This is a genomic window from Bacillus cereus group sp. N11, from assembly GCF_016483605.1.
GTDB classification, from domain to species: Bacteria; Bacillota; Bacilli; order Bacillales; family Bacillaceae_G; genus Bacillus_A; species Bacillus_A toyonensis.
The window spans coordinates 115,344-230,686 of sequence record NZ_JAEHBN010000003.1; the positions used below are offsets into that span (position 1 = coordinate 115,344).

Genomic DNA, 115,343 nt, shown 5'->3' on the forward strand with positions numbered 1-115,343 from the left:
CTAATAGTTCAAGTTCTGAAAGTTCATATAGTAACTCCAATTATAACAGCACTTCTAGTTACAAAAATGAAGATTCCTCTAGGTATGATAGTCCTTCTTATAATTCTAGTTATAATAGTAACTCAGATGAAAATGATTACCAATAAAATACTAACTTGCATGATAGTGCATAATCTATTTGTCATAGAAATGCACACATCCATGTATTCAAAATATATTAAATTGCAACAATCATTTTGGTTAGGAATCTTATCCTTAACATTAAACTTAAGATGGTTCCATACGGAGAAAGGCGCCTTTGGTGTCTTTTCTTTGTATGGATCAGTACCAAGCTTCTAATATATTACGTAAGAACTTGACGCTATTTTAAATGGCTCAAAAAATAGACAATGATTTTCACCTCCAACTTCACAAAACAATTTTCCCTTTTTGATTTGCTCTATTTGACGATGTTCATGCAAATTGAATCATTCTATCCACTAAACAAGAAATAATTCTCCAAGAGCTGAATATATCAATCAATAAAGCAATTTTTCATATAATTGATTTCTTGTTTCATCTAAACCTATATCCTTAGACTTCTACGCTTGAAGTATCCTTTACGGATAAAACATTCCTTCACTACTACGTCAATTAAATCTTTTCTTGCTGCAGTAGTTTTTCTAATTCATGAAGAAATGTATGAGTTTTCTCAACATCCTTTAAGATATCCTCTAGGTTCTCATTTGCTACAAAATCTCTAATAGAATGGTTAAAAACCATTAACCTACCATGTCTATGCTCTATTTCTTTAAACCACACTTCTTTTTCCAAAAGCTTAAAATTTTTACGAATGACTTTTTCCCTTTTTGAAGGGATGGACATAAAGAGTCCTCCTAATACATCACCGATTACATCTCCCATGTGAAAACCTCCTTTTTCTCTATTGTAACATTTAGAAAAAACGATATACAGTAGCATTTCCAATACACTTCAAATAACGATTCGTTACCAATTAGAGTGAACGGTAGAACTTGCGTTATTGTTTTTTTTATCTCGACAAAATACGACATCACCATTTACCTTAATTTGGTATAATCATCTGTGGAATTTTACAATTTTCAAAATGGAGGAATTAAACATGTTCAAAAAGTTGAGTACCATTGCATTAGGAAGTGCTTTAGCGATGAGTCTAGTTGCTTGTGATGATTCGTCAAACAAAGCTTCTACAGAAAAGAAAGATGAACCAAAACAAGAGGCTAAGAAAGAAGCAAAACAAGACCAAAAACAAGAAACGAAAAAGGACGATAAAAAGAAGATAACGGTTGCCGATGTGGATACTATTAAAACTGGTGATCCTGTAACTGGTGAAGGCGGAGATAAATACGAGGATCTAGTTGCTAAATATGGCGAACCTGACATCAAATCTGATTCTACAAGTAAAAATATAAAAACGTATACTGCTAGTTGGAGTAAAAATGCAAAAGGTGGCACAGGAGCTAATTTCACCGTTAGTTTCATTGAAAAAGATGGTCAAAAGTTAGCAGTAAGTAAAACTCAAATAGGGATGGAATAAATAAAATATTTTTAAAATCATCCCTAACACAAGGAATATAGATACTTATTTTACTCTCAAAGGCTGAAACATAAACATAACTGCATAACTAATGAAAATAAACATAAAATAGACGTTCTACTCCAATTGGATAGAACGTCTTTTCACTTTACTTCATACATATATCAATTTTTCACTTATTCATTTTGCATTACAATTAAAAAATCGATAAATTCATCTTCATTTACAGGTTTACTGTAGTAATAGCCCTGAATTAGATAACATGCATTACGTTGTAACACTGTTAATTGTTCCTTCGTTTCTACCCCTTCTGCTATCACTTTCATGTTTAAAGTATGAGCAAGTGAAATAATGGTTTGTATAATTTCATCTCCATCAGTAGAAGTTCCAATCCTATTAACAAATTCTCTTGGAATTTTCAAAGTATCAATTGGATAAAGAGGCAGATACGCTAGTGAAGAATAACCTGTACCAAAATCGTCAATTGATAAATGTACACCAAATGATTTTAATGCTTTTAACTTTGATAAAGTTTCTCTTTCATCTACCATTGCAATTCGCTCTGTTAATTCCAAATCAATCGAATTAGCAGGTACTCCTATCTCTTCTATAGTAGATATCATTGTTTGAACAAAATCTTTCTGTTCAAACTCTATAGCTGATAAATTTATCCCCATCTTTAGATTTGAAAAACCCGCAGAATGCCATTCTTTCAGTTGTCGACACGCTTTCTGTAACGTCCACTTCCCAATTGAAATAATCTGCGCCGTTTCTTCTGCGATAGGTATAAACTCAAAAGGAGAAATCAGCCCAAGCTCTGGATGTTGCCAACGTATTAAAGCCTCTGCACCAATAACCTTACCTGCCTTACTATCAATTTGTGGTTGATACAATAAAAACAACTCATTATTTTCAATTGCATTTGGTAAATCCTGTTCTAATCGTAATCGACGGGTTACTTTTTGAGATAATGTCTCGTCATACATACAAACAGCATTGTTACCTTTTTCCTTTGCGCTATACATGGCAATATCAGCATGTTGTAAAAGTGTAGTAGTATTTATTCCTCCAAATGGATACACTGCTATTCCTATACTAAGAGATAAGTAAAAACTATGCTGATTTACAATAAATGGTTCTTCAGTTATACAAAATAGAGTTTTACACAAATCCAATAGCTGTTGCTCTGTTTGGTTATGGGCAATGATCGCAAACTCATCACCACCTATTCTTGCTAGAGGAATAGTCGGTGAAAGACATCTCCTAAAACGTTTGGCAACTTCCTTTAAAACCCTGTCACCAATCGAATGACCCAGTGTATCATTAATAGTCTTAAAGCGGTTTAAATCAATATACAGGAGCCCAAATTTATCCTGTGTTTTTTTCGCACGTTTAATGAATCTATCTAATTCTTGTTGGAAGAATATACGATTTCCAATCTCCGTCACCGTATCATGGAATGCAAGGTAATTTATCTCTTCCTGTTGTTGTTTCATCCTCGTTATGTCTTTTACCATTACATAACTCCCAAAAATTTGACCTTCTATCATAATAGGAACTATAGTGACATACCAAAAGAGCATGTCCTTCTCATTGTTATTTTTCACACGTAACTGTAACGAAGATGAACTACATCGTCTTCCTTTCTTTATAGCTGCTTCCAATTCAGATTTATCTTCATCTAAAAAAATAGAGAAGAACTCTTTCCCTATTAATGCAGCACTGTCTTTTCCTAATAACATACTTCCAGCCTGGTTTATATTTAATACGGTACCAGTTGAATCAATCGTTAAAATAGGATCCGGGTGATACTCAAATAATGACTTAAATCTCTCTTGATTTTTTACCAAATCATTAGATTTATTTATTAAATCCCTTGTTCTTTGAGATACTGTTTGTTCTAATTGATTATTAAACACTTTTAATGTTTTAGTTAACTCTTTGTTTTGCATCCGTACGATTGTATGACGAATCAGTACAAATACAAAAGCAATACAATTGCCTGTAATCAATGTAGCTGAAGAAGTTTGCTCTTTCAAAGTAAAGCCAATTAAGACTGCAACTGCAAGATAAGGGAATATACCAAGAAGTTTTTCTCCAAATGTCGGATTAATAATAAAATAATTTCTTTTAGAAGAAGTATTCTTTGGGATTGTAGCAGCAATAGCGATAAATAATAAGAAAACTCTATACAAACACCTTAAAAATATAACTGAACGCTCTGACAAATCATCCTGTAAGTAGAAATACAAGTAGTCCGTAATAGCCAATCCAGTTAATACTAGGATAAAAATAAACAATTTACTTTTTGCATTGAAAATAGCAGGTCGAAAGATTAGTGTAACTCCAAGTAATAGAAGCAATAAATCTATAATCGGAAAAATAAATGAGAGAAAAACATCTCCAATTGATAAGAATAAGATATTTGCAGATGGTTTATTAAATAGGTACCACTCTAATGTAAAAATAGCAGTAACAACAATGCATAAATCACAAAGTAAATACGCTTTCTCCCACTTGTTACATTCCATCATAATTTTATAAAAGAACGCAAAGAGAAAGAAGAATAAGAAAAACACCAAAAATACATCAGAGATATTAAAATTTTGTATTGGTAATTCTACATTAAGTACTTGAAAAGCAGATATGAAATTCCCTATCAAGAAACACCCTATCGCAATAATAATGCAAACCCAAAATACTCCTAACTTAATTTTTCTGGATAATATAGAATACAGTAATGAGATAAATACAGTAGTTTCAACAACTAAAGATGATAGTCGGATATTAAAATCTGATACGAAATAAAGACTCGGAAAAATAAATAAAAATATAAAGCAAAAACTTATATAAGCTATTAAAGCCAATAGCAATACATAAAATTGCACATATGCATGTTTACGCAATGGACTCCACCTTCTTGAAATTTTTCTATACTTTTATTAAGAAATGTCTTGATAGTGGCACAACTCCTACTAATTAAAATGTGTGCCACCTATTATCCATATTATGACCTTTTTAAAAGATTTCTTTCTACATACAACAGTCTTATTAACTTTTTGTAGATGTTTACAATTTTCAATACTGAGAATTCAAAATAGGATACGTTGAAAAATGTAATTTTTTAAGCATTTTCGCATCGTAAATTTGGATGGCACAACTTATCTACTCTTTAAATATGAGATAGAATCTCATCCTCTATTGAATTATAGTCAGTTTCTAACTGTCACACTTAAAAAGGAATGAAAAGATACTATCATTAACAAAGAAGTTCGAATTAGTTCACGACACAAACTGTAACTATTATAGTTACAACTTAGACTGATGTCAATTTCAAATTACAGATTTTCCAAACGGGAAAGCCCACTACGGTGCGATAGCACCCACTTTAGGGGTGGGATGAGAGTGAGGTCAAATGCGATGTACAAATAAAACACCGAAGGTATGTTCTGTAAATCAAGAATTTGAAATGGTATAATTTTCATAATAGACAAGTAAAAGTCTCTAAAACAATCTTGTTCTCTGAAAACAGAATACATATGAGGTTGGAGTAACAAATTCTTATACTCCGTAAAATGTATTGAGTCGTCAAGCACAAGACGCTAAAACACATTTGAGAACTCACAATCTGACTCGTTTGGTAATAGAATGAGTGCCGTATTTGCTATATGCACTGGATACAGAGTGGTGATGGCACACCGCAATCTTGCACGTCAGCGATACTAGAAATAGACTTCCCCTTTGGTAGCAAGAATCCCACTGACGTTAGTCAACTTGTGGCTTTAGCCGAGGGAGTGTCAAAAAGAGATAGAATGGTGTGGCTTTAATTCAAAACCATACCTGTTGTTTTAGAAAATGTATGGAACAATATTGTTATTTAATAAAATAAAAAAGCCTTGCTACATTTAATTTTACAGTAGTAAGGCTCTTTAAAGTGTTTTAAATAATTAAAAGGCATAAGCTCAGTTTTACTTTTTACCAGTAATATGCTCTTAAATTTATCTTTCTTGTCCATCTGTTTGATTGGCTTGGAACTCCATTTTTAATGCAATACTATCCCCTTGGAACACGTTTTGATCTGTGCCGTTGTCTTCAAATATAAACTTTATCCAAAACCAATCCATTTTCCCAGGTTTTAATCCCCCTGTTTCAGTCCACTTAGAATGAAATACTTTTTTGGAGGCAATCTCTGGGCCTTGTGATTTTAGTTCTGCAAGAGTTGTCTCGTATACAGGGCTTTTTTCAGGATCCCAATCCCAAAGAAATTGTACTTTAATATGTTTACCGAAATCTTCCGTAGTGTTATTTTGTTTTAAATCGTTTACAGTATAGTCTATTTTCATCATGAGATCTTTAATATCTAATGTACCACTATTTATTAAATTGAATTTCTTTAATATTTTGTCCCCAGGTTTTAAATTTTCTAAGTTAAGTGAAGTAGTTGGTTGCATAGCTAAATCCAATGTACCTGCAGCAAATGAATTATTTGTCACCACTTGATCGCTAAAATATGCATATGTTCCCCCACCAATTAAAGATAAACCAAGAGCGGCTGAAACCACTCCAACACCTAATTTTTTTTTCAATGACATTTTTTGTTCCTCCCATATCATTTTTATAATCTTTCTCCCTGGTCAACCCAAAAGGTTCCCGTAATACAGATATACCATGAATTGTGAAAAATTTATATTAAAAGAAGAAAATTCCTTATTGAGAAAATTATGTTATTATCTATCTCCTGTAAAGGAAAAGAATTTCATTATCCTATTATCTCCAAATGGATTAGCAAGTAAAAAATCAATAAAGAAGATTCCAGTGAATTATGGATTCTTCTTTATTTTGTATTTAGTATCTATTTATGAACTATAAACTCATATTTTGTTTTTTAATTCTAGTTGTGTTTATAATTAAGCTATTTTGATGGATTTGAAAGAAAGTGATTAATTATATAAAATTAAAAAGGAAAAAGCCATGATTAGATTTTAAATCTAGTCATGGCTTTTTCCTTTACATCTTTGCTTACACTTATATAAAACAACTCTAATCACATAAATTTCTTCATAAACAAGGCTATATTTTTTGTCTGCATATACATATGATATACAAATCTTTTACATAATATATGTGTTCCTATTTCATCTAATTCAAACTCTGTCGCAGTGTTACTAAGTAACTTATATGCTGCACTTCTTTCTATTCTTTCCCTGCCTACTCTTAATTAGATACTCATGATCTTCCATATCTCCAATGTACCTATTTAAATCTCTTCTTAATGCCGCAGTAATCTAGATACATTACTGCTTACCGCTCTTCATTTCAAGCGTTAAGATATAACTCCCTTTCAAACCTGCAACCTTTAGTTTTAAGAGGTCACTAATACGTAAACCTGTATTGTATAACTATTTTACTACATTGTTTGGGACAAATTTTAATTTAAACCATATATTATCTATATGTATTAAACCTTTTCTGTTTTTGGAAAAGAGATACCAAAAACTGTTTTATTCCATGGACTACTTTCAACCCATATCCTGCCCTGGTTTTTTTCTACTAAGGATTTAGCAATAGCAAGCCCTAATCCGCTACCTCCATTAATAGAATTTCTTGATTGGTCACCACGATACATTCGTTCAAATACATGATCCAACTCATGTTCCGCGATTCCCTGTCCTTTATCCCAAACAAGCAATTGGAATTCTTGATTTGATTCCATGAGTTCTATCCCAAGTACTTTTCCTTCTCTCCCATATATAATAGCATTTTTTATTAGGTTATCTATAATTCTTATAATACTTAGATAATCAGCTGTGATAAAACATTTTGTTTTTGGTAAACTAAGCTTTAACTCCAAATTATTCTTCTTGATTTCAGGCAAATACTCAATTAATACTTCTCTTATAATCTCAGTTAACTCTAGAAATTCAGGATTTATTAAAACTTCATCTGCATCTAGCTTTGCCATATTAAATATTTCATTGATTAATTGCTTTAAGTTGCTGGATTTTTTTGAAATAATTTCAAGATACTCTTTTTTTTCTTCTCGAGAAACAGCTATATCATCTTTTAAAGCATCAATATATCCTATAATAGATGTAAGAGGAGTTCTGATATCATGAGAAATACTTGATAAGAGTCTTTTTCTCGCATTTTGAGATTTAATGGATTCGATTTGAACTCTCTCTAACTGTTCAATTAATTCATTCACAGAAAATATCATTTTATTAAATACATTACCTTCATTTACAATTATCCTTGTTGTTAAATTCCCTTTAATTACACGTTGTAATTCCTTAATCATTATTTTCAAACGATTAACGAAGTGAAACCTTATAAGTAAGAGAAAAGTCGTAAAGAAAAATAGTACTATGTACAAAACAAGTTTATTTATTCCTAATAGCTGGTTATTTAAATCTGTAAAAAAAAGTCCTATAATACATAATAGTTGAAGAATATTAAGTAAGATAATTTTATCGCTATACATTTTGGTCACCTACAAACTTATATCCTATTCCCCAAACTGTTTGTATTAATTGAGGGTTAGAGGGATCCACTTCTATTTTTTTTCTAAGTTTTCGAATATGGACCATGACAGTATTATCATCCTCTAAATAGTTGTCCCCCCAAACATTACGGAACAACTGAGATTTAGTAAACACTTGCTCCGGATTTGAAGCGAAAAACCTTAGTAGTTCCATCTCTTTTGCAGTTAAAGGAATCTCTTCCCCCTCTTTGAAAACAGTATATTTTTTCATATCAATTGAGATTTCTTTAAACTCTATACGTGTTTGTTCTCTACCCCCTGCTTCACTTCCTAAAACTAAAAACCTCCTCATAAGAGCTTTAACTCTAGCTACTACCTCATTTATACTAAAAGGTTTTGTAATATAATCATCTGCGCCCATACTTAAACCTAATATCTTATCAGTTTCATGATTTTTAGCAGTGAGCATTAGAATAGGAACATTCGTTTTTTCTCTTAATTTTCTGCAGACCTCAATCCCATCAATTTTTGGCATCATAAGATCTAATATAAACAGATCATATTTGTTTTTATTAAATAACGAAAGAGCGTGCTCGCCATCTATAGCAACATCAACTTTATATAATTCTCGTTCCATATATTTTTTTAATAAATCTCTAATTTCTTTTTCATCATCCGCTATAAGAATTCTAATTTCTCGCAAAATAACACCTGCTTTCATAATTTCTATTATACATTTCCAAAATTATTGTGCTTATTCTCTTTAATTTACAGGTCATCAAAATAAGAAAATTGGCATTTCTTTAAAGAAATGCCAATTCTCAAAAATTAAACTGTTTCAAACGCCAATATGTCATTTATTATATTAGCATTCTTTTTAAGAATATCTAGGTTTGAATTTGATAACATTTCCATATGGGTTCCGTACCCTTGAATTATCCTGAAATTCTTAGTTGTAGCATTTTCCCACATTAAATTATTTTCATCTTCTTTTTCTTTTACTGATTTTATATAACTTATATTTCCATTAATACTACCATTTGTTGTTGTACTCTGTACATACATATAAGACTTCATAATTAATTCTATCAAATAATCACTAGCTAATTTTTCTAAATCTTTATATTTTTTCAAATTGAATTTTTCATGAAGTTCTCTCTTACACTCTTCCTCTGTATAAAGATTCTGTTCTACAATCGTACGGTATTTTGAATCAATAAGAATAAGATTTTCTACTTCAAACCCTTGTCTATTCAATTCTTTTGCCACATCGAATGCAAGTATTCCACCAGCTGAATATCCCACTAATGTGTACGGTCCTTCTGATTGAATATCTTTTATTATTTTAACATATTGTGCAATTCTATTTTCAGATTTAATAAAATTAAAACTGTAAACCGAATATGACTCAATATGCTTTGCTAGCCCCATATATGCTATTCCTATTGAAGCAGCAGGTGGGAAACAAAATAGTTTTTTATTGGTGCTTGTTGAGCTACTAAGTTGAATACAATCCTCTGTATAATCCTTTAACATTTCTTTTGCACCTTCTAAGAACGCTGAAAAACTTCGGACTGTAGGCTTATCAAATACATCTTTAAACGGTACTCTAAAGTTTAACTCTGCAACTATCCTTGAAACAAACGTCATAACGTTTAAAGAGTTCGCTCCGATATCAAATATATTAGTATTCATACCTATTTTTTTGATATTTAAAATTTCTTCCCATATACTAACAATTTTTTCTTCTAAATCATTTCTTGGCGGTTCGTATTCTAATCCATATTTGACATTTCCATCTGGTGCTGGTAATGAATGTATATCTATTTTACCATTTGTTGTCAACGGTAATTCCTTAAGCTGTGTAAAATACGCCGGTATCATATAATTTGGCAGTTCTTTTGATAAATATCTTCTCATCTCTGTAACAGTAATTGCTTTTTCTTTATTCTCTAAAACAACATATGCACAAAGATACTGACTATTCTCACCGTCTATTCTTGCAACAACTTTTGTTTCTTTTATATTATCTAATTTTAGAATTTGATTCTCTATTTCTCCTAATTCAATTCTATAACCACGAATTTTTACTTGATGGTCAGTTCTCCCTATAAATTCGATATTTCCACTAGGCAACCATCTTGCAAGATCCCCTGTTCGATACATCTTTGCTTCAGGTACATATGGATTTGATATAAATTTTTCTGCTGTCAATTCAGGTCTATTTAAATAACCTGTAGCAACACCATCTCCACTTATATAAAGTTCTCCTTCTACTCCTACTGGTAATATCTTTTGATTATCATCCAATATATAAATTTGAACATTATCAATTGGCTTTCCAATAGGTACCGATATGTGTTTATCGTCATTAAGGCTATATTTATAAATCATACAGCCAATTGTTGTTTCTGTTGGACCATACTCATTATAGATTTCAACATTATGATTGAAACTTTTTGAAATCTCTCTTGCTAACTCAGTCTTTAAATCTTCTCCACCCACTATTAATCGTTTTATACTTGAATTGCTGTTATCAATATCTCTTATCAACCTTAAATGAGATGGTGTCAATTTTACTATACCTACTCTATTATCCTTAAAGATTTGTCTTATAACTGGTTCATCCCCATCATTATTGTAAATAACTATTTTATTTCCAGAAATTAATGGTGTGAATATTGATGTAATTGTAAGGTCAAATGAGAAAGATGAATACAAGGCAAAATCTAAGGCCTCTCCTTTGACATATTCCTTATTTGCCCATGTTATATAATTGACTAGGCCTCGTTGCTTAAGCATAGTTCCCTTTGGCATACCTGTAGAACCCGAAGTATAAATCATATAAGCTAGGTTGTTAGTATTACTTGTTACTTTTATATTTTCAGTAGAATAATGATTATACTCTTCATCTAAAAATATTATTTCTTTGTTTAATCTTACTGCATCTTTACCTTTTGTAAGTATTATATTTGTTCCACTATCCTCTACTATATACTTAATTCGCTCTTCAGGATATTCAGGATCTATTGGTAAATATGCTGCTCCAGATTTTAAAATCCCCATAATTCCTATAATCATCTCTAGAGAACGTTCAAGCATGATACCTACAACTGTGTCTGGTTGAACTCCTTTATTCTGGAGTATCCTAGCTATTTGGTTAGATTTTTCATTAAGTTCTTTATAAGTAAGTTGCTGCTTATCAAATACCACAGCTACCTTATTTGGAGTCCGTTCTACCTGTTCTTCAAATAAACGATGAATTGTTTTTTCTTTTGGATACTCTGCCTTTGTTTCATTAAACTCATTCAAGAAATAATGCTTTTCTTCTTTTGAAAGGATTTCTAATTGATTCACATTTTTATGTTCATCCTGCAAAACTTGGTCCATAACATTTTTCAGATGATTTGCTATGTTCTGGATGAGTTTTTCTGAATAGAGATTTCCATCATATGATATTTTGAGAACAAGCTGTTCACCTGGAACGACAACTATTGTAAATCCATAGTTGGTTTGTTCAATCCCTTTAATATCCTTAAACACGAAACTACTCTTACTTTCTTCTTCCTGAAGTAAACGTTCATCAAGTGCATAATTCTCAAAAATCATTACATGATCAATTAAATCCCTTTTCAAATCACTAAGAGACTGTATATCTGAAAGATTCATATAGTTGTATGCTTGGCTTTCTATCGCTTGTTGCTGTACCTCTTTTAAAATATTTTTAAAGGTCTTCTGTTCTTTTATATTAATTCTCGTTGGAATTGCATTAATGAATAATCCAACCATTTTTTCAATTCCAGCTACTTTGGCATCTCTACCAGAAACGACAGAACCAAATACAACATCGTCTGTATGATTATACTTGGCTAAAATAATCCCCCATAAAGTTTGTAGCACAGTGTTTAGCGTAACATTATTTTGATTAGCCAATTCAGTCATTTCTTTCGTAAGTTCCCTGGAAAATTCAATGAGCGTCTCTTGTCCATGGTACTCTCTTGTACTATCAATTTTGAACGATGGAACTTTCGCAGGTTTTTGATATCCTGCTAAATATTGTTTCCAATATTGAATTCCCTCTTCTTTTTCCTGTTCTCCTAACCATCTAATATAATCACTATATGGTCTTGGCTCTTCTAAATTAGGATACTGTCCTACTTGTTTGTTTCCATAGATATGGAACAATTCTCCCAAAATAATACCTCTGCCCCATCCATCGAACAAGATGTGATGATTACTCCATATAATTGTATAAGCCTTATCATCAGTTTGAATAAGTTCCAGTCTAATTAAGACATCTTTACTAAAATCAAAACCTTTTTCTCGATCTTGTTCAATGTAGGTTGTTATACTTTCTTTTTGCTGACTTATTCCTTGCTGTCTAATATCTCGGTATCTAAAGCCAATCTTTCGACCTTTTATGATTACATTTTTTGGTTTTTCTGTAATTTCATATTCAATTGCTGTCCGAAGGAGTTCATGTCTTTTCATAATATCGTTCAAGCTTTCCTCGAATAAGTTGACATCAATAAACCCTTTGACATCAATGACAAGTTGTTCAAAGTATGCACCTGATTTTGGATCTTCTAATGCATGGAATAGCATACCCTGCTGCATATTAGCTAATGGATAAATCTTTTCTATTTCTCCCCACCTATTTTTCGCCTTGATTTCCTCTAGTTGTTCGAAGCTTAATTCTTTGTCTCCGTAGTCAAATGGTGTTTTTTCAGCCTGTTCCTTAGAAATGCAATGATGGATTACATTACGAAGAGCATCCTTGAAAGCTTCTGTAAACTCCACTACGACATCCTCTGCATATACTTTTGTATTATAAGTCGTATCAATAGTGAGCTTTCCATCTAAGACAATAGCATTCATTTCTATAGGTGTTTCTCTTGTATGTTTACCTCCAATCGACTCTCCTGCCGATATCCAAGAAGAAGAAAAGATTGTATTATTGAGATCTGCATCCATTTGACCTAAGTAATTAAACAAAATAGGTGGCTGTTCAATATTCCATAGATCTGGATCTCCACTCAAATGTTTTAAAACCCCATAGCCTATTCCCTTATTCGGAATTCTTCTAAGAGACTCTTTCACTGTTTTAATAGTCATTGAAAGGTCCTTTTCATCTTCTAAATTGATGTATACAGGATATTTGGTTGTAAACCATCCAACTGTTCGGCTAATATCTACATTTTTTATAATCTGTTCTCTACCATGGCCCTCTAGACTAATCCTAATTTTATTTTCACCAGTTACTCTCCTTGTAGCCATTAAAAGAGCACTAATCAGTAAATCGTTGATTTCAGTATGATATGCTTGATTTGTTTCTCTTAACAATCGGCTTGTTTCCTCTATTCCGAGAGTGGTACTGAAAGTATCACTATCCTCATATCGGAATAGTCCAACTTCCTCTTTTTTCTCTAAAAAGTTAACATTATCCTTTAATGTGTTCACCCAATATTGCTTTTCTCTAAGGACTTTTGCACTCTTAGCATACTCGTTGAGCTGAGTGGCATACTCTTTATAAGAAGTCGTTTTGGGATAAAACGCTATTTGTTCTCCTTTCATTAGCTGGCTGTATCCAAGTGCAAAATCTTCAAATAGGATTCTCCAAGAGATTCCATCCACCACAAGGTGATGAATAATAAGTAACAGATGGTCTCCAACATTCGTCTTAAACTGTGCTACATTTACAAGAGGTCCTTCTTGTATATCAATTTTCTTCTGTAATATTGTCGCAAGTTCCTGAATCTTCTCATCTGGATTATCTTCTCTCGAAACGTCATAAACATAAAAACCAAATTGATTCTTTTCCACTTCTCGATTGAATTGAAGTACTTCATTATTCTCTTCTTTATAAATCATTCGTAAAGCGTCATGATGTACAAAAATTGCTTCCATAACTTCTTGTATGATTTCCTCACGGAATCCATCTTTCCTATACAACATAACTGCATGATTATAATGATTTACATCTTCTTTTCCATTCATAAAATACGCTTTTTGAATTGGAGTGAGTAACACATCTCCTGTTTCAATTTCATAAGATCCTTCTTGTATTGTCTCAATATTGACGTAGTTGCTTAAAAGCTTGATTTCCGGATAGGTAAATAAATCTTTCATCTCTAACGTGAGACCTTCTCGTGATAAACGTGAGATAATTTGTAAAGCTTTAATAGAATCTCCACCCGAAGCAAAAAAGTTATGGCTAATCCCAATTGGCTTGACTCCTAATATATCTTCCCATACCTTTACAAGTTTTTCTTCTACCTGATTTCTTGGTTTTTCATAATCTACTCCCTTACTCACATCTGGCTCTGGCAAGGCTTTTTCGTCTACTTTTCCATTTGCCGTAAGTGGAATACGCTCCATCTGAACAAAATAAGATGGAATCATGTATTCAGGTATTTCTACTTTTAAGTACGCTCTTAATTCTTCAAATGATAGGTCCCTCTGGGACATAATATATGCACAGAGATATCTTCTGCCATCCTGACCTTCTCGGTCAATCACGAATGCTTCTTTAATTTGTTCATGTTTAACTAAATGACGCTTAATCTCTTCTGTTTCAATTCGATAACCTCTTATTTTCACCTGGCCGTCGATCCTACCTGCAAGCTCAATTCTACCATCTGATAGTCTTCGAACAAGATCCCCTGTCCGATACATTTTTTTATTTGGTTCAAACGGATTTTGAACAAATTTTTCTTCTGTCAAATCTGCTCTGTTTAAATATCCACTTGCTACGCCATCTCCTGATAAGCATAATTCACCATAAACACCTTTTGGGACAAGTTTCATTTGTTGATCCACTACGTAAGCCTTCATATTCTGAATTGGTCTTCCAATCACAGGACATTCTTTGAAAGCTGCCATTGTATCATATTCAATAACATGATATACCGAACCAATTGTCGCCTCTGTAGGTCCATAGTGATTCATTACCACATGATTTGGGTAACGTGTATAGAATGTTTCAACATCTATTGGATTGATTTTCTCTCCACCTAACACGACTAATCTCAATGTATTACAGCTCTGATTATTTGAGAAACTCGGATCATTCACCAAGACGTTAAAGAGAGACGGTGTCAGTTTCAAATAAGAAATATCTTGTTCTTCTATATACTGTAATGCTTTCTGAGCATTAGTATATACTTCTTTTGTAACGAGATGCAGTTCACATCCATTTAAAAGTGATGAATATAGACTTGTATAACCCAAGTCAAATGCATAGGAAGATACTAACATTGCCTTATCTGTTTCTTTTAGATTCGCTTCCTTTGTAAACCAAGTCATGTAGTTTACAACGTTGTTGTGCTGAACACATACACCTTTAGGTGTACCAGTCGAACCTGATGTATAGATGATATACGCATTATGATTCCATTTATAATTGACTAATAAATTTGATGTATCCCTCTCTTTTATAGAATCATCTTCCATGGAGATTACTTCTCCATTAAATTGGAGAGTTTCTTTCCTTTCTCCTTTTACTATCAATAGGCTAGCATTACTGTCCTTTAAAATAACATTCGTTCTTTTATCCAGTTGTTCAGGATCTATTGGCAAGTAAGTCGCTCCTGCTTTTAATACGGCCATAATTCCAATAATCATTTCAAGGGATTCTTCCACTAACATACCTACTGTTATACCTAGCTTTGCTCCTTTTTCTTGAAGCAACCTTGCCATTTGATTCGCTCTTTCATTCAGTTCCAGATACGTAAGTTTCTGATTTTTAAATACCACGGCTACATGGTGAGGTGTTCGTTTCACCTGTTCCTCAAATAATTGTGAAATTGTTTTATCTTTCGGATAATCAGCTTTTGTATCTTTATCATCCCGCAATAGCATCTGCACTTCTTCTTCTGAAAGCAACATAATATCCTGAATGCTTTGTTCTGGCTTCTCAATAATTTCTTTAAAAACCTGGATTAAATGTTTAGCTAATCTTTCTACAGTTTCCTTCTTAAATAATTTAGTTCTGTAATTTAATACACATTTGATACTACGCTCTTCTTCAACAGCGGTAAGTGTTAAATCAAATTTAGAAACATGCGCCTTCATTTGATATGGTGAGAAAGTTAAACCTTGTATTTCAAAATCATCATAGTCAAAGTTTTGTAAGACGAACATTGTATCAAACAAAGCACTTCTGCTCATATCTCTCTTTAAATCTAATTTTTCAACTAATTCATCAAATGGATAATCCTGATTTTCATAGGCTTTTAAAGCATTCTCTTTAACTTCTTTTAAATAATCTTGGAATGAAACGTCTCGTTTTGGATAATTTCTCATCGCAAGAGTATTAACAAAAATACCCATAATCTGTTTCAAATCATCATGAGGTCTTCCTGCGATTGGAGATCCCACTACGATTTCCTCTTGCCCCGTATATTTTGAAAGCAGTGTTGTGTATCCCGCTAACAGAAGCATGTACAGCGTCACACCATGTTCCTTCGCCATCTTCTTAAGATTAACATATATGTCACTATCGATTTCAAAATGTACAAGGTCACCTTCTGTACTTTGAATTGGCGGTCTTTTATAATCTGTCGGCATATTTAGTACTGGTACTTCTTCTTTAAATACATGCATCCAATACTCTTCTTGTTTTTTCATTTCTTCTTGAGTAAACAATTCTCTTTGCCATACAGAATAATCTTTATATTGAATACTTAATGGAGATAATTCTTTCCCGTTGTATAACTCAGCTAATTCCTGTGTAAAGATCCCCATTGATACACCATCTGATATGATATGGTGCATATCTAATACCATCACGTGCTCATCATTTGTAATATGGATGATTTCAACTCGTAAAAGAGGAGCCTTCTCCAAATCAAATGGTTTAACAAACTCATTGATCATATCATCTAGCTTATTTGTACCCATTTCTCTATACGTCACTTGGAAATCTATCTCTTTTTCAATCTTTTGAGCTGGTTCACCATCTACCATTACAAAAGAAGTTCTTAAAGCCTCATGTCTTTCAATTACTCTATGAAACGCTTTCTCAAATTGACGTATATCCAAATCACCTTTTATTTTCATGGCGAACGGTATATTGTAAGATACTCCGCTACCCTCTATTTTGTTTAAAATATAGAGTCTTCTTTGTGCAGATGAAAGTGGATAATAATCTTGTTCTTCTACTTTTTTGATGGATGCATATACACTTTCTTTTGTAGAGTCAATAAATTCTCCAATCCCTTTTATAGTAGGTGTTTGGAAGATTTGTCGTAAAGGTATCTCCACCATAAGTTCCTTATGGATTTTAGAAACCATCGTAGTTGCTTTAAGAGAATGACCTCCTATTTCAAAAAAGTGCTGGTTGATTCCGATTTTTTCCACTCCTAAAATTTCCTGCCAAATGGATACAAGTCTTTCTTCGACTTCATTCCTTGGTGCCTCATACTCTACTCCCACAACTGCACTTTCATCAGGTTCTGGTAAGGCCTTTCGGTCCACTTTTCCATTTGCTGTAAGTGGTAGTTTATCCAGCTGAACGAAAAACGTAGGAATCATATACTCTGGAAGCTCTTGCGCCAAAACTTTCCGAATTTCTTGTAACATGGATTCTTTTTTACGTGTTTCAGACGTAAAATAAGCACATAAATATGGTTGACCATTATTATCCTCTCTTGCAACGACAACGGCTTCTTTAATCTCTTTCTGTTTCAAGAGTTGATTCTCTATCTCACCAAGTTCAATCCTGAAACCGCGAATTTTCACTTGATGGTCAATTCTACCTAAAAATTCGATATTCCCATTAGGCAATAACCTTGCAAGGTCTCCTGTCCGGTACATCCTTTCCCCTGGAATGAATGGGTTTGGAACAAACTTTTCCGCCGTGAGCTCTGGTCTGTTTAAATAACCACGTGCCAAACCTTCCCCACTTACACAAAGTTCACCTGCAACTCCTAATGGCACTAAATTATTTTCCATATCAAGGATATAAACCCTGTTATTACTTATTGGTTTACCAATAAGTACCTTCTGATCTTCCTGTTTTAATTCACATATTGTAGAACAAACACTATTTTCTGTTGGTCCATATTCATTAAACAATTTTACATGAGGCATTTTCTGAAAATGTTTTTTAATTAGATTTTCATTAAAACCTTCACCTGCAATTGTCACAAATCTCAAATCTACTAAAGGCTTATCAATAGTGTTTAATAGATTATTATAATAGCTTGGAACAGCTAACAAATTAGTTACTTTATTACTTTGAATAATATTTATAAATTTACTGAAATTCATTCTTATATCTTCTATTAAAATTAATTTACCTCCAGAAAGCAAAGTAGTAAAAATATCTTCAACAGAGCTGTCAAAAGAGAAAGAAGGCATCTGTAACGTAATATCACTTTCACTATATTGATATGATTCTATTCTCCAACATAACGTATTGAGAATAGATTTATGATTCACCATTACACCCTTTGGTTTTCCAGTTGAACCTGAAGTGTATATTATATAAGCCATGTCAGAGGATTTATTTAGACTAGGTAAGTTTTCTTTAAATCTATCCTTAATCTTTTGTACATTTATATCAATACAAGTTAAATCATAATCTACTTGTTTATTTTCTTGTTTTAACAATATTTCTATACCACTGTCTTCCAACATATATCTTATTCTATCCTCTGGATACTCAGGATCAATTGGAAGGTATGCTCCCCCGGCTTTTAATATTGCCATCATACCAACTATCATTTCAATCGAACGCTCAACCATAATACCAACCACAGTATCAGGTTTCACACCTTTTTCTCTTAGCAGAGCAGCGACTTGATTAGACTTTTCGTTAAGTTCCCAATAAGTCAATTGTTTATTTTCAAACACAACTGCAATATTTTCAGGTGTCCTTTCTACCTGTTCTTGGAACAATTGATGTATCGTCTTCTCTTTTGGGTAATCTACTTTTGTATCATTAAATTCATACAATAAAGTTGTTCTTTCTTCTTCTGCAATTATGTCTATTTCATTTATTTTCTTATTCTCATCTGCAATCACTTGTTCAGTTACTTTTTTAATGTGCATTTCGATATTATCTATTATTTTGTCATCATAAATATTTCCATCATAAGTTAAAACTAAATTTAACTTCTCACCTGGAGTTGCAGCAATACTAAAACTATAATTGCTCTGCTCTTCTGCATGTAAATCTTCTACCTTAAAACCTATATCCATTTTTTCATTTCCGGCAATACGTTTATCAACAGCATAGTTCTCAAACACAATTATATGATCAATAAGATCATTCTTTAATTTACTCATTGCTTGAACTTCAGCTAAATTCATATAGTTATAATTATTGCTAGCTATAGCTTCACTCTGTACAACCGTTAAAACTTCTTTAAACTTCTTATTCTTTCCAAGGTTTATTCTAGTTGGAATGGCATTAATAAATAAACCAATCATCTTTTCAATTCCGTCTACTGGTGCTTCCCTTCCAGATACAATAGTTCCAAATACTACTTCGTCTGTATTGTTATACTTCGCCAAAATAATACCCCAAATACTCTGGAATACTGTATTAAAGGTTACGCTATTGCTATTAGCAAGCTGTGTAATCTTATTTGTTAGTTCGCTCGAAAATTCAATTACTTTTTCTCTTCTTAAATACTCACTATTATTCTTAGCAATCTGTAATTTTGGTATTTGCGCTTTCTCTTCATAACCATCTAAATATTGCTCCCAATAACTTTTACCTTCTTCTTTATCTTGCTCTTCCAGCCATTTTATATAATCGCTATAAGGTTTCGTTTCTTCTAACTCATATTCTTCACCATTTATTAATTTTCCATATACAGTGAATAACTCACCTAATACGATTCCAAGACACCAACCATCCAATAAAATATGGTGATGACTCCATACCAATTTATATAAGTTTTCATCTGTTCTAATCAAACATACTCTCATTAAAGTATCTTTACTTAAGTTAAATCCCTTTTCTGTATCTTCTTCTCTATATTTTTTTATGAATAACTCTTTTTCTATAGTTCCTCTTTCACTTATATCGCAATATTGAAAACCTATTTCTCTATCCGCTATTATTATTTGTCTAGGCTCCTCAACTATTTCATATTCAAATGATGCTCTTAGTATTTCGTATCTTTGCATGATTTTATTAAAACTTGTTTTTAATACCTCTACATCAACGTATCCTGTTATATCCATGACAGTTTGTTCAAAATATGCTTTTGAATTTTTGTTTTCCAAAGCATGGAACAGCATTCCCTTTTGCATATTTGCTAACGGGTAAATCTTTTCGATTTCGAAATCTTTATACTGTTCTTTAATATCCTTAAGTTCACTTAGAGTTAATTTAGTATCCCCATAGTCATAAGGCGTTTTGTCCACCTCTATTTGACTAACACAATGATCAATTATAGTTTCAAGGCTTTCTTTAAACTTATCATTTAATTTCCTGATTGTTAGTTCATCAAACTCTAGCTCATTAAAGGTAGTATTTATAACCAATTCATTATTAATAATTATTGAATTCATTTCTATCGAATTATTTCGTGAAATCTTTCCTCCAATTGTTTCCCCATAAGAAAATTTTGATTCAGAAAATGCATTTCTGTTAACATCATTATCCATTTCACCTAAATAGTTAAATGAAATTGGTGCTTTTTGTTCATTTAATAGGTACTTCTCTTTTGATAAATATTTTAGTATACCAAATCCAATTCCCTTGTTAGGAATTTTCCTTAAAATTTCTTTTACCATTTTTATATTAGTAGCAAGATCGGTCTCATCGCCTAAATCTATAAGTACTGGATACATAGTTGTAAACCAGCCTACAGTCCTACTAATATCTACATTTTCTAAGATATCTTCTCTTCCATGTCCCTCCATATTTATTTTTATACAATTTTCACCTGTTATCTCTCTAGTACCTAATAATAAAGAAGTTAACAATATATCATTTATTTCTGTATTGTATGCCCTATTGGATTTTCTTAATAAACTGATAGTCTTTTCCTTATCTAAAGAAATACTAACTGTTTTACTATTTTCGAATGTATCACTTTTAAGCTCTTTTTTTCTAGGTATAAATGCAACCTCAGTTTTTGCTATCTCTTGCCAATACTCTCTTTCCTTTAATAATTTATTGCTACTAACATACTCCCTCAACTTAGAGGAAAACTCTTTAAAGGATTCAGTTTTGAATCCAATGTCTAACTTCTCACCTTTTAAATCCTGAGAATATAGAGTTTCAAAATCTTCTAATATTATTCTCCATGATACTCCATCTACTACAAGATGATGAATGGTAATAAGCAGATGATCCCCTTGATCCGTTTTAAATAAACAAAGATTAACGAGTTTACCATTTTTAATGGAAGATTTCTTTTGGATATTTGTCGCTAATTCATATATTTTCTCTTCCTTATTCACTACTCCCTCAACATCATGAACGTATAAATCAAAGAGGTTATCCTTATAGCCTCTATTATACTGAATGATCTCTCCATCATTTTCTCTATAAATCATTCTAAGGGCATCATGCTGTTCTAATATCTTATTAAAGACTCTCTCTATTCTCTTTTGATCAAATCCATCTTCCCTAAACAGCATAAATGATTGATTAAAATGATCTAGTTCTTCTTTATTTTTCTCAAAATACCATTTTTGAATTGGAGATAATATTACTTCTCCTGTAACTATTTCATAAGGTTTTAACCGTTTGTTTTGCTTTTTCACATACTTACTAAGATCTTTAATTTTAGGGTTTGCAAATAGATCTTTCACTTCTAACTTAAGATTTATTCTGGACAACCTGGACACAATTTGCAGAGCCTTAATAGAATCTCCACCTGATACAAAGAAATGATGATTTATCCCTATATCCTCTATGCCTAGGATATCCCTCCAAATCTCAACAAGATGTGTTTCAACTTCATTTCTTGGTGCCTCATATTCTACCCCTGATTGACTACTTCTATCTGGTTCTGGAAGTGCTTTTCGATCCACTTTATCGTTTGATGTAAGTGGTAACTGGTCAAGTTGAACAAAATAAGAGGGAATCATGTAATCAGGGAGTTCCTTTTCTAAAAATTCTCTTATCTTAGCTGAAGATATTGCTTTTTCAGACACAATATAAGCACTTAGATACGTATGATTTTCCTTGTCCTCTTTTGCTACTACTACGACCTCTTTTATATCTTGATGTTTTAACAACTGGCTCTCTATTTCACCAAGTTCTATTCTATACCCACGTATTTTTACTTGATGGTCAATTCTTCCTATGAATTCAACATTTCCATCAGGCATCCATCTTACAAGATCACCCGTACGATACATTTTTTCCCCACTGACGAAAGGATTGTCCACAAATTTCTCGGCAGTTAAGGCCGGATTATTTAAATAACCTCTTGCCAATCCATCTCCAGTTACACATAACTCTCCTGTTACTCCAATTGGACAAAGCTGATTATACTTATTTACTATATAAACTTTAGTATTATACACCGGTTTTCCAATTGGAATATTATCATCATTTTTATTCATTAAGAAACTTGTAGTTACTACTGTATTTTCGGTTGGACCGTAGGCATTTACAAGCTGATAGCGGGTATTCTTATTTAAAATTAACTTTTCGCCACCTGATACTAACATTCTTAAAGAATGATTATCTTGTAATATAAATTGTTCACTTACCTTAGATGGGAATGTTGCAACTGTTATGTCTTTACTATTCATATATTCATTTAATTTATCTAGATTAAGCCTAATATCTTTGCCTAAAACGTGCAAAGTAGCTCCGGTGATTAAACAAGGGAAAATTTCTCCAATAGATGCATCAAATGAGACTTTCAAATAGTTTGTAATTCGATCTCTTTCTGTTATTTTATGAAAATCTACATACCAATTACATAAATTGACTAAGGAATGATGTTCCACTAACACCCCTTTTGGTAAACCCGTGGAACCAGACGTATAAATGACATAGGCTAAATCATTTCTATTATTACGCCTTTCCATATTAATTTGCTCTTGTTTTTTTATTGTTTCATCATTAATTGAGATTTTAGTTATACATTCATTATTGGTAAAATGAAGTTTATCGTATAAATGAGTCTGCGTTAATACGAACTTTGTGTTACTATCTTCTACCATATATTTAATTCGCTCTTCAGGATATTCAGGGTCTATTGGTAAATATGCTGCCCCTGATTTTAATATCCCCATGATACCGACAATCATATCTAAAGAACGTTCCACCATAATTCCTACAATCATTTCTGGGTGAACACCCTTATCATGAAGTAATCTGGCTACTTGATTGGATTTTTCATTGAGCTCCTTATAAGTAACTTGTTGCCCCTCGAATTCTACAGCAACCTTGTTTGGAGTTCTCTCTACCTGCTCCTCAAATAATTGATAAATGGTTTTATTCTTTGGATAATCCATATCAGTTTCATTAAATTCATTCAAAAGGATGTGCTTTTCTTCTCCAGAAAGCATATCTATTTGACCTAAACAAACTTCCTGATTACTAGCAATTTCTCTTAAAATACTAACAAAGTGCTCTGATATTTTAGCTATTGTCTCTTTCTTAAACAATTTTGTACAATATTCTAAATCAAATTTTATGATGTTATTAGTTTCTACTGCTGATAATGTCAAATCAAAATTTGCTATATTAAGTTCACTATCATATGTTTCAAAACTTAACCCTTTAATCTCTTCACTAGAAGTATCTAGGTTTTGTAGCACAAACATCGTATCAAATAATGCACTTCTACTCATATCTCTTTGTAAGTCCAGCTTTTCAACCAATTCATCCAAAGGATAATCTTGATTTTCATAAGCCATTAATGCATTTTCTTTTACTTCTCTTAAATAATTACGAAATGTTTTATCTTCTTTTGGATAATTTCTCATCGCGAGGGTATTCACAAACATTCCGACAATATTTTTCAAATCATGATGGCTTCTTCCTGCAATTGGAGATCCTACCACAATATCATCTTGACCCGTATATCTTGAAAGTAAAGTTGTATATCCAGCTAACAGAAGCATATACATGGTAACCCCATTTTCTTTTGCAATTCTATTAAGCTTCTTTGTCAACTCACTATCTATTTCAAAACTTCTTAGGGACCCTTCAACACTTTGTGTCTGCGGCCTTTTATAATCTGTTGGCATATTTAATATTGGTACTTCTTCTTTAAAAACATTCATCCAATATTTTTCTTGCTTCTTCATTTCCTCTTGAGTAAACAAGTCTTTTTGCCATACTGAATAATCTTTATACTGTATATCCAATGGAGATAACTCTTTCCCTTCATACAGTTTACAGAGCTCACTATTTAAAATATGCATTGAAACTCCATCTGAAATGATATGGTGCATATCTAGGACCATCACGTGCTCATTATCTGTGACATGTATGATTTCAACCCGTAAAAGAGGAGCTTTCTCCAAATCAAATGGTTTAACAAATCCATTGATTATATCATCTAGCTTATCGGTACCCATTTCTCTATACGTCACTTGAAAAGCTATGTCTTTTTCAATCTTTTGAACTGGTTCACCATCTACCATTACAAAAGAAGTTCTTAAAGCTTCATGTCTTTCGATTAATTTATGGAAAGCCTTCTCAAGCTGATGAACATCCAAATCACCTTTTATTTTCATAGCGAAAGGCATATTATAAGATACTCCGCTACCCTCTATTTTGTTTAAAATGTAGAGTCTTCTTTGGGCAGATGAAAGCGGATAATAATCTTGTTCTTCTACTTTTTTGATCGATGTATATACACTTTCTTTTGTAGAGTCAATAAATTCTCCAATCCCTTTTATAGTAGGTGTTTGGAAGATTTGTCTTAAAGGTATCTCGACCATAAGTTCCTTATGGATTCTAGAAGCCATCGTAGTTGCTTTCAGTGAATGGCCTCCAATTTCAAAAAAGTTGTGTTGAATTCCTATGTTTTCTATATCTAAAATATCTTGCCAAATGGATACGAGCTTTTCTTCGACTGTATTCCTTGGCGCCTCATACTCTACTACTCCTGCAACCGAACTTCCATCAGGACTTGGTAAAGCCTTTCGATCTACTTTCCCATTTGTAGTAAGTGGTAACTTGTCTAGCTGAACAAAAAAAGCAGGAATCATATACTCTGGCAGCTCTTTTGCCAAAAACTTTCGAATTTCTTGAACCCTAGTCTCGTCCTTCGGTGTTTCAGAAGTAAAGTACGCACATAAATATTGATGATTATTATTATCTTCTTTTGCGATAACAACAGCTTCTTTTACTTCCTTATGTTTTAAAAGTTGACTCTCTATCTCACCCAGTTCAATCCTGAAACCACGAATTTTCACTTGATGGTCAATTCTTCCTAAAAATTCAATATTTCCATCAGGTAACATTCTCACAAGGTCTCCTGTTCGATACATTCTCTCTCCTAGAATGAACGGATTTGGAACGAATTTCTCAACTGTTAATCTCTCGCTATTTAAATACCCTTTACTTAATCCGTCTCCAGAAATACATAGTTCTCCAGGTACACCAAGTGGAAGCAAGTTAGAATTTTTATCTACTACAAAAACCGAAGTATTTGCTAACGGTTTTCCTATTGGAATAACCTCAGTTACTTCATTAACAAAATAATACGTAGCATATACCGTGCTTTCAGTTGGACCATAAACATGAATAATTTTATCTTTGCCCAATTTCTCAAGGGCTTTTTTCACATGTGGAACTGAAACTCTTTCACCACCGAATAATATTTTTCTTATTTTATCTAAACAATCTATTTCTAAATCTACAAGCGCATTAAATAAAGCTGTGGTAATAAACATAATACTTATCTGTTCTTCCTTTATTAACTTAGCTAGTTTAACAAGACTTAATACAGTGTCCTTCTCAACCATTATTAACTTTGCACCATTTAGAAGTGCACCATAAATATCAAATATAGACCCATCAAAAGCATAATTCGAAAGTTGTAGTATCGTATCATTCTCACTAATTTCAATATAATTTGTATTCTTAACTACTCTAATTGCACTATAATGCGGAATAACTACTCCTTTTGGTGTTCCTGTTGATCCTGAAGTATAAATGATATAAGCTGTATCACTTGAATGATTTATTAAATTCAAATTATCTGTACTTAGCCTTAAAAAATTCTCTTGATCTAAATTAATTAACTCCACATTCAAATTAAGTTGACTTATACATCTGTCTTGAGTCAATAAAACTTTTACATTACTATCTTGTAACATGTAGCCAATTCTCTCTTTAGGAGTATCAGGATCAATTGGTAAATACGCCGCTCCGGATTTTAAAATCCCCATAATTCCTATTATCATTTCTAAAGAACGGTCGACCATGATTCCTACAATTGTGTTTGATTGAACACCTTTTTCTCGCAGTAGTCTAGCTATTTGATTTGATTTTTCATTTAATTCCCTATAAGTTAGGTTATTACTTTTAAAGCTAACTGCCACACGGTCAGGTGTCTTCTCAACCTGTTCCTCAAACAATTGATGTATCAACCTATCTTTAGGATATTCAACGGTTGTTTCATTAAATTTATAAAGAAGGATGTTTTTTTCCTCTTCTGAAATTAAATCTATATCGCTCATTTTCTTATCATCATTTTCAATAACTTGCTTCGTTACATTTTGAATATGACACTCTAGATTATTGATTAGTCTTTCTTCATATACATTTTCATCATATACAATTGTTAGTTTCAATTTCTCTCCTAATCCTACAGTAAGGCTTAGGCTATAATTACTTCTCTCTTCGTCGATTACAGATATAACTTCGAACCCTAATCCACTTTCCTTTTCTTCCAATCCTTTTTCATCAATAGCATAATTTTCAAATACTAATATATGATCAATAAGATTACTTTTTAAGTTACTAAGAGCTTGAACTTCGGCTAAATTAATATAATTATAATCATTACCCTCTATTGCATCATGTTGAGTTGCTTTTAAAACTTCTTTAAATGATTTTTCACTTTGCAGCTTTATTCTAGTTGGTATTGTATTTATAAATAAACCTAACATGTTCTCTATACCTTCTACAGCTGCATCTCTGCCTGAGACAACTGTTCCAAAAACAACATCATCACTATTGTTATACTTCGCTAGAATAAGCCCCCAAATACTCTGCATCACTGTATTTAAGGTGACGTTATTTTTATTTGCCAGTTGTGTAATCTTATCAGTTAACTCTTTTGAAAACTCTATCACTTTTTCTCTTCTCTGATACTTTCCAGCACTAGAGTTATTAAATTTAGGGAGGGTAGCATTTAACTCATACCCCTCCAGATACTTACTCCAATACTTCAATCCTTCTTCATTATCCTGATTATTTAGCCAATTTATATAATCACTATAGGGTCTAGGATCTTCTAATTGATGCTCTTCACCTTTCATTTTATGTGAATAGATAGTAAATAACTCATCTAATATAATCCCAATACACCAACCATCAAGTAATATATGATGAAAGCTCCAAATTACTTTATATGAGTTATCATTTGTTTTCATCAAACAAATTCTCATAAGGGTTTCTTTTGTTAGGTCAAATCCCTTCACCTTATCATCTACTATATATTTTTCCATATATAAATCTTTAGTGTTTAAATCTAAATTACTTACATCATTATAGCTAAACTTAATTTTTCTATCCCTTAATATTACATGTAATGGCTCGTCCAATTTATAATTAAATGATGCTCTTAACACCTCGTGCCGTTTCATAATCTCGTTGAAACTTTCCTCAAAAATAGTTTCATCTACATAACCTTTTATATCTAATATAATTTGTTCAAAATATGCATCTGAATTTTTATCTTCAATAGCATGAAACAGTATCCCCTTTTGCATATTTGACAATGGATAGATTTTCTCAACTTTATTAACTTTCATAAATTTATCCCCCTAAATAGTTTCCGTCGGAAAAGGCACAAAAATTATAAATATAATTTGTACAATTAAGTAGTCGTTATGATTGTGTTTTGCCTCCAGGCTTTAATTATCGATGTATTCATATTCACCTAGTAACTCATCAAGCTCTTCTAGTGACATTTTATTGTAACCATAATCGGAAGCTGTTTTTTCTGATTCCGTTTGATTAATACAATGATCGATTATCATTTCAAGGTTCACTTTATACTTTTTGTTAAAATCAGCGATTAAAAATTCGGAATATTCCCCTTCGTTGAAGGTAGTGTTTATTATTAATGTATCCTCTACAATTATTGAATTAATTTCTATAGAAGCATCTCTTGCATTTTCGCCACCTATACTTTCACCAGGTGATAGCCATGATGCAGAAAATTCTTCATTGGTCGCTTTTTTACTCATTTCTCCCAAATAATTAAATAATATAGGTGCCGTTTCATCATTTAACAAATCTTGATCCTTTTTCAGGTATTTTAAAACCCCATATCCTATTCCGTTATTAGGAATTTTTCTTAAAGTCTCTTTTACCAATTTTATACTCATAGAAATTTCTTTTTCTTTACCTAAATCAAAATATACAGGGTATATTGTAGTAAACCACCCAATAGTTCTACTAACATCTATGTTTTCAATGACTTCTTCTCTTCCATGACCTTCCATGAGAATTTTCAGCCTGTTTTCTCCTGTTAAATCTCTTACTGTTACTAACAAAGCCGCTAAAAGGATATCATTTATTTGAGTATTATATGTTTTGTTTGTTTCTCCCAATAACTTTTGAGTGTTCTCCTTATTTAGTGAAATGGTTAAGGTCTTGCTATTTTTATAATCGGTCACATCTATTTCTTCATTTTTCGCTAAAAAATCTACTTTCATTTTAGATATGTCTGCCCAATATTTTTTTTCTTTTAAAAGTTTATTACCTACCGCATAATCCATTAACTTTTCTGAAAACTCCTTAAATGAATCCGTTTTAAAACCTATATCAAGTTTTTCATTGAGATATGCTTGTTTATATAACATTTCAAAATCTTCGAACAATATTCGCCATGACACTCCATCTATTACAAGATGATGGATAATAATAAGCAAATGATCACCCTCATTTGTTCTAAAAATGCAAAGTTTTAACATTTTACCGTCAGTAATCGAAATTTCTTTTTGTATATTTGTTGCTAGTTGACCCACTATCTCCTGTTGATTATCCTGATTCTTAATATCATGGACATATAAATCAAAGAAATCCCCATTCAAATCACGATTATATTGAATTATTTCACCATTTTCCTCTTTATAAATCATTCGTAAAGCATCGTGTTTTTCACAAATTTTACGAAACACCTTTTCTACAATCTGTTCTTCAAATCCATTTTTTCTATACAGCATAAATGATTGATTATAGTGATTTAGCTCTTTATTATTTAATGCTTTGTTTAATACAAAATGTCTTTTCTGTATTGGCATTAAAGGAACGTTTCCCTGAATTATTTCATAGTTTTTCTTTACTCTCGATTCATTTTTTACATACTTACTAAGATTTTTAATTTTCGGGTTTTCAAATAAATCTTTAATTTTGAATTTAAGATTCACTTTCGATAGTTTAGAAACTATTTGTAACGCTTTTATAGAATCTCCACCAACCTCAAAAAAACTATCGTTAATTCCAATTTCTTTAATACCCAAGACATCCTGCCAAGCTGATACAAGATGTTCTTCCACTTCATTTCGAGGCGCTTCATAATCTGTTCCCTTAGAAAGGTCTCCCCCTTGTACAAGAGGCAATGCTTTTCTATCTATTTTTCCATTCGGTGTAAGAGGCATTTTATCTAATTGAATAAAAAATGCAGGAATCATATAATCTGGTAAATAATTTGACAAGTAGTCTCTTAATTCACTTGTAGTTAGCTCCTCTTTAGCTATTATGTATGCACATAAATAGGTAAAACCAGCATTATCTTTCCGATCAACTACTACCGCCTGATCTATATTTTGATTACTTAATAGTTTAGCTTCAATTTCTCCTATTTCTACCCTAAACCCTCGAACCTTTACTTGATTGTCTATTCTTCCTAAAAACTCAATATTTCCATCTGAAAGCCATCTTGCCAAATCTCCTGTTTTATACATTTTTTCACCAGGTATAAAGCCATTTGAAACAAACCTTTCATGAGTAAGGTCTGGTTTGTTTAGGTATCCTTTTGCAAGACCTTTTCCACCAATGTACAATTCACCATACACCCCTAAAGGTTGTGGTTCTAATAAAGAGTTTAAAACATAATATTTTGTGTTATTTAACGGCTTTCCTATGGGGGTATTTACCATTTGCGGTATATACTCGTACTCTTCTTCATAATAGCTAGAATCAATAGTTGCTTCTGTAACTCCATAGCTATTAATTACTCTCATATTCTCCCCATATCTTTTAACCAAATTTTTGTACTCATGTATAGGACAGCTATCAGAACCTAATATTAATAATCGTAATGTCGTGAGATCAAAATTATTTTCATATACATAATTCATAAAAGGTATAATAAGACTTGGAGTCGATTCAAAAATATTAATTTTATACTTCTTAATTGTCTTATATAATAAATCCAGTTCTAGCTTGATATGACTCGGTACTATATACATTGTCCCACCATTTAATAAACTTCTACATAAGTCCCCTGCAAATACATCAAACGACATACTAGCCATTTGTAGTAAATTGACTTCATACTTTGACAATTCATAGTGATCTCTCCAAGTGTAATGAGCATTAACCAAATTTTTATGCTCTACTAGCACACCTTTAGGGTTTCCAGTTGTTCCTGAAGTATATATGATATACACTAAATCATCCGGTGAATTGATATGATTCAAATTATCTTCATTGATATCATATATATCTATATGATTTATATTTACTACTTCACCGTAGGCACCATTTTTATCCGTTAGATGTTCTTGGGTAATAATAATGTCCGCATTACTATCCTCAAGCATAAATTCTATTCTCTCTGTAGGGTATTCTGGATCTATCGGCAGATATGCTCCTCCAGCTTTTAGAACCCCCAATATTCCTACAATCATTTCTACTGATCTATCTACCATTATTCCAACTATACTATTTTGTGCAACACCTTTTCCTCTCAAAGTTCTAGCTAGTTTATTTGCTTTTTTATTCAATTCTTCATAGGTCAACTGCTTTTCTTCAAACACTACAGCTATATGATTTGGTGTTTTTTTAACCTGCTCTTCAAAAAGTTCGTGTATAGTACCTACTGGATATTCAACAGCAGTATCATTAAACTTGTTTAATATCATTTCTCTTTCTTCTTGTGAAAGCATATTTATTTCACTTAATTTTTGTTCAGGATTATTAACAATTTCTTTTAAGATATTAACTACATGATTTCCAATTCTTTGTATTGTTTCTTCTTTAAATAATTTTGTGCAATACTCTAAAATAAATTCTATATGATCTGTATTTTCAATTGCCGATAGACTTAAATCAAACTTTGCCGCTTTAAAATCAATGTCATAAGGTTCGATTTTTAAGCCTTTTATATTCAACTCTAGATTATCTAAATTTTGAATAGAAAACATCGTATCAAACAATGCGTTTCTACTAATATCCCTTTTTAAGGCTAGCTTTTCAACTAACTCATCAAATTGATAATCTTGATTTTCATAAGCATTTAAGGTATTTTCTTTTACTTTCTTCAAATAATCAATGAATCTACTGTCTGCTTTAGGACGATTTCTCATCACAAGAGTATTAACAAACATACCAATAGTATTTTTTAAATCATCATGTTGTCTTCCTGCAGTTGGCGAACCAACTATAATGTCTTCTTGTCCCGTATATTTCGAAAGTAGCGTTGTATATGCTGCTAAAAGTAGCATATACATAGTAACTCCATTTTCCCTTGCAAACATTTTAAGTTTGTTTGTTAGTTCAGAATCTATTTCAAAACTTAATCTATCTCCCTCGCTACTTTGTATTTGTGGTCTTGGAAAGTCAGTTGGCATATTCAGAACTGGTATCTCATCCTCAAATACTTTAAGCCAATATTCCTCCTGTTTCTTTATATTATCACCTTTATAAAACTCTTCTTGCCATTCCGAATAGTCTTTATATTGAATTTCTAATGGCGCTAATTTTTTTTCTCCAAATATATCTGTTAACTCTTTCATCAAAATGCTCATTGATACTCCGTCTGAAATAATATGATGCATATCAAGCATCATGATATGCTCATCCTGACTAACTTGTACGATTTCTCCCCTTAGAAGAGGAGCTACCTCTAGATTAAAAGGTCTTATGAATCGCGCCACTCGTTCTGATACGTTCTCTTCTCCTAATTCACCATATTCAATTTTAAAATCTATTTCTTTTTCTATCTTTTGAACTGGTTCTCCATCAATCATTACAAAAGATGTTCTTAATGCTTCATGTCTATCAATTAATGCTTTAAAGGCTTTTTCAAAAGTGTCCAATTGAAAGCGCCCCTTCATTTGTATAACAACTGGTAGATTGTAAGTAATTCCACTATCCTCTATTTGATTTAAAATATATAGCCTTTTTTGAGCCGATGAAAGATTATAAAATTGCTTCTCCTCAGCTTTCTTTATTTTTGAGTAAGTACTCATTTCTTTCCCTTTTATATATTCACCAATACCTTTGATAGTAGGAAAATTAAATATTTGTTTTAATGGTATTTCAACATTTAATTCTTTGTGTATCTTTGATACCAATGAAAAAGCTTTTAGTGAATGTCCTCCCGCTTCAAAGAAGTTATGATTTATTCCAATTTTCTCTATACCCAAAACGTCCTTCCACACTAAAGCCAACTTCTCTTCTACTAGATTTCGAGGTGCTTCATAATGATCTTCTATAAATTTACTGAAATCTGGTTCCGGTAATGCTTTCACATCCACTTTTCCATTGAGTGTAATCGGCAATCTTTCCATCTCTATAAAATGCAAAGGAATCATGTAACCAGGAAGCTCTTTGGCAAGCAACTCTCTCACTTTATCTATGTTCAGTTCTTCATTCAAATCATTAACTGTAATAAATGCGCAAAGATATCTGTTTCCATCTATCCCCTCTTTATCAATTACTTTAGCTTCTTTTATGTTCGATTGTCTTAATAAGTGATATTCAATTTCTTCCAGTTCAATTCTAAAACCGTGAATTTTCACCTGATTATCTATTCTACCTAAAAATTCAATATTTCCATCAGGTAGCCATTTTACTAGATCTCCAGTCCGATACACTCGTTCTTCTAAACTAAAAGCATTAGACTTGAATTTTTCTTCAGTTAATTCTTTATTATTTTTGTATCCTCGTGCTACACCTTCTCCACCTATATATAATTCACCAGGTATTCCTATCGGCAGTAATTGAGCGTTATTATCCAAAACATATAATTTATAATTACTTAATGGTTTACCTATAGGTACATTCATTCCTATACAATCATTGGAACTGACCTTATAATATGTTGCGCAAACAGTTGTTTCTGTAGGACCATATGAATTATAAACATCGGCAATCTCAATAATATTTTTTATATATTCATACTTTAAAACATCTCCACCACTAATAAATTTCATATTTTTATTAAGTATTAAATGCTTATTTTTATCAATTTCATTGAGTAACAGTGGTGAACAGCTTACTAAAGTCACATTATATTTTTCAATATTTTTAACTAGCTCATCTATGTTCAGATCACCAATTTTTTTACTAATAATTAATTTCCCTGAATTAGCTAAAATAGGAAATATTTCTTCCGTAAAAGCATCAAATGAAAATGAAACTACTTGTAATATAGAATCTTCTTCATTTAAAGTAATTTGTTTTGAAAATGCATAAATATAGTTAATAACGTTACAATGTGTAGTCATAACCCCTTTAGGCTTTCCACTAGAACCTGACGTATATATTAAATAAGCTAAATCAGATGAATGATTTAAATTTTCTAGGTTGTCCTTATTTAAAGAACTAATTTCTTCATCATTAAATAAAATACTTGAAACTGTTCTTACCTTGAATTGTAAGTGCTCCTGAGTAACGACTAAATTTGCTTCACTATCTTTTAGCATATATTCAATTCTTTCCTCAGGATACTCAGGGTCAATTGGTAAATATGCTGCTCCAGCTTTTAAAATCGCCAATATGCCAATTATCATTTCTGGGGATTTATCCGCCATAATTCCTATTACAGTATCCGGCTTTGCACCATTTTTTCTAAGCAACCTTGCCAGTTGATTTGCTTTTTCATTTAGTTGTGTATATGTTAATTGTTCCTCTTCAAATATAACTGCAATATGATTTGGTGTTTTTAAAACCTGCTCTTCAAATACATGATTTAAGGTTTTATTTTTAGGAAATTCAGCCCTAGTATCATTAAATTTGTGTAATATGTTTTTCGTTTCTTCTTCTGAAAGTAAATTTATTTCTCCTAATTTAAGCCCCGGATTATTGGTAATTTCCTTTATTACATTTACTAAATGACCTGCAAGTCTTTTGATTGTTTCTTTTTTAAATAATTTTGTGCAATATTGCAAATCAAATTTCAAATGATCTGTATATTCTATCGCCGTAAGACTTAAATCAAACTTCGCCACATTAAAATCAATTTCGCAAACCTCAGTGGTTACTCCATTTATATTAAATTCAAAATCATTTTGAGTTTGTATATCAAACATCGTATCAAACAATGCGCTTCTACTTGTTTCTTTTCTTAAATTTAGTTTCTCTACTAAGGTATCAAATTGATATTCTTGATTCTCATAAGCATTTAATGTGTTTTCTTTTACTTGTTTTAAATAATCAATGAATTTAGTATTTGCTTTTGGATGACTTCTCATTGCAAGAGTATTGACAAACATGCCAATCGTATTTTTTAAATCATCATGTGTTCTTCCCGCAATTGGTGAACCAACTATTATGTCCTCTTGCCTTGTATATTTAGAAAGAAGCGTTTTATATACTGCTAAAAGAAGCATATACATAGTAACTCCATTTTCTCTTGCAAGAAATTTAAGTTTATTTGTTAGTTTAGAATCTATTTCAAAACCAAGCCTATCTCCCTCACTACTTTGTATTTGTGGTCTTGGGAAATCAGTTGGCATATTCAGAACTGGAATGTCACCCTCAAATACCTTGAGCCAATATTCCTCCTGCTGCTTTACGTTATCTCCTTTATAGTATTCTTTTTGCCATTCCGAATAGTCTTTATATTGAACTTTTAATGGTGCTAATTCTTTTTCTCTAACTAAATCAGCTAACTCCTTCATCAAAATGCCCATTGATACTCCATCTGAAATAATATGATGCATATCAAGCATCATGATATGCTCATTCTGATTAACACATAAAATCTCTACCCTTAGAAGCGGCGCTATCTCTAAATCAAAAGGTCTTATAAATCGTGCCACTCTTTCTGATACACTATCTGCTCCTAATTCACTATATTCAATTTTAAAATCTATTTCTTTTTCTATCTTTTGAACTGGTTCTCCATCAATCATTACAAAGGATGTTCTTAATGATTCATGTCTATCAATTAGTGCCTTAAAAGCATTCTCAAAAACATGCATTTGAAAATGGCCCACGATTTTGATAACTAAAGGAATATTATATGTCGTACCTTTAGATTCCAAATTATTTAAAATAAGCATCCTTTTTTGTGCCATTGATAAGGTATAACAATCGTTTTCTGATTGTTTCGCTTTTGGAATTTCATTCTTTTTTTCTATATCTTCATTTTTTAAAGCTATAATAATTTTTTCTTTATATAACTTTATTTTTTCCTTTAATTCAGCTGTTATTAGCTCACGAGGTCCAATAATTTTTATCTTCCCTTGATTCTGATATAAGAAAATGTTTGATTTTTTCAAATCATTTATAAACCCTTTAATATCCATAACTAGAATCATTCCCTTCGCGGTGCCCATTCAATTTCTCACACTATTAGTAAATAACTAAAACAACTATCAAATTTCATATACATCTTTGAAATTTAAACCATTGGGCCTAGTTTAACTGCACAATCTATTGCTTTTTCCCTGCTGAGAAGAAGTATAGATTGTACAGTTTTCCTAGGATAAATCCCTTTTTTTTATAATTAAATCTTAAATCTCAAAGCAATCAACATTATAGAAAATCTGCCTTTTTACACCTATTACTAATATCTTTTACTTCCAAAAGAAATGAATTTCATTTTAAACCGTTATACCTCTTCCTCAACATAATCATAAGAACTATTTTGACGATCATGTTCAGTTGATAGGATATAATTTGCTAAACCCATTACACTTGGATTCTCAAAGAAATTGTGAATGCTTATATCTGTATTTAAAACTTTATTAATAGCAGCAACAGCACTCATTAACTTCAGTGAATTTCCTCCTATTTCAAAGAAGTTATGAGAAATCCCAATAGATTTGATGCCTAGGATTTCTTCCCAAATTGAAATAATAGTCTCTTCTACAAAATTACTTGGTGCTACGTACTCTACCTCAGTTGTTACATTCCCATCAGGCTTTGGTAATGACTTTCGGTCTACTTTCCCGTTTGTAGTTAGCGGTAGCTTATCAAGTTGAACAAAAAATGCAGGAATCATATACTCTGGAAGCTTTTTAGTTAGATACTTTCTAATTTCTTGAATTATCAATTCATCTTTCCATGTTTCAGAAGTAAAGTAAGCGCATATATATTTTTCACCATGAATATCATCTCGTACGATAACAATAGCTTCTTTTACTTCTTTATATTTAAGTAGCTGACTCTCTATCTCACCAAGTTCAATCCTGAAACCACGAACTTTCACTTGATGATCTATTCTACCTAAGAACTCAATATTTCCATCAGGCAACATCCTAACAAGATCCCCTGTTCGATACATTTTTTCTTCTGGTATAAATGGATTGGAGACAAACTTTTCTGCTGTCAAATCTGGTCGGTTTAAATATCCATGAGCTAACCCTGCTCCACTTAAACAAAGTTCTCCAGCTACGCCGATTGGAAGTAGTCTCTGATTTCCATCTACTATAAATACTGAAGTATTTGCTAATGGCTTCCCAATTGGTATTGTGTCGAATTCTTCATTGATTTCATTTATATAATAGTACGTAGCAAAAACAGTACTTTCTGTCGGACCGTATACATGAATCAGCTTATCTTTCCCTAGATACTCCAATGCTCGTTTTGTATGTGATACTGAAATTCTTTCACCACCAAAAAGGATTTTTCTTATATTAGATAAACACTCTATTTCTAAATCAACCAACGTATTAAATAAGGCTGTAGTTATAAACATAACACTAATTTTTTCTTCTTTTATTAATTTTGTTAGCTTACTTAAATTCAATACTGTATCTATTGATACCATCACTAATTTCGCACCATTTAACAATGCACCGTAGATATCAAATACGGATCCATCAAAAGAATAATTTGAAAGCTGTAAAATAATATCATCTGCATCAATCTTAATATAGTTTGTGTCACGAACAACTCTTACTGCATTAGAGTGTGATGTAACCACACCTTTTGGTACTCCAGTAGAGCCCGATGTATATATGATATAAGCTATGTTCCCAGAATCATTGATAGGAGCTAAATTCTCTTTACTCAATTGAAAATTCTCACTCTTATCTAAACTAACCTTCTCTACACTCAATGAGGAATCATTAATGAACTTCTCCTGCGTTAATAGAATTTGAATATCACTATCTTGTATCATAAATTTGATTCTATCCTGAGGAGATTTAGGATCTATCGGCAAATAAGCTGAACCTGATTTTAAGATACCCATTATTCCAATTATCATCTCAGGGGATCTCTCAACCATAATTCCCACAATTGTATTTGCAGTAACCCCTTTATCTCGTAACCATCTAGCAACTTGATTAGACCTTTCATTTAATTCTTGATACGTCATTTTAGTGCCTTCAAATTCAACGGCAATATGATTAGGCGTTTTCTCTACCTGTTCCTCAAACAGCTGATGTATAGTCTTATCCTTCGGATAATTCGTCTTTGTATCATTAAATCTATACAATAATGCATTTCGCTCTTTCTCTGGGATTATGTCTATCTCATTTAATTTCTTATCCTCATTTATAACAACTTGTTCCGTTACTTTTTTAAGATGCATTTCTATATTGTCTATTATTTTCTGTGGATAAATCTTTTCGTTATAAGTTAATTTTAATACTAACTGTTCTCCAGGAATTGCTACAATGTTGAATCCATAATTGGTTTGCTCTTCTCCCCTTATATTTTGACACATAAAACCTGTATTATTTTCTACATGATTAAAACTACTATCATCCATTGAATAATTTTGAAATACCATTACATGATCAATTAGATTTCTTTTTAGACCATGTAAAGATTGAATTTCAGCTAAATTTATATAGTTATATTTATTATTTTCTATTGATTCATCCTGGACATTTCTTAAAACCTCTTTAAAACTACTATCTTTTTCCAGTTTAATTCGAGTCGGAATTGTATTAATGAATAATCCTACCATCGCTTCAATTCCTTCTACTTTTGCCTCTCTTCCTGATACGACTGTTCCAAATACAACATCTTCTATATTATTGTACCTCGCTAAAAGAATGCCCCAAATTGTCTGCAGTACGGTATTAAAAGTAACTTGATTTCTATTTGCGAGTTGAATAATGTTACGAGTCATTTCTTTTGAAAATTCTATCATTTTTTCTTTTCTTTTATACTCATTAACTTTATTCAAGATTTTAGGAACCTGTGCTTGTTCTTCATATCCATCCAAATAGCTCTTCCAATGTGCTAATCCTTCTTCTTTATCCTGTTCTTCCAACCATCTTATATAATCACTATATGGTGTTGGCTCCGCTAAATGGCTCTCTTCACCTTTCATCTTTCTTCCATAAACATCAAATAACTCACCTAATATAATCCCAAGACACCATCCATCTAACAATATGTGATGATGACTCCACACCAATTTATATGAATCCTGATTCATTTGAATTAAGCTAATTCTCATTAATGTGTCTTTACTTAAATTAAAGCCTTTTTGTTTATCATTTTGTAAATAATTCTCTATAAACTTTGTTTTCTGCTCAATGCTTTCGTCTTGAATATCATAATAGTTGAAACCTACTTTTCTATCCTGAAGTATGACGTGTCTTGGTTCCTCCACTAATTCATACTCAAATGCTGCTCTTAATATTTCGTGTCTCCTGATTATTGTATTAAATGATTTTTCTAAAATATCTACATCTACAGTCCCTTTTATATCCATTACAATTTGTTCAAAATACATACTTGAATTTTTATCTTCTAATGCATGGAATAACATCCCTTTTTGCATATTTGCTAACGGATATATTTTCTCGATAGTAAAACCATTGTATTTTTCTTTTATTTCTTCAAGTTCTTCTAATGTTATATTTATATCTCCATAATCAAAAGGTGTTTGATCTGGTTCTACTTTATTCGCACAGTGATTAATTATTATTTCAAGACTTTCTTTATATTTCTGATTTAAATCCTTTATCATTTTTTCACTGTACTCTAATTCATTAAATGTTGTATGAATAACCAATTCACCATTTAAAACCATTGAATTCATTTCTATAGATGTATTCCTAGTAATTTTCTTACCGACTGTTTCACCTATAGACCATTTCGATGCAGAGAACTCTTTCCTGTTAATATCTTGATCCAATTCACCTAAATAGTTAAATGAAATTGGTGCCTTTTCTTCATTCACAAATCCCTTATCTTTTGCTAAATGTTTTAATACTCCATAACCTATTCCTTTATTCGGTATTTTCCTCAAAGTTTCTTTAACTGTCTTTATGTTGGTCGAAAGTTCATTTTCGTTCACTATATCTAAAATCACTGGATACATCGTCGTGAACCAGCCAACAGTCCTATTGATTTCGAAATTCTCTATTACGTCTTCTCTTCCATGCCCTTCCATATTTACTTTTAGCTTGTATTTCCCCGTCAATTCTCTGATTCCAACTGCTAAAGCTGTTAATAAAATATCATTTATTTCTGTGTTATATGCCCTATTTGTTTTTCTAAGTAAAGATGTAGTGAGTTCTTTATCTAATGTAATACTTACCGTACTACTATTTTCAAAGTTGTTTTTTGTGATTTCTTTCTTTTTAGGGATAAACTGTACATTCTCTTTTGATATGCTTGTCCAATATTCCCTTTCTTTCATTAATTCCCTACTCACGCTATAAGCTTTTAACTTTGATGCAAATTCTTTATAGGAATCTGTTTTGAATCCTATTTCTAGCTTTTCACCCTTTTCTAGTTGTGAATATAAAGTCTCCAAATCTTCGAGTAGGATTCTCCATGATACCCCATCCACTACAAGGTGATGAATCGCAATCAGAAGATGATCTCCTTCATCCGATTTAAATATACAAAGCTTTACAAGTTTACCTTCTTTAATATCCATCTCTTTTTGAATACTTGTAGCAATTTCATATACCTTCTCTTCCTTATTCTCAACGCCCTTAACATCATAAATATATAAATCAAATAAGTTCTTGTCATAACCTCTATTATATTGAATTATTTCTCCTTCTTTTTCTTTATATATCATGCGTAAAGCATCATGATGTTCCATAATTTTATTAAATATTTCTTCTACCTGTTTTTCATCAAATCCATTTTCTCTAAATAACATGAACGATTGGTTAAAATGATTCATCTCTTCTTGGTTTTTCTCAAAATACCAGCTTTGTATTGGGGTTAATTCTACTTCCCCCTTTACTGTTTCATGAACCTTTTGTTCTTTCTTTTCTCGTTTTATATATTTTCCAAGATTTTTAATTTTTGGATGTGCAAATAAATCTTTCATTTCTAATTTAAGGCCAATTCTAGATAATCTAGATATAATTTGGATTGCCTTAATGGAATCTCCTCCAGATACAAAGAAATTATGATTAATCCCTATATCCTCTATCCCAATAATACTTCTCCAAATTTCAACGAGCTTTTCTTCCACTTCATTTCTCGGTTCCTCATACTCTACCCCAGTATCAATGCTTCCATCTGGTTCAGGAAGTGCTTTTCTGTCTACTTTCCCGTTCGTTGTTAACGGAAGCTTATCTAATTTCACAAAATATCCAGGAATCATATAATCCGGAAGTTTCTGTTCTAAATATTCTCTAATTTCCCTTGCATGTAATTCTTTTTCTGAAACGATATATGCACATAAATATTGATTATTTTCCTTATCTTTTCTAGCTATAACAATCACTTCTTCGATATCTTGATGAGTTGACAGTTGACTTTCTATTTCTCCGAGTTCAATTCGATAACCACGTATTTTCACCTGATGATCTATCCGTCCTAAAAATTCTATATTCCCATCAGGTAACCATCTTGCAAGATCTCCAGTACGATACATAGATTTACCGTTATCATATGGATTTTCAATAAACCTCTCAGCTGTTAATTCTAGATTATTCAAATATCCTCTTGCTATCCCCTCACCTGATACACACAGTTCCCCAGCTACTCCAATTGGCTGAAGATTATTTCCCTTGTCTAATATATATATATTAGTGTTTAAAATTGGTTTTCCAATCGGAATTACCTTATCATTGCTTATTTGATCAAACTCAATTCTATAGCTTGTGGAATCTACACAACACTCTGTAGGCCCATAAACATTTGTAATATTAGGTTTAAGATTGGCGAATTTTTCAAATAAACCTTTGATTAAATAAGGCGTTAATGCCTCTCCTCCTACAATAAATTCTTTAATTTCTAATTCTTGTTCTATTTTTTTTACATAGCTAAGCATTGTTAAATGTGCCGGAGTAGCATCGGATACATGTATTTTATTTGTTGCATAATACTCAATTAAACTCATTGCATCCCAACTTACTTCCTTTGGCACAACAAATAAGGTATGTCCTAGAAGTAATGTTGCAAATATTTGTTTCACCGATGCATCAAATATAAATGGTGCTAGCAACGCGACATTAACATTAGTATTAATTTTTTTATAAATTACATCATTTAACCCATTGACTAAGTTATTTACACTATTTTGTTCTATCATTACCCCTTTAGGATTCCCTGTAGAACCTGATGTATATATTACATAAGCTAAATTTCGGGGACTATTTATTTTACTGATGTTCGTTCTATTTTCTCCATATTTTAATTTATCTAATTGTATAATTTGTCCATGAAAAGATATATCGCTATGAACATCATTCGTTACGCATAGTATCTCTATATGGCTATTACGTAACATATATTCTTTTCTTTTCCTAGGATAAGTTGGATCAATTGGTAAATAAGCTCCTCCAGCTTTTAAAATCCCCATTATACCTACTATCATTTCAATAGAGCGTTCCACCATTATTCCCGTTACTACGTCAGGACCAACTCCTTTTTCGCGAAGTATATGCGCAAGGCTATTTGCCCTTTCATTTAGTTCTTTATATGTTATACTTTGATTTTCGAAAACAAGTGCAACATTATTAGGTGTCTTCTCTACCTGTTCTTCAAAAAGCTCTGGAAGTGTTTTTTCTTTAGCATATTTTCCTTTTGTATTATTAAATTCGTTTAATAACTTACTTTTTTCTTTCTCTGTTAATATATCTATTTCACTTAATTTCTGCTCTGGATTTTTTACTACTTCTCTTAAGATATTTATAAAATGCTCTAAAAACTTCTCTATTGTCTCCTTATTATAGAGAGCCGTACAGTATTCAATTTCTAGTCCTAATCCATCCTCTAACTCACTTACATGTATAGTAATATCAAACTTAACTATTTTCCGCTGATCTTCTAACATGCTAACCTTTAAATCATCTAAATTTAATAGCATATTATCAGTGTGTTGAAATACAAGCATCGTATCAAATAGTGGATTTCGTGAAATGTCTCTTCTCACATTTACCTTTTCTACCAATTCTTCAAATTGATAATCCTGATTTTCATATGCTTTCAATGTATTTTCTTTTACTTCTTTTAAGTACTCTTTAAAAGATGTATTGCCCTTTGGATAATTTCTCATCGCAAGGGTATTCACAAACATTCCCATTACATTATTTAAATCTACATGTTTTCTTCCTGCAATTGGTGATCCTACTACTATATCCTCTTGCCCTGAATATTTAGAAAGCAAAGTCGTGTATCCTGCTAACATCAGCATATACATAGTAACTTCATTTTCTGTAGCCAACTTGTTTAACTGATTATAAGTTTCACTATTGATTTTTAAATTGATTCTATCTCCAGCAAAACTTCTTCTTTTTGGCCTTTTATAGTCTGTTGGCATATTTAGTACTGGTACTTCTTCATTGAACACATTCATCCAATACTTTTCTTGCTTTTTGATTTCTTCTTGAGTAAGCAAGCCTCTTTGCCACGCAGAATAATCTTTATATTGAATGCTTAATGGAGATAATTTTTGACCATTATATAATTCAGCTAATTCCTGCATGAAAATCCCCATTGATACACCATCTGAAATGATATGATGCATATCTAATACCATCACGTGCTCATTATCTGTGACATGTATGATTTCAACCCGTAAAAGAGGAGCTTTCTCCAAATCAAACGGTTTAACAAATCCATTGATTATATCATCTAGCTTATCGGTACCCATTTCTCTATACGTCACTTGGAAAGCTATGCCTTTTTCAATCTTTTGAACTGGTTCACCATCTACCATTACAAAAGAAGTTCTTAAAGCCTCATGTCTTTCGATTAATTTATGGAAAGCCTTCTCAAGCTGATGAACATCCAAATCACCTTTTATTTTCATAGCGAAAGGCATATTATAAGATACTCCGCTACCCTCTATTTTGTTTAAAATATAGAGTCTTCTTTGGGCAGATGAAAGCGGATAATAATCTTGTTCTTCTACTTTTTTGATGGATGCATATACACTTTCTTTTGTAGAGTCAATAAATTCTCCAATCCCTTTTATAGTAGGTGCTTGGAAGATTTGTCGTAAAGGTATCTCTACCATAAGTTCCTTATGGATTTTAGAAACCATCGTAGTCGCTTTCAGTGAATGGCCTCCAATTTCAAAAAAGTTGTGTTGAATTCCTATGTTTTTTATATCTAAAATATCTTGCCAAATGGATACAAGCTTTTCTTCGACTGTATTCCTTGGCGCCTCATACTCTACTACTCCTGCAACCGAACTTCCATCAGGACTTGGTAAAGCCTTTCGATCCACTTTCCCATTTGTCGTAAGTGGTAGCTTGTCTAGTTGAACAAAAAAAGCAGGAATCATATACTCTGGCAGCTCTTTTGCCAAAAACTTTCGAATTTCTTGAATCCTAGTCTCGTCCTCCGATGTTTCAGAAGTAAAGTACGCACATAAATATTGATGATTATTATTATCTTCTCTTGCGATAACAACAGCTTCTTTTACTTCCTTATATTTTAGAAGTTGACTCTCTATCTCACCCAGTTCAATCCTGAAACCTCGAATCTTCACTTGATGGTCAATTCTTCCTAAAAACTCAATATTTCCATCAGGTAACATTCTCACAAGGTCTCCTGTTCGATACATTCTCTCTCCTGGAATGAAAGGATTTGGAATGAATTTTTCTGCTGTGAGCTCTGGTCTATTTAAATAACCACGGGCCAAACCTTCTCCACTGATACAAAGCTCGCCTGGCACTCCCAATGGACAAAGCCCATTAGATTCGTTTAAAATAAAGACTTTTGTATTACAAATTGGTTTTCCTATTGGTATATTGTCATAAGAATTTTCTATAATAAAGCTTGTTGTTACTACTGAATTCTCTGTAGGACCATAGTTATTAACAATCTGGTAACTTTTATTTTCAAAATAATTTAGTTTATCTCCACCTGTTAATAATCTCCTTAAAGATGTATTCTCAAGCATTAAAAATTGTTCACATACTTGTGTAGGTAAAAAGCTTATTGTAATCTCTTTTTCAATAAAATATTTGTTTAATTTCGTAATATCTAATTTTAAATTATCATTTATAATATGAATCTCTGAACCCGCTATGATATAAGGAAATACTTCCCAAGCAAATGCATCAAAACTTATACTTGCATAACTGGCATTTTTATCGGTTTCACTTATTTCATTGAAAGAATTATGCCAATTACATAAGTTCACCAATGAATGATGCTCCACCATAACTCCTTTTGGCTTTCCAGTAGAACCAGATGTATAAATGACATAGACTAAATCTTTACTGCTGCTATCAATACGTAAGTTCTCGGTTTCGTATTTAAACAAATGCTCATTATGAATATTAATAATGCTAATATCATCAACTTCTGTACAATCAACTAAATTAATTAATTTATCCTGGGTCAATAATATTTCAGTTTGACTATCTTGAAGTATATATTTAATTCTATCTATAGGATATGTAGGATCAATTGGTAAATACGCACCACCAGCTTTTAAAATCCCCATAATTCCCACAATCACATCAACTGAACGTTCTAATAATATTCCTACTATTTTATCAGGACCAACACCATTTTCTCTTAACGCTCTTGCCAATTGATTAGATTTTTCATTTAACTCCCTATATGTCAATTTCTTATCTTCAAAAACAACTGCAATGCTACCTGGCGTTCGTTCTACTTGTTCTTCAAATAACTTGTGTATTAACTGGTTTTTAGAGAAATCTACATTTGTATCGTTATGTTCATACAATAAAAAGCGCTTTTCTTCTTGTGGAATCATATCTATTTTATTTACACTTATCGAAAGATTCCTTGATATTTCCCTTAGAATATTAATATAATTTTCTGTCATTCTTAATATTGTGTCTCTTTTGAATAATCCAGTACTATATTCGACATTTAACACAATCTCATCGTCATAATCTAAAATATTAAAAGTGATATCGAATTTTGCATTATCTAATTCAAATATTATTGGACTAAGATTTAAAGCACCTTGCTTCTTAGTAAATAATTTAGCGTCTTCCAATACAAACATGGTATCAAATAAAGGGTTTCTATTAGAGTCTCTTTCATAGTCTATACTACGAATTAGTTCGTCAAACTGATACTCTGAGTTTTCAAATGCTGTAATTGTATTTTCTTTTACCTGTTCCAAAATTTCTTTAAAACTTTTTGTAGCATCTATATTGTTTCTTAAAGCAATAGTGTTGACGAACACACCAAAAATATTTTGTAAATCTTGATGTAACCTACCTGATGCTGCTGTTCCGACAACAATATCAGTTTTTCCCGTATATTTGTGAAGTAATATATGATAAGCGCTAAGCATAAGCATATATAAAGTCGATCCTGTATCCTTAGCTACCCTTCTTATCTGTTCAGATAACTCTTTTCCTATATGAAAGTATGCATTTTCTCCTGCAAAGGTATCTATATTTTCATTTCTATAATCATAAGGTAATTCTAATTTAGATGGCAGATGACTGTATAAATTCAGCCAATATTGCTCTTGTTTTTTTATAGCATTAGATTGATTATACGTATTATTCCATTCTACATAATCCTTGTATTGTATATTTATCTTAGGTAAATCAAGATTGTTATATAAATCGAGTATTTCATTCATAAATATTCCTTGTGATACCCCATCTGCTATTAAGTGATGGAAGTTAACAACCAATATATGCTTCTCTACTCCGATTTTAATTAGTTTAGCTCTCATTAATGATGGCTTACTTAAATCAAAAGGCTTTGTTGATTCCTTACACATTTTGCTAGTTAAATCTCTTAAACCTTCATCATCTGTTACAACTATATCTAAACATTGGTATTCCAAAGCAAAATCAACTTTATCATAAACCCTTTGAACTAATTCATTATCTAATACTTCAAATCCTGTTCTCAGGATTTCATGTCTATCTATAAATTTTCTAAATGCATTTTCAAGTCTATTACATTCCATTTCACCTTCAACAAGTAACGCCATAGGAATATGATATGCTCCTCTATTATTTTCCATCATAGAAAGCATGTACATTCGTTTTTGAGAAGGCGATGTGGCATAATAATCCTTTTTCGATATCCTTTCAATCATATTTCCCCTATGATTGTCTTGGCTATTTTTCAAATATTGATCTAATACCTTTATAGTATCATTTTTAAATATTTCTCCTATCGGCACCTCTATATTCATTCTCTTTTTAATTTCAGTAACAATCGATATCGCTTTTAATGAATCTCCGCCTATTTCATAGTAATTAGTATCTATTCCTATGTTTTCTATTCCGAATACATCTTTCCATATATCTAATATTTGGGCTTGAGTTTCATTTTCTGCTTCTTCACATTTAGTTGCTGCAACTTCATCTAGTTCATGATTTTTTATTAACTCCCCCAAAATACTCTTATTTACTTTCCCATTTACAGTCAATGGTATTTCATCTATTTTGAAAAATCTTGATGGAATCATATAATTCGGGAGCTGATTTTGCAAATATTGTTTTAGTTCATTTGGGTTTATGTCTTCATCTGAAACTACAAAAGCATATAGGCTTTTCATTTTATTATCGTTTGTATAGTCAATTACTACTGTTTTATTTACACCTTTATATTTGATTATACAATTTTCAATTTCCCCTAATTCTACCCTATATCCCCTTATCTTAACTTGACTGTCTTTTCTTCCTAAAAATTCGACATATCCGTCCTCTTTTAACACGCCATAATCACCAGTTTTATAAATATATCCTAATTCTTCGTGCAAAATAAATGACATCTTAGTTTTTTCAATATCATTTATATACCCACTTGCTACTCCCACTCCACCAATGTACAATTCTCCCTCTACATCCACGGGACACAATTGCTTGTTTTGATTTAATACATAAATTTTCTGGTTAGCCAACGGCATTCCATATGGTATACTTTTCCAATCACCCTTAATTTCCTTAATAGGGTAATATATGGACCATATTGACCCCTCAGTTGCTCCACCTAAGCTAATAACTTCCGCATTTTTGAAAGTTTTCTTTATCTTCTGAGGAAGTTCCAGCGGTATCCAGTCCCCACTAAGCAATACAAGCCTTAGACTATCATCCTGTTCACTATCATTATATAAGTCCACTGTCAGTTCCATAATTGCTGGAACTGAGTTCCAAATTGTGATTCCTTCTTTCTTTACAACTCTTTTTAAGTTATATACATCCCTTTGATCATCTATAATTACAAGAGCCGCTCCACAGCTCAATGCACCAAAAACATCATAAACTGACAAATCAAAGCACAGTGAAGAAATCCCCATAATTTTATCATTTTCTGTCACACAGAATTTTTCGTTAATATCTATAATTGTATTTGTTGCTGCACCATGAGTTATTTGAACTCCTTTAGGTTTTCCTGTACTACCAGAAGTAAAAATAACATATGCCATATCTGTTTCATCTACTTTTATATTGACTTCATCACTAGAATATTCCCTAATATTTTCATCTTTATAGGTAGAAGGTGTTATAAAAAACTTACAATTACTTTTCTTTTTTATATATTCTTTTCTTTCTTCCGGATAATCAGGATCCAGCGGTATATATGCTGCTCCAGCCTTTAAAACAGCAAACAAATTTATAATGGTATCTATACATCGCTTACCTATCACACCAATGTAATCACCTTTTCTAACTCCCTTATCCATTAAGTATCTTGCAATTTGATTCGATTTTTCATTTAGTTCTTTATAAGTTATCGAATCATCATGATGAATTACAGCTACCTTATCTGGTACTAGTTTTGCTCGATTCACAAACATTTCATGTAAAGTACACTTATCAAACTTTTTGTTTGTATCATTATAGGTTTCAATAACTTTTATGCTATTCTCACTAAGGTTAATACCTGACACTTGATCATTAAATATAACCTGATTTAATACATTTATATATTGTTCAAACATTGATTTAATAACATTGCTCTCAAATAATTGTTCAACGTAATCCCATGTAATATATAAACCTCCATTTAATTCATAAACTTGGTTATCTATATAAACTTGGGATGTTCTTGTACTAAAAAATTTAATTTTTTCAAAGTCTATCAAATGATCAAATGAATCATCTGAGTCCTCACTCAATACACTTGTGAAGACAATAGGCATTATAGCTTGATTAACCATTCTATGTTTTTTCCCAATAGCTCTTATAAAATCCACACCATCATAATGTCTATGTTCAAGAGCTTCTAACAATGTATCCTGTACCTTCGCAGCAAATTTCCAAAATGACTCAATACTATCTTTCGCATTAATATCTAATAACATTAGAGTTGTGAAATCTCCAATGATTTTTTTTACGTCTTGATGAAACGGTATCCGATTAAAAACAGTTAAATTTACTGCAAATTGACTCTGATTACTCCAATATGCTAAGACATAAGCATATGCAGCACATAAAACCGATGTAGGGGTAAGATTTTTTTCTCTTGCTTTTTGTTTTAATTTATTCCATGTTTCACGTTCTAAAAATTCCGAACATTTATCGAATGTAGGTTTCTCAATTTCTAATGGGTTGCATTTTAAAGGCAATGCTGGTGCACTTGGGAAATTATCCAATTTATTTAACCAGTACTTCTCATCTTTTTTATATCGATTAGATTGCCTAAATTCATTGGTTGCTAAAACATAGTCTCTAAAATTATACTCCAGGTCAGGCAGCTGCAGACTTGGCTGATTGTAAAACATTTTAAATTCCTTGATTAATATTTTCATGCTACTGTCATCACAAATTAGCGGATCTATATTTAACCAAAAATATTTTTGGTTATTGGGTAATATAAATGCTTTTATCTCAAATAATGGCCAAGTACTTGGATCTATGATTTTAGCTATCATTTTTTGTCTTTGTTCCAATATACGTATCATTATATCTTCTTGATTTAAATTCCTTACATCTACTGTGTCTACAGAATAAAGAAGTTCTCCTTCTAAGATTCTTTGTGTTCCATTTTCAAAAACTATTGTTCTTAGTATTGGATGTCTATTAATTAATTTTTGTAATGCACTATTAAACCTATCTATATTAATATCTATTTCAAATTCGACTGTTAAATTTGTAGCTGCGCCACCAATTTCAAAAGCCGGATCTCTACCTATTAAATAGGCTAATTGTATACCTGTAAGTGGGAAAGGTTCATGTAAATTCTTTAAATCTGTAGTTTTTGTAAATTGTCGGTTCTCTATAATTTCTCCCTTGTTTGTTTCAATGTAAGCACTTATTTTCTTTATTGTAGATAATCTAAACAGTTCTTTTAATGGTAAATCAACACTTAACCTGTCATTCATTTTAGATAAAAGCTCCATTGCATTTATCGAATGCCCACCAAGAATTGCAAAACTGTCATTAATACCAACTTTATTTATATTCAAAGTTTCCTGCCACATTAAAACGAGCTGTTTTTCAATCTCATTTCTTGGTTCCTCATATTCAACCTCGGTATTAAAACTTCGATCTGGTTCAGGTAAAGACTTTTTATCTATTTTTCCATTTGCTGTTAACGGCATTTTATCTAACTTAAGAAAATAAGTAGGAATCATATATTCAGGTAATTTTTCACCTAAAAATCTTCTTAATTCTTCAACAGTAACTTCTCCCACTAATGTTAGATATGCACAAATATAATTGCTCTTGTCCTTTTCTTCTCTTGCTACAACTACAGTTTCTTTTACATTTGGATGCTTTAATAACTGACTCTCTATCTCTCCAAGTTCAATCCTAAATCCCCGAACCTTTACTTGATGGTCAATTCTTCCTATAAATTCAATATTCCCATCAGGTAACCACCTAGCCAAATCTCCTGTGTGGTATAAACGCTCTCCTTCTGCAAATGGGTTTTTAACGAATTTCTCTAATGTTAACTGCTCATTATTTAAGTACCCTTTAGTTAATCCATCACCAGAAATACAAAGTTCTCCAGGTTCACCAATAGGAAGTAAATTTTTCTCTTCATCTACTATATAAACTGAAGTATTTGCTAACGGTTTACCTATGGGTAGAGTGTTAACATCCTCATCTATTTCATTTATAAAGTAATATGTGGCAAAAACAGTACTTTCCGTTGGTCCGTATACATGAATGAGTTTATCTTTCCCCAGAAATTCTAATGCTTTTCTTGCATGGGAGACTGAAATTCTTTCTCCTCCAAATAATATTTTTCTTATATTAATTAAACAATCTATTTTTATATCTACAAGCGCATTAAATAAAGCAGTTGTAATAAACATCACGTTTATGTTTTCTTGCTTAATTATATTTCCAAGCTTATTTATATCCGTGACTGTATCTTTTTCTATCACTACTAATTTCGCCCCATTTAACAGAGCACCATATATATCAAAAATTGATCCATCAAAAGAATAATTCGAAAGCTGCAGAATGGTATCATTATTTTTTATTGCTATGTAATTTGTATTTCGAACGACTCTGATAGCACTATAATGCGAAATGATAACTCCCTTTGGTATTCCAGTAGAACCCGAAGTATAAATAATATAAGCTGTATCATCAAAACGATTTACATGTTTCAGATTACCTGTACTTAAGTCACTTGAATCTAGATCGTCCAAATTAATTATTTCTAAATCATATTCGATTTTCTTAATGAATTTCTCTTGAGTCAATAAAATCATGGCATGACTATCCCGTAACATATAATCAATTCTTGCTTTTGGAGTATCAGGATCAATTGGGAGGTAAGCTGCTCCAGATTTTAAAATACCCATTATTCCAATTATCATTTCAAGTGATCTATCCGTCATTAATCCTATAATAGCATCTGTATTAACGCCCTTATTCCTTAACATCCTTGCTAATTGATTGGATTTCTCGTTAAGTTCCCTGTATGTGAGTTGTTTATCTTTAAACACAACTGCAATATCTTCAGGTGTTCTCTCCACTTGTTCTTCAAATAGCTGGTTTATGTTCTTATTTCTTGGATATTCGGTTTTGGTGGAATTGAATTTATTTAATATCATATCTTGCTCTGCTACTGTAATCTCATCGTAAGTTCTTATACCATCCTTGTTTATTTCACCAGAATTCTTAATAGACATATTGAATTTCCCCTTTTTTAGTAATTATCAATTACCAAAATTATTTATTATTTTATTACTGTTAAAAATATAGAGAATGAATTAAATAAAAAATTCATCGTTCATAACAAGGTATACAATCCCCCCTATTTATAAGTTAATAAAAGGAATTCTATAAAAGAATTTAACTTACTACGAGAAAAATTTCCTTATTTTCATGCAAAAAACATATGAAAAAAATTTAGCTGAATAATTAAAATAATCAGAAATTTTTGCGGTAATTTAATTAAAGACAAATATTAAAACTCATATCAAGTTACAGATAACGCTACTACAGCACATAATTAAGAAAATGAATAAGTAAGGATAACTATTGGTATATAGCAGAGGAATCTAATTTAAAACCTCAGTTAACGTATCATTTATTATTGTTGTAATTTTTTCCACATTGTTATTTATAAAGAAATGATTTCCTTCCAAATTATAAATCTTAAAATTTCCACAAGTATGCTTCTTCCAACCAATTATGCCTTTTAGACTAATTAAATCTTCTGTTCCGTTTAATACAGTAATATCGCATGTGATTTTGTCCGCTTGTTCTTTATATTCATATGTTTCAACTATTTTAAAATCATGTTTTAGTAAAGGAATGAAAAATTCGAACAATTCTTCGTTACGAATTAATTCTTCTGGTGTTCCCCCTAATTCTATAACTCTATTTTTAAACTCGTTATTTGGTAAATTATAAGTTATCTCCTTCTTTTCCCTTTCACTCGGTGCTTTGTATCCGGAAAAAAAGATATGCTTGGGTTTCTTCAATCCCATTCCTATTATTTTATAGTATAATTCATACGCTAATAGGCTCCCCATACTATGTCCATAAATTGCATAATCTTCCTCACCTATTTTATCCCGAATATTATCAAAGATGTCATCTACCGCTTCTTCTAAGCTATTATAAAATGGTTCATTAAATCTTTTTCCTCTTCCCTTTAACAGTACTGGACATAGATTTATAGATGGGGTTAGATAATCACCCCATTTATAATATAACGCTTCGGATCCTCCTGCATAAGGCAAACAAAATAACATCATTAAAATGCACCTCTATCTGATAAAAGTTTGTAAAAATCATTAATAATAATATCTTGGTTAATCACTGTTATATTACTAGAAATTTCTTCATTTAATGAACATACAGCCATTTTGTATTCTAACTCTATATCAAAAATCTCCATTGAATAAGAATTACTTTTTTCTCCATTATCGGAAAGTATACGAACAGCTTTGTGACTATCTATATTAATAGAAAATGATTTTAGTGACATTGATAATCCGCTTCCATAGCATTTAATATAACTCTCCTTCAATGTCCATACCTCATAAAACTTCCTCAATTGATGATTAACATCACCTTTTTGTATATAAGCATATTCACTATCACAGAAAAAACTTTTTGCTATTTCTTTGTATTCAATCTGTTTTATTTGTTCAATATCAATTCCAACAGGGTTATTACTAATTGCACATACTACAAATTCTCCCGAATGTGAAATGTTAAAGTAATAATTCGGATACCCCTTTAAATAAGGTTTTCCATAATGATTTTTCCCCCATACTATTCTTTCATTACCGATTTTAAGCTTTTTATTTGTTAGAGTCCTTACTAGTAATTCACCAATCAAGGTTCTAATTTTATCTTTTTTATTAATAAATTTTTTTATTCTATATCTTTTCTCTTCATCTATCCACGAACAAATATTTTCTAATTTTTGATCATTTATATCTTTAATTTTGACAACAAAAATCTCCATAAAACCCCTCACAAATCCTAGTTAAATTAATTGATCAACTACAATTATTCGAGCGTTATGCTAACTGATTTTTCTACTTTCATTAATCGTGGAATGCTAATCATGTAAAAAACTCCTACAAATATTAAACATCCGCCTACTATCCAAAAAAGAGTTTCAACTGCAAGAATACCTGGGTAAAATCCGGCAATAAAAAGTAAGGTTAGTGACTGTGAGAGCATCATCAAAGGATTAATACACCCGTGTACTCTCCCCATCATTTTTGGATTTACTATTTTCGGAATCCAACCTCCAATAGCTACATTAATCATTGGAAGTGCTAGGGCAACTATACCCGTACAAATAACATACAGCCAAACTGTATTGACTAATGAACTCAAAATAGTCGCTCCTCCTCCAATAAACAAAGCTAAAATTAGTAAATGATAAAGCTTTATTTTTTGGGAAAGTATAGATGCTATAACACTACCAAGTAAAATTCCTATACCAAAGACTATACTTAATATAATTGAAACTTCTTCATAGTTTCTTGGGGCAAGTTTGTATTTTAAAATAAATACCTGCATCACTGAGAGCCCTCCATTTAAAATTCCGAAAACTATAAATCCGGAGATAAGTGTAAGTAACAAGTTGTGGTTCAAAATATATCGTATTCCCTTCACAAAATCCTTCATTACAATTGAAATGTTCAAATCCTTGATATTATGTTTTCCGTTTGGCATACGAATTTCTTCTGACATTCTACAAGATTTTATAAGAAGAGCACTAATAAAAAAACTAATTGCATCTATTAAGATTGCACCATAAATACCGATTACCCAATAACAATAAATCCCGATACCACTACCAAAAAGCATAAACAAACTTGAAATCATCTGATTCAAACCAACTGCAGTAGCATAATCATCTCTTGTTAAAACACCTTGTACAAGGGATGATTGTGCAGGTGTAAAAAAGCTCTTTACCATACTTCTTAAAAATAACAGTGCAAATGCTACTGGCATCCAGTTTAGAAAAAGAGACCACAATAATAAGAGCGATAATATAAAACAGATCCAATCACAATTTTGAGCTATTTTTTGTCGATCAATCCTATCAGTAACTACACCAACAAGAAAAAATACTACTAATGTGGGCAAAGACAACATCAGCTCCGTAATAGTTGCATATGCAGGTTGGTGCGAAAAACGATTTAAAAAATAAAACATAAGTGCAGTTAAACCAATTGTACTACCCATTTGTGAAGTAAAAGATGCAAAAAACAGCCTCGAGTAATTCCCATTTTGAAATATAACTAAAAGTTTCTTCATAAGGACTCCCCATTTAATTTGACTTAATTTGAATTATTCAGAATTTAATACCATTACTATGTTTGAAACGTAGAATATCTAAATCCCTAACGTCCATCGCAGTTCCTGTGGTTAGAGCCTAACACACTGCTTTAAGATATAATTTGCCACTAGTATTTCTATCGCGAATTACACGTCCAAATGTACACTACCACTCATTAAATTGTATAGTTTTTATTCTGATATTCATAATCCAAACATAACTATCCAAAAGCATCCTCCTTTTGATATGCAGTTTATTTTCTCTACCTTTCCACGCTACATTCTAATACTACCTTATATTGTAATCAAAATAATAAACGAATTATTTTCTCAAGTTTTGAAATCACTAATAAATTATATTTATTAGTGATTTTGACAACTTGATTTCCCCTCTAAAAAACGTAATATTACTGTAAATTGTTTTCCAAAAAATAATTATGTATATCCACAATTATTACAAAAAGGAATGAACACAAATGTTATCCTATTCCTTGTAACTGTTTTAACTTAAGTATGAAATTCATTTTTGAAGCGAAAATGATGTGGGGTATGTCTATGAGGTTTAGTCTTCCAAAAAATGCGATAAGTAAATTCTTACCAATAAAACGTTATTCGTATTTATGATACATATATAAACCATATTTTTACTTAGTTATTCTAGGACAATTGAAGTGGCAAGCTTAAGCCACTTCAATTGTCCTAGAAATGTTGCATCTTTACCTAACATCAAATTAACACTATAAGCAAAAAGCTACTTATAATTCAGATGTTTTTCCTTAAAAATTTTTTGATTTATCTTTTGCAGGTAAAATGTAGTTTTCCCCTTTTTCATATATAGAAAGTAATCTTTTCAAGAAAGTAACTTTTGGTACTAACCAATAAGCAATTATCGCTGAAGCAATCCCTAATATAGCACCTGTCATAACATCGAAAGGATAATGAACTCCTACCCAGATACGAGAAATGGCTACACAGAATGCAAGTGTAATCCATAGCCAACCAATCTTTTTATGAACAAGCCAAAATGAAAAACAAATTGAAAAGAATAAAATTGTATGGTCACTTGGAAATGAATTATCAACAGCATGCTCTACCAATTTATTAACATTGGGTAACTCTGCAAATGGTTGATAATTTGAATGAAACTTTCCTGCTATTTTCCCGATAACCTCAGCAATCACAAAAGCAATCATCGCTTGAACAACCATCATTCGATTTTGGTTAGATCGAGTAAACCAATACACTACAATAATTAAAGCTAAGAAATATACCATATATTCTGCCACGAACGTCATAGTAGAATTGAGAAATGGGTACTGTTTACCTAAATCGTTAACGGCTCGAAAAGCATCAATATTGAATTGAGAAAAAGACATTTTGAAAATCCTCCTTACGATATATATAAATCAAACACTAATTATAATTTTTTTAATCTACTTTTTGTTACTACCTAATAGTTTTAGATGGTCCCATTTTATTTTTCTTAATGGATATCTACCTTTTTAAAATATGAAATCAATAATACTAATCCGATAATAGATGTTCCGAATATACCTATATAGGAGTACTCGGGAGGATAAGTGGGCTGAAGCGTATTTCTTGAAATATCACCTGCTGCTGCCCATGGAAACAATCCTCTATGTTCTGAATTTGCTGTCATTAAATTAATCATGGTTATTACAACTGTAAATACAATGGTCGGTACGTAATTCTTAAGTACAATTGTTAAAAGTATGATTGGTGTTGATAAAATAAAAAGCAATAATCCACCTATCAAAAATTGTACAAAAGATTCCCTTATTAAGGATGAACTTAGTCCATCAAATTGAAATATTATCCCTAATAATAATGTTAATCCCCATGCTACAAAAGTTAACATCATAATCCACGAAAATAGAAGCAAGAATTTACTTATAAGAAAATTCATACGTGATACAGGTATGGTTAATAAATTCTTTAATGTATCTTCTGTATATTCCCGAATAAATAGGTAGGCGGTTACAACCCCATATAGTGGTACTCCTATTATTAGAACAGTATATAAATTTACTTCACCAAACAATTGGCTAAATACAATAGTAGGAGTAGGGTGTTTAGTTTTTAAGCTTACAAATGATGCTACTACTACCATAAAAGGTACTACCGATGCACCGAGAATACTAATTAAGAACATATGGGATCGTTTTAGCTTTAATAATTCTGTATATAACAGATTAACCAATTGTTCCACCTCCAACTAATTTTGTGAAGTAATCTTCTAATCTGTCTTCACTCATCAAAATTTTCAAAACCTGAATATCATTTTGTACAAATATTTTATTAATATCTCCTTGTTGCCCAAGTTTAGAATAAACGCGAATAATCCCCTCATTATGAACTTCATAATCGAAAATGCCAAAGTTCTTCTCTAAGATTTTTGTAGCTTTATTGTCATTCGATACTTGAAACTCAATATATTTACGATTCTTTTTTCTAAGGCTGTTAAATTCGATTTCCTCTAAGAGCTTGCCTTCATGAATAATCCCCATATGATCTACTAACTGTTCTATTTCCGATAAAATGTGGCTGGATATTAATAAAGTAATTTTTCTTTCTTTAGCCAAATTTTGTATCAATCTTCTAATTTCCTTAATTCCTATTGGATCCAAACCATTAGTAGGCTCATCTAATATTAATAATTCTGGGTAATGAAGAAGAGATCTAGCAATCCCTAATCTTTGCTTCATCCCTAAAGAATATTTACCCACAAGCTTTTTAGTTTCATGTTGCAATCCCACGATTTCTAACGCTTCATCAATTGCATTTTTTTTGTGTATCCCAATAATTTTTGCATTAATTAGTAGATTTTCCCGTGCTGTAAGATTCTCATAAAATCCAGGAATTTCAACAATAGACCCAATTCTTTTAAGGATTTCTTTTTGATTTTTAAATAAATCTTCTCCAAATATTTCAATCTTTCCATGGGTGGGCTTTATCAATCCTAATAACATTCTAATTGTAGTCGTCTTCCCTGCACCATTTCGACCTAAAAAGCCGTAAATTTCTCCTTGATTTACGGTTATATTAAGATTATCAACTGATTTCTGATTGCCATAAATCTTTGTTAAATTTGTAGTTTTTATTATTGCACTCATGTAAGAACACCAACTTTCTTGTATGCTTATGTTTTTAGTATAGAAAGCAAATTTTAAACCGGGCTTAACTATTTCTTAACTATTTCTTAATTATGAAATTAACTAGTCATCATTAACTCCATCTTGCTCCTTTGTACTATAAAGATAACCCCACTTTCCTTTGACTTTGATATAAGTCTCAACTAGATCCCAAGTATAGTGTGCAAATTTGTTTTTCTTTTTCCAAATCTGATTAATGTCAGGGTATGTTACAATTACATGACCTTTATGTAATAAGTCTTCAAACACTACTATTTCTCTTTCTTGCTGTTTAGTATCAACGAAAGTAATGGCTAGCTTTACAAAACCTTTTTTCTTTTTCAGTAAACTTAGTCTCAACAGTTACTTCTTTACCCTCAATCAATAATTGAGGGTAATTAGTATACAATTAATAAAAATAAAATAGAAAAAAGAAGACATGATATTCAAAATTTAATGGATAGACTATTTTAATATTAATTCTTCAAACGAGAAGAGCCCTCCAAATAGAACGGCTCTTCTTTATTTCACATACACATAGGCTTTGTTTACAGTAATTTTTTTGTATAGGACTTTTTCTTATCACATATACTATTTTTGAACCTGCTTACCAATACGCGTCCTTTTGGTGTCTTGAATTCCTCCTAAAAGAGCGGCAGTTCCGACTCACGTACTTTTTATTTATCATTTTAGCCAAGAAGACTCCTTCCTCAAGGAACGCGAAGTGAGTAGGTGGGAGATGAATTGGCTAAAATGAAAAAACTGAGTAATTACCTGTTATCCTTTATTTTATATATACTTTTCTTTAGCTTTGGCTTCTTGTGTAACCGTACTTTAGTCCCATTAATATCTAATTCAATCTTTTCTTCCTCTAAATCCTCTATTTTCTCTTTATGTTCTTTTTCAATTCTATCTCTTTCTTCTTTTCTCTTAGTCGCTTTGGGACCAATTACAAACAGAATTAAGAATATACTCACCATCACAACAAAAGTAGTCACTAGTACCTCTCCCCCTTTGCAAAAACTTCATATAACAAAATTCTTTTTAATGTATTAGACTTAACTCAGAAATCTAGAGGAGAACGAGCACTAGCATAATTACACAGAAACATTATAGAAATTACCTGCACTATTCCTCCTTCTCCTATATAAACAAAGATTATAAATGACGCAGTAAGGCCGGTACTAACAATGTCATTACAAATATAAAAATTGAACTATATCTCAAACTTGAACTCCATTTCCCATATTTGGGATGTTCAAATTTCTTATAAAGCATACCTAATGCTAGAGATATTAAAAACATTAAAACAGCTGTTCCTAAAATTATAGAAGTAATTAAGCCCATCAAATTACTCATAAAGGTTTGAAAATCAAAAGAACGGGTTGTCAGCATTAACACTGGTAAAATCCTTATTAGTAGTATGAGTATAAATGAACCTACTCCAAAATAAATGGATCGCTTTTTCCACTTTATATGCTTAAACCATAAAGAAGCTCCAAAAACTAATAAAGAAATTAAAATTACTACAGAAAGGATAAGGAAAATAACATCAAAAAATGCAGGCACACTCGCATGAGCTGCCCCATCTATTTTATCTCCACCATCTTTCATTACATCACTGCCGCCATTAAACAAAGAACCAAACCAGTCTACAATCCAATCGGTCATCCAGGAAATATCGAATGGTAAATCTTCATTTTTTGTTTGTGTAGGAGCAACTAGGTTGAAAATTTTCAAATTCCCCTCCCCCTTCATTAAAAATTATCCCCTTTACTTCAAGTATATAAATTTCCCTAACCAAAACTAAGAAAGTATTAAATCATATTTGATTAAATAGAAGAAACACTTTTATGAATAGAAATTTCATTTGTTACATCTGTACACTCGCGTTTTGATGACTATCCATTGCATTTAGCTTTGTCCCTATTTTGGAATAAGTAAAAAAATACCCATCCAATTGTGATACACATAATAATTGGATGGGTACTTCATTACACATTCTTTATTCTATTTTTATTGATATAGACGAGGTTTATACATTTCATGGTGATACAAACTATAGTACCGCATTAAAATATTACAACTTAATTCACTCGATTTAAGAAAATAAAATTTCACAAACTTTCGATGATAGCTTCTTGGTTTATCAGGAAGGAAGAACGTACGTTTGAAAAAACGCAGCATAATATCGGTTTTTCTAACCTTGTAAATGACTTAATATATATCTTTGCGTATTTATGTCTTGGCGTTTTAATGCCGTTACTAATTCTCGATTAACATCTGATACAGGTAATGGTTCTCCATATATATCAAATAATCTTATACCCAACTTACTAAAAATCCGTATATTATTAAGATTCCTACTCTCTTGTGTATAACTAATAATATTGCGTAAATTAATCCCAAAACTTATCATAAACTAACGCTCCCTCTTCAATGTAAATAGATATGGATATACTTCTATTTATTTTCGAGGAATCCCTTGAAGCTTAATAAGCCCTATATATTTCTCAATACCATGATAGTATAAGCTCTCTCTTTTTCTACTATAGTGCTACGCCACCGCTTATAAGAAGTATTCAATAGACAACAGTTAAAAAATCCATTAACGAAACTTGTACTGCCTTAATTTTACTATTTAAAATTTAAAAGTACGGATAGGTAAACTATTCAGAATATTCTGTATATTAGTGAAAAAAATCATAGTTAAATTTAATGTATCTATTTCCTGTTATTATCAGAATAAGCCTTTACAGAGAAATGGGGGATATTATGACTGTTCAAGAAAAAAGTAATAAGCAATTGATGGAATTATTACATGAATGGTATGAAGAAATGCGTTTATATCATGTAAAAGAAGCAAAACAGACATATCTACAAGTAAAAGAACGTTTAAAGGAAATAGAAACAGACCAATATGTATCATTCTATTATTCCCTACTGAATTTTAGATATAAAGTCTTGGTAGATGGAATGAGTATTACAAAAGATTCTTTTAATAAAATAGAAAAACTCCCTAATATCAAAGAAGAATTTTCATTTTTAGCTTACTATTATTATTTCTTTAAGGCAATCCACTCTACAATTTTAGCAAATTATACTGAAGCGAAAACACACTATGAAAAGGCAAAAGAACTTTTAATTGATATACATGATGAAGTAGAAAAAGCCGAGTTTGAGTATAGATTTTCAACTTACTGTTATCAATCTTATCAACCATTTGAAGCGATTCAACATGTAGTAAAAGCCAAAGAAATATACCGGAATCATGTAGGCTATGAAATTAATATTGCTTTATGCGACAATGTATATGGACTGGCTTGTATAGATCTAAGAGAATTTGAAAGAGCGGAAGAATGTCTCAATACGGTTATTGATGTTTGTAAGAAGTATGATGAAGAACAATTATTATTACGAGTACGATCTAATTTAGGCTGGTTATATAATATTCAAGATTTATATCCATTGGCGATTAGACAGAGTTCTGAAATTATAAATACCATACCGAACCATTTTAAAGCATTATTTGTCTTAGCACGAGCATATTATAAATTAGAAGGCGTTGAAACAGCAAAAGCATATATCGAGCAAGGAATGAAGTATTCAAATGAATCAGGAAATGAGGAATATAAGCATCGTTTCGCAGTTTTAAATGAACTAATCACAGAACTACCTAGAATTAAACTAGAAAAAGTAGTTACTGATGCAATTTCTTATTTTGAAAAAGAGGACATGTGGGATTGTGTAAAAGAATATGCAGAGATTTTAGCACTCCAATTTTACGAGGCAAATAATCATGTTAAAGCGAGCAAATATTTCTATATTAGCAATAATGCTGATAAGAAACATTTGAGAAAAGGAGCGTTAAAGTAATGAAAAAAATAAAAAAATTGTTTTTAAGTATGGTAGTAGTAAGTGCATTAGCATGTAGCATGATTAGTTTAAATGTATCACAAAACTCTTCGTTTAATGGTGGAGATACGCCAGCACCAACAAAACCGATTGTCTCTAGCGGGGTATCTATTGATTAACGTAATACATTTTTCTCGCTTTAGAAATCAGAAAATTCAGCCTCTTAATCCTTAAAAAATGTTGAATAAAATGGATAAAATATCGAACCCATAGTCCGAAACACATTTGTTTCGGACTATTTACGTTCTTCTTTCAACTTTTCTATATAATTGTGAGCAAAATGAAAAATATCAAACAGTTGATTGAGAAAAAGCACTGCTAAAATCTTCAGCAATGCTTTACGATTAGACGTAATATGATAATGAACGTCTAATTTTTTCTACTCATGAGTTCTGTAGACACATATATTTTTATTTTAACTTCAAGATACGCTCTATTTCCTTCAGACTTAACTTACTTGCTTTTGCAATAGTTTCAAGCGGTACACCAATTTCATGTATCCCTCGAATCATTTGCATCTTACCTTGCTCAATACCTTTTTCCATACCCTCTTGTTCTGCATTCGCTAGCTTTGCTTGTTCATCTAGAAGTAGTTTCTCTCGAGCTTCATATGCTGTTCGGAAAGAGGAATCATGGCTCATGTTTTCCCCATCTCCTTTTTCAAAATAAAGAGGACACCAATTCTTAAAACACCTTTTATGACTGCTTTAATGAATTAGTGTCCTCTAGTTTTTTAGCCAGACTATATCTTATTTCTTTTTATTTCCAAAAATTAAAATTTTCAAAAACACCCCTACACATTTTTAAATTTTAATTAACTTGAAACATGTATTTTTTATAATTTTTATGCACCGATAAAATAAGCCCCATCATTATCATATTTGAAAATAGCGAACTCCCTCCATATGATAAAAAAGGTAGTGCAATTCCTTTTACCGGCATTATCCCAACAATCATACCAATATTTTGGAAGATTTGTAGTGTTAAAACACTACTTGTCCCAGCACATAATAATGTACCAAACAGATTCTCTGCTGAATAAGCAATTATAGTTATTCGATATATAAGAAGTAACAAGACCAATACAACGATAGCTGCTATTATAAATCCACCTTCTTCAGCGATAGTAGCAAAAATAAAATCAGTATGTTTTTCAGGAATATATACACTACCTTGACCGAATCCTTTTCCATGTAATTCACCACTTCCAACAGCTAAAAGAGATTGTTGCGTTTGATATCCTTGATCTGCATTTTCAGCTGGATTTAGCCAACCTATAATGCGTGATTGTTGGTGCGGTTTTAACCTAGTAACTAATTCTTCAAAGAAAAAATCTGGATATTTTTTATATATAAATATTAATGTAGATAATATAGTTACCGGGATGACTGTACAAAATGCAATTAATTTCTTTTGAATCCCTGACATAAATAAAATACATGCAATAGATGCTGCGTATAAGAACACCATACCTGTATCTGGCTGGCTGTATACTAAAGAAATAGGAGGAATTGAAACTAACATAATTTTTCCGACCAATATGAAATCAGTTTTATATGTCCGAATCATATATTTGGCATTATGATTCACTACTAAATTGGCGACAAATATAATTAGTGCAATTTTGAAAAACTCCGATGGTTGAATTTGACCGATAACAGGAAATTGAAACCATCTTTTTGCTCCTAATTTAACGGGAGTAAACGTTGACTCCGGTAGTATTTTTAATATAACAATTGCCACAGAACCAACAATATACAATGGCCAAGAGAACTTTTGCCATTGATCCCAATCAATACTTGCAACAAATATTAACAGTACAAAACCAATTATATAGTTCCTACCTTGCTGCAATGCAAAGTTTGTGCTTCCATACTGACCAGTTTGTTGACTACTATAAATTGCAGCGGTACTAATAATACAAAACATGCATAAAATTAAAATTAGTTTTTTATCTAGACTCCTTAATAATACTATTATTTTACTCATGAAACCCTCCTGTAGTACTCAATAAATTCCACGCTCCATAATAATTACTAGTACCCTTTTTATAAGATTTTTTGTTATTCAAATAAAAATTACATTATTATGTTATAACGCGAAATTTTATTTTATCTAAACTTTCTCTTAAGGTTTCACTTTAAATAGTTAAAGTAATAATAAGTAAATCTTAATTTTTCCTAAACTAAAATGAACAAGTCCTTATTATCCAGAATTACTTTTCTTCTTTAAAACTTCCTCATTTCCTTTCGTTCCAAATAACTGTTTAAAAGCAAAATCAATACGTAAATTTACTAATTTAGTGGATATGGATTTTCTCTCCCTGTCTATATCATTTATTATTGTACATAAAAAAAGGTAGTACATTTAAACAGGCTCTTACGTTACCTCACATAAGAGCCTGCCTAAATTGACAAAAAATTAATGGTTCTGAGCAAAAACAATTGCAAGTGACATCGTTTTTGTCCAGAACCTTTATTTTCATCTATTCTTTTTCTGGCCAAATTTTCGCATTTGGTTCTAATAACCACTTGTGTTCTTCCTCCATGATACGATCATTCCATGGGTTATTCTCAAGATGTCGAATCATCCAACAAAAATACATTGCATATCCAGGTGCCGTTGCTTGCGGGTGATCTAGCTCACCTGGAATTGTAATAAAACTATTATGTACAACGCGATAAGCATCCTCACCTACCATTGCACATCCAAATCCCTGTGGCTTGTTAAAGCGATAATAATATACCTCCGGTTGATCATGGTGATGCGGTGGGTAACTCGACCATCGTCCTGGATAAGAAATAACTTCTCCTACTACCATATTAGAATATGCTGCATTGTTATAGTCAAAAATCGTACGAATAACACGCTGCGCTGTTCCCTCCCATACTCCTTCTCCAGCTACAACACTTTGACACTCATTTGGAGTATACAACTTGGACGCAAATTCTTGGTCATTATCTGTTTTTTGAACAAGCACTTCACTATCTGAAAGAGCAGTAATTGTAACCTTCACATTTTTAGCCACATGCAAACACCAAGGGTTTTCTTCAAAAACAGACTGCCTTTGAATAACTTGTTCCATTCCATCCCACTCTAAACGAATTGCCCCTTCTAGTAAAAGTACTGCCGTTTCATTCTTATTATCAAATAACAGCTCTTCTTTTCCATTAGACATCTTATATATGCCTATATCCATTAACATATCACTGCAATGACCGTTCATTTCTGTTAATACATTATATCCTTCATTTAATTCACCTAATTTACCTAACATGATGTTCTCCTCCTTTTTTTATGGCTACTCTATCGTTCTCTATCTTTGTCAGCTAACTAAATTAAGAGTTCCTTCTATTATTTAATGAAGAAAGCTTTTCTTGTTATGCTTTGTTTTCACTTCCGAATATGAGCATATGATTTTTAACGTTTTCGTATGCGGCCTCAATTACATCTTGATGATACGTAAAGTAATCTGAATAAGGAGTATTTAGGGCAGCAGTGTTAACCGCAGCAATTACATTCTGAAACGTCGCTGTTGCTACATTAATTTTTCGAACACCATGTTGAATACATTGCTTGAAATCCTCTGGACTAATGCCAGAGCCACCATGTAAAACGAGTGGGATATGAACTACCTCATTAATTTCCTGCAAGCGGTCTAATCGTAAAGCAGGATCTCCATTATACATACCATGCGCATTTCCAATTGCAACAGCTAATGCATCAACGTCTGTTTCTTCTGCAAATCGTTTTGCTTCTTTAGTACTTGTCAGCAACATTTCAATATCTTCTGACCCGTCTTCACTACCACCTACTCTGCCAATCTCAGCCTCCACAGTCGCTCCGTACTGTTTCGCAAGTTCTACAATTTCTTTTGTCCTTTGGATATTCTCCTCTAACGGATAATGCGAGCCATCAAACATAACCGAACTAAAACCAATTTCTAAGGTCTCTTTAATCTTTTCAAACGTCATACCGTGATCAAAGTGAACTGCTACTGGGACAGTCGCTTTTTTCGCCGTAGCTACCATCAAAGGACCAATCAGATGAATTGGCGAATGATTCAAACGAACTTCCGCAATTTGTAGAATAAGCGGCGAACGTAACTCTTCTGCTGCTCGAATAGCTCCCATTACCATTTCCATATTAGCGACACTAAAAGCACCAACCCCATAATTCTCTTGATTTGCTTTTATTAAAAGATCTTTCATTTGAACTAATGGCATTACATACTCACCTATTTCAATATTATTTATTAAATTTAAAACCAACCTTCTCGTCTTTTTACTCCTTTTGTAAGAAGATTTGTTGATTGCCATATCATTAACTTAGGGATAATCTCAAAATGCGGAAATTACAGACCTGCTTTTTCTTGTATAAATTTTCGGGCTTTTAATGCGTACTCAAAAGGATTCGCTAAAGCTGGATCTTGCTCTGCTTCTACCACAAACCAACCCTTATAATCAGAGTTTGCAAGGGTAGTAAACACTTCATCAAATACAATTACGCCATCTCCCGGAACTGTAAATGCACCATTCTTCACTGCCTGTAAGAAGCTTAATTCGTTTTCCTTTACAGCATCTACTACTTCCTGGCGAATATCTTTTAAATGTACATGTTTAATACGAGGTAAATATTTTTTCAAAACATAAAGCGGCTCTTCTCCTGAAAAAACTAGATGACCTGTATCAAAAAGCAGTGATACAAGCTCTGGATCCGTCATATCCATTAACTTTTCAATTTCTGCCGTTGTTTGAACACCCGTACCCATATGATGATGGTATACAATATGTAGCCCCTTTTCCTGAGCTAATTTACCGAGGTGATGTAACCCATCTGCAAGCTTATTCCACTCTTCTTCTGTAAAAACGGGCTTGTTTTGAAATAGCGGTACATCCATTAAACCTTGAATACTATGTCCTTGCTCTGATACAACGATGACTTTTGCACCCATTTCATGCAAGAAATCTCTATGTTTAATAAATGCTTGTACCGTCTCTTCAAGCGGCTTCGTTGTCAAGAACGCACTAAACCATGCGCTAGCAATCTCCAGGTTTCGTAATTCCAATGATTTTTTCAATACAACTGTATTTCTCGGATATTTATTACCTACTTCACTTCCATTAAATCCAGCTAGTGCCATCTCACTAATACATTGTTCAAACGTATTTTCTGCTCCTAGCTCCGGCATATCATCATTTGTCCAAGCAATTGGTGCAATCCCAAGCTTAATCGTGTTTTCTTTGAACATCCCCATGTCTCTCCTTTTTATAAAATGTTATAGAATTTCGCCAACTTCTATTATCTGTTCGTTAAAAAGAGAGCTTCCTAAACAATATGCATGTAGATAAAAAGCTCTCTTTGTGCCCTAATCTAATAAGATCTTGCCTTTTGCAAGTTACTTACTTTACTCTCATACGCGGCTTGTACACTTTGACTATTAGATACTTCTGCAACACCTACATGCCACCATGAATCGTATCCATTTGTCATTGTTTTTGGTAATACTTTAATATCAATCAATGTAGAAACTGTTTGTTTTTTCGCATCTATAAGCGCTTCCTGTAATTGTTCTATCGATGTAACACGATACGTTTTTACGCCATATCCAGCCGCGCTAGCTGCAAAATCAATTTTCATAATTGCCCCGTTTAATTTACGAGTTTTCTGGTCTCGGTAGCGAAACTCTGTTCCAAAGCTGCCCATACCATTGCCCATTTGTAAGTTATTAATGCAGCCAAATCCGGAGTTATCAAATAATAAGACGTTAATTTTTTTGTTTTCTTGAAGACTTGTGACAAGCTCAGAATGAAGCATTTGGTAACTGCCATCCCCTACCATTGCATATACTTCCTTCGATGGTTCAGCTAGCTTTGCACCAAGTGCGCCTGCAACCTCATAGCCCATACAAGAGTATCCATACTCCATGTGATATGTATTAGGTTTATTTGCTGCCCACATTCTTTGTAAATCACCCGGAAGACTTCCTGCCGCACCAACGATAATCGCATCTTCATCAAGCAATGTATTCATTTGTCCAATGACTGCAGTCTGTGTTAATTGAGTACCAAGTGCGTCTACATACTCATGTAAATTCTCATCGAAATGACCTTCAACTTCTGGCGTAAAACCTTGATCTGTAAAGCGAATATTATGTAGACGTGCTAATTCTGTTTCCCAAGCCTCTTTTGCATCAGCGATTTCTACTGTGTAACTAGATTGATAATCAATTGCTTGCAGTTCATCTATTAGAGCAAGAAGTGCTTCTTTTGCATCTGCTATAATCTTTAATGCATCAAGCTTATTCGCATGGAATTCTGAAATGTTAATGTTTAAAAACTCAACCTCTTCATTCTGAAACAATTGTTTAGATGCAGTTGTAAAATCAGTAAATCTTGTTCCGATTCCAATAACAAGATCCGCTTCCTTTGCAATTGTATTAGCTGCTAAATTCCCAGTTACCCCAATGCCGCCAAGATTATATGGATGACTACTTTCAATCGCGCTTTTCCCTGCTTGCGTTTCTCCAAATGGAATGCGGAATGTCTCAGCAAACTGCTTCAGTTCCTCTGCCGCTTCTGCGTACCTTACACCACCACCGCAAATCATAACTGGCTTTTTCTTTTTCTTAATCATTTCCACCGCATCCGCTAAACTGGCTTTTGTAGGTAGACGACGTTCAATACGATGAACACGCTTTTGGAAGAAGTAACTTGGAAAATTCCAAGCTTCCCCTTGGACATCTTGTGGTAAACAAATTGTTACAGCTCCTGTATCTGCCGGATTCGTTAAAACACGCATGGCTTGAATCATAGCTGTCATCAATTGTTCAGGACGGTTCACCCGGTCCCAATACTTACTTACCGCACGAAATGCATCATTCGTAGAAATAGATAAGTCATGTGTTTGTTCAATTTGTTGAAGAACAGGATCAGGTTGTCTCGTTGCAAATACATCACCTGGAAGTAGTAAAACGGGAATATTATTCGCAGAAGCTGTTGCAGCAGAAGTAATCATATTTGCTGATCCAGGACCAACAGAAGAAGTACATGCCATAATTTGTTTTCTATGTTTTTGTTTTGCAAAGGCCATCGCAGCATTTGCCATCCCTTGTTCATTTCTCCCTTGATATACTTCTAATTCCTCTGCATCTTCTTCTAAAGCTTGACCTAGGCCTACTACATTTCCATGACCAAAAATCGTAAAGATTCCCTTAATAAATTTTTGTGGTTCTCCATCAAACTCTACATATTGCTGATTCAAAAATTTCACCAAGGCCTGTGCCGTCGTCATTCTAACAGTTTGCATATTGTTTGCTCCTTTCTATCTCTATCAGTCATTTTGCATATGAAAAAGGAGTATCAGGAATTTGGTAGACTCCTAATACTTCCTTCTTATGTTTTACTACTTCTGCTACTTTCGCTTACAAGCAACTAGAGAGATTCTACTTCTCTCTGCATGATTATTTTTCCCAACGAGATGTAAGCATTTTCTTTCTAGTATAAAACTCAACGCCGTCAGTACCATTCGCATGGAGATCACCATAGAAAGAGTCTTTCCAGCCAGAGAAAGGGAAGAATGCCATTGGCGCTGGTACCCCAACATTCACACCTAACATACCTGATTCAATTGTTTCACGGAATTGACGTACACTTGCTCCGCTATCTGTATAAATACAAGCTCCATTTGCAAAGCGAGACTCATTCGCAATTTCAATCGCTTCATCTAGTGATTTCACACGAACAATTGATAAAACAGGAGCAAAAATCTCATCTTGCCAGATTTTCATTTCTTTTGTAACATGGTCAAAAATTGTTGGGCCAACGAAGTAACCAGCTCCTTTTACCGCTGTATCTTCGCGTCCATCACGAATTAATGTAGCGCCCTGTTCTACACCTGAATCAATGTAACCAATTGTACGCTCTTTATGGTTATCACGAATAACTGGCCCTAAAAATACATCTTCATCAAGACCATTACCGATCACAATTTTATTTGCTTCTTCTACTAGTCTTTCAACTAGTTGATCAGCAATTTCTTCTTCTACTGTTACAACAGAAGCTGCCATACAACGCTCACCAGCTGAACCGAATGCAGCACTAATAATTTGCTTTGTTGCTAGCTCCAAATTCGCATCATTTAATACAATGGAATGGTTTTTCGCACCTGCTAATGCTTGCACTCGTTTTAAGTTTTCTGTTCCTTTTTTGTATACATATTCTGCGACAGGCTGGGAACCTACAAATGAAATCGCCTTCACTAATTTGTGTTCAAGAAGACCGTTTACTACATCGTGTGCACCATTTACGATATTTAATACACCTTTTGGTAAGCCTGCTTCTTCAGTTAATTCGGCTAATTTTGCTGCTAGAAGTGGTGTACGCTCTGATGGTTTTAATACAAATGTATTACCACACGCAATCGCAAGTGGGAACATCCAGCATGGAACCATCATTGGGAAGTTAAAAGGTGTAATCCCGCCTATAACACCAATTGGGTAACGATACATACCAGATTCTATACCTGTCGCAATATCAGGAAGCTGTTTTCCCATCATTAATGTAGGAGCACCTGCAGCAAACTCCACGCACTCAATACCACGAAGAACTTCACCATAAGCTTCGTTATAGCTTTTTCCGTTTTCAATCGTAATAAGTTTCGCCAACTCTTCCCAGTTATCTACTAATAATTGTTGATATTTAAATAGAATACGAGCACGTTTTGGCACAGCTGTTTTAGACCAAGATTTGAAAGCTTCATTTGCTGCTAATACAGCTTGTTCAACATCTACTTTTGTTGAAAGAGGTACCTGGGCGATTTCTTCCCCTGTTGCTGGATTGTATACCGCTTCCATCTTAGTTGAAATAGATTCTACCCATTCGCCGCCAATGTAGTTTTTTACAATTTGTGCTGTTTGTACTGTCATATTCATTCTCTCCCTTTTATGTAATGTAGAAGCGTATATAAGATACGCACTTACTTGATTACTCATTTATGATGTTTCTATACAATTTCCTCAGCCGTTTCCATAAATGAAGAAATCTCTGCCCTTGTTGGCATTGCATCCGAACAGCTATGTTTAGAAATAACAATGGAAGCAGAAGCACCACCTAATCGCATCGCCTGAGGAATTTCAAGCCCTTGCATTAAGCCATAAATAAACGCAGATGCATACGAGTCGCCAGCGCCAAACGTCTTTAATACCTTTGTTTTAAAAATACCGCCGCGGTGCGATTGGCCGTCTCTCGTATAAGCGATTGAACCATCCCCGCCATGCTTAATTACGACGATTTTTGCATGATGAGAAAACCATCTTTCAGCCGTAACTTGATCATTAGATTGTTCGTAATTTAATAGTTTTTCCATCATATCGAATTCTTCACGCGTTCCAATAATGACATCAGATTTTTCAGCCGCTAGATTGTAATACACAGCCGTTTCAGCCTCTGATTGCCATGTATACGGGCGGTAATCAACATCAAAAAATACGACTACATCATGTTTACGCGCATATTCTAGCGCTAAAAATACCGCCTCGCGAGAAGGACTTTTCGCTAAAGCTGTTCCTGAAATTAAGAGAGCCTTTGATTGTTTAATATAGTCCTCAGATACTTCTGTTGGATCAAGATTTAAATCTGCGACATTGTCGCGGTACATTAAAATACTACAATCTTCAGGGCTTTTAATTTCTGTAAAAGCTAAACCTGTCACTGCACCAGTGCGATCAATACATATCTGATCCGTATTAATATTGTTATCTTTTAAGTATCCTGTAATAAAGCGGCCCATTTGATCATCGGACACTTTACCGATAAATCCTGTTTGTAAGCCAAGGCGTGCCGCACCAATCGCAATATTCGCAGGAGAACCCCCCACATACTTAGTAAATGTTCTTGTTTCTTCCATAGGACGTTGTGTTTCATTGGCATTTAAATCAACGCATAAACGTCCAACTGCAATTAGGTCTAATGAACAATCTTCTTTAAAAATAAGTGGATTCATTGTTTCTACCTCCCATGCTTTATGAAAGAGTGAATGATATGGTTCAAAAATTTTTATAACCATACGATTCACTACTCTTTAAATTTCTAGAAGTAAGCGCTCTCTTTATTGATTAAATGCAGGCTGTTTATGTTCAATTTGAACAGGTTTTCCTGTTAGTAAAGATTCCTTCGCGGCCTTCGCAATTCGCTCCGCTTGTAGCCCATCATTACCACTGCAAATAACAGCTTGTCCTTCTATAATTGACTTTGTAAATTGTGTTACTTCTTCAATGTAAGCCTGCGTATAACGCTCTAAGAAGAAATAAAGCGGCTTATCTTTTACAACACCTTCTGTTTTTGACACTTGCACAGTTGTCGGGCAGCAATTATCCGCAGCGACCGCTCCTTTTTCACCAAACACTTCAAGACGCTGGTCATATCCATAAACAGCTTGGCGGCTATTATCAATTACCCCTAAAGCTCCATTCGCAAATTTTAATGTGACAATTGCTGTATCAACATCATTTACTTCCTGAATGGACGGATCAATTAATGTTGTTCCATATGCAAATACTTCTACAACTTCACTATTCATCACATACCTAGCCATATCAAAATCATGAATCATCATATCCATAAACAATCCACCTGAAGAACGAACATATTCTATACTTGGCGGTTGTGGATCTCTAGACGTAATTTTTAAAATATGTGGGTGTCCCACTTCTCCTTGTTGAATAAGATCATAGACTTTTCTGAAGTTAGGATCGAAACGGCGGTTAAAACCTACTTGAAGAGATACGCCTTGTTCTTTTACTACTTCTAATGCATCTAATGTTTCTTCTACCGAGAAACTAACAGGCTTTTCGCAGAAAATATGTTTTTTCGCAAGTGCCGCCTCTTTAATAATTTGTGCATGTGTATTTGTTGGTGAGCATATAAAGACAGCATCAATTTCTGGATCTGCTAATAAATCCTGATAGTTTGTAGTCAGAGTGGAAATCTCTTTATCCTCAGCCCACTTTTCTAGATGACTAATCATTACATCTGAAACCGCTTTAATTTTCACTTGTGGCATCAGCTGCAAATTATCAACATGCAGTTTCCCAATACGTCCAGCCCCAATAATTCCAATCGTTAAAACATTCATATGATTTCTCCCTCTTTATTTAAATTTAAGAAACAAAATGAAAGTCTATAAGGTTTAGCACATCAAATTAAGTTAAGCGCTTTCCCTATTTTTCTTCATTATACACACTTGATTCTAAATTGAAAACATTTTTATTTTTTTGAATACTTTTCTTTTTATCTGAATTTCAAATTTCGCAAGTAAACGTACTTAGTCCATATACAAACTAATAATTAGAAATAAATAATCTTAACAGCTACAAAAATAATCTTTTAAAATACTGATATAACAAGGGAAGATAAGCCTTTTTAATAGTAAACCCCATCTATAAGGTATTCCTTTCTTTTCATACTCATTATTATTTTATTGTCCAATAAGTAAATAGAATGCCCTTATAAAAGAAAGTTGTAAATTGTCAAAAAATTTCATTGACGACCCCATAATGTAAGCGTATACTTTTTTTATCAAAAAGAATTAAGCGCTTAACCAAAAAACTTATCGGTGGTGGGAGAATGAACGCAATGAGTTCAAACAAAACATTTATGGACAAGATTGGTATTCCTTCTAATTTAACTTGGGGATACATAGGGATTATTGTTTTTATGATTGGGGATGGTTTAGAACAAGGATGGTTATCCCCTTATCTCGTTGAAAAAGGACTAACACTAGAACACGCTGCTTTTCTGTTTACTATTTACGGGATTACTGTATCTGCTTCTTCTTGGTTTTCGGGGGTATTTGTACAAATGTGGGGACCAAGAAAAGTAATGACGTTTGGTTTAGTATCATTCATTTTAGGTTCCATTGGGTTCATAGGTATAGGTATTCAACATATGAATTATCCGGTAATAATAATTTGCTACGCTCTACGAGGATTTGGTTATCCCTTATTTGCTTATTCTTTCTTAGTTTGGGTATCTTACAGTACTCCGCAGCAAATGCTTTCAAGAGCAGTTGGCTGGTTCTGGTTCGTATTCCAGCTTGGACTTAGTGTTATAGGTGCCTTTTATTCTAGCTATATGGTTCCTAAAATCGGGGAAATCGCTACTTTATGGAGCGCCTTAATTTTCGTTGTTGTCGGGGGATTATTCTCTATTGTTGTAAATAAGGACAAGTTTAAAGCACAAACCGTAAGTGCTAACAAATCAAGCGAATTACTAAAAGGCATTACCATCGCATTTGAAAATCCTAAAGTTGGTATAGGTGGTATTGTTAAAATTATAAACTCGGCCGCTCAGTTTGGATTTGTTGTTTTTCTGCCTACTTATATGATGAAATATAATTTTACAATGACTGAATGGCTACAAATTTGGGGTACTCTATTCTTTGTAAATATGGTGTTTAATATTATTTTTGGTATTGTTGGAGACAAGTTTGGTTGGGTAAATACAATTAAATGGTTCGGAGGAGTCGGTTGCGGAATTGTAACTCTTGCACTCTATTATGTACCACAAATGGTCGGACATAATTATTGGGCAATATTATTTGTTGCATGTTGCTATGGAGCAACTCTTGCCGGTTATGTACCTCTTACAGCATTAGTCCCATCTTTATCTCCTGAAAATAAAGGAGCTGCAATGTCTGTCTTAAATTTAGGTTCAGGATTATCAGCATTTGTTGGGCCATTAGTAGTAACTGCCTTCATCGGACCATTAGGTGTAGGGGGCGTGATGTGGATTTTTGCTGGATTGTACTTCTTTGGTGCATTCTTAACTCATTTCCTTACTATTCCAAAGGAAAATGAGATGAAGCAGGATTTAAATACGAAAAGCGGTGAGCAATTCTCTGTATAAATCCTAAATATAAAAGAAGGTCATCATAACTGTATATGGTTAAGATGACCTTCTTTTTGTTACATTCAAATAAGATATTAAAAAAGATATCATGTAATATCCTTTACTGAAGATCGCTCTACTAACTGAGGAATAATTGTAATTTTTTGCTTAGCATACTCCTTCATTTCCATCGTTTTTAGCAGTTGTTCAAACGTACAGGTCGCCATTTGTGTAATCGGCTGTTCAATTGTTGTTAACCCTGGATCTGCAATCTCAGCATAGATGGTATTATCAAATCCGATAATTGATAAATCTTCCGGAATTGAAAGTCCTTGTTTTCTTGCTTCATTCATAAGACATATAGCAATTAAATCTGTACAAGCAAAAACCGCTGTAGGTCTGTTAGGTAAATTAAGTAATTCTTTACTTGCACGCTTGCTATCTTCAACTGTCGAATAGCAGCTAATTATAGCATCATCATCTAATGAGATACCTGAATCTTTAAGAGCCTGCTTGAAACCATTTAGTCTCCCTAAACTACTTTTTCTATCCTTCTCCTTCATAATCGTTAAAGATGTATGGCCTTTCTGCGTTAGATAATTTCCAGCTAGATAGCCTCCCCTCATATCATCAGTTGTAACAACATGAGTTGTGATGGAAGGATGATCTACAGTGAATAATACAAGCGGCAAATCTCGGTTCACGATTTTTTTAACTAGTTTATAATCATTTAGCTCCGTTGCAATAATAATGCCATCTACTTGCTTTTTAAATAATAAATCGATGTATTCATGCTCACGTTTTGTTTGATGGTCCGTACTACACAAAATAAGTGTATATCCCGATTCTCGTGCACTATTTTCAAAAGCTCTTGCCACTTCTGCAAAAAATGGGTTTGAGATATCTGGGACAAGTACCCCAATCGTATATGTTTTTTTACCTGTTAACGCTGCTGCCACACTACTTGGCTGGTAATCTAATTCATCCATTACCTGATTTACTTTGTTTATTGTTTTTTCACTAATACGTCCCGTTTGATTAATTACCTTGGATACAGTTGCTATTGATACACCTGCTTTTTCCGCAACATCATAAATTGTTGGTTTCACGTTAATTGTCCCCTCTTAATCATCTTTTACTATATTTTATCATAAATATATTTTGCTTCATGGTACACATAAGGAAATCCTTTAAAATTTATAAGTACTTTTATCTTCAGGCGTAGTTCTTCTCCTTTACGTAAAACCGAGTTCCAAGTGGCTATTTCACCTTATAAACATGTAACTGTCTGGAAGGATTTTTACGAACAGCATGCTTCGATAAAACAGAAAAAAGGACCGTATTCCGGTCCTTTTTCTAGTTATATATTATCAATTGTAAAATTTTTAGCCTATTCTTTCTCGCTTTAGATTAAACCTATCTTGTTAGTCTAATAGGCACAGGATTTTTTCCTCTTTTCCTATATTTCTTATCACCTAATCTGTCTATTTCCACGAATCACATATTATGGATACATTTATAAATTATCTTTACAATAAAAAACAAGAAGAAGATCTATGCGAGTAAACGCTTTAGAATCTCCGGATTCTACCATACACACTCTTGACTATAATTATTTTATTACTTTTTATTATATAATCCCCTTTTTCATTAAACTTACATAGCTGTTATCTCCAATGATTACGTGATCTAGAAGAGGTATACCAATAATAATTCCACATTCTTTTAATCTCTTAGTTACTTCAACATCTTCATGGGACTCCATACTATGTCCTGATGGATGGTTATGAAAACATACGATTGAAGATGCATTGTTTAATATTGCCGTACGGAAGGTTTCCCTTGGATGGACTAACGATGAATCAACAGTTCCTTCGAACACAATACTACATCCAATAATTTCATTCTTTGTATTTAAGTTAAACACACCAAAAATTTCATTTGGCCTTGATTCTATATCAAATATAATCTGTGCAAAGCGTACAGCATCCGCTGGACAAGTGATTTTCTTTTTCTCAATATCATAAATACGATTACTGTCTTTTACCAGCTTTACAGATTGAACCATAATTTTCTTACCCATGTCCTTCTCCTTTCGAAATAAAAAAGACGAGAATTCTCCTCTCATCTTTTTTCACCTTCTTTTGTATTTTGAAATCCAAAGTTCTTACTTTCCTACTACTATTCTTAAAAGTTAAGACATACTATCACATCCTTGTTAGTTCATTACTTGTCCTATTCCTACAACGCAAAAAAACCTCCCAGGAATACATTCGTATTACAAATTAGCGTATATGTTTTATACACTTCCTTGTAATGAATCGTAAACCCGAAAGGTTTGTGTTTATTTAGGAATGATTAAAAAGGAAAAATTTTCTTGAACTTATTATATAATAAGTTCAAGAAAATTTCAATAAAAAAACTAAATATTCATACTTTTACGAAAGGAGATTTGATTTCTATAATAAAAGACACCCATGTTCAATCGAGTGTCTTTACAAAATTATTTAACTTGTTTTTGTAGAATTCCCTCTAATTCTCGTACAGTCTCGGAAAATTCATCAATTCTTATCGTGCACATTTCGATAGTTTTTTCAGTATCGATAACTTCCCACACAGGATGATCAGCTTCTATTTCTTGTTTCGGGTACAGCAATATACACCTTTGAACTTCCTTATAAGCAGTTACATACGCATACATTTGATAAATGTCACTCTGAACATAACTACTTTTTCCATTATTTGTTGCACTTTTCCACTTTGTATCCATGATTATCACATTATCAATCACAAAATCTGGTTTTAATAAAATGTTCTGGCGTCCACTCTTCTTATTACGTAATAGCCTCTTTTCTGCATGTTGACTGATTATTTTATTATTACCAATAGTCTCTTGTAGTGCTACTTCAATATATTTTTCAAACAACATATTCATTTGAAATAAGAAAGAGAACGATGATGCTCCTTGCCCTTTACTATAAATCGTTGCCCTCTCAACAATTAGCTTAGCAAATAAAGCAGCTTGACGAAAACGTTCATTCTGTCGGTTAAATGTAATGCTTTTTAATTCCTTCTCTGTGAAATGTACTACATCCACAGGTTCTAAGTAGCCTAAACAGCGCTCAAGATAAAGTTTTAAAGTATGTATTTTGGTATGTTTTTTTACAATGAGCAATGCACATTTAAAGAGCTGATTTAAAGAGTTATTTTCCGTATATTCATCATATGCACAATATGCTTTTGTCTTTTGAAATACATTCTTATAAATGTGTTTACTAAGCTCGAGTTTGCCACGCAGTGTATTTAAATTTTCTTCATGACGTTCGTATGTTTTAAAAGTCCCTTTTCTGAGTTCATTTAGCAAACGAGTAAGAAATGTAGCAAGAAATGCCGTAAGCAGTTCCCCTCTATCTTCACCATTTAGTACTTCCTCATAAAATGAAACCGGTAAAAATCCTGTAACTGAAAGCATTCTTAGCAATGCCTTTCGATCGTCAATAGGTGTGAGTTTTATTTTGGGAATAATTTCGTACCTCACATCTGAACATTGTATCACGCCAACATAATTAATAAAGCGCAGTCGTTTATACTTCTGATCAATCACCAGTTCATTTGGATATTTTTCTTCAATATACCGTATAAGCTCATCAAATTGTTCTGCTGTAACGTCATTTTCTGTAATCCAGTCATACGCCTCACGCACTATAATTGTCTTATTCATAAATCGCTATTAGCTCTTGTGCTGTTAATTTTCGTTTTACCCGGTACAGTGCAGGAATATAAATAGATGGCTTTTGTTTAAACAATTCATTTACATTAACTTCTTCTTTATAAACAATATATTGATCTTCTTTTGAACTCCCTATTCCACCCAAAACAAGACCGATTTTTTCCCAATCATCATAAAAATACTCTTGTAAAAGTGGAATGATTTTTGTTTGAAAAATAGCTATAACTTCATTATCTGTTTTTGCGTTTATAAAATACGCATGCCCAATCATATGATCGCGATCATACAGCACTTCAATCCGCTTATTAATAACAGAAAGCATTTCAGCAAGATCAATTTCATCACCAATCGATTCAAGAAGATCCGTATTTGGCATGATTTCTTCAAACACAAAGCGACGGCGTAACGCTGTATCAAGCAGTGCAATTGAACGGTCGGCCGTATTCATCGTCCCTATTACATATAAATTGGGTGGTAACGTAAACTTCTCTTTTGAATAAGGTAGTTCAACAATCAATTCATTACTTTGTGTTAAACGTTTATCCTCTTCCAGTAACGTTAACAGCTCACCAAAAATCTTAGAAATATTGCCTCGGTTCATTTCATCAATAATTACAACATGTTTTTTCGCATTCAAATAATCAAACGAACCGTTTTCCAGCAATGCCTTTTGAATAATTGCCTTTTTCTCTTCTCCCTCAACCTCAATTTTTTCTTCTTCTGTTGTATCTTCCATTTTTTCTAATATCCAATTTAGTACAGACCAATATCTCGTCTGATTACACCCACCAATTGCCTCACGAACAAACATAATATTATTCTTCCAATCAATATCATTCTCCTGAATATAGCGATACAAACTTAGTAAACGATTCTTTGAAACTATTGAACTAGTTTTTACATCCTCACTCGTTACAACGATATTATTTTGCTCTGAAATGTATGAAATGAAATTTGTCGTTCCTGTTTTTGATTCGAATCGAATATTATTCTTCAAACCATTCTCAACCAGGTAATCATAAAGTTGCTCAAAACGAACTTCATTAGAAAAGTCCTGACTAGTGCTTTGAATTCCTTCATACATCGCTTCAAGAGCGGCTTTTTTCAAAATACCATCTGTTGGCACAAAGTTCCCTTTTCCATCAGATTTCAATCCTTCTATAAAATCTTCATATCCATAGGACTGATGGAATGTCACGAGATGAATACTCCCATCTTTAGTTAAACGTGAAAACTCTTGTTGCAATGCCTCTCGTCCATCTGCTTTCAATTCCTCATATGTTCTTTTATCGATTAATTCAAGAGCACGTTCAACAATTTGATATGTTTTCCCCGTTCCAGGTGGACCAAAAAATACATAGTTTCTTGGATCTATATCTAATATTTCACTAGATTCTTGGGGTGTATTGCTAATTTCCTTTCCCTGCATAAATACTAAATTTATTGTATTCTTACTTTTCACTTCATTTAATGTACTACGATATCCTCCGTAACCTATGAACTCCCTCTCCTCAGTATTAATCCACTCGACTGGAAGGAGATGCCCGTACTCTTCAGAGAATTCATAACCATCGATAGTATCTTTGGTAATTTCCCCAACAGCACTAACTCGTAACACTGATCGTGTCTTCCCATCAACCTTACGAGTAAAAGATGTTTTTAAAGCAACAAGGTCTCCTTCTTTCATTTTTAAAAATTGCTTTAACGCTTTTTGTCCTGCTGATGTTTCTTCTTTCTCATCTACGATATCTTCAATATTTTCTTCTTCTAAAAGAGAGGATAAATCCTCTTGTAAAAAGCCTATTGCTACGCAATTGTTTTTCAATAAAAAATCTTGAATGGAACGATCTTTTCCATATGTATGTCCAGCTAGCCAATAGTTTATATTCTTATCAAGCGATTTATCCCGCTCAGAAAATGTATCCCAGATAAATCTTGAGATCTTTTCATTTGACCAATCAAAAAAAACATTTTCTTTTTTAATAGCATGCAACACTGCATGATTCAACTCAATTGCATTCTGAGGAGTAAGCAATACATCTTTTATATGTAATTCCTTCCCAAGCTCAATCAATATTGGTGGTGAATAAATATTAAAAAATTTCTCTGGAACATAAATATTTAAAATTTTTAGCAGCACCATATTATAAATTGGTAAATTCAATTTAAGAATTTCAGAGATGCGGCCTTCCTTTGCAAGTCGTATTGCCTCACAAATCCCTTCTTTTAGGACTCTAAATTCTTCTTGTAACTGTTCATCTTTTAATACCACTTTTTGTTTACCATAACTTTTACAGTACTCACCAGTTTTAGCAAGATAAATACCGAATTTAGCAGAATTGGCTCCGCCAATGCCGCCTAAAATATTTTTTCGCTCGAGCCAGTAATTGAAACAATCTTTTGTTTTAGTATTTGCATATTCTTCTATGGTGAGATTTCTTAAGGCTTCTAATGGAAAACGCTTTATGAATTCTTGGCGCCCCGATTCTTTTTCAGCAAGCAATGAAATATCGGGTTCAAATTGAGTAGCTTTTTGGGTCACGGTTTGAAGCTTCATTTTGGAAATTACCCCCATTTAATTTTATAGATTAATTATAGAATATGAGGAGATAAGAAGGAAGTAATTGGGTGCAGATTAATAGATTTTGTGAATTAGGTTTGAAGATTGAAAAGTAGTTACTTCCCATAACTTAGACAGGGTGGAGGTCGTGAGTTCGAGCCTCTCCGGGGTCATACTGAAACTCCTTAGTATTCAAGGGGTTTTTATTTTGTATTTTTTAATTCTAAGGCCGTCAAAAACTCTCTGGTCACAAATTGGTCACCCTACCACAAAGTTGTTCATTTACTACCGCGCTTCGCTTGCTACCCTCTACAAAATAATTTAGGACGTTGGCCTAAATTATTTTGTAAAGGTTAAAATTCGGATATTTATATTGATTTCAAATAAAGTTTAAATGTTTAAAATTTATTAAGACCTAAAATAAAAAAATAAGGGGTAGTACATATTATACATGTCTAATATATACCACCCTTTTACTTCTTGTTCCAGAATTGCACCCGATCGCTGAATCTTGAAAAATGCGAAAGAGCTTCAAAAATAGCTCCTCAGTTATTTCATCAAAGCCCCCCTTCAATAAAAACAGGGAGCAGTTTGCTGCTCATTGTAAAGACTATCTCTTCTCACTAGAAGTGTTATTATTTTGTTCCACATGTGCATATAGATTCTTCGAAGATCCCTACTTTATCAGGACTCTTTTTTTATTCCATCCCTAGCCAGTAAAAGGAGTTTCAATATATTTTTGATGGACTTTATTTCTCTTCCGGATACACCGTTCTCAACAAGATCATTAAATTTATCAAGCATTTTAAGATAAGCGAACATAGTAGCAAGCTTTTCACTAACCCGTTCAGGAAATGTAGGATCAGTAAAGTGTGAAAGTATTGCAAGACAACTTTCAAATCTTTCATTATCTGAAGGATACTCACTCGTGACTTCATCTGGATCATTCGAAAGAAATCTGTTAACTGACAGTGATAGCAAGCACCCAAGAATTGCTTCAAATGCTTCCTGAGATTCACCAAGAGCACCTTGAACCATTGTGGTGTCACTAAGTTTCATCATAAACAGAGTTGCCAAAGCATCCACTTGAAATTCTATTGCATGCTCAATCGATTTATTTTTCCATGATTTCAGTTCTTCTGGAATTTTTTCCAAAAGAAAATATGCATCATTATTTTTTCCAGTATGACCAAGTAAATGATGTGCGATTTCATGGCAAATAATAAATTTATCTGTTAGCGTTGCAATATGGGCAGCCTTAAGCATTAATTTATCGTCAAATATTTCAACAACGAGATTTCGGTCTAGGTCAATCGTAAGAGGATAGATTTTTCTCCATTCATTGGCCATGATGGTAAGCCTTCGTCCATGATCTTGAAGGATGCCAATATCGGTTTTATTATCGGAGAATTCAGTATAATAAATAGAAAACTCATATAGGCAGTCTGCAAGTCCAACATAATAATAAATCAGGTCCCCACGGTATTCTCCTGGTTTTATCAGAGCTGTAGCTTGGTATTCATGGCTATTCAATTTGGCAATAAACATATGCTCTAGACGACTTCGAAATGTTTGCGGGATATGATACGTCAACAAATCTTTGATGACATCCTCCACATGACGGTCATTGCTGAATTGTGGGATGTGTCTCCATATTTTTGTGGCGACTCTATTTTTCTCTGGCATTTTGATATTCATTGCGTTTTGATAACTTATCCCTTTCAATCTAGGCTGCACATTATGATAAAAATATTGGCGTGCGTTCATCATTTCCCTCCTTTTGTTAACTTTCATACTCTATAAGGACCATTGGACACATTCCTTACAAAATCTCTTCTATTTTGTTAACTGCATCTTTTTGCATCGTTGCAAAACATGTGAGTAAGTGCCTTATCTGATTTTGATGTTACTATGTCCTAATCGCTCAGAAATCACCTTGTCGCACTCCAGTTACAAGGGCTAAATGAAAGACAATGAAATACCTGCTATCCTTTGCAACTTTCAAGAACAGTTGTACTTCCTGTTCATTCCACACAGTTAACTCTTCCTTATCACCTTTAGGTAACTTGGTGTTAGCCGCAACATTTTTGGTTATTAACTCCAAATCTATTGCATGCTCAAGAGAGTTTCGAATAATTTTGATAATTTTCTCAATCGTTCCTCGCTTTAAACCTTCGTCTCACAGTGAATTAACATAGTTCTGCATATGCAACGATTGTTAAACTTGGCTAATTTGATATTGCCTAGAGAAAGAATGTTACTACTGTTAAAGTTTCCTTTCAGTACTTTTGCTGTCTGAATACCAACACTGTGCTTCTTGATATTGAACCAACTTTCCAGATATTCACTATGGAGAAGTTTGCTAGGTACTACATACGTTCCAATACGAACTTCTGAGAGCAGCTTTGTTAAAGCATTTTCCACTTCCTTTTTAGTAATGAATCCCCTCTCCTCTGCTTCTTTTACTTTCTCTTACGTGTTAGTGGGTCAATACCAATGTCTACAAGATAAAAATACTTTCCTATGTTGGTTTGAAATAAAGTTTAACCAAAAACATCTCACAAAACGGCATTTTCCTGTAAATGAAAAGAATCCATTTTGAAAAAAAGATTGATCAAAATGGATTCTTTATCAGTAGATTTATGCTTTGATTTTATAATAAAGTTTGATCATTTCCTAATCGTGTTACTCAACAATCACGCTCAATTGTGGAAGATCATTACTTAATCCCTATTCAACATAAAGAAACTTTACTTGAATAAGAAAAGTTAAAAACTTTAATTTTGTATTAAAAGACGTATTCATTTATAAATAACTATTAGATTGTAAAGAACTTATATTGCGTAATCATCTCGTTTTAAGATAACTCAGGCAATCCAAGCTCTTTTAAGAACTGATTATGCTTATCCTTTGCCTTGCTAATAGCAACCTCGATTTCATCTAGATTTTTTTTCACATCTGCAAGGTCAATAGTTTCTTCTTCCGCAACCGTGCTAACATATCTTGAAATGTTTAAGTTGAAATCATTCTTTTCTATTTCTTCCATAGATACACGGCGAGAGTATTTTTTGTCATCCTCTTTTCGATATTTATATGTTTCAACTATTTTGTCGATATGCTCTGGCATTAGGACATTTTGTCGTTTACCTCTGTCGTAGTACTCACTTGCGTTGATAAACAGCACGTCATCAAATTTTTTGCACTTTTTAAGCACAAGAATACAAACCGGAATACCTGTTGAAAAAAACAGGTTAGCTGGCAAACCAATAATTGTGTCAATATTCCCATCCTTGAGTAGCTTTGTTCTGATCTTCTCCTCTGCTCCACCACGGAACAGAACACCATGAGGCAAGATGATTGCCATCGTTCCCTCATCACTTAAAAAGTGAAACCCATGAAGTAAAAATGCAAAGTCGGCTGCTGATTTTGGTGCAAGGCCGTAGCTTTTAAAGCGAAAATCCTCTGCCAGAGTATCGTTAGGCTCCCAGCGGTAGCTGAAAGGTGGATTGGCTACTACTGCATCACATCTCAATTTTTTTGCTGGGTTCATTTCAGTGAGTATGTCCCAATCATTTAGCAGTGAATCTCCGTGAAATATTTTAAACTCGGAATCTTTAAGCCCATGTAAAAGCATATTCATACGAGCAAGGTTGTAAGTTGTGATATTCTTTTCCTGTCCGTATATCTGACCAATACTATTAGCACCAAGCTGCTTTCTAACATTAATTAGAAGCGAGCCAGAACCGCACGCAAAGTCAAGTATGTTTTTGAGTTGCTCCTTTTTGCCTGTGCTCGGGTCTTGGCTATCAAGTGTAACTATTCTAGAAAGGATGGTTGAAATTTGCTGGGGAGTATAAAACTCTCCTGCTTTTTTACCTGAGCCCGCCGCAAATTGCCCTATTAAGTATTCATACGCATCACCTAAAAGGTCACTTTCATTGGGGAACTCCGATAATCCTTCTGCAATAGCAGTTATTATTGAGCACAGCGTTGTATTGCGTAATTCATAATTCTTTCCAAGTTTATCAGAGTCGAGGTTAACCTCAGAGAATAATCCGCGAAACGTGCTATCAAAGGATTCGTTTTCTATAAATTTGAAGCCTGCTTGCAAGTTTTTCAAAAGATACTTATTTTGTGTGCGGGCCAATTCGTATATATTACTCCAGAGATACTGTGGCTTAATTACAAAATGAACCTTACGTCGCATTTGCTTTTCAAACATAGCCACTTGATCTAAATTGTTGATATACCAAACAACAAGAGGGGTTAACTTTTTGCTTTCCAACAACACCTCATGTTCCTCGATTACTGAGTTTTTTTCCTTGCTATCCAATTGCTGTTTATTAAAATAGTTTGTTATCTGTTCTTTTAATGCGTTAATAACATCATCCTGATTGGCAGCAACTGTGATTTTTTTTATTTCTTCTTCACATTGTAAATAATCGCTGCCAAGTTCTTTCTTTGCCGCTTCTTCATAATTATCTGAAAGATAGCGCAGGAAGAGGAAAGACAGCATATAATCACGGAAGTCATCAGCATTCATGGACCCGCGTAATTTGTCAGCAATTCCCCAAAGTGTTGCGCCTAATTGTTTTTGCTGTGTATCATTCATTGTTTTGCCCCCTATTCTTCGGTAAATAGTTCAGGGTTGAATCGGTATAATTCCATGTAACCCCTTAAAATTTTTCTAAAAACCTCTTTATTATCTTCAACCATTTCAATAGGCTCAAACAGCGAATAGTTCCCATGACTTAATATGTTCACATATCTTCCAAATGTGATTCCATCCGGGTCATCTTCATCGCGTTTAATACATTCGGTGAAGTCTTTGAATCCATGAAACGATGCTGCCTTTTCAAGAATGTTTCGCAAAATATTGAAGTGATAAGTATAGAGCCTACCTGTGTTCGCTGCTTTGCTTAGCTCTTTTATTAATGCAACATGGTTGAAAAATGGAGTATCTTTGGTTTCTTGAATGAGGTATTCGTCTGTTTCCTTATTCTTTAATAAGTGATAGTCCTTGCCTTTTGCCCTTTTAAACTCATTATACATTACATTGAAAAACAACGAATGATGTGAAGATATGACTACTTTAATATCCTCTTGGCTTTTTAGCATCTGCGCTAAGTGGCTTGCTACTGCTATGGCGTTATTATCATCCAGTGATGAAATGGGATCATCGATATAAATGTGCCTAACCCAACTGTAGGCTGGTTCTTGGTCAACAACTAATTGGACAACCGCCAGAAAAAAACACCATACAAATATATTTTCTTCGCCACGAGAAATCTTTATGTTATCCACGTTTTCAGTTCCGCCATCTTTTCTTACTTCCCGCGAAAAACTAATCGTCCAATTTTGATAATCAATTGAAAAATCAAAATCAGCGTATCGATTTAAAAACGGACGAATACGACTTTCCATTTCAAGCTCTCTTAAGCCATCAAAAAAACGAGAATTTCTATTAATATACAGCAGTCTATTGGTGTCGCCCTCTAAGTCGTTATCCCAAGTGAATAAATCTTCTGTGAAAGCATTGTAATATAATGTATCTCGCGTTTTTTCTTCACTTTCAGGAATAGAATGTTTCCCTAAGTCTTTAAACGCTCCTGAAAGTCTTGTTTTGCCTGTACCATTGTATGCAAAAAGAAGAACATACTTCTTGCTATCGAGAACCGTTCTAAAATGGTTCGCCAGTGCATTTAAATCAGAAAAAGAAGTTATCGATTGAGAACTCATCCACTCACCTCCTCGATAGAAGGGAACAGTCCTTGCATCAAGCCTTTTTTGTGTAATTTCAGAGTTTTAACTTTTTCTGCTTGTGCGGTTATGAGATCATCTATGCTAGAAAGGCAATCGGATATTTTATGTTGTTCTGCTATGTTTGGCATAGTAATTGGCATTTCTGTGATCATAGACTTCCTAACAGAATCAACAGAATTTTTCGCACTTAACTTCATTACTCTATTGTTAAAGTGTTCAGAGAAATATTGAAAGACAAACTTGCCAAATGCCGATTTCGAAAAATCATATATGCAGTAAACTCTTTGATGAAAGTCAAATTTTCCATTAATATAATGAAAGTTTTTGCCTACACCAACACCGTCACCGGATGTTAAAATTGCTTCACAATCAAATGTATATGAATCTATTTTCTCAACGGCTTGAGATCTCACAAAAAACGGATATTTACCATTATCAACTTTATTTTGCGTATCCTTTTTTCCAGTAGTAACTTTTGCAAAATCCTTGATCAGGTATATATCCCACTCCCTACACCCCCTAAACTCTGGAAATCTCCACTCAGGCATAGTTTTACCTTCGGCAGGGAGTAACTTCTGCATTAATCCTTTTTTATTCACTTTGAGAGCTTCAAGCTTTTTATCCTCTGCAGTTATAAGGTCATCAAGGGAGGACAGGAAATCAGCAATCTTTTGTTGTTCTTTGTTTTCTGGTTTAGGTAATAGTATCGATGAAAATTGACTATAGCTTACCATCTTACCATCTCTTATGCCTTCTAAGTCTTTGTTTAGGTCTTGTATAAACTTATTTGTTTTAAAATAATGCTTATAGTATTGTTCCACTATTGGAATTTTTTTGCGTAAAATAATGTATGCTGGACTGCAAATACCATGATACAAAGAATATTCTATGCCACCTTGAAAAGACCGTAAACTAATGACAAAATCCCCTATCTCGACAACCTTGTAACTTTTAAGGCTCTTATTCGTTACAGACACATTATAATTAATCCGATCTCTTGGAATAGCGCCATGTTCCTGAGTTATAGCGAGAACAGGAAGATCAGAGTTATGATTTTTATTACTGATTGATTCAAATATTACATTTCCATTTTCAAAGTTAATCGCGCCATTTTTTTCAAATTCCGGAAACCTCAGTTTTGGTATCAAAGCCATTTTCTCTTTTCTATTCATATGCATTCAGCCCCACAATCACACGTCCGCCTGCAAGATTTTTAAAAAGCGGTATTAATTCGTCCATCAATTCCAGCTCCTTCTTAGTCCTATCTCTCCAGCCAAGCTCCAGCGGCTCTAACAAATCACTTAATTTTTCACCGTCAAAAATCATACGCCCTATAATTTCATCTATAAAGGCTTGCAACGATACAGGTTCAATACCATGTTTGTTTGCAATTGATTCCATTTCTTTTACTGCTTTTTCTTCCTTGAATTTTTGGTATCCAGCTTTTATTTCCTTTTCATCCAATCCTTTACCAGATTCCAATGTGCTGATATAAGCAATAATATCTTCACGTTCTTCCATCATATTTGAATTGGAACAAAGTAAACTAATAAGCTGCTCACGGCTCATTTTTTCTTTTTTAGGCACATCGGGTTGTGTATATCTCGAAATTAGAGACATAATGTAGTCATAATCAATAATTGCAGAGGAAAATAGAACGAACTCAAAATCAATCTGTTCAATCACCGGATCTTTATCCCTAATATCTTTGCCCTGCTGTGCTTTTAACATTTGGGCAGTTTCAATATAGACACCACGGAACGCACGCAAAGTGTCTTCCGGCAACAGTTCTTCAATTTTTGCCTCTTGTTCTTCTTTGATATCTGTATATTGATCAAGCTGTGTTTTAAGTCGCTGCACTTCCTTAAATTTATTGATAAATTCACCTCGTGCGGCGTCGCCCTTAAGGTTGCTTACTCGCTCTGGCTTACATTCTAACCCTTGTGATTCCATAAATTTCTCAAGATCGGCAACTGCTTTATCCAGCTTTTCAACCACAACAGGAGCGGGGTCAACAAGCCAAATTTCTTTTGCCCTATTACTGTTTTCTTTTCCAGAAAACAGGGCAATTGCTTCATCTACATCTTTTTCTTGCCCTCTAAAATCAAGAATATTTCCGTAAGGCTTTGTATCGTTCAAAACACGGTTTGTTCTTGAAAATGCTTGGATTAAGCCATGTTGCTTTAAGTTTTTATCAACGTACAAGGTGTTTAGATACTTTGAATCGAATCCTGTTAAAAGCATATCCACCACAATAGTTATATCAATTTTGTTTACCTGCGGATAGTCAGAATTTGGGTACTTTTGGTCTTTAATACGTTTTTGCACATCTTGATAGTATAAGTCGAAATCGTTTATGCTGTGATTTGTGCCGTACTGCAAGTTGTAGTCATCAATGATGCTTTTAAGTGCTGCCTTTTTCTTATCGGGCTCTTGTTCATTATCGGCCTTTTCTTGCTGTAGGTCTTCTTGTAACTGCTTAACATCTTTGTTTCCTTCAGCCGGTGGAGAGAAAACACAGGCAATATTTAACGACTTAAAGCTTGCGCCCTCATTCTTTTTTCGTTCCTCTTGTAACGATTTGAAGATCTCAAAGTATTCTATTGCATCGTTGATAGAAGCTGTGGCGAAAATCGCATTGTATCGTCTACCATTAGTAGCCGCATCATGTTTTGCTAATATTGCTTCGACAATCGCTTTTTTACTTACAGTGTCAGAGGCTTTTGCTGCTTTTTTGACATCTTCTGGCTTAAAATAATCGATGTGAAAGCGAAGCACATTGCGGTCATCAATGGCATTAGTTATGGTATAGGCATGTAGTTCTTTTTCGAAAACATCTTTTGTTGTGATATAAGAACCAACCGTTCCATCAATTTGTTTATATGTTGCATTTTCTTCAAATATTGGTGTTCCGGTAAAGCCGAAAAGCTGCGCTTTCGGGAAAAAGTTTTTAATTGCTTCATGATTATCGCCAAATTGTGAGCGATGGCATTCATCAAAAATAATAGCAATACGTTTATCGATGAGCTGTGCCAAGCGATCTTTGTAGGTCGGTTCGCCCCTTTTCTTTTTCTCTTGGTTACGCTTGCTATCTTCATTAAGAGCGAGCCCAAGCTTCTGAATTGTGGTAACAATAACTTTGTCACGGTAATCATCCGAAGTAAGTCGTTTAACTAAACTTTCTGTGTTCGTATTCTCTTCAACGCAGCCTTCTTGAAATTTATTAAACTCCAATCGAGTTTGTCTATCTAGGTCTTTTCTATCAACGACGAATAAACACTTCTCAATTTCAGGATTGTCCTTCAATAGGGTTGATGTCTTAAACGATGTAAGTGTTTTTCCACTTCCGGTAGTATGCCATATATATCCGTTACCACGATTCTGATCGATACAGTCCATTATTGCCTTAACAGCGTAAATCTGATAAGGACGCATAATCATCAATTTCTGCTCACTTACAACAAGTACCATGTAACGGCTTATTAATTGCCCGAGAGTGCATTTTGGCAAAAAGTTGTCAGAAAAATCATGTAGATGGGTGATTTTGTTATTGTCCTCATCTGCCATCTGATAAATTGGCAAAAAGCGCTCGTCTGCATTAAAACAAAAGTGCTCCTTGTGATTGTTGGCAAAATAATATGTGTTACTCTCATTGCTCACAATAAAAAGCTGCATAAAGCAAAGCAGCGAGTTTGTATAACCATTGCCTTGGTCGTTTTTATATTCTACAATTTGCTCCATAGCTTTTTTAGGTGTGATTTGCAGTGACTTCAGTTCAACCTGAACAACAGGAACCCCATTGATGAGGATAATAACATCATAACGATGATTACTGTTATCTGTGTTTATGCGTAGTTGGTTTATCACTTCAAATTCATTTTTACACCAGTCTTTTATATTAACAAGGGTGTATTGCAGCGGCGTGTCATCATCACGCTTAAAAGTGTTAATTTCTCGTAAAGTCCTTGCAGCAGTGAATACGTCTGCAGTGATAATACTATCTCTGAGGCGCTCAAATTCAGAATTGCTTAACTTTACACGATTCAGTCTTTCAAAATGTTCTTTGAAATTAGCTTCAAGCGAAGCTTTATCTCTAATATCCTCACGATATATGTATTTTAAGTTCCTAAGCTTTTCTATAAAAGCGGTTTCTATTTCCCTTTCAGCTTTCATATCATATCTCCTCATATTATAGAATAGAAATTCCCTAAGCCCTTTTCCAAAACTACATAATATCTATTTCGCCTTCACAAGCAACTCAATCAATTCAGTGTTTACATTTTTATTTTTACAAAGCTTGATTAAGGCATGTCGAGCAATTTGATTCGGCTTTGTATGATTATTCTCCCATCGATTCACAGATGTAAAACCAACATGAAGCTCACGAGCAAGTCCCTCTTGAGACAAACACAGCTCCAAACGTACTTTTTTAATCACTTCGCTTAACTCCATTTAGAATCACCTCGTAATTGTACAACTAACCACGATATATTATATCATAAGCTATAGCGTTTTGCGGTGAAAAGTTATTGACACCATTCATTATAGGAAAAAGACATGTTTTAGCATGCAGTTTTTTTAAAATTGACCCTAGGATCTTTAATCAAAATTCTTATCCAATCCGTAATTCTCCTATAAGTTCTCTGCGCTGTCTTCAACATCAAGAATTGGAGAAGGGAAAAAGGAGCTGCACACACAGGTCCTTCAATGTTTTAGAATGGTTTTTTATAGACCTTCATAATATGCGTAACGTTTTGGATAAACTTTTCTCTAGGGCTAGGTTTTTCCGGAATAAGACCGCGATGTCACTCGTCGTATTTTCCACGTTGAAGACCTTGAAAGCTACATTTAAACTCATCTTTCCGTGCTCATGCAGCTTTAAAACACTATGAAATTATTAATACTATATTAAATGATAGTTTTGAACAAACGAAACAGCTTATTCATAACCTACCAAAGGAACATTATCAGCTTTTTATTACGCGTGATTTAGACAAAGCAAAAATCACTTTAAATCAGCTTTATCAGGATGATACAAAAACAATTGGTATCGTCTGTGCTGGTGGCGCTGATCGTCAAAAAGAAGTCCCTGTTTTACCACGAGATGAACGATATGAAAGACCTAATAAGATTGCTCAACACTTTAACTATCCAGGGTCTCAATACTATTGTAAAAACCTCAACTACAGCTCAACTGAATTTCAAACACAAGGACTTGAACTAGATATGGTGCTCGTTCATTGGGATGATGATCTTTATCTACAGAATGGGGCTTGGAAGGGGCAGCACTATCAATGGGGTGTCGAAGATCCGTTCCAAATTAAACTCAATGCATATAGAGTTATTTTAACAAGGGGTCGAGATGGAACAATTATTTACATACCACCAAAACCCATACTAGATGAGACTTGGAACTTACTTAAAAATCAATTAAAAATCCCTGAATTAATGTTTTAAAATCTATAATGATAGACTACATTCTAGATTCCCTCAGAATATAGTCTATTATTTTTCTATTTCACAGCAACCGGGGAATCAGTCTTAAAAGACTTAAAATATTTGACTCTTATATGATAATAACGTGCTTTTAGAAGGGGTTTTCAAGAAAATATTGGTTAAAACAAAAAAAGCCGACTCGATTAAGAGCCGGCAATTTCTTTAAATAATATAAATAAAGGGAGACTAGCATACAATGAATATAGGAATACATTTTCATGCTCCAGAAGATGAAAACTTTAATTTGTCCATATTAAAATTACTAGAACTTTTTAATTCTAACAATTTCATTTGGCAAATAGATACTGCCGAAATATACCTAAAAGACTCTGATGGTAACTTTACATTTGAACAATTACTCGGCGACGAACGTTTCATAACTGAAAATAAGTTAAAACAAACTTTAATAAACAAAAAATACTTTTTAGTCTTCTTAACAATGTGTGCTTTTCCTGATATGAAAAAGAACAGCCCAACATGGATAAGAACAGCATCAGATTTTATTACTAGTGATTGTGAATTTTTATTAAGTATAGTTGATGGTTTTGATATTAGTATTTTATGTAAAGATGAGCGCTTACTTCAGAAGTTACATCAACATGTTCAAGACCTAGGTTATTTAGATACTAAATATTTAACAGAACGTACTGCAGGAACTTTTTAACTAGATCTTAAAAAGAAGGATTCAATACTCCTATTAAATCCTTCTTTTCCATTACTCACTACTTCACATATACATAATAAAAACTAGCTGTAATATAAAACACATTACCTCTACTATTCTTCACTTTATACTGCTGCGAACCATTTACAGAGACTTTATCAATGATAGTGAATCCTAAACCTTCACCGACAGTTCCTACAACATCTCTATCAGCCCAGGAAGCTTTTGAATAGAATCGTAAGTCATTCACTTTAGAGACTACACGTTTTCCTTCCACAGATGAAGATTCTTCTTTATAGCGAATGTATGATGAATCGTTATAAACCCACTGATTCCCTCCAAGATTTAACCAGTTTCCTACTTTACCCCAGACTTTATATGATTCACCCTTTTGTAGCTTACGAATGACATCATTGTTTGTGGATGGTCCAGATCGAAGATTTACATTTAAACCATCGATATAAGCTACCCCTGTTACATCCGTTACACTTTCAGATGGTTGTTGTGGTTTTACTTCCACAGTGACAGAATGACCATTATACGCCTTTAAAACATCAGAACGGAATTGAGCTTCTGATACACCATGTGAAGCAAGATACCCCTGTGGATCCTCATGATCTGTACCGCCTAATTTGTATGTGATATCTTTATGAGTCCATAATCCAACACTCGGATGGATATTTCTATCTTTTAAAATTTTCGCAAGTAACTTTACATATCTTTCATACGATTTTTTGAATTTAATTGGGTCACTAGTCTCAGAAAGTTCTACATGTACAAATCTAGCATTTGCCGCTGGACCTGCACCCCATGCACGATATTTAGTAGAAGCGATTTGAATTGTTTCATCCCAATCCGTTGCATAATGAACGAATGCATTTCTCCATGTTCTAGCTTCATAATTTCTAATATTGATAGCAGGTGCTTCTGGTGTCGCTGTGGAATGTGCTACTACTCCCTCATATGCACCCACACCATATCTGTATCCTTGCTTAGGTAAATCTGGAATAATCATTTCTCTATCTGCAAAAGCACTTGCAGAAAAAGAAAATAAAATAATACACATGATAAATAACGCGCTACATTGTTTCAATAATTTTTTCATTTCGTATTTTCCCCTTTAATATTTGCATAAACAAAAAGAGCACCTCAATTGAGACTGCTCCTTTTGCTATCATTTTTTATATTTGTCTTTATTTAATTTTTTTCTTTTCTAGATTTTGATCTTCTAATTTTCGCCTCAATTTCAGAAGATACACTTTCTAACAACCAAGTAGGGATCCATTTATCCCAGCTAATCCGTACACAATTTGCTGTAAAGCTATTAAAAATATGATAAATTAAACCACCCGTTACCATAAAAAAGAAAAACTCTGGTAGTTTAAATGCAATATCAAATAAATGCGCTAAAGAAGGCAATAAAAAAAGAACCACAGTTCGTGCAATGCCCTCAATTCCATATTGTGATGAATACGTACCATCTAATTTTGAAGCCTTACTACCAGTTATCCAATCTAATACAACTACCCATACCAAAATGATAATCCAAATTAAATTAGATTTACCATATAAAAAATTAAATATAGTTCCCAATCCCCCACTAATTACAGAAGCAACTTTAAATTGGGTGGTATTAATAACATCCAGTACATTTAATGTTTTTACAAGCTCATGAATTCGTTCCAAACTTTCACCCCCCTTTTTACATTTCAAAGCAAAATAAAAAAGCCTGCTTTGGCACGCTATTGTTTTAATTCAAATTCTTTTTGCTATACGTTCGCTTTTTCCATGGTGATTCTAATGGTTCTTTTCTTGGTAGTGCTTGATTACGAATTTCCTCTTCCGGTATATACTGATTTTGTAGAAAATCCCCTTTAAATGTTGTAGCTGGAATTCGAACACCTCCGGTTACAAACAGACTTGGCATATAATTCGCTTGCCCTACGTTTGGAACTCTTTCTCCACCCATATGGCCTACTAGATTTACTATTCTACTTCCTTTTCCTATATTGGATACCCTTTCTCCATCCATAGGACCTATTAGATCTACTATTCTACTTCCTTTTCCTATATTGGATACCCTTTCTCCATCCATAGGACCCATTAGATCTACTATTCTACTTCCTTTTCCTACATTTACCCTGCGAATACCTGTTTGCTGACAACCTTTATTTAATATAAATCCTTTAAATATAACCATATCGCACAATCACCCAATTCTTATAGCTAGAGCTGTGGATTTTTCCCCAAATGAATTTGTGAACTTGCTATTTGAATCACTAGACCAATAATTAGATGCTGTCCATAAAGGCTTATACACCTGAATACCATTTTCACTTTCCACTTCAATTGTATCATCTGTTGTTATTCTCCCATTTGATATAAATGAGTATATAAATCCTAGTTTACCCCTTAGGCCTGTTTGAGGATCATCTAAATAGAAATCTGTTAGCATCATAGGGCCTGAACCTGAACCACCATCAGAAGGAGAAGACCACCCTACGAACTGACTAAATGACATTTGATATCCTAATGGGACATCTAAAAGCGCTGCAGGTTTATTTAAAATTAAATATTTATAACTATCATCATAATAACCTGAGCTACTCGATGCATTAATTACACATGAATAATATGGATCGTTTTTTTCTTTCAAATATGTTTCTTCAGGTATCCCGAAAAAATTAACAACAGGTGATATAATTACTTTAGAATTGTCTTGTTTAAATTTATCTGAATCGGGTATTGTGACAAATATCATCCTGTCTAAGTCACAGTAATAATAATATTCTACTGGTAATTCAGTGCCCGTTGTTATTGAGCCTGAAATACTATAACTTGGTATAGAATTAATAAAGTTCAATCTGCCATAACCTGAAATAGCAGATGACTTATTAGTTTTATTTTCAAAGTCCCATTCCTTATAAAACTCAAAAATTGCATTTGAATATCTTGTAGTTTTAATATTGTAGGAATTGTTACCAATGCCATTGGACCCTGCATAAAAATATAAAGCTAAATACATTGGAGTATTTCCTAAACTACCTTTAGAATGCAAAACAACCCGATAATCTTTATGGTTACTTGCATCTTCAAGAATTTCCCATCCACCTTCCACAAATTTACTAACAAAAACGTCAAATAACTCCGCTCGTTTACAAAAACCTTTTTTATAAATAATATCCATAAACTAAGAACCTCACTCTACTCTAATTGCTGCTGCATTAGTTACAAATGATGTATAATTACTACTAGCACCACCCAAAACTGTATATCTATATTTTTGAATTTCATTATTAACTTTAATTTCAATTATATCGCCATCAAGAATACCTCCTTGTTGAAGAAGATATATTTTTCCTAATCTCCCTCTCATCCCTGTCGTACTATCACCATAGAATACCTCACTTAATACGAACTTTTTATCTATATTAGGCGATAAGGGCGAAACCAAACTATACGTACCTTGAGCAATGGTGTTCTTACCAGGAACTTCGAGTAAATTTTTAGGATTATCTGCCACTCGTAAACGATAAGAACCAATTACATTACCGCAGTATCCACTATTAGCATATACAGCACCAGAATAAGACTTATTTTCGTTTCTTTTACTTTCTTCAACGAAAGATTGTTCAGGAAAACCTAAAAATATAAGTCCATTTCCTAAACCAGTGTATTTAAAGGGGACAACTAAAAAAATAATAACCTCTTTATCGACATAGTAATAGTACTCCATATCAAACAGCTTATTATATTGCCTTGCATAGCTTGTATTTGTATCCTGATTAGCTGTTCTTCCTGGAAAAAAGCAAAACGAAGACATTCCGTCTTGTGAATAGAAAACAGTGTTGTTAGACTGCATTGTTCCCATTCTCATGGAGCCGTCAGTATAATCAGTTGTTCTTATATTATATGGAGAATAGTTAGAATCGTAACAAGTGAGATGAACAGCCATATGCTTATCTCCATTGTAACCATCTGTATAAAGACATATTTGGTCGTCCGTTAAATTACTCCCTTCCTTCAATTTCCATCCTCCATTTAAAGCTACTTGAACAAATATATCAAATAGTTCAAACTTTTTACACGTTCCTTTAGTAAAAATAGCCTTAGTCATTTAATTTCACCTCTAAATTAATGTCGTTACTTTTAATACCACAGTATACAAAGAAGGTACATTACTGAAATTTTCAATAAATAGGTGACAAGACTTTGTTTGATCTTTATCGTCACAAGGAATATTGATTATATCGTATGTTCTTTTTTCTTTAATACTGCTGTACTGAATTTGTCCATCTTTTTGTTTATCAAAAATTGTACACTCATAATCATTATTTGCTGTATTTTCAATAAAGATTGTCCTAAGTTCATACTTGTTTATACCTAGTTCAATAGGTATATACTTCTTTTCATTACTATTGATCTCAACCTTTACTTTTTTTTCGATAAGCTTTGGAAGAATATTTTCTGTTTGTTCTTCTTGCTTATAATATCGATTTACGACCATTGATGTTCCCAACTCTTCACCTCCAACTACTCATGCTCAAGATGTATTTGAAATTGTAATGGAGCAAGCCCAACATAATCTGTTCCCTTTGTTACTTTTAACCAAAACTTTATTGTTTTTTCCGGATTTACATAAGGAATATTGATACTATCTTGATATTGACCTGGTTTACCATTACTGTCTAACGCAAGATCCGCCCATGACCATCCAAATTTATCTTCATATTGAGCAATACTTAAATTCACATTATTCGCTCGTGCAACTGAAGGATTCACAAGTTCTAGCATAATTTCTGATTTCCCTGATATCATATCTGGCAATCGAGTTTGTGCTAATGTTGAAAGCTCCTCACCTGAAAATTTAATTTCTAAATTAGATCCGAATCCATATACATCTCCACCATAAAATGTAGTCTTAATAACACCCAATTCTTTACCTTCTACATTTGTCAAAATAACTTTACCTGTAAATTCTAGTGACGGGAGAGTAATTTGAATACCAGTGTTATACCCTGTATTTCCATTGAAAATAATTCCCCCAAATTCATTTTCCATCTGCACACTTATATTCGGCGCTATATTAGCAATGGTTAACTTTCTTCCTTTTGTAGCAATAATGGAATCAATATCAAGATTTACAAATTTTGAATTCGATCCTTTTTTTAATACAACACCAAACTTACTACAGTTCATTCTATCTGAGTCGTAAAAATTAAAACCTTCGCCATAATCAGAAAAAAACGTCCAATCTTCATTATCTTTGCACGCCATCCACTTCAATTCAGTTGTTTCTCGAGTACCATCTTCTGTTTCTAAGAACTCGATATTCTCCTCACCGTTTTTCCAAACGATAATACCGCCTTTGTCATCTTCATGGGTTGGCGTATAATCAGCAGATACTTCAAATGCAAATTCTTTCTCATTTGGAAGGTCTGCAAGTAATAATGTGTCACGCGAAACATTGTGTAGCATTCTAAAATATCCTTTTCGATCAATTAAAGAATAGCTACCGACAGGAGATGCAATCCATCTGGAATCGAACGTATCAAAATCATCCTTAAAGATTAAACCACTTCTTATTTGATATGGTTTCAATTTCTCATCAGGTAGTTTTAATAGTGTTGCACCTTCTTCTAAGTCAATAGCATCGATACTGATGTATTTCCCTGACAACTCAATAACGTGAATCATATCTTCAAGGTTTTCCTTTTCATATGCAAGTGTTTGGTATTGCATACCTTCTTCTGAAAGTTTAAGGATTTCCTTTTGGCCATCAATTTTCAATTCAATGTCTTCCGGATAAGATGGACTTGTCATACTAATTAATCGGAACTTGGTACCCTTGAATAAAAATCTAGCTGATATGGTGCTATCGTTATTGTCCTCCTTACTCTTCCAATGATGAGTATTATTGTAGCAACTAACATCAGCTTCAGTTGTTTTCCAGAAACCGTTGTATTCAATATTCTTATGAGTATCATCGAAACGTACCCAACCAGGTTCCGGCTCACCTAACTTGTCACCTAATCTAGCAAGTAAGTATCCGTCAGCGTCAATGTCAATGGAATCTAATGACATAGCTTTACCAATCACTTTTACAGTATGTTTGCCACGATCTAAACCTATTTTCTCGTAACGTATGACTTGGTTACCTGAAGGACTATTGTAAACCATAGTTTCTTCTTTACCATCAATAAATACTTTAGAAGTTGCATCGTAACCACTGTCGCCATAAGCTAGAAGTCTAAATTTAGTACCTACGAACTCAAATTCGAAACTCGTATCAAGTTTCTTGTCGAGATTGTAATGAGTTGTCTTGTTGTAGTGCTTATCATTACCCGTGGCTAGTTTCCAGTTACCGATATAACGAATTAATGGATCAGTATCATCAATCCGTTTCCAACCTTTTTCAGGCTCTGTAAGAACAGTACCTACACCAGGTCGTGAAACAAGAGTACCAGTGTCATCAATATCAATAGCATCCATTCGGAAATCATATTCTAAAGCACCGGGTTGAGTTGTAATAACTGTTACCGTTACATCGTGCTCAATATCTTCTAAACCGAGTTTCTCATATTTCAAGACTTGGTTTGTATCTTGTGGTGCAATAGCATCAAAATACTCTTCCGGTAAGTCATCAATTTTCACTCTGATTCTATCTGAATAATATTGATTAGTAGCACAACCAACAATGAGTCGTAACTTAGTACCTTTAAATCTGAATACCATACTTGCATTTTTACCCTTTTTAGCACAAGTACTTTTTCCGCCATAAGCACCGTTATAGGCTACGTTTTTACTCCAGTTAGCATCATATTGAATGTATGTGGAGTTGTCATCATAACGTTTCCATCCATAGTTTGGATAAGTAGAAACATCACCAATACTTACAGGTAGTCTATCAATGTGTCCAGTAGCGTCGATATCAACACCAATAAATTGAGGGTCCCAACCCTCATGAGTTCCACCGTTGACTGTTACCACGTGATATCCTTCATCTAGGTTAAGTACTTCACAAGCAATTTTAGCTGGTCCAGATACAGGGAACATATTAACAGGATACTTCACTCCGTCAATTAATACGTAACCAAGTTGTTCTTCATTTGATCCTAAGTTAGACGAATAAATCAATCTAAATTTTGTACCGAAGAATCTAAACTGAATTTTATCGAACGAGTACTTGATAGGTGGTGTTTGATTTTGGTAATCCATGCCACCGGTATAATCGAAATACATATTCTCCTTCGTAAAACGTTGCCAACCTGATTCTGGTGTAGCTAAGAAATCTCCAACTGTTATAGGCGGTTTTTCAATATAACCATCATGATCGATATCAATTGCATCTAAGCAAAGTCGATAAAGAATATTCTTTGTTCCACACTGAATTCTAACTTTATGCAACTCTTTAGTTAAACCTAACTTTTCATAAGCAAGTCCTTTATATACCCTAACAGGTGATACTTGACTATACTGCTCAGTTACACCGTCAATTGTAATTGTTACATCATCTGGATGGTCTGCTGCTGCATCTAAGAGAGAAATAATTCTAAGTTGAGTTCCGTAGAAATTAAATTCAACTGCACCAGTAGAGTCTTTAGATGGGACATAATGCCAAGAACCGTTATACCAAGAATTATTTGTCCCCTTTTCCCAAGTACCCTGGTATTTAAGTAACGAGTCAGTATCATCAACTCGTTTCCAACCATCTTCAGGTTGTAACAGTTGGTCCCCGATCTTAACTGATGGCTTACCTCCAATTGAACCAGATTCATCAATGTCAATAGCATCGAGATTTATAAATTTACCTTTTATTTCAACAGTATGCAATTTATTTGATAAACCTAACTTTTCGTATATTAACGACTGGTAGATAGCAGTTAAACCTGAGGGTCTAAAGAAATTGATAGTTTCTTCTACTCCGTCAATTAGAATTTTAGCGCCAGATTCATACTCAGATAACCCAATTCCAATAATTCTAAGCTTTGTCCCTGTAAAGTTAAATTTTATAGAAACTGGGTTAGAATCAGGTGGGATGTTTGAACTTGCATGTTTATAATGAATGGTTTTGTTGTAGCATCTACCATCAGCATCGCTTGTTGCCCATACACCATTGTATTCAATATTACTATCTGTATCGTCAATTCGTCGCCAACCAGGTTGAGGATCGAATAATACATCACGTAGGTTAGTAGGAGTTTCTACTAATTCTCCTCCTTTTATATCAAAAGCATCGAATGTACATTGAGTACCTGAAAGTTTTACTTTATGAACGCTGTCGGGTAAGTTTTTCTCGTATAGTATAACCTGATACTGAGTCTTGGCCCGATCAGTTGTAGTGTTAACCTTATATTTCTCAGTCACACCGTCAATTTCAATGGAAACATCCTCCCAAGAACTTTCGGAGTAGGTTGCTGAAATGACACGAAGACCGGTACCTTTAAAAGAAAACTCTACTGTCCCTAATGTCCTGTTCGGGTAGTCTGGAACTCTAAAGGTTGCCGTTTTATTGTATCCGCCTTCATACCCTCCGTCCTTAGTTAAAGACCAGTAATCACCTCTGTAATGAATTAGCGGATTTGTATCATCAACACGAGTCCATCCTGGTTCAGGTAGTAATAGAATGTCTCCTACTTTAGCAGGTGGTACCATTGATCCATTTTCATCAATATCAAATGCATCTAGAACCATAAATACACCTTTTAACTCAACAGTATGAATTTCATCAGTTAAACCTTGCTTATCAAATAATAGAGTTCTATGGGATGAAATATCTCTATCAGCGTAGAAGCTAATCGTTTCTGACTTACCATCAATTATTATTTGAGCATCTTTATCATACGTGTTATTAGAAACACCAATAACTCGAAGCTTGGTCCCTTTAAACCTGAATGTAAGTGACATAGCACTATTGTCAACAGGTTCTGGAGTTTTAGAATTTTTAAATCGTATTGTAGAATTATAGGCAAGAGGTTGATTATCTATTAATGACCAATTACCGGTATACTGAATATTTGAATCAGTGTCATCAATGCGTTTCCATCCTGCTTCAGGTTGAAGTAACACATCACCTACTTTAGGAGGTGGTACCATTGACCCAGTTTCATCAATATCAATAGCATCTAGGTGCATGAATACACCCTTTAACTCAACAGTATGAATTTCATCAGTTAAACCTTGCTTATCAAATAATAGTACTCTACTCGGTGAAACATCTCTATCAGCATAAAAGCTAATTGTTTCAGGTTTACCATCAATAATTATTTGAGCTTCCCTATCGTAAGTGTTATTAGAAACACCGATAACTCGAAGTTTAGTTCCTTTAAACTTGAATGTTACAGACATAGCACTATTGTCAACCGAACTTTGCTTTGCATGCTTAAATCGAGCGGTAGAATTATGGTAGTCAGAAAAATTGTCTATTAACGTCCAATTACCTGAATACTTAATATTTACATCTGTATCATCAATTCGTTTCCAACCATCTTCAGGTTGAAGCAGAACGTCACCTACTTTGGCAGTTTTCACTAATTCTCCATCAAGAACGTCAATAGCATCCATTATAATTCCTTCAAGACCCTCAAGTTTAACTGAATGAACTTCATTTTTTAGACCTTCTTTATTGTAAAGTAGAACTTTCCAGTTATCTGAACCTAGTACTGGATTGTATGATTCTTTGACACCGTCGATCTTTATATCTACAGGACCATAACCTAAATTAACACTTTTAGAAACAAGTCTGACACCTGTACCCTTAAACGAAAATTCTACAACTGATTTGGTAAGAGAATATACCACTGTACTATTATAGTACCTATTATCAGTTACTCTATTCCAAGCACCATCACCATACTTAATTAATGAATCAGCATCATCGAAACGATTCCAACCAGGATCAGGTTTATCTAATATCTCCCCTACTTTTTTTGGTGTAAATACATAACCATCAGAATCGATATCAATTGCATCAAGATTTAAGTATATACCTCGAATCGTTACTGTATGCGGCCCTTTATTAAGATTTATTTTCTCATATATAACAGCTTGCCTTTTCCCCTCCCATGCATAGTAATCTAATCTCTCAGGATTACCATCAATAGTGATTGTTGCATAGCTATCATAACCACCATTATTGGCAAGTCCAATAATACGAAGTTTAGTACCTACGAAAGAAAATTTAATATATACTAGGTTTGATGGGTGACTAGACTCTTTATAGTGGAATGTTTTCGAATAATCATCAGAATATTTAGAATATCCACTAAGCCAATTTTCTCCTTCAAAGATAATATTCCTATCGCTATCATCAATACGCTGCCACCCTGGTTCGGGCTGAGTTAATACTCTCACCATCATATCACCTCTCCATTTTTATCTTAAAATAATTTCAATTGCTCCATCAGTAGCAATTACTACGCCCTAACTATTTGTACTATCAGCTTGATGGATCAATAAATTTAAATATTTCATGCATAACAGAAAGGAACTAATTTACTTACTAAAAAACATTTAATATTCAATTGAACTGCTTAAGCTTTTACTTTTACAACAGCTCTAGCAGTTCAATTTTTAAAATTACATAATTTCATGAAATACGAATATTCAATATCATATAATTAAACAAAAGCTAATCTAGCACTCTACTTTATTATCTCGTCTTCTTCCAATTCCAATTATTCCACCAAGATTCCCGGCTATGTTTCAACCATATTTTTGGTTCTTCTTCGATTAATTTATCGCTTTCCTCAAACTCAACCGGTTCTTCTGCCTGAAAGATATTTTCTAATTTAAACGTATCGTTTTCAACAAGTATACTTTCGTTGTCTAAAATGCGATTAAATTGTTCTATTTCATCTATATTAGTATGAACGAGATTTCTTCTATTCACTGGAGTTGTTTGGATCTCTATACTAGATAATTCTCTTACATTTTCAAACACACGGTATGTATTTATGGATGCTTTATGATTTGATTTTCTTTCCCATTCATATAGCTCATGAATATTTGAAGCCCCTTCAATTGACTTCCGATGCATATCCTTCAATTCCACAATATTCATCATTACATTTCGTACTGTACGTTCTAATTTTTCATTCTTCACTACATTTGTATTAAATTCTCTTACATCTTTATGAAATTGATCCGTGACTACTATATTTGCCTCTGCCTCTTTCATAAGCTTTTTCATTGGGACAGATGTAATATTCTTTACATACCAGTTTCGATCATTCATTGCGGTTTCATATTGTTCAATACTAATCTGTAACTCTCTTTCAATGATCTTAAAATTCTCTTTATCGATTATTTTTGCAGCTAATTCTTTTACGACTTTTACATTATCTATCGTTGCAACAGTCGCATCAACTTCTTGCAAGACATTACCAAACTGATAGAATGAACTAATTTCTGCTCTTGTTTCATTTTCTTTATTCATTATTTCATACGTATCTATATTTGTTTGTAATTCTCTTTGGATTCTTGCAAACAAATCATAATCTGGTAAGTAAACTGTAATTCCTAATCCTTCGAATAGATCAAACTCTTCATACGATGCTTCTAGTTCTTTTTCTAATACAAAAGTATCACTTTCAACAAGTATACTTTCGCTGTCTACTGTTCGGCTGGATTGTTCTATGTGACCAATAGTAGTATTAAAAGTATTGTACTTATTCGTTAAAGTTGTACGGATTTCTTCACTAGCTAGTTCTCTTTCAAATTCACTTATATCATATTCATGTATTGATGCTTTATTATCTAATTTTCTTTGCCATTCGTCTGTTTCAAAAATATTTGACTCGTACTCATTATTAATTTGTCGCATATCATCAAAATGCTTAATTTTCATTATGAGTTGTTTCGTAAGTCGTTCTAATTCTTCATCCTTAATTACATTTGTATTACGTTCTTTTATTATTCTCTCTAGTTGATTAGTAGCGATTATATGCGTATCTATTTCTGGCACTCGCTTTGTCATCGGATCAGATATAGTACTTTCTGCATACCAATTCCTATCATTCGTTGCAGTTTCATATTGTTCAATACTAGTTTGTAACTCTTTCTCAATATGTCCTATATCAGTACTATCAATTATATTAGTTGCTACTTCTTTCACTAAATTACCAATCGAATCAACCGTATTAATTTCTGCTTCTATATTATTTTCTCTATTAGCTATTTCAGCTGTCTCTATATTCGTTAGTAATTCCCTTTGAATCCTTGCGAATAAATCATACTCCGGTAAGTAAACTGGAGTTCCTATTAAATCAAAAAGATCAAATTCTTCGTAACGAGAATCCAGTTCTTTTACGCGTCTATTAACAAGGTCATATCCTTCTTCATTATGTGCTATCAATTGTTCTTGCTTTGTAAACTCTACAGGGCTAATACATTCTGTTTCAATATCGACTTTAACTCTTTCACTTGTTATTGGTTCATTACTTTCTTTACTTATGAACAATCGATTATACAATACCGAATCCGCTATTCTATCATTCTCTACTAACAACTCATGAAAGTCGCGCTTTGCTAATTCATAGACATTTGTAAATGGAGTTTCTATTTCACCTAGAATCCGATTCATGGAAGATATATCCGCTTGGGCAGTATGATACTGTCCATTTACTCGATTAAAATGTTCATATCCATATATTCCTATTGCTTCTTGTTCATCTATAACTCGATTAGAAAGTTCATAAGAAGGTACATTCACTTCCATTTGTAATACTTTTCTATCTATAGCAGCTACATCAAAAAAGACTCCCTCTTTCTCTTGCATGCTTCTATCTGCTAGATCCGTATCACGAACATTACCATATACTGAACGTATGTCTCTTTTAGCTGAATTAACTGTTATTTGTTTCGCTTGTAGTTCTCTCTGTACACGACCAAATAAATCATAGTCTGGCATATAAACTGGGATTCCTAAACTATTAAACAGATCAAATTCCTCATAAAATCCGGTCAATTTTTTGATTTGTCTACTAGCAAATTCATAGTTATCTTGAATAATCCCCAATAATTGTTTATGTATTAGGTCCATTTCCTCATGGTGTATATATTCAGTCCATACATGTTTCGTTTTCTTATTAACTTGTTCGTTTTCAGCTAATTTTACTTCTACTTCTTTTGTGAGCACATCACTCTGTATCATTTCTGGAAGATTATAATCCGCGTACAAATGATTCTGATTTGATACCATCAATGTTTCTACTAAATTTGCCTCATTAGAATGGTACTGTCTTTCCAATAACTCATATTCACTTATGAATTTACTTTCATATTCATGCGTTATATGGTTCATGTCATTCATTTCTATGTGAGCTGAATCATATTCTATTAATAGTTTTTGAGCGTTATTATATACATGGCCACCATATGTATATATGTCTTGTATTATGCGGTCCGCAAATGACACATCATATTCATTAGTTTGAAGTTCTAACTTTTTACGCTCTAAATCTTCTATATTAATAAATCTTCCATCTACCTTCAGTGCTTTTCTATTTACAAATTCAAAATAATTCATTTCACCATTTCGCTGAATGGCATTTCTATTCGCTGTATTGTAATTTATATTACGAGTCTGTATTTCTCTTTGTTTACGAGCAAACAAATCATAATCTGGCATATAAACCGGAATTCCTGTATCAGTAAATAAATCAAATTCCTCATAAGAAGTAGTTACTTCTCTTGGCAAGTTATTATAAAGCTCAAAATCACTTATATCTTGTACAGGTAATTCTTTTTGGCTAATCTCTACATGATCCACATTTCTAACTACAGTACTACATATTTCTTTTTCTCTTCTTTCAGTCAATATTGTTTCATAAAATCCTTCGCCATATAAAATACGTGCAACCTGTACCCATCTCGGTATTTCATCTACATTGGTTGCAAATTCTCGTAATTTCTGTTTTACTCTCTCTTGCTCAATTGGGAGCATATTACCTGCTTTATATATCTTACGATCTGTACTAGACATTTCTGTTACATCTGCATACTTTGTATCTAATCTGCTTCCATTGTTCCCTTCCATATGTTCCATATCAAAAGTTCGGTCATGTTGCATTGCTTTCTGATAGTAATGAACATCTGCAAGAATTTCTTTAAGCGGTTTAGAATCCTGTATGCTTAACAGTTCCATGTTGATACTCCGCATTAGGTTTGCAATATCCACTTTAGCAATATTAGCAGTCACCTCAACTTGCCTTATTGCCTCTACAACAAGGTCTGTTAATATACCTTTTCCCTTTACTATTTTGGTTGCAAATACCCCAGCATCTTCTTCCTTAACAGCTTTGAATCTTGAATATGGTGGCAAACTGACTGGAAAATTATTCGCATTTTTTACAAAAGGATTTAAAACAGAAAGCGAGAGACTATATGTTTTCTTCATTGTTGATCCCAAAGGAATCGAAACAACATGACTCTTCTTTTTCGTACATAAAGAAGGGGAAGCAATAGAATAAATTTTCTCACTCACTCTCTGCATTCCCCCTTATATGATTAATGATTAAATATCTTCTTTATAAATAGCTAGACCAATCGGATTAAATGGCGTTGCTTTCGCTTGTGTCATCGGAGAGACTGCGGTAGTCGGCAACGTATAACGATATAATTGTGCAAATTCATAACTTGCTGTAATCTCTACCCCGTTAATTGGGATTTCTTTAAACGTCACTGTTTTATCATCTTCATTTAAAATAAAGTCAGTATTAGGAACTAGAGTACATGCACTTAACAACTTAAGCGTTCCTGCTTTCGGTTTATGCTCTAAATGGAAAACTTTTCTCATTCCATTTCCTTTTCCTAAAGATTCACTTGTAACTTCCTTTTCAATTTCCAATTCATCGGCCTGTTGAATATTTTTTGGATGAACAGCATAGACATCATCTAATTTTCCAACATATCCATCATTAGGATGTACGATATAAATCTGTGACAAATGATATTTCCCACTATAGACAGATGGATTAAATCGACCTTGTCCACTATCAATATCCATATCGTGCGTAATAAATGATAAATAATGTTTTTGATACATTGCACCTGTGTATGATTGAGCTAATAATACAGAATCATTTCCATTACCTGTATTTTCTCCGTAGTCTAAATTTGCATTTCCAATTTTTTTATTAGGCGCATAATTATATTGATCTCCGTTACGACAACCACCAATAATTACAGTGTTTTTACGCGGTGCATTATCAAATGTGTACATTCTTCCAATATATAATGGTACAAATAATGCTCGAACAGGACTTGGTGTTGGATCTACACGCATAAACATAACAATACGGTCTTTATTTCCATTTCCATACATATAAACGACAGAATCACGTTTCCAATCTTTTGTAAAACGGGCTTCTGGTGTAAAACTAATCGGTGTATAAGGCGAAGGATTTACAAAATTAACTGTAGAATATACTTCAGCCATAATACTTTCCATTTTTTGCACGTCAAATGACGTCTTCGCTACTAAAGTATCTAACGTTCCGTCTGCCTTTGGTGCTAGAAAATACACTCCAGAAAATTTAATGCTCTCGGAACTTTTTGGGGCAGTTTGAAATTCAATTGCTGTATCTGAAATTGTATATTCCCCCGGATCAACCATCTGATTATTTCTATAAACCATAAAACGATTTTCATCAAAATTTGAAAATGGCAAATTAAATGATTTTTTCGAACCGGTACCGTTTCCTAAATCACTTTCAGAATCTGATAACTTTACTTCCTTCTCAATAAAATATTGGTTAAACGTAAAGAAAATCATATCATTATTCGGTTCGTATGCATCATTTGTTAATCGATACTCACAGGTGATTTTATCTCCTTTTGCAATCGCTTGATTAAAAATAACTTTCCCCGCTTTAGCATCAACTTTATATTTATCCTTTTCTAGTAAAATGCTATTTACATACACTAATAAAGAACTTTCAACTACAGGAAATGTCGGAATTTGAAATTCCTTTTTCACTCCATCTCCCATTCCTAGCTTTCCTAATGGAGAATCCACAGGAATAAATCTACCATCTGTAAAATCAGAATCGCTCGTATCATAAGCATTTGCCACTCCAAATCTGCGCCATTCTCCATCGCTACCTAACGATTCAAATAAGCGAACATCAATAAATTTATTGATACCACTTCTAATTTTAAAGTATAACTTTCGACTCCATCCTCGCTCTGTAATCATTTTCTCTAATTCAACTGGTAATGTTTGTAAATAAGCTACTTTATCAAACCACATGTTTTTCTCTCCCCTTTACATTGACTTCTCATAAATTCCTAATCCAGCTGGACGATATGGTGTCGCTGGTCTTTTTGTAATTGGCGAAATCGCATCAACATTATAAAAACGATAAATATCAAATGTATCTGGACAAGTATTCTTTCGTACTTTTAACTTATCCCCATTCAATAATCCTAAAGGTGATAGTAAAACCATATGAGGTAAGAAACCTCGCACACCTTCATCTGGATGAACAACATAAGCACGAGATGTATGAACGCGACCACTATATACCGAAGGATTAAATTGATACTTATATTCATCATTATCATGAGACTGCCAAGCTAGTGGATATTGACCACCATTTACTCCTTTTCTATCAGGCGGCATCTCATTCGGAGCAACATTCCAAGCAATATAATGAGCTTGATATCTAGCCCCTAATCGCGAGCGCTTAATAATAACGTTATCAATACCATTACCTGGTGATTTAGGATATGTTTTTAAAATTGGCAAGCTATCATTCACATTTCTATATGGTTTCTTATCATTAAAATCAAATGCATGTGAGCTATTTTCTGCACCTGTATCAAATGCTGTCCCTGCCCAAAGTGCGTCACCAATTTGATCATCTTTCGCATAGCTTTCAATTTTACCCATATATAAAGGTGTAACCGGAACTACATTATTTTCAAATGCAGGTGTATTATCTGCTTGAATTAATAAAACCACACGATCCTTATCAACTTGGCCAGTCACTCTAACTAATGAATCAGGCCACCAATTTGTTTTCACATCAATACCTTGTAGGTTTGGGTTTCGTAATGTTATTTTTACAAATGGTGACATCATAACGTCTGTATTAGCATCAGTATAGGCGATAACCGGGTCACCATCCTTCATATAAATGTCTGTTTTACTCACTTCTACATCTATTAGACCCTTTGGAAAAGAATCAAAAGTCACTACTGATGCTGTTCCTTCTTTAAATACCGGTTCTTTTTCAATCATATAAATATAAAAACAAGAACGATCAAGATTTCTACTATATCTTAATTTTGCATCCTTAATAAACTCCGCCTTATCCTCTTCTGTATCAAATTTATAAGAAACATCTTTTTTAGGTATATCCCAAGAAGCAATTTGAACTAATCCATACATAGTTCCTTCTACATTTTTAATAATTGTATGTTCTGCTAAACCAAATTTAATTAAACTGTCTCTATCATAAGAACTATGTCTTAGGTGTAAGGAATACCCCGCCTTTTGAAACTTTTTAACCTTTGTCCATCCGTTATTAGTTACTAGATTTGTTAGATCGTCTAAGAAACTTCCCTCTTGAAATAACTTTTCAATAAACGCCACTTTACTTCACTCCTAATCTTTTAAAAATTGATAATTAAGCCAAATAGCTTTTTTCTCTAAAGATTTATTTATATATTCAAAACGGATAATCGCTTTCGCAGGAATTTGTTTAACAACAGAAAAATTAAACCCTTCGGGAACATCTTTCATATAAATTTCATCTGCTATTTTTTCATTGTTAATATATAAATTCCAATAGTCATTATCGTTATATTTTGATGCACCAATAGAAAATGCAATCATTTCCATATCAACTGGTGCTATAAATTCATTATGATGAATATCTTCATAAACACCTACCCTTCTTCCTTTTATAAAAGGAATCGTTTTGGTTGGAAAGTATGGCGCATCTAATCGGCCACCAGCCATATAATTTACAGCAAAACTCATAATCTCCCTCCAATTACTTCAAAAACTGTAAAGCTATCCATACTTGCTTATTATTAATTCCTTGGTTATGAAATTTAAAAATAATTTTATCTCCGGCCTTTAATTGCATATAGGACATAAGACTTATACCTTCTGGTATTTTTTTTGTATAAATATCCTCACAAACAATACCGTCATTTACAATAAGCGACCATTTATCATCGATTTCATACATAGAACTACTCACGCTAATGGCATAAAACTCCATGTCAATTGGTAATACGTATTCCATCTTATCTTCTGTCCATGCTTTAGAATCCATTATAAAACCTTTCATATACGGAAAAGTTTTCGTTGGATAAAATGGCGCATCTAATCGGCCACCAGCTATATAAGTTGTTTCAAACAAAGGTAATCACCCTTTTTATTGTATTAAAAAATCCCCATACATCATTACGACACATCGGGAATTGGTAAATCTGATAACATACCGTTACCTTTATTAATAAGCCTTGGTTGTACTCGATCTAATTGTTTATTTGCGTTATAAATTAGTTGCATCTCCATCTTTTTACCTGTTATTTTATGGGATATAATGACCTTTTCAAGTAGTGCTTGTCCATTAAAAACCAAATCGTAGTGCAGATATTTATCTCCATCAACTGCCGATAAACGAGCACCATCACGAACCAGTGTATACCCTTCGGTCATAGCCTCTTTAAAAACATCATTTGGATCGTTACCAGGCATCGGTTTTCCACCGCTGTAAAATTCTCTATCAATTAATCCTTTCATTAAATACATAATAGGATCATATAAGTTCTTTTGCATTATCATAGAATCACCCCTAATTTACCCTTGTAACAGACCAAGTTTTTGCTGGCCTTTGGGTATAATAGTGATATTTATCTTGATTTACTCGAGGAAATGATAAATCTGGTAAGGAACCATAATCGAACAAGATATTATTCTTGGTATCTAGTACTTGCAAACGGCCTGTAAGAATCCCTTTAGGGTTTCGAACCGCTTCAAATACAATGATATTTACTCCATATTCAAGCGAAATATCAACGTATGTAGGATTGTTCCGAATAAAATAATTTTCTTCGACTAATTTATTGTTACAATAAATATTTAATAAATCTCCATCCTCTACATCCCAATCCCAAAGCTTTAATCTTAATGTATCAACATTTACTGTGATTCCTGCTATATCTGTATATGGGGTAGGTTCATACCCATAGTTAACAGATAAATCTAAAGTTTGATAGAATCCATCATCAGCAGAAATCATTGTGTTAATTCCTTTAACAAAGTAGTTCCATTGTTGCCCAGAATCCCTATTATAGACGGAAACCACATCAAACAATTGAATTCGCGGATCCCCTATCACAGCAACTGTTAATGTTCTGAACTTTTGAATCGCTTTTAAATGATAAGCTGCAGCAACTGCCCTTCTTGCAAAGAATGTTGTTGCCCAAGGTACTTCTATCATTTCCTCTCGCAAATCCCCTAAAGAGACATTTTTAAGTAAGAATGAATTAATAAAACCATTAGCATAATCTCCACATTTAATAACAATACTGTTACTAATGTCCTGATCTGTTAATTGCATATCTAAAGAGATAAGGTTTTCGCCTTCTCTAAAACTAAACTTTGCAGGCTCATTAATTGCATAGTCTGGCATTTTCATAAATGTACAACTTCCATCTGGTTCATGTTTAATGTAGTGGAATGTTGTATCTATAATATCCCGTACAATTTCATCCCACTTTTGAAACCTCTTTCCAGTTGCCCCTTCAACAATCCAGCTTTGATTTGTACCGGGAATATTTACCCTACTACCGTGTAATGTAACTCCTGCTTTTTCAAGGAAGAATTTCACTACATCATACACATTTCCAGTCGGTGCAACAATTTCATCTGATCCCGGCGTTGGAATTACTGATTTTTGTAGAACCTTTTTATAAGATGTTGTGCAGGTAACTGATATTGTGCCGCTTTCGGCATTCACCTTTACGTCAGATACAAAACCATGTATATACGGTAAAGCTTCTTCACCATAACCGATAGAAACCTTAAATTCAGTCTGCGGATATAGTTGGTTTGTGTTTGTTACTTCACTGTTGTAAAACCATTCTTGAATGGAAGAAAACTTACCATACCAGTTATCAGGTGCCATTTGCCCATATTCATTAGCAAAGGTAATAGAAAATGTACTTGCGAACTGATCTGCGTTCTCCTGCACTTCCAGGCTCACTACACGATGTTGTATTTGTACATAAGAAGAAGATTCTCTTTTTTTCATATAAACAATTAAATTAGGAGCATTATTCCCCACTTGGAAATAGCTCCCCAACATTCTGATTAAAGAAATAGATCCTTCTCTCACATTCCATCAACTCCAATACCTGCTTGTGACATAGATATTAATTTACACTTTGCTATTACTAGCGTTCCTTTACGTATTGCATCAACTTCATTAGGCGGAATAATACCACCATAGGTACCGTAATCACCTGTAATAATATGAGGGCGATATATTTCACTCATGAACTCACGCCAATGACTGATATCATTGAATAAAGCAGTAAATTCTACTTCACATCCTTTATTACCAGTACTTTGGTAACGAGGATATCCATGCATAACATTGTAATTTTTTAATCCGTTTAAGGATTTAGGCATTTTCGTTTGTTCAATCATTGCAATTGTAGGTATAGGTCCATATGCATGATAATAAACATCACGCAAATAGGCTACGTCCGAAGAACCGTAACCGATTGTTGTAAATTCAATTGTTTGTGGCCCTGCACCAACAAAAATTTCTCTTGCTTCCCAGGCATAAGCACCTCTTGCTCTAAATTTTTCAATACCATTTACTCGAACAATAAAGTATTTATCTGGTAACATACCATCAGAACCAATAGGAACTTGGGACATAAAAGAAAAATTATATGTCCCAGGCCATGAAAAATTAATAGTATATTTAATTGTACTTTTTAATTCTGTAGCATCCCATAAGAGATGATATGAACCAGCTCTTCTATGCAATGTTTTTAATATACTCATACATTCCGCACCGCCATTCCCATTAGATCGTCAGCAACTACGTTTTGTAGTAATTTTCTCATTTTCACAAAATCCTCTGCGGTTTGCAATTTTTCAACAGCAACTTTGAATGTAGCATTTTGAATTGTAACACCTTTATCTGTTTTCTTTTCAACAGAAGAGTGCCCAGCAAATGGATGTGCAGCTTTTCCAATCATATCAGCAGAATGTGCCCCCATTTGTCCAATTCGGGTAGATACATCCGTTACTAGTTGCATCGGTTTCGGTGGAACAACCGCTTTATTTAACAATCCAGAAGCCTTGTCCACAGCCGGGATCATTTTTTCCATCCCTACTCCAAGACCTTCTGTAATATATCCGCCGTACTCCATCATTAGACGAGAAGGAGATTTTATACCAAAGAAATTTTTAATTGCTTTTGGTATTCCGTCTACAACGCCTTTAGCTTTATCAACAACCCAGCCAGCCATAGATGTCATACCTTTACCAATACCAGCAATAATATCTTTCCCCCAGCTTACAGCGTCGTTTGCTATCCCTTTAACTATAGAACCTACTTTACCGAATACATCCTTCACTGTATCAACAATACCGTCAAACGCTCCGACGATAGCTTTTTTAATTGTGGCAAAGGTACTTACTATGAAATCTTTAATAGCACCAACAACACTAAATATTGTGTTTTTTATCTTATTAAAGTTATCCACCACAAAGTTAACAAATGTCCGAACAGCAACTATTATTGTTTCTTTAATAAAATTCCATGCGGTTACAATAATAGACTTTACGATATCCATTACAGTCGTAATTGTGTTTTTTATAAAATGAAATGCTGTAACCACAAAATTCTTTATGGACTCTAATACAGTGATAAAAACCGTTTTAATTACGTTCCAAATCGTAGAAATAACCGTCTTTATTCCATTCATTACAGTTGTAATTATGCTATGAATTGCTTGAAACACACTAC

The 115,343-nt window shown here is 33.1% G+C and carries 57 protein-coding genes and 5 pseudogenes (2 of these 62 cut by a window edge); 7 read left to right on the forward strand and 55 right to left on the reverse strand.

The genetic code is table 11. From position 1 onward, the window contains the following. On the forward strand, positions 1 to 146 hold the 3' portion of the coding sequence (locus tag JDS98_RS06780) for a hypothetical protein (protein WP_199633681.1). The gene continues 346 nt to the left of window position 1, outside the view; only the last 146 of its 492 coding nucleotides appear in the window; the start codon falls outside the window, past its left edge; its stop codon occupies positions 144 to 146. 487 nt (positions 147 to 633) lie between these two features. Here the strand turns inward: JDS98_RS06780 and JDS98_RS06785 are convergent, their stop codons facing one another. Next, positions 634 to 903 (reverse strand): hypothetical protein, encoded by a 270-nt coding sequence (locus tag JDS98_RS06785; protein ID WP_000503055.1) that lies wholly within the window; start codon positions 901 to 903, stop codon positions 634 to 636. A gap of 217 nt (positions 904 to 1,120) precedes the next feature. Here JDS98_RS06785 and JDS98_RS06790 point away from each other — a divergent pair, with 217 nt between their 5' ends. Further along, the gene (locus JDS98_RS06790; RefSeq protein ID WP_000473786.1) at positions 1,121 to 1,555 is read left to right on the forward strand and encodes a hypothetical protein; all 435 of its coding nucleotides are present in this window, start codon (positions 1,121 to 1,123) and stop codon (positions 1,553 to 1,555) included. 176 nt (positions 1,556 to 1,731) lie between these two features. On the opposite strand, the gene JDS98_RS06795 is transcribed toward JDS98_RS06790, so the two are convergent. The 18 genes and pseudogenes from JDS98_RS06795 to JDS98_RS06875 all read right to left on the reverse strand — a co-directional run bounded on the left by JDS98_RS06795 (position 1,732) and on the right by JDS98_RS06875 (position 60,737). Continuing rightward, entirely contained in the window at positions 1,732 to 4,461 is a 2,730-nt protein-coding gene (locus JDS98_RS06795; protein ID WP_199633682.1) for a sensor domain-containing protein, read from the reverse strand. 1,092 nt (positions 4,462 to 5,553) lie between these two features. Next, positions 5,554 to 6,147, reverse strand: coding sequence for a TasA family protein (locus JDS98_RS06800; RefSeq protein ID WP_046960325.1), 594 nt, complete (start codon positions 6,145 to 6,147; stop codon positions 5,554 to 5,556). A gap of 383 nt (positions 6,148 to 6,530) precedes the next feature. Further along, positions 6,531 to 6,948: pseudogene (locus JDS98_RS30135) on the reverse strand (tyrosine-type recombinase/integrase); the annotation flags it as partial. Between the two features lie 65 nt (positions 6,949 to 7,013). After that, positions 7,014 to 8,036, reverse strand: coding sequence for a sensor histidine kinase (locus tag JDS98_RS06805; RefSeq protein WP_176549972.1), 1,023 nt, complete (start codon positions 8,034 to 8,036; stop codon positions 7,014 to 7,016). Then, positions 8,029 to 8,739 carry a response regulator transcription factor gene (locus tag JDS98_RS06810; RefSeq protein ID WP_097959390.1) on the reverse strand — a complete coding sequence of 237 codons (711 nt, stop codon included), beginning with the start codon at positions 8,737 to 8,739 and terminating at the stop codon, positions 8,029 to 8,031. The genes JDS98_RS06805 and JDS98_RS06810 overlap by 8 nt, the downstream gene beginning before the upstream one ends. A 125-nt stretch (positions 8,740 to 8,864) precedes the next feature. Continuing rightward, positions 8,865 to 27,959 (reverse strand): non-ribosomal peptide synthetase, encoded by a 19,095-nt coding sequence (locus JDS98_RS06815; RefSeq protein ID WP_199633683.1) that lies wholly within the window; start codon positions 27,957 to 27,959, stop codon positions 8,865 to 8,867. A gap of 102 nt (positions 27,960 to 28,061) precedes the next feature. Next, complete coding sequence (locus JDS98_RS06820) at positions 28,062 to 35,915, reverse strand: non-ribosomal peptide synthetase (RefSeq protein ID WP_199633684.1); 7,854 nt, start codon at positions 35,913 to 35,915, stop codon at positions 28,062 to 28,064. 305 nt (positions 35,916 to 36,220) lie between these two features. Then, the gene (locus JDS98_RS06825) at positions 36,221 to 52,042 is read right to left on the reverse strand and encodes a non-ribosomal peptide synthetase (protein WP_199633685.1); all 15,822 of its coding nucleotides are present in this window, start codon (positions 52,040 to 52,042) and stop codon (positions 36,221 to 36,223) included. A gap of 372 nt (positions 52,043 to 52,414) precedes the next feature. Next, the gene (locus JDS98_RS06830) at positions 52,415 to 53,116 is read right to left on the reverse strand and encodes a thioesterase II family protein (protein ID WP_199633686.1); all 702 of its coding nucleotides are present in this window, start codon (positions 53,114 to 53,116) and stop codon (positions 52,415 to 52,417) included. Continuing rightward, positions 53,116 to 53,835: a 4'-phosphopantetheinyl transferase family protein gene (locus JDS98_RS06835; RefSeq protein ID WP_199633687.1), complete on the reverse strand. Its 720-nt coding sequence runs from the start codon at positions 53,833 to 53,835 to the stop codon at positions 53,116 to 53,118. The genes JDS98_RS06830 and JDS98_RS06835 overlap by 1 nt, the downstream gene beginning before the upstream one ends. A gap of 44 nt (positions 53,836 to 53,879) precedes the next feature. Further along, positions 53,880 to 55,145 (reverse strand): MFS transporter, encoded by a 1,266-nt coding sequence (locus tag JDS98_RS06840; protein WP_088123157.1) that lies wholly within the window; start codon positions 55,143 to 55,145, stop codon positions 53,880 to 53,882. Positions 55,146 to 55,942: 797 nt separating this feature from the next. Further along, positions 55,943 to 56,542, reverse strand: a complete 600-nt coding sequence (locus JDS98_RS06845; protein ID WP_088123156.1) for an undecaprenyl-diphosphatase — start codon at positions 56,540 to 56,542, stop codon at positions 55,943 to 55,945. A 107-nt stretch (positions 56,543 to 56,649) separates the two neighbouring features. Then, complete coding sequence (locus JDS98_RS06850) at positions 56,650 to 57,387, reverse strand: ABC transporter permease (RefSeq protein WP_000247702.1); 738 nt, start codon at positions 57,385 to 57,387, stop codon at positions 56,650 to 56,652. After that, positions 57,380 to 58,300: an ABC transporter ATP-binding protein gene (locus JDS98_RS06855; RefSeq protein ID WP_088123155.1), complete on the reverse strand. Its 921-nt coding sequence runs from the start codon at positions 58,298 to 58,300 to the stop codon at positions 57,380 to 57,382. Before JDS98_RS06855 ends, JDS98_RS06850 begins: the two co-directional genes overlap by 8 nt. 225 nt (positions 58,301 to 58,525) lie before the next feature. After that, positions 58,526 to 58,706, reverse strand: a pseudogene (locus tag JDS98_RS30145) (VaFE repeat-containing surface-anchored protein); the annotation flags it as partial. 382 nt (positions 58,707 to 59,088) lie between these two features. Next, positions 59,089 to 59,316, reverse strand: a complete 228-nt coding sequence (locus JDS98_RS06865; protein ID WP_088123153.1) for a hypothetical protein — start codon at positions 59,314 to 59,316, stop codon at positions 59,089 to 59,091. A gap of 160 nt (positions 59,317 to 59,476) precedes the next feature. Continuing rightward, positions 59,477 to 60,076, reverse strand: a complete 600-nt coding sequence (locus tag JDS98_RS06870) for a hypothetical protein (RefSeq protein ID WP_199633689.1) — start codon at positions 60,074 to 60,076, stop codon at positions 59,477 to 59,479. Between the two features lie 442 nt (positions 60,077 to 60,518). Continuing rightward, positions 60,519 to 60,737, reverse strand: coding sequence for a hypothetical protein (locus JDS98_RS06875; protein ID WP_046960315.1), 219 nt, complete (start codon positions 60,735 to 60,737; stop codon positions 60,519 to 60,521). 356 nt (positions 60,738 to 61,093) lie between these two features. On the opposite strand from JDS98_RS06875, the gene JDS98_RS06880 reads away from it, so the two are divergent. Next, positions 61,094 to 62,194 (forward strand): response regulator aspartate phosphatase, encoded by a 1,101-nt coding sequence (locus tag JDS98_RS06880; RefSeq protein ID WP_141555955.1) that lies wholly within the window; start codon positions 61,094 to 61,096, stop codon positions 62,192 to 62,194. Further along, on the forward strand, positions 62,194 to 62,352 hold the full coding sequence (locus tag JDS98_RS06885) for a Phr family secreted Rap phosphatase inhibitor (RefSeq protein ID WP_000721354.1): 159 nt from the start codon (positions 62,194 to 62,196) through the stop codon (positions 62,350 to 62,352). The genes JDS98_RS06880 and JDS98_RS06885 overlap by 1 nt, the downstream gene beginning before the upstream one ends. Positions 62,353 to 62,643: 291 nt before the next feature. Here JDS98_RS06885 and JDS98_RS06890 read toward each other — a convergent pair. From JDS98_RS06890 to iolG, 9 genes and pseudogenes are all read right to left on the reverse strand, one after another. Continuing rightward, a pseudogene (locus JDS98_RS06890) lies at positions 62,644 to 62,880 on the reverse strand (Rpn family recombination-promoting nuclease/putative transposase); the annotation flags it as partial. 163 nt (positions 62,881 to 63,043) lie between these two features. Then, positions 63,044 to 64,222, reverse strand: a complete 1,179-nt coding sequence (locus tag JDS98_RS06895; protein ID WP_199633690.1) for an FtsW/RodA/SpoVE family cell cycle protein — start codon at positions 64,220 to 64,222, stop codon at positions 63,044 to 63,046. 496 nt (positions 64,223 to 64,718) lie between these two features. After that, positions 64,719 to 65,510 (reverse strand): 5-deoxy-glucuronate isomerase, encoded by a 792-nt coding sequence (locus JDS98_RS06900; protein WP_098392125.1) that lies wholly within the window; start codon positions 65,508 to 65,510, stop codon positions 64,719 to 64,721. Positions 65,511 to 65,613: 103 nt separating this feature from the next. Next, entirely contained in the window at positions 65,614 to 66,459 is an 846-nt protein-coding gene (locus tag JDS98_RS06905; RefSeq protein ID WP_199633691.1) for a class II fructose-bisphosphate aldolase, read from the reverse strand. Positions 66,460 to 66,587: 128 nt separating this feature from the next. Further along, complete coding sequence (iolE, locus tag JDS98_RS06910) at positions 66,588 to 67,484, reverse strand: myo-inosose-2 dehydratase (protein ID WP_199633692.1); 897 nt, start codon at positions 67,482 to 67,484, stop codon at positions 66,588 to 66,590. 122 nt (positions 67,485 to 67,606) lie between these two features. Beyond that, the gene (iolD, locus tag JDS98_RS06915) at positions 67,607 to 69,541 is read right to left on the reverse strand and encodes a 3D-(3,5/4)-trihydroxycyclohexane-1,2-dione acylhydrolase (decyclizing) (RefSeq protein WP_199633693.1); all 1,935 of its coding nucleotides are present in this window, start codon (positions 69,539 to 69,541) and stop codon (positions 67,607 to 67,609) included. Between the two features lie 154 nt (positions 69,542 to 69,695). Continuing rightward, complete coding sequence (locus tag JDS98_RS06920; protein WP_199633694.1) at positions 69,696 to 71,159, reverse strand: CoA-acylating methylmalonate-semialdehyde dehydrogenase; 1,464 nt, start codon at positions 71,157 to 71,159, stop codon at positions 69,696 to 69,698. 77 nt (positions 71,160 to 71,236) lie between these two features. Further along, positions 71,237 to 72,235 carry a 5-dehydro-2-deoxygluconokinase gene (gene iolC, locus JDS98_RS06925; protein WP_199633695.1) on the reverse strand — a complete coding sequence of 333 codons (999 nt, stop codon included), beginning with the start codon at positions 72,233 to 72,235 and terminating at the stop codon, positions 71,237 to 71,239. A 105-nt stretch (positions 72,236 to 72,340) separates the two neighbouring features. Beyond that, positions 72,341 to 73,366: an inositol 2-dehydrogenase gene (gene iolG / locus JDS98_RS06930; RefSeq protein WP_199633696.1), complete on the reverse strand. Its 1,026-nt coding sequence runs from the start codon at positions 73,364 to 73,366 to the stop codon at positions 72,341 to 72,343. A 491-nt stretch (positions 73,367 to 73,857) separates the two neighbouring features. On the opposite strand from iolG, the gene JDS98_RS06935 reads away from it, so the two are divergent. Continuing rightward, the gene (locus JDS98_RS06935) at positions 73,858 to 75,138 is read left to right on the forward strand and encodes an MFS transporter (RefSeq protein ID WP_000993232.1); all 1,281 of its coding nucleotides are present in this window, start codon (positions 73,858 to 73,860) and stop codon (positions 75,136 to 75,138) included. Between the two features lie 89 nt (positions 75,139 to 75,227). Here JDS98_RS06935 and JDS98_RS06940 read toward each other — a convergent pair whose 3' ends face one another. From JDS98_RS06940 to JDS98_RS06985, 11 genes and pseudogenes are all read right to left on the reverse strand, one after another. Next, positions 75,228 to 76,229 carry a LacI family DNA-binding transcriptional regulator gene (locus JDS98_RS06940; protein ID WP_199633697.1) on the reverse strand — a complete coding sequence of 334 codons (1,002 nt, stop codon included), beginning with the start codon at positions 76,227 to 76,229 and terminating at the stop codon, positions 75,228 to 75,230. 521 nt (positions 76,230 to 76,750) lie between these two features. Continuing rightward, a complete protein-coding gene (locus tag JDS98_RS06945; RefSeq protein ID WP_000516684.1) occupies positions 76,751 to 77,203 on the reverse strand; it encodes a JAB domain-containing protein in 453 nt (150 codons plus the stop codon). A gap of 420 nt (positions 77,204 to 77,623) precedes the next feature. After that, complete coding sequence (locus JDS98_RS06950; RefSeq protein WP_199633698.1) at positions 77,624 to 78,841, reverse strand: McrC family protein; 1,218 nt, start codon at positions 78,839 to 78,841, stop codon at positions 77,624 to 77,626. Next, complete coding sequence (locus JDS98_RS06955) at positions 78,834 to 81,407, reverse strand: McrB family protein (RefSeq protein WP_199633699.1); 2,574 nt, start codon at positions 81,405 to 81,407, stop codon at positions 78,834 to 78,836. The genes JDS98_RS06950 and JDS98_RS06955 overlap by 8 nt, the downstream gene beginning before the upstream one ends. Before the next feature lie 687 nt (positions 81,408 to 82,094). Continuing rightward, complete coding sequence (locus tag JDS98_RS06960; RefSeq protein WP_199633700.1) at positions 82,095 to 83,177, reverse strand: hypothetical protein; 1,083 nt, start codon at positions 83,175 to 83,177, stop codon at positions 82,095 to 82,097. Positions 83,178 to 83,340: 163 nt separating this feature from the next. After that, positions 83,341 to 83,935, reverse strand: a pseudogene (locus JDS98_RS30560) (tyrosine-type recombinase/integrase); the annotation flags it as partial. Positions 83,936 to 84,267: 332 nt separating this feature from the next. Then, positions 84,268 to 86,022 (reverse strand): type I restriction-modification system subunit M, encoded by a 1,755-nt coding sequence (locus JDS98_RS06965; RefSeq protein WP_199633701.1) that lies wholly within the window; start codon positions 86,020 to 86,022, stop codon positions 84,268 to 84,270. Positions 86,023 to 86,033: 11 nt separating this feature from the next. Further along, entirely contained in the window at positions 86,034 to 87,149 is a 1,116-nt protein-coding gene (locus JDS98_RS06970; RefSeq protein WP_199633702.1) for an AAA family ATPase, read from the reverse strand. Then, entirely contained in the window at positions 87,146 to 88,345 is a 1,200-nt protein-coding gene (locus JDS98_RS06975) for a restriction endonuclease subunit S (protein WP_242480964.1), read from the reverse strand. Before JDS98_RS06975 ends, JDS98_RS06970 begins: the two co-directional genes overlap by 4 nt. After that, entirely contained in the window at positions 88,338 to 91,346 is a 3,009-nt protein-coding gene (locus tag JDS98_RS06980) for a type I restriction endonuclease subunit R (RefSeq protein WP_199633703.1), read from the reverse strand. Before JDS98_RS06980 ends, JDS98_RS06975 begins: the two co-directional genes overlap by 8 nt. Before the next feature lie 63 nt (positions 91,347 to 91,409). After that, the gene (locus tag JDS98_RS06985; RefSeq protein WP_097927381.1) at positions 91,410 to 91,625 is read right to left on the reverse strand and encodes a helix-turn-helix domain-containing protein; all 216 of its coding nucleotides are present in this window, start codon (positions 91,623 to 91,625) and stop codon (positions 91,410 to 91,412) included. A 387-nt stretch (positions 91,626 to 92,012) separates the two neighbouring features. Between JDS98_RS06985 and JDS98_RS06990 the strand changes: the two are divergent. After that, a pseudogene (locus JDS98_RS06990) lies at positions 92,013 to 92,630 on the forward strand (DNA/RNA helicase domain-containing protein); the annotation flags it as partial. 235 nt (positions 92,631 to 92,865) lie between these two features. Beyond that, complete coding sequence (locus tag JDS98_RS06995; RefSeq protein WP_199633704.1) at positions 92,866 to 93,333, forward strand: DUF2691 family protein; 468 nt, start codon at positions 92,866 to 92,868, stop codon at positions 93,331 to 93,333. A 58-nt stretch (positions 93,334 to 93,391) separates the two neighbouring features. Here JDS98_RS06995 and JDS98_RS07000 read toward each other — a convergent pair whose 3' ends face one another. From JDS98_RS07000 to JDS98_RS07075, 16 genes are all read right to left on the reverse strand, one after another. Then, a complete protein-coding gene (locus JDS98_RS07000) occupies positions 93,392 to 94,438 on the reverse strand; it encodes an N-acetylmuramoyl-L-alanine amidase (RefSeq protein ID WP_199633705.1) in 1,047 nt (348 codons plus the stop codon). A gap of 92 nt (positions 94,439 to 94,530) precedes the next feature. Further along, positions 94,531 to 95,019: a phage holin family protein gene (locus JDS98_RS07005; protein WP_000439592.1), complete on the reverse strand. Its 489-nt coding sequence runs from the start codon at positions 95,017 to 95,019 to the stop codon at positions 94,531 to 94,533. Positions 95,020 to 95,083: 64 nt separating this feature from the next. Next, positions 95,084 to 95,533: a hypothetical protein gene (locus tag JDS98_RS07010; protein ID WP_098912110.1), complete on the reverse strand. Its 450-nt coding sequence runs from the start codon at positions 95,531 to 95,533 to the stop codon at positions 95,084 to 95,086. A gap of 9 nt (positions 95,534 to 95,542) precedes the next feature. Next, entirely contained in the window at positions 95,543 to 96,520 is a 978-nt protein-coding gene (locus tag JDS98_RS07015; protein WP_098912109.1) for a hypothetical protein, read from the reverse strand. 12 nt (positions 96,521 to 96,532) lie between these two features. Then, positions 96,533 to 97,450, reverse strand: a complete 918-nt coding sequence (locus JDS98_RS07020; protein ID WP_000158697.1) for a hypothetical protein — start codon at positions 97,448 to 97,450, stop codon at positions 96,533 to 96,535. 12 nt (positions 97,451 to 97,462) lie between these two features. After that, the gene (locus JDS98_RS07025) at positions 97,463 to 97,852 is read right to left on the reverse strand and encodes a hypothetical protein (RefSeq protein ID WP_000537306.1); all 390 of its coding nucleotides are present in this window, start codon (positions 97,850 to 97,852) and stop codon (positions 97,463 to 97,465) included. Positions 97,853 to 97,866: 14 nt separating this feature from the next. Continuing rightward, positions 97,867 to 103,692, reverse strand: coding sequence for a hypothetical protein (locus tag JDS98_RS07030; protein ID WP_199633706.1), 5,826 nt, complete (start codon positions 103,690 to 103,692; stop codon positions 97,867 to 97,869). A 292-nt stretch (positions 103,693 to 103,984) separates the two neighbouring features. Then, positions 103,985 to 107,818, reverse strand: a complete 3,834-nt coding sequence (locus tag JDS98_RS07035) for a hypothetical protein (RefSeq protein WP_199633707.1) — start codon at positions 107,816 to 107,818, stop codon at positions 103,985 to 103,987. 30 nt (positions 107,819 to 107,848) lie between these two features. Then, positions 107,849 to 109,585, reverse strand: coding sequence for a hypothetical protein (locus tag JDS98_RS07040; protein WP_199633708.1), 1,737 nt, complete (start codon positions 109,583 to 109,585; stop codon positions 107,849 to 107,851). A 15-nt stretch (positions 109,586 to 109,600) separates the two neighbouring features. Further along, on the reverse strand, positions 109,601 to 110,932 hold the full coding sequence (locus JDS98_RS07045; RefSeq protein WP_098284864.1) for a hypothetical protein: 1,332 nt from the start codon (positions 110,930 to 110,932) through the stop codon (positions 109,601 to 109,603). Positions 110,933 to 110,944: 12 nt separating this feature from the next. Continuing rightward, positions 110,945 to 111,322, reverse strand: coding sequence for a Low copy number virion structural protein (locus JDS98_RS07050; RefSeq protein WP_199633709.1), 378 nt, complete (start codon positions 111,320 to 111,322; stop codon positions 110,945 to 110,947). Positions 111,323 to 111,335: 13 nt separating this feature from the next. Next, positions 111,336 to 111,710 (reverse strand): hypothetical protein, encoded by a 375-nt coding sequence (locus JDS98_RS07055; RefSeq protein ID WP_000464270.1) that lies wholly within the window; start codon positions 111,708 to 111,710, stop codon positions 111,336 to 111,338. Positions 111,711 to 111,754: 44 nt separating this feature from the next. Beyond that, positions 111,755 to 112,138, reverse strand: a complete 384-nt coding sequence (locus JDS98_RS07060; protein ID WP_098179987.1) for a hypothetical protein — start codon at positions 112,136 to 112,138, stop codon at positions 111,755 to 111,757. 10 nt (positions 112,139 to 112,148) lie between these two features. Beyond that, entirely contained in the window at positions 112,149 to 113,693 is a 1,545-nt protein-coding gene (locus tag JDS98_RS07065) for a hypothetical protein (RefSeq protein ID WP_199633710.1), read from the reverse strand. Further along, positions 113,690 to 114,373, reverse strand: a complete 684-nt coding sequence (locus JDS98_RS07070; protein WP_097879308.1) for a hypothetical protein — start codon at positions 114,371 to 114,373, stop codon at positions 113,690 to 113,692. The genes JDS98_RS07065 and JDS98_RS07070 overlap by 4 nt, the downstream gene beginning before the upstream one ends. Further along, a protein-coding gene (locus JDS98_RS07075) for a phage tail protein (RefSeq protein ID WP_199633711.1) crosses the window boundary here: on the reverse strand, positions 114,370 to 115,343 show its 3' end. The gene runs 1,411 nt beyond the window's last position; the window shows 974 of its 2,385 coding nt (coding positions 1,412-2,385); the start codon falls outside the window, past its right edge — the gene reads right to left on this strand; it ends in the stop codon at positions 114,370 to 114,372. Before JDS98_RS07075 ends, JDS98_RS07070 begins: the two co-directional genes overlap by 4 nt.

Coding starts and splice junctions, on each gene's coding strand:
- JDS98_RS06785 (WP_000503055.1), bottom strand. CDS start 903: ATGGGAGATGTAATCGGTGATGTATTAGGAGGACTCTTTATGTCCATC.
- JDS98_RS06790 (WP_000473786.1), top strand. CDS start 1,121: ATGTTCAAAAAGTTGAGTACCATTGCATTAGGAAGTGCTTTAGCGATG.
- JDS98_RS06800 (WP_046960325.1), bottom strand. CDS start 6,147: ATGTCATTGAAAAAAAAATTAGGTGTTGGAGTGGTTTCAGCCGCTCTT.
- JDS98_RS06805 (WP_176549972.1), bottom strand. CDS start 8,036: ATGTATAGCGATAAAATTATCTTACTTAATATTCTTCAACTATTATGT.
- JDS98_RS06815 (WP_199633683.1), bottom strand. CDS start 27,959: ATGAAAGTTAATAAAGTTGAGAAAATCTATCCATTGTCAAATATGCAA.
- JDS98_RS06820 (WP_199633684.1), bottom strand. CDS start 35,915: ATGGATATTAAAGGGTTTATAAATGATTTGAAAAAATCAAACATTTTC.
- JDS98_RS06825 (WP_199633685.1), bottom strand. CDS start 52,042: ATGTCTATTAAGAATTCTGGTGAAATAAACAAGGATGGTATAAGAACT.
- JDS98_RS06830 (WP_199633686.1), bottom strand. CDS start 53,116: ATGATGTTATTTTGTTTGCCTTATGCAGGAGGATCCGAAGCGTTATAT.
- JDS98_RS06835 (WP_199633687.1), bottom strand. CDS start 53,835: ATGGAGATTTTTGTTGTCAAAATTAAAGATATAAATGATCAAAAATTA.
- JDS98_RS06840 (WP_088123157.1), bottom strand. CDS start 55,145: ATGAAGAAACTTTTAGTTATATTTCAAAATGGGAATTACTCGAGGCTG.
- JDS98_RS06845 (WP_088123156.1), bottom strand. CDS start 56,542: ATGTCTTTTTCTCAATTCAATATTGATGCTTTTCGAGCCGTTAACGAT.
- JDS98_RS06855 (WP_088123155.1), bottom strand. CDS start 58,300: ATGAGTGCAATAATAAAAACTACAAATTTAACAAAGATTTATGGCAAT.
- JDS98_RS06870 (WP_199633689.1), bottom strand. CDS start 60,076: ATGAAGGGGGAGGGGAATTTGAAAATTTTCAACCTAGTTGCTCCTACA.
- JDS98_RS06875 (WP_046960315.1), bottom strand. CDS start 60,737: ATGATAAGTTTTGGGATTAATTTACGCAATATTATTAGTTATACACAA.
- JDS98_RS06880 (WP_141555955.1), top strand. CDS start 61,094: ATGACTGTTCAAGAAAAAAGTAATAAGCAATTGATGGAATTATTACAT.
- JDS98_RS06885 (WP_000721354.1), top strand. CDS start 62,194: ATGAAAAAAATAAAAAAATTGTTTTTAAGTATGGTAGTAGTAAGTGCA.
- JDS98_RS06895 (WP_199633690.1), bottom strand. CDS start 64,222: ATGAGTAAAATAATAGTATTATTAAGGAGTCTAGATAAAAAACTAATT.
- JDS98_RS06900 (WP_098392125.1), bottom strand. CDS start 65,510: ATGTTAGGTAAATTAGGTGAATTAAATGAAGGATATAATGTATTAACA.
- JDS98_RS06905 (WP_199633691.1), bottom strand. CDS start 66,459: ATGCCATTAGTTCAAATGAAAGATCTTTTAATAAAAGCAAATCAAGAG.
- iolE (WP_199633692.1), bottom strand. CDS start 67,484: ATGTTCAAAGAAAACACGATTAAGCTTGGGATTGCACCAATTGCTTGG.
- iolD (WP_199633693.1), bottom strand. CDS start 69,541: ATGCAAACTGTTAGAATGACGACGGCACAGGCCTTGGTGAAATTTTTG.
- JDS98_RS06920 (WP_199633694.1), bottom strand. CDS start 71,159: ATGACAGTACAAACAGCACAAATTGTAAAAAACTACATTGGCGGCGAA.
- iolC (WP_199633695.1), bottom strand. CDS start 72,235: ATGAATCCACTTATTTTTAAAGAAGATTGTTCATTAGACCTAATTGCA.
- iolG (WP_199633696.1), bottom strand. CDS start 73,366: ATGAATGTTTTAACGATTGGAATTATTGGGGCTGGACGTATTGGGAAA.
- JDS98_RS06935 (WP_000993232.1), top strand. CDS start 73,858: ATGAACGCAATGAGTTCAAACAAAACATTTATGGACAAGATTGGTATT.
- JDS98_RS06945 (WP_000516684.1), bottom strand. CDS start 77,203: ATGGGTAAGAAAATTATGGTTCAATCTGTAAAGCTGGTAAAAGACAGT.
- JDS98_RS06950 (WP_199633698.1), bottom strand. CDS start 78,841: ATGAATAAGACAATTATAGTGCGTGAGGCGTATGACTGGATTACAGAA.
- JDS98_RS06955 (WP_199633699.1), bottom strand. CDS start 81,407: ATGAAGCTTCAAACCGTGACCCAAAAAGCTACTCAATTTGAACCCGAT.
- JDS98_RS06960 (WP_199633700.1), bottom strand. CDS start 83,177: ATGAACGCACGCCAATATTTTTATCATAATGTGCAGCCTAGATTGAAA.
- JDS98_RS06965 (WP_199633701.1), bottom strand. CDS start 86,022: ATGAATGATACACAGCAAAAACAATTAGGCGCAACACTTTGGGGAATT.
- JDS98_RS06970 (WP_199633702.1), bottom strand. CDS start 87,149: ATGAGTTCTCAATCGATAACTTCTTTTTCTGATTTAAATGCACTGGCG.
- JDS98_RS06975 (WP_242480964.1), bottom strand. CDS start 88,345: ATGAATAGAAAAGAGAAAATGGCTTTGATACCAAAACTGAGGTTTCCG.
- JDS98_RS06980 (WP_199633703.1), bottom strand. CDS start 91,346: ATGAAAGCTGAAAGGGAAATAGAAACCGCTTTTATAGAAAAGCTTAGG.
- JDS98_RS06985 (WP_097927381.1), bottom strand. CDS start 91,625: ATGGAGTTAAGCGAAGTGATTAAAAAAGTACGTTTGGAGCTGTGTTTG.
- JDS98_RS06995 (WP_199633704.1), top strand. CDS start 92,866: ATGAATATAGGAATACATTTTCATGCTCCAGAAGATGAAAACTTTAAT.
- JDS98_RS07000 (WP_199633705.1), bottom strand. CDS start 94,438: ATGAAAAAATTATTGAAACAATGTAGCGCGTTATTTATCATGTGTATT.
- JDS98_RS07010 (WP_098912110.1), bottom strand. CDS start 95,533: ATGGTTATATTTAAAGGATTTATATTAAATAAAGGTTGTCAGCAAACA.
- JDS98_RS07015 (WP_098912109.1), bottom strand. CDS start 96,520: ATGGATATTATTTATAAAAAAGGTTTTTGTAAACGAGCGGAGTTATTT.
- JDS98_RS07020 (WP_000158697.1), bottom strand. CDS start 97,450: ATGACTAAGGCTATTTTTACTAAAGGAACGTGTAAAAAGTTTGAACTA.
- JDS98_RS07030 (WP_199633706.1), bottom strand. CDS start 103,692: ATGATGGTGAGAGTATTAACTCAGCCCGAACCAGGGTGGCAGCGTATT.
- JDS98_RS07040 (WP_199633708.1), bottom strand. CDS start 109,585: ATGTGGTTTGATAAAGTAGCTTATTTACAAACATTACCAGTTGAATTA.
- JDS98_RS07050 (WP_199633709.1), bottom strand. CDS start 111,322: ATGAGTTTTGCTGTAAATTATATGGCTGGTGGCCGATTAGATGCGCCA.
- JDS98_RS07060 (WP_098179987.1), bottom strand. CDS start 112,138: ATGATAATGCAAAAGAACTTATATGATCCTATTATGTATTTAATGAAA.
- JDS98_RS07070 (WP_097879308.1), bottom strand. CDS start 114,373: ATGAGTATATTAAAAACATTGCATAGAAGAGCTGGTTCATATCATCTC.